114 protein-coding genes (1 of these 114 only partly in view) are annotated in these 111861 nt (G+C 69.9%); 56 read left to right on the forward strand and 58 right to left on the reverse strand.

Annotated features, from left to right (window positions below; all coding sequences use genetic code 11):
• Positions 1 to 741 carry the 3' portion of a DEAD/DEAH box helicase gene (locus ACQHIV_RS00960; protein WP_427890702.1) on the forward strand. The gene continues 1761 nt to the left of window position 1, outside the view, so 741 of the gene's 2502 nt are visible here — the last part of the coding sequence; its start codon lies beyond the left edge, outside the window; its stop codon occupies positions 739 to 741.
• On the opposite strand, the gene fabV is transcribed toward ACQHIV_RS00960, so the two are convergent.
• Both fabV and murA read right to left on the reverse strand, forming a co-directional pair.
• Entirely contained in the window at positions 728 to 1915 is a 1188-nt protein-coding gene (fabV, locus tag ACQHIV_RS00965; protein WP_427890703.1) for an enoyl-[acyl-carrier-protein] reductase FabV, read from the reverse strand. The two genes, ACQHIV_RS00960 and fabV, sit on opposite strands and share 14 nt — an antisense overlap.
• 70 nt (positions 1916 to 1985) lie before the next feature.
• The gene (gene murA, locus ACQHIV_RS00970; protein ID WP_427890705.1) at positions 1986 to 3272 is read right to left on the reverse strand and encodes a UDP-N-acetylglucosamine 1-carboxyvinyltransferase; all 1287 of its coding nucleotides are present in this window, start codon (positions 3270 to 3272) and stop codon (positions 1986 to 1988) included.
• A gap of 49 nt (positions 3273 to 3321) precedes the next feature.
• On the opposite strand from murA, the gene ACQHIV_RS00975 reads away from it, so the two are divergent.
• Complete coding sequence (locus ACQHIV_RS00975) at positions 3322 to 3903, forward strand: cob(I)yrinic acid a,c-diamide adenosyltransferase (protein WP_427890707.1); 582 nt, start codon at positions 3322 to 3324, stop codon at positions 3901 to 3903.
• On the opposite strand, the gene sppA is transcribed toward ACQHIV_RS00975, so the two are convergent.
• The 3 genes from sppA to ACQHIV_RS00990 form a co-directional block, all read right to left on the reverse strand.
• Complete coding sequence (sppA, locus tag ACQHIV_RS00980) at positions 3900 to 5552, reverse strand: signal peptide peptidase SppA (RefSeq protein ID WP_427890709.1); 1653 nt, start codon at positions 5550 to 5552, stop codon at positions 3900 to 3902. The genes ACQHIV_RS00975 and sppA overlap by 4 nt on opposite strands.
• 78 nt (positions 5553 to 5630) lie before the next feature.
• Positions 5631 to 6581: a hypothetical protein gene (locus tag ACQHIV_RS00985; protein ID WP_427890711.1), complete on the reverse strand. Its 951-nt coding sequence runs from the start codon at positions 6579 to 6581 to the stop codon at positions 5631 to 5633.
• Between the two features lie 75 nt (positions 6582 to 6656).
• On the reverse strand, positions 6657 to 6989 hold the full coding sequence (locus ACQHIV_RS00990; RefSeq protein WP_427890713.1) for a hypothetical protein: 333 nt from the start codon (positions 6987 to 6989) through the stop codon (positions 6657 to 6659).
• Between the two features lie 122 nt (positions 6990 to 7111).
• On the opposite strand from ACQHIV_RS00990, the gene ACQHIV_RS00995 reads away from it, so the two are divergent.
• The 6 genes from ACQHIV_RS00995 to ACQHIV_RS01020 are packed head-to-tail and all read left to right on the forward strand — an operon-like array spanning position 7112 to position 13395.
• Positions 7112 to 7435 carry an STAS domain-containing protein gene (locus ACQHIV_RS00995; protein WP_427890715.1) on the forward strand — a complete coding sequence of 108 codons (324 nt, stop codon included), beginning with the start codon at positions 7112 to 7114 and terminating at the stop codon, positions 7433 to 7435.
• 18 nt (positions 7436 to 7453) lie between these two features.
• The gene (locus ACQHIV_RS01000; protein WP_427890717.1) at positions 7454 to 9478 is read left to right on the forward strand and encodes a methylmalonyl-CoA mutase family protein; all 2025 of its coding nucleotides are present in this window, start codon (positions 7454 to 7456) and stop codon (positions 9476 to 9478) included.
• Between the two features lie 11 nt (positions 9479 to 9489).
• Positions 9490 to 10797: a GH32 C-terminal domain-containing protein gene (locus ACQHIV_RS01005; protein WP_427890719.1), complete on the forward strand. Its 1308-nt coding sequence runs from the start codon at positions 9490 to 9492 to the stop codon at positions 10795 to 10797.
• Positions 10798 to 10806: 9 nt separating this feature from the next.
• On the forward strand, positions 10807 to 11628 hold the full coding sequence (locus ACQHIV_RS01010) for an aldo/keto reductase (protein ID WP_427890721.1): 822 nt from the start codon (positions 10807 to 10809) through the stop codon (positions 11626 to 11628).
• A 4-nt stretch (positions 11629 to 11632) separates the two neighbouring features.
• A complete protein-coding gene (locus ACQHIV_RS01015; RefSeq protein WP_427890723.1) occupies positions 11633 to 12592 on the forward strand; it encodes a Dyp-type peroxidase in 960 nt (319 codons plus the stop codon).
• Positions 12592 to 13395 (forward strand): family 1 encapsulin nanocompartment shell protein, encoded by an 804-nt coding sequence (locus ACQHIV_RS01020; protein ID WP_427890725.1) that lies wholly within the window; start codon positions 12592 to 12594, stop codon positions 13393 to 13395. The genes ACQHIV_RS01015 and ACQHIV_RS01020 overlap by 1 nt, the downstream gene beginning before the upstream one ends.
• On the opposite strand, the gene ACQHIV_RS01025 is transcribed toward ACQHIV_RS01020, so the two are convergent.
• The 9 genes from ACQHIV_RS01025 to ACQHIV_RS01065 all read right to left on the reverse strand — a co-directional run bounded on the left by ACQHIV_RS01025 (position 13392) and on the right by ACQHIV_RS01065 (position 22243).
• Complete coding sequence (locus tag ACQHIV_RS01025) at positions 13392 to 14960, reverse strand: Na+/H+ antiporter (RefSeq protein WP_427890727.1); 1569 nt, start codon at positions 14958 to 14960, stop codon at positions 13392 to 13394. The genes ACQHIV_RS01020 and ACQHIV_RS01025 overlap by 4 nt on opposite strands.
• 89 nt (positions 14961 to 15049) lie before the next feature.
• Entirely contained in the window at positions 15050 to 15901 is an 852-nt protein-coding gene (locus ACQHIV_RS01030) for a hypothetical protein (RefSeq protein WP_427890729.1), read from the reverse strand.
• Positions 15898 to 16509 carry an RNA polymerase sigma factor gene (locus tag ACQHIV_RS01035; protein WP_427890731.1) on the reverse strand — a complete coding sequence of 204 codons (612 nt, stop codon included), beginning with the start codon at positions 16507 to 16509 and terminating at the stop codon, positions 15898 to 15900. Before ACQHIV_RS01035 ends, ACQHIV_RS01030 begins: the two co-directional genes overlap by 4 nt.
• Before the next feature lie 90 nt (positions 16510 to 16599).
• Positions 16600 to 16950 (reverse strand): DUF488 domain-containing protein, encoded by a 351-nt coding sequence (locus ACQHIV_RS01040; RefSeq protein WP_427890733.1) that lies wholly within the window; start codon positions 16948 to 16950, stop codon positions 16600 to 16602.
• The gene (locus ACQHIV_RS01045) at positions 16913 to 18190 is read right to left on the reverse strand and encodes an MFS transporter (RefSeq protein WP_427890735.1); all 1278 of its coding nucleotides are present in this window, start codon (positions 18188 to 18190) and stop codon (positions 16913 to 16915) included. The genes ACQHIV_RS01040 and ACQHIV_RS01045 overlap by 38 nt, the downstream gene beginning before the upstream one ends.
• Positions 18187 to 19374, reverse strand: coding sequence for an amidohydrolase (locus tag ACQHIV_RS01050; protein WP_427890737.1), 1188 nt, complete (start codon positions 19372 to 19374; stop codon positions 18187 to 18189). Before ACQHIV_RS01050 ends, ACQHIV_RS01045 begins: the two co-directional genes overlap by 4 nt.
• 556 nt (positions 19375 to 19930) lie before the next feature.
• A complete protein-coding gene (locus ACQHIV_RS01055; RefSeq protein WP_427890739.1) occupies positions 19931 to 20566 on the reverse strand; it encodes a GntR family transcriptional regulator in 636 nt (211 codons plus the stop codon).
• 49 nt (positions 20567 to 20615) lie between these two features.
• Complete coding sequence (locus ACQHIV_RS01060) at positions 20616 to 21263, reverse strand: response regulator (protein ID WP_427890741.1); 648 nt, start codon at positions 21261 to 21263, stop codon at positions 20616 to 20618.
• Positions 21260 to 22243: a HAMP domain-containing sensor histidine kinase gene (locus tag ACQHIV_RS01065; protein ID WP_427890743.1), complete on the reverse strand. Its 984-nt coding sequence runs from the start codon at positions 22241 to 22243 to the stop codon at positions 21260 to 21262. Before ACQHIV_RS01065 ends, ACQHIV_RS01060 begins: the two co-directional genes overlap by 4 nt.
• 115 nt (positions 22244 to 22358) lie before the next feature.
• Here ACQHIV_RS01065 and ACQHIV_RS01070 point away from each other — a divergent pair, with 115 nt between their 5' ends.
• From ACQHIV_RS01070 to ACQHIV_RS01080, 3 genes are all read left to right on the forward strand, one after another.
• Positions 22359 to 22670, forward strand: a complete 312-nt coding sequence (locus tag ACQHIV_RS01070; RefSeq protein ID WP_427890745.1) for a TraR/DksA family transcriptional regulator — start codon at positions 22359 to 22361, stop codon at positions 22668 to 22670.
• A gap of 8 nt (positions 22671 to 22678) precedes the next feature.
• Positions 22679 to 23014: a TraR/DksA family transcriptional regulator gene (locus tag ACQHIV_RS01075; RefSeq protein WP_427890747.1), complete on the forward strand. Its 336-nt coding sequence runs from the start codon at positions 22679 to 22681 to the stop codon at positions 23012 to 23014.
• 143 nt (positions 23015 to 23157) lie between these two features.
• Positions 23158 to 23718, forward strand: coding sequence for a rod shape-determining protein (locus ACQHIV_RS01080; protein ID WP_427890749.1), 561 nt, complete (start codon positions 23158 to 23160; stop codon positions 23716 to 23718).
• Positions 23719 to 23741: 23 nt separating this feature from the next.
• On the opposite strand, the gene ACQHIV_RS01085 is transcribed toward ACQHIV_RS01080, so the two are convergent.
• Positions 23742 to 24230, reverse strand: a complete 489-nt coding sequence (locus ACQHIV_RS01085; protein WP_427890751.1) for a pyridoxamine 5'-phosphate oxidase family protein — start codon at positions 24228 to 24230, stop codon at positions 23742 to 23744.
• Between the two features lie 84 nt (positions 24231 to 24314).
• On the opposite strand from ACQHIV_RS01085, the gene ACQHIV_RS01090 reads away from it, so the two are divergent.
• Complete coding sequence (locus tag ACQHIV_RS01090) at positions 24315 to 26180, forward strand: hypothetical protein (RefSeq protein WP_427890753.1); 1866 nt, start codon at positions 24315 to 24317, stop codon at positions 26178 to 26180.
• Here the strand turns inward: ACQHIV_RS01090 and ACQHIV_RS01095 are convergent.
• On the reverse strand, positions 26153 to 26851 hold the full coding sequence (locus tag ACQHIV_RS01095; RefSeq protein WP_427890755.1) for an SDR family NAD(P)-dependent oxidoreductase: 699 nt from the start codon (positions 26849 to 26851) through the stop codon (positions 26153 to 26155). The two genes, ACQHIV_RS01090 and ACQHIV_RS01095, sit on opposite strands and share 28 nt — an antisense overlap.
• Before the next feature lie 143 nt (positions 26852 to 26994).
• Between ACQHIV_RS01095 and ACQHIV_RS01100 the strand changes: the two genes are divergently transcribed.
• Positions 26995 to 27990: a sigma-70 family RNA polymerase sigma factor gene (locus ACQHIV_RS01100; protein ID WP_427890757.1), complete on the forward strand. Its 996-nt coding sequence runs from the start codon at positions 26995 to 26997 to the stop codon at positions 27988 to 27990.
• Here ACQHIV_RS01100 and ACQHIV_RS01105 read toward each other — a convergent pair.
• Both ACQHIV_RS01105 and ACQHIV_RS01110 read right to left on the reverse strand, forming a co-directional pair.
• The gene (locus ACQHIV_RS01105) at positions 27973 to 28677 is read right to left on the reverse strand and encodes an isocitrate lyase/PEP mutase family protein (protein ID WP_427890759.1); all 705 of its coding nucleotides are present in this window, start codon (positions 28675 to 28677) and stop codon (positions 27973 to 27975) included. The two genes, ACQHIV_RS01100 and ACQHIV_RS01105, sit on opposite strands and share 18 nt — an antisense overlap.
• A complete protein-coding gene (locus ACQHIV_RS01110; protein WP_427890761.1) occupies positions 28674 to 29135 on the reverse strand; it encodes a carboxymuconolactone decarboxylase family protein in 462 nt (153 codons plus the stop codon). The genes ACQHIV_RS01105 and ACQHIV_RS01110 overlap by 4 nt, the downstream gene beginning before the upstream one ends.
• Before the next feature lie 240 nt (positions 29136 to 29375).
• On the opposite strand from ACQHIV_RS01110, the gene ACQHIV_RS01115 reads away from it, so the two are divergent.
• Entirely contained in the window at positions 29376 to 29555 is a 180-nt protein-coding gene (locus ACQHIV_RS01115; protein ID WP_427890762.1) for a hypothetical protein, read from the forward strand.
• Positions 29556 to 29576: 21 nt separating this feature from the next.
• Entirely contained in the window at positions 29577 to 30944 is a 1368-nt protein-coding gene (locus ACQHIV_RS01120; protein ID WP_427890764.1) for a PLP-dependent aminotransferase family protein, read from the forward strand.
• Here the strand turns inward: ACQHIV_RS01120 and mmuM are convergent, their stop codons facing one another.
• The 9 genes from mmuM to ACQHIV_RS01165 all read right to left on the reverse strand — a co-directional run bounded on the left by mmuM (position 30945) and on the right by ACQHIV_RS01165 (position 39603).
• Positions 30945 to 31799 carry a homocysteine S-methyltransferase gene (mmuM, locus tag ACQHIV_RS01125; RefSeq protein ID WP_427890766.1) on the reverse strand — a complete coding sequence of 285 codons (855 nt, stop codon included), beginning with the start codon at positions 31797 to 31799 and terminating at the stop codon, positions 30945 to 30947.
• A 4-nt stretch (positions 31800 to 31803) separates the two neighbouring features.
• Positions 31804 to 32730, reverse strand: a complete 927-nt coding sequence (locus tag ACQHIV_RS01130) for an FAD-dependent oxidoreductase (protein ID WP_427890768.1) — start codon at positions 32728 to 32730, stop codon at positions 31804 to 31806.
• Between the two features lie 433 nt (positions 32731 to 33163).
• On the reverse strand, positions 33164 to 33814 hold the full coding sequence (locus ACQHIV_RS01135) for an esterase-like activity of phytase family protein (RefSeq protein WP_427890770.1): 651 nt from the start codon (positions 33812 to 33814) through the stop codon (positions 33164 to 33166).
• A 29-nt stretch (positions 33815 to 33843) separates the two neighbouring features.
• Positions 33844 to 34668, reverse strand: a complete 825-nt coding sequence (locus tag ACQHIV_RS01140) for a M55 family metallopeptidase (protein WP_427890772.1) — start codon at positions 34666 to 34668, stop codon at positions 33844 to 33846.
• Complete coding sequence (locus ACQHIV_RS01145; RefSeq protein ID WP_427890774.1) at positions 34668 to 35981, reverse strand: enolase C-terminal domain-like protein; 1314 nt, start codon at positions 35979 to 35981, stop codon at positions 34668 to 34670. The genes ACQHIV_RS01140 and ACQHIV_RS01145 overlap by 1 nt, the downstream gene beginning before the upstream one ends.
• Positions 35978 to 36892, reverse strand: coding sequence for a 5-dehydro-4-deoxyglucarate dehydratase (gene kdgD, locus ACQHIV_RS01150; RefSeq protein WP_427890776.1), 915 nt, complete (start codon positions 36890 to 36892; stop codon positions 35978 to 35980). The genes ACQHIV_RS01145 and kdgD overlap by 4 nt, the downstream gene beginning before the upstream one ends.
• A gap of 52 nt (positions 36893 to 36944) precedes the next feature.
• Positions 36945 to 37823, reverse strand: a complete 879-nt coding sequence (locus ACQHIV_RS01155; RefSeq protein ID WP_427890778.1) for a LysR substrate-binding domain-containing protein — start codon at positions 37821 to 37823, stop codon at positions 36945 to 36947.
• Positions 37823 to 38491 carry a FadR/GntR family transcriptional regulator gene (locus tag ACQHIV_RS01160; protein WP_427890780.1) on the reverse strand — a complete coding sequence of 223 codons (669 nt, stop codon included), beginning with the start codon at positions 38489 to 38491 and terminating at the stop codon, positions 37823 to 37825. The genes ACQHIV_RS01155 and ACQHIV_RS01160 overlap by 1 nt, the downstream gene beginning before the upstream one ends.
• On the reverse strand, positions 38488 to 39603 hold the full coding sequence (locus tag ACQHIV_RS01165; protein WP_427890782.1) for an L-talarate/galactarate dehydratase: 1116 nt from the start codon (positions 39601 to 39603) through the stop codon (positions 38488 to 38490). The genes ACQHIV_RS01160 and ACQHIV_RS01165 overlap by 4 nt, the downstream gene beginning before the upstream one ends.
• A gap of 106 nt (positions 39604 to 39709) precedes the next feature.
• Between ACQHIV_RS01165 and glsA the strand changes: the two genes are divergently transcribed.
• Positions 39710 to 41101 carry a glutaminase A gene (gene glsA / locus ACQHIV_RS01170; protein ID WP_427890784.1) on the forward strand — a complete coding sequence of 464 codons (1392 nt, stop codon included), beginning with the start codon at positions 39710 to 39712 and terminating at the stop codon, positions 41099 to 41101.
• 97 nt (positions 41102 to 41198) lie between these two features.
• On the opposite strand, the gene glmS is transcribed toward glsA, so the two are convergent.
• The 3 genes from glmS to nucS form a co-directional block, all read right to left on the reverse strand.
• On the reverse strand, positions 41199 to 43019 hold the full coding sequence (gene glmS, locus ACQHIV_RS01175; protein ID WP_427890786.1) for a glutamine--fructose-6-phosphate transaminase (isomerizing): 1821 nt from the start codon (positions 43017 to 43019) through the stop codon (positions 41199 to 41201).
• A 33-nt stretch (positions 43020 to 43052) separates the two neighbouring features.
• Entirely contained in the window at positions 43053 to 43337 is a 285-nt protein-coding gene (locus ACQHIV_RS01180) for a hypothetical protein (RefSeq protein ID WP_427890788.1), read from the reverse strand.
• Between the two features lie 78 nt (positions 43338 to 43415).
• Complete coding sequence (gene nucS, locus ACQHIV_RS01185) at positions 43416 to 44075, reverse strand: endonuclease NucS (RefSeq protein WP_427890790.1); 660 nt, start codon at positions 44073 to 44075, stop codon at positions 43416 to 43418.
• Between the two features lie 47 nt (positions 44076 to 44122).
• On the opposite strand from nucS, the gene ACQHIV_RS01190 reads away from it, so the two are divergent.
• From ACQHIV_RS01190 to ACQHIV_RS01205, 4 genes are all read left to right on the forward strand, one after another.
• Entirely contained in the window at positions 44123 to 44446 is a 324-nt protein-coding gene (locus ACQHIV_RS01190; protein ID WP_427890792.1) for a hypothetical protein, read from the forward strand.
• Positions 44443 to 45324 (forward strand): class I SAM-dependent methyltransferase, encoded by an 882-nt coding sequence (locus ACQHIV_RS01195; protein ID WP_427890794.1) that lies wholly within the window; start codon positions 44443 to 44445, stop codon positions 45322 to 45324. Before ACQHIV_RS01190 ends, ACQHIV_RS01195 begins: the two co-directional genes overlap by 4 nt.
• A complete protein-coding gene (locus tag ACQHIV_RS01200) occupies positions 45324 to 45764 on the forward strand; it encodes an NUDIX hydrolase (RefSeq protein ID WP_427896386.1) in 441 nt (146 codons plus the stop codon). Before ACQHIV_RS01195 ends, ACQHIV_RS01200 begins: the two co-directional genes overlap by 1 nt.
• 64 nt (positions 45765 to 45828) lie before the next feature.
• Positions 45829 to 47610, forward strand: coding sequence for a 3-hydroxyacyl-CoA dehydrogenase family protein (locus ACQHIV_RS01205; protein ID WP_427890795.1), 1782 nt, complete (start codon positions 45829 to 45831; stop codon positions 47608 to 47610).
• Here the strand turns inward: ACQHIV_RS01205 and ACQHIV_RS01210 are convergent.
• On the reverse strand, positions 47607 to 48389 hold the full coding sequence (locus ACQHIV_RS01210) for a phytanoyl-CoA dioxygenase family protein (protein ID WP_427890797.1): 783 nt from the start codon (positions 48387 to 48389) through the stop codon (positions 47607 to 47609). The two genes, ACQHIV_RS01205 and ACQHIV_RS01210, sit on opposite strands and share 4 nt — an antisense overlap.
• Positions 48390 to 48440: 51 nt before the next feature.
• Here ACQHIV_RS01210 and ACQHIV_RS01215 point away from each other — a divergent pair, with 51 nt between their 5' ends.
• From ACQHIV_RS01215 to ACQHIV_RS01230, 4 genes are read left to right on the forward strand one after another with little or no spacing between them, the layout of a single operon-like run.
• Positions 48441 to 49238, forward strand: coding sequence for a helix-turn-helix domain-containing protein (locus tag ACQHIV_RS01215; protein WP_427890799.1), 798 nt, complete (start codon positions 48441 to 48443; stop codon positions 49236 to 49238).
• A 10-nt stretch (positions 49239 to 49248) separates the two neighbouring features.
• Positions 49249 to 50100: an ABC transporter substrate-binding protein gene (locus ACQHIV_RS01220; protein WP_427890801.1), complete on the forward strand. Its 852-nt coding sequence runs from the start codon at positions 49249 to 49251 to the stop codon at positions 50098 to 50100.
• On the forward strand, positions 50097 to 50948 hold the full coding sequence (locus ACQHIV_RS01225; protein WP_427890803.1) for an amino acid ABC transporter permease: 852 nt from the start codon (positions 50097 to 50099) through the stop codon (positions 50946 to 50948). The genes ACQHIV_RS01220 and ACQHIV_RS01225 overlap by 4 nt, the downstream gene beginning before the upstream one ends.
• The gene (locus ACQHIV_RS01230) at positions 50945 to 51676 is read left to right on the forward strand and encodes an amino acid ABC transporter ATP-binding protein (protein WP_427890805.1); all 732 of its coding nucleotides are present in this window, start codon (positions 50945 to 50947) and stop codon (positions 51674 to 51676) included. Before ACQHIV_RS01225 ends, ACQHIV_RS01230 begins: the two co-directional genes overlap by 4 nt.
• 6 nt (positions 51677 to 51682) lie before the next feature.
• Here the strand turns inward: ACQHIV_RS01230 and ACQHIV_RS01235 are convergent, their stop codons facing one another.
• Positions 51683 to 52294: a TetR/AcrR family transcriptional regulator gene (locus tag ACQHIV_RS01235; protein WP_427890807.1), complete on the reverse strand. Its 612-nt coding sequence runs from the start codon at positions 52292 to 52294 to the stop codon at positions 51683 to 51685.
• A gap of 70 nt (positions 52295 to 52364) precedes the next feature.
• Between ACQHIV_RS01235 and ACQHIV_RS01240 the strand changes: the two genes are divergently transcribed.
• Positions 52365 to 52781 carry a nuclear transport factor 2 family protein gene (locus ACQHIV_RS01240; RefSeq protein WP_427890809.1) on the forward strand — a complete coding sequence of 139 codons (417 nt, stop codon included), beginning with the start codon at positions 52365 to 52367 and terminating at the stop codon, positions 52779 to 52781.
• On the opposite strand, the gene ACQHIV_RS01245 is transcribed toward ACQHIV_RS01240, so the two are convergent.
• Positions 52759 to 53406, reverse strand: coding sequence for a LuxR C-terminal-related transcriptional regulator (locus ACQHIV_RS01245; RefSeq protein WP_427890811.1), 648 nt, complete (start codon positions 53404 to 53406; stop codon positions 52759 to 52761). The two genes, ACQHIV_RS01240 and ACQHIV_RS01245, sit on opposite strands and share 23 nt — an antisense overlap.
• Positions 53358 to 54656: a sensor histidine kinase gene (locus ACQHIV_RS01250; protein ID WP_427890813.1), complete on the reverse strand. Its 1299-nt coding sequence runs from the start codon at positions 54654 to 54656 to the stop codon at positions 53358 to 53360. Before ACQHIV_RS01250 ends, ACQHIV_RS01245 begins: the two co-directional genes overlap by 49 nt.
• Before the next feature lie 190 nt (positions 54657 to 54846).
• Between ACQHIV_RS01250 and ACQHIV_RS01255 the strand changes: the two genes are divergently transcribed.
• The 11 genes from ACQHIV_RS01255 (at position 54847) to ACQHIV_RS01305 (ending at position 65169) form a co-directional block, all read left to right on the forward strand.
• The gene (locus tag ACQHIV_RS01255) at positions 54847 to 55875 is read left to right on the forward strand and encodes a fatty acid desaturase family protein (RefSeq protein WP_427890815.1); all 1029 of its coding nucleotides are present in this window, start codon (positions 54847 to 54849) and stop codon (positions 55873 to 55875) included.
• Between the two features lie 76 nt (positions 55876 to 55951).
• The gene (locus tag ACQHIV_RS01260) at positions 55952 to 57328 is read left to right on the forward strand and encodes a M28 family peptidase (protein WP_427890817.1); all 1377 of its coding nucleotides are present in this window, start codon (positions 55952 to 55954) and stop codon (positions 57326 to 57328) included.
• A 30-nt stretch (positions 57329 to 57358) separates the two neighbouring features.
• Complete coding sequence (locus ACQHIV_RS01265; RefSeq protein WP_427890818.1) at positions 57359 to 57652, forward strand: hypothetical protein; 294 nt, start codon at positions 57359 to 57361, stop codon at positions 57650 to 57652.
• A gap of 11 nt (positions 57653 to 57663) precedes the next feature.
• Positions 57664 to 58428, forward strand: coding sequence for an alpha/beta fold hydrolase (locus ACQHIV_RS01270; protein ID WP_427890820.1), 765 nt, complete (start codon positions 57664 to 57666; stop codon positions 58426 to 58428).
• A 94-nt stretch (positions 58429 to 58522) separates the two neighbouring features.
• Positions 58523 to 59614 carry an exo-beta-N-acetylmuramidase NamZ family protein gene (locus ACQHIV_RS01275; RefSeq protein WP_427890822.1) on the forward strand — a complete coding sequence of 364 codons (1092 nt, stop codon included), beginning with the start codon at positions 58523 to 58525 and terminating at the stop codon, positions 59612 to 59614.
• Positions 59611 to 60576 (forward strand): GNAT family N-acetyltransferase, encoded by a 966-nt coding sequence (locus ACQHIV_RS01280; RefSeq protein ID WP_427890824.1) that lies wholly within the window; start codon positions 59611 to 59613, stop codon positions 60574 to 60576. The genes ACQHIV_RS01275 and ACQHIV_RS01280 overlap by 4 nt, the downstream gene beginning before the upstream one ends.
• Before the next feature lie 2 nt (positions 60577 to 60578).
• Positions 60579 to 61865 carry an extracellular solute-binding protein gene (locus tag ACQHIV_RS01285; RefSeq protein WP_427890826.1) on the forward strand — a complete coding sequence of 429 codons (1287 nt, stop codon included), beginning with the start codon at positions 60579 to 60581 and terminating at the stop codon, positions 61863 to 61865.
• 26 nt (positions 61866 to 61891) lie between these two features.
• Positions 61892 to 62800 carry a carbohydrate ABC transporter permease gene (locus tag ACQHIV_RS01290; RefSeq protein WP_427890827.1) on the forward strand — a complete coding sequence of 303 codons (909 nt, stop codon included), beginning with the start codon at positions 61892 to 61894 and terminating at the stop codon, positions 62798 to 62800.
• Complete coding sequence (locus ACQHIV_RS01295; RefSeq protein WP_427890829.1) at positions 62797 to 63666, forward strand: carbohydrate ABC transporter permease; 870 nt, start codon at positions 62797 to 62799, stop codon at positions 63664 to 63666. Before ACQHIV_RS01290 ends, ACQHIV_RS01295 begins: the two co-directional genes overlap by 4 nt.
• Positions 63667 to 63676: 10 nt before the next feature.
• Positions 63677 to 64423, forward strand: a complete 747-nt coding sequence (locus tag ACQHIV_RS01300) for a PIG-L deacetylase family protein (RefSeq protein WP_427890831.1) — start codon at positions 63677 to 63679, stop codon at positions 64421 to 64423.
• Positions 64420 to 65169 carry a ChbG/HpnK family deacetylase gene (locus tag ACQHIV_RS01305; protein WP_427890833.1) on the forward strand — a complete coding sequence of 250 codons (750 nt, stop codon included), beginning with the start codon at positions 64420 to 64422 and terminating at the stop codon, positions 65167 to 65169. Before ACQHIV_RS01300 ends, ACQHIV_RS01305 begins: the two co-directional genes overlap by 4 nt.
• A 17-nt stretch (positions 65170 to 65186) precedes the next feature.
• On the opposite strand, the gene ACQHIV_RS01310 is transcribed toward ACQHIV_RS01305, so the two are convergent.
• On the reverse strand, positions 65187 to 65954 hold the full coding sequence (locus ACQHIV_RS01310) for a thioesterase family protein (protein WP_427890835.1): 768 nt from the start codon (positions 65952 to 65954) through the stop codon (positions 65187 to 65189).
• Between the two features lie 33 nt (positions 65955 to 65987).
• Between ACQHIV_RS01310 and ACQHIV_RS01315 the strand changes: the two genes are divergently transcribed.
• Complete coding sequence (locus tag ACQHIV_RS01315; RefSeq protein WP_427890837.1) at positions 65988 to 66518, forward strand: GNAT family N-acetyltransferase; 531 nt, start codon at positions 65988 to 65990, stop codon at positions 66516 to 66518.
• Here ACQHIV_RS01315 and ACQHIV_RS01320 read toward each other — a convergent pair.
• Positions 66499 to 67233, reverse strand: coding sequence for an AraC family transcriptional regulator (locus ACQHIV_RS01320; protein WP_427890839.1), 735 nt, complete (start codon positions 67231 to 67233; stop codon positions 66499 to 66501). The genes ACQHIV_RS01315 and ACQHIV_RS01320 overlap by 20 nt on opposite strands.
• A gap of 85 nt (positions 67234 to 67318) precedes the next feature.
• Between ACQHIV_RS01320 and ACQHIV_RS01325 the strand changes: the two genes are divergently transcribed.
• Positions 67319 to 68080 (forward strand): phytanoyl-CoA dioxygenase family protein, encoded by a 762-nt coding sequence (locus ACQHIV_RS01325; RefSeq protein ID WP_427890840.1) that lies wholly within the window; start codon positions 67319 to 67321, stop codon positions 68078 to 68080.
• Between the two features lie 176 nt (positions 68081 to 68256).
• The gene (locus ACQHIV_RS01330; protein ID WP_427890842.1) at positions 68257 to 68886 is read left to right on the forward strand and encodes a hypothetical protein; all 630 of its coding nucleotides are present in this window, start codon (positions 68257 to 68259) and stop codon (positions 68884 to 68886) included.
• On the opposite strand, the gene ACQHIV_RS01335 is transcribed toward ACQHIV_RS01330, so the two are convergent.
• The 5 genes from ACQHIV_RS01335 to mce all read right to left on the reverse strand — a co-directional run bounded on the left by ACQHIV_RS01335 (position 68883) and on the right by mce (position 75280).
• Positions 68883 to 70253, reverse strand: a complete 1371-nt coding sequence (locus ACQHIV_RS01335; protein ID WP_427890844.1) for an AI-2E family transporter — start codon at positions 70251 to 70253, stop codon at positions 68883 to 68885. The two genes, ACQHIV_RS01330 and ACQHIV_RS01335, sit on opposite strands and share 4 nt — an antisense overlap.
• Entirely contained in the window at positions 70250 to 72334 is a 2085-nt protein-coding gene (locus ACQHIV_RS01340) for a DivIVA domain-containing protein (protein ID WP_427890846.1), read from the reverse strand. Before ACQHIV_RS01340 ends, ACQHIV_RS01335 begins: the two co-directional genes overlap by 4 nt.
• A 93-nt stretch (positions 72335 to 72427) precedes the next feature.
• A complete protein-coding gene (gene ccrA, locus ACQHIV_RS01345; RefSeq protein ID WP_427890848.1) occupies positions 72428 to 73759 on the reverse strand; it encodes a crotonyl-CoA carboxylase/reductase in 1332 nt (443 codons plus the stop codon).
• Between the two features lie 137 nt (positions 73760 to 73896).
• Complete coding sequence (locus ACQHIV_RS01350) at positions 73897 to 74796, reverse strand: anti-sigma factor RsbA family regulatory protein (protein WP_427890850.1); 900 nt, start codon at positions 74794 to 74796, stop codon at positions 73897 to 73899.
• A 52-nt stretch (positions 74797 to 74848) separates the two neighbouring features.
• Positions 74849 to 75280, reverse strand: a complete 432-nt coding sequence (gene mce, locus ACQHIV_RS01355) for a methylmalonyl-CoA epimerase (protein ID WP_427890852.1) — start codon at positions 75278 to 75280, stop codon at positions 74849 to 74851.
• 125 nt (positions 75281 to 75405) lie between these two features.
• Between mce and ACQHIV_RS01360 the strand changes: the two genes are divergently transcribed.
• The 4 genes from ACQHIV_RS01360 to ACQHIV_RS01375 all read left to right on the forward strand — a co-directional run bounded on the left by ACQHIV_RS01360 (position 75406) and on the right by ACQHIV_RS01375 (position 78879).
• Positions 75406 to 76608: an acetyl-CoA C-acetyltransferase gene (locus ACQHIV_RS01360; RefSeq protein WP_427890854.1), complete on the forward strand. Its 1203-nt coding sequence runs from the start codon at positions 75406 to 75408 to the stop codon at positions 76606 to 76608.
• A 37-nt stretch (positions 76609 to 76645) separates the two neighbouring features.
• Complete coding sequence (gene meaB, locus ACQHIV_RS01365; protein ID WP_427890856.1) at positions 76646 to 77602, forward strand: methylmalonyl Co-A mutase-associated GTPase MeaB; 957 nt, start codon at positions 76646 to 76648, stop codon at positions 77600 to 77602.
• A gap of 298 nt (positions 77603 to 77900) precedes the next feature.
• Positions 77901 to 78059 carry a hypothetical protein gene (locus ACQHIV_RS01370; protein WP_380196731.1) on the forward strand — a complete coding sequence of 53 codons (159 nt, stop codon included), beginning with the start codon at positions 77901 to 77903 and terminating at the stop codon, positions 78057 to 78059.
• Between the two features lie 88 nt (positions 78060 to 78147).
• Positions 78148 to 78879 (forward strand): PH domain-containing protein, encoded by a 732-nt coding sequence (locus tag ACQHIV_RS01375; protein WP_427890858.1) that lies wholly within the window; start codon positions 78148 to 78150, stop codon positions 78877 to 78879.
• Here the strand turns inward: ACQHIV_RS01375 and ACQHIV_RS01380 are convergent.
• The 3 genes from ACQHIV_RS01380 to ACQHIV_RS01390 form a co-directional block, all read right to left on the reverse strand.
• Entirely contained in the window at positions 78876 to 80096 is a 1221-nt protein-coding gene (locus ACQHIV_RS01380; RefSeq protein ID WP_427890860.1) for an RNA polymerase sigma factor, read from the reverse strand. The genes ACQHIV_RS01375 and ACQHIV_RS01380 overlap by 4 nt on opposite strands.
• Positions 80097 to 80109: 13 nt before the next feature.
• Positions 80110 to 80457, reverse strand: a complete 348-nt coding sequence (locus ACQHIV_RS01385; RefSeq protein WP_427890862.1) for a YciI family protein — start codon at positions 80455 to 80457, stop codon at positions 80110 to 80112.
• Positions 80458 to 80518: 61 nt separating this feature from the next.
• Positions 80519 to 81241, reverse strand: coding sequence for a maleylpyruvate isomerase family mycothiol-dependent enzyme (locus ACQHIV_RS01390; protein WP_427890864.1), 723 nt, complete (start codon positions 81239 to 81241; stop codon positions 80519 to 80521).
• Positions 81242 to 81296: 55 nt separating this feature from the next.
• Between ACQHIV_RS01390 and ACQHIV_RS01395 the strand changes: the two genes are divergently transcribed.
• The 4 genes from ACQHIV_RS01395 (at position 81297) to ACQHIV_RS01410 (ending at position 86281) form a co-directional block, all read left to right on the forward strand.
• Positions 81297 to 81800, forward strand: a complete 504-nt coding sequence (locus tag ACQHIV_RS01395; protein ID WP_427890865.1) for a MarR family winged helix-turn-helix transcriptional regulator — start codon at positions 81297 to 81299, stop codon at positions 81798 to 81800.
• Positions 81801 to 81866: 66 nt separating this feature from the next.
• The gene (locus ACQHIV_RS01400) at positions 81867 to 83540 is read left to right on the forward strand and encodes an acyl-CoA mutase large subunit family protein (protein ID WP_427890867.1); all 1674 of its coding nucleotides are present in this window, start codon (positions 81867 to 81869) and stop codon (positions 83538 to 83540) included.
• A complete protein-coding gene (locus ACQHIV_RS01405; RefSeq protein WP_427890868.1) occupies positions 83461 to 85314 on the forward strand; it encodes an NAD-binding protein in 1854 nt (617 codons plus the stop codon). The genes ACQHIV_RS01400 and ACQHIV_RS01405 overlap by 80 nt, the downstream gene beginning before the upstream one ends.
• A 49-nt stretch (positions 85315 to 85363) precedes the next feature.
• Positions 85364 to 86281: a tetratricopeptide repeat protein gene (locus ACQHIV_RS01410; RefSeq protein ID WP_427890870.1), complete on the forward strand. Its 918-nt coding sequence runs from the start codon at positions 85364 to 85366 to the stop codon at positions 86279 to 86281.
• On the opposite strand, the gene ACQHIV_RS01415 is transcribed toward ACQHIV_RS01410, so the two are convergent.
• Positions 86278 to 86727: a MarR family winged helix-turn-helix transcriptional regulator gene (locus ACQHIV_RS01415; protein ID WP_380196711.1), complete on the reverse strand. Its 450-nt coding sequence runs from the start codon at positions 86725 to 86727 to the stop codon at positions 86278 to 86280. The two genes, ACQHIV_RS01410 and ACQHIV_RS01415, sit on opposite strands and share 4 nt — an antisense overlap.
• A gap of 100 nt (positions 86728 to 86827) precedes the next feature.
• On the opposite strand from ACQHIV_RS01415, the gene ACQHIV_RS01420 reads away from it, so the two are divergent.
• From ACQHIV_RS01420 to ACQHIV_RS01430, 3 genes are all read left to right on the forward strand, one after another.
• Positions 86828 to 87814 carry a hypothetical protein gene (locus tag ACQHIV_RS01420; RefSeq protein WP_427890872.1) on the forward strand — a complete coding sequence of 329 codons (987 nt, stop codon included), beginning with the start codon at positions 86828 to 86830 and terminating at the stop codon, positions 87812 to 87814.
• Positions 87815 to 87889: 75 nt separating this feature from the next.
• Positions 87890 to 88771, forward strand: a complete 882-nt coding sequence (locus tag ACQHIV_RS01425; RefSeq protein WP_427890874.1) for a MurR/RpiR family transcriptional regulator — start codon at positions 87890 to 87892, stop codon at positions 88769 to 88771.
• 45 nt (positions 88772 to 88816) lie between these two features.
• A complete protein-coding gene (locus tag ACQHIV_RS01430) occupies positions 88817 to 90238 on the forward strand; it encodes a hypothetical protein (RefSeq protein ID WP_427890876.1) in 1422 nt (473 codons plus the stop codon).
• A gap of 299 nt (positions 90239 to 90537) precedes the next feature.
• On the opposite strand, the gene ACQHIV_RS01435 is transcribed toward ACQHIV_RS01430, so the two are convergent.
• A complete protein-coding gene (locus ACQHIV_RS01435) occupies positions 90538 to 91935 on the reverse strand; it encodes a citrate synthase (protein ID WP_427890878.1) in 1398 nt (465 codons plus the stop codon).
• A gap of 73 nt (positions 91936 to 92008) precedes the next feature.
• On the opposite strand from ACQHIV_RS01435, the gene ACQHIV_RS01440 reads away from it, so the two are divergent.
• On the forward strand, positions 92009 to 93151 hold the full coding sequence (locus ACQHIV_RS01440) for a citrate/2-methylcitrate synthase (protein WP_427890879.1): 1143 nt from the start codon (positions 92009 to 92011) through the stop codon (positions 93149 to 93151).
• 354 nt (positions 93152 to 93505) lie between these two features.
• Here ACQHIV_RS01440 and ACQHIV_RS01445 read toward each other — a convergent pair whose 3' ends face one another.
• Complete coding sequence (locus tag ACQHIV_RS01445) at positions 93506 to 95014, reverse strand: flavin-containing monooxygenase (RefSeq protein WP_427890881.1); 1509 nt, start codon at positions 95012 to 95014, stop codon at positions 93506 to 93508.
• A 28-nt stretch (positions 95015 to 95042) separates the two neighbouring features.
• On the opposite strand from ACQHIV_RS01445, the gene ACQHIV_RS01450 reads away from it, so the two are divergent.
• Complete coding sequence (locus ACQHIV_RS01450) at positions 95043 to 95414, forward strand: YciI family protein (RefSeq protein ID WP_427890883.1); 372 nt, start codon at positions 95043 to 95045, stop codon at positions 95412 to 95414.
• Between the two features lie 492 nt (positions 95415 to 95906).
• Positions 95907 to 97130: an RNA polymerase sigma factor gene (locus tag ACQHIV_RS01455; protein ID WP_427890885.1), complete on the forward strand. Its 1224-nt coding sequence runs from the start codon at positions 95907 to 95909 to the stop codon at positions 97128 to 97130.
• 409 nt (positions 97131 to 97539) lie between these two features.
• On the opposite strand, the gene ACQHIV_RS01460 is transcribed toward ACQHIV_RS01455, so the two are convergent.
• The gene (locus tag ACQHIV_RS01460) at positions 97540 to 97956 is read right to left on the reverse strand and encodes a MerR family transcriptional regulator (protein ID WP_427890887.1); all 417 of its coding nucleotides are present in this window, start codon (positions 97954 to 97956) and stop codon (positions 97540 to 97542) included.
• Positions 97957 to 97980: 24 nt separating this feature from the next.
• Here ACQHIV_RS01460 and ACQHIV_RS01465 point away from each other — a divergent pair, with 24 nt between their 5' ends.
• The gene (locus ACQHIV_RS01465; protein ID WP_427890889.1) at positions 97981 to 99384 is read left to right on the forward strand and encodes an MFS transporter; all 1404 of its coding nucleotides are present in this window, start codon (positions 97981 to 97983) and stop codon (positions 99382 to 99384) included.
• On the opposite strand, the gene ACQHIV_RS01470 is transcribed toward ACQHIV_RS01465, so the two are convergent.
• Both ACQHIV_RS01470 and ACQHIV_RS01475 read right to left on the reverse strand, forming a co-directional pair.
• Positions 99365 to 100300 carry an RNA polymerase subunit sigma-70 gene (locus ACQHIV_RS01470; protein ID WP_427890891.1) on the reverse strand — a complete coding sequence of 312 codons (936 nt, stop codon included), beginning with the start codon at positions 100298 to 100300 and terminating at the stop codon, positions 99365 to 99367. The two genes, ACQHIV_RS01465 and ACQHIV_RS01470, sit on opposite strands and share 20 nt — an antisense overlap.
• Positions 100301 to 100332: 32 nt before the next feature.
• Positions 100333 to 101217 (reverse strand): alpha/beta hydrolase, encoded by an 885-nt coding sequence (locus tag ACQHIV_RS01475; protein WP_427890893.1) that lies wholly within the window; start codon positions 101215 to 101217, stop codon positions 100333 to 100335.
• A gap of 57 nt (positions 101218 to 101274) precedes the next feature.
• Here ACQHIV_RS01475 and ACQHIV_RS01480 point away from each other — a divergent pair, with 57 nt between their 5' ends.
• Both ACQHIV_RS01480 and ACQHIV_RS01485 read left to right on the forward strand, forming a co-directional pair.
• Complete coding sequence (locus ACQHIV_RS01480) at positions 101275 to 101658, forward strand: DUF4870 domain-containing protein (RefSeq protein ID WP_427890894.1); 384 nt, start codon at positions 101275 to 101277, stop codon at positions 101656 to 101658.
• 66 nt (positions 101659 to 101724) lie between these two features.
• Positions 101725 to 102606 carry a phosphotransferase gene (locus ACQHIV_RS01485; protein ID WP_427890896.1) on the forward strand — a complete coding sequence of 294 codons (882 nt, stop codon included), beginning with the start codon at positions 101725 to 101727 and terminating at the stop codon, positions 102604 to 102606.
• Here the strand turns inward: ACQHIV_RS01485 and ACQHIV_RS01490 are convergent.
• The 8 genes from ACQHIV_RS01490 to ACQHIV_RS01525 form a co-directional block, all read right to left on the reverse strand.
• The gene (locus ACQHIV_RS01490) at positions 102596 to 103486 is read right to left on the reverse strand and encodes an NUDIX hydrolase (RefSeq protein WP_427890898.1); all 891 of its coding nucleotides are present in this window, start codon (positions 103484 to 103486) and stop codon (positions 102596 to 102598) included. The genes ACQHIV_RS01485 and ACQHIV_RS01490 overlap by 11 nt on opposite strands.
• A 9-nt stretch (positions 103487 to 103495) precedes the next feature.
• Positions 103496 to 105691 (reverse strand): 1,4-alpha-glucan branching protein GlgB, encoded by a 2196-nt coding sequence (gene glgB, locus ACQHIV_RS01495; RefSeq protein ID WP_427890899.1) that lies wholly within the window; start codon positions 105689 to 105691, stop codon positions 103496 to 103498.
• A 49-nt stretch (positions 105692 to 105740) separates the two neighbouring features.
• Positions 105741 to 107153 (reverse strand): maltokinase N-terminal cap-like domain-containing protein, encoded by a 1413-nt coding sequence (locus tag ACQHIV_RS01500; RefSeq protein WP_427890902.1) that lies wholly within the window; start codon positions 107151 to 107153, stop codon positions 105741 to 105743.
• Positions 107153 to 108868 (reverse strand): maltose alpha-D-glucosyltransferase, encoded by a 1716-nt coding sequence (gene treS / locus ACQHIV_RS01505; protein ID WP_427890904.1) that lies wholly within the window; start codon positions 108866 to 108868, stop codon positions 107153 to 107155. Before treS ends, ACQHIV_RS01500 begins: the two co-directional genes overlap by 1 nt.
• A gap of 219 nt (positions 108869 to 109087) precedes the next feature.
• Positions 109088 to 109330: a hypothetical protein gene (locus tag ACQHIV_RS01510; protein WP_427890906.1), complete on the reverse strand. Its 243-nt coding sequence runs from the start codon at positions 109328 to 109330 to the stop codon at positions 109088 to 109090.
• A complete protein-coding gene (locus ACQHIV_RS01515; protein ID WP_427890908.1) occupies positions 109327 to 109539 on the reverse strand; it encodes a hypothetical protein in 213 nt (70 codons plus the stop codon). The genes ACQHIV_RS01510 and ACQHIV_RS01515 overlap by 4 nt, the downstream gene beginning before the upstream one ends.
• 63 nt (positions 109540 to 109602) lie before the next feature.
• A complete protein-coding gene (locus ACQHIV_RS01520) occupies positions 109603 to 109884 on the reverse strand; it encodes a hypothetical protein (protein ID WP_427890910.1) in 282 nt (93 codons plus the stop codon).
• A gap of 692 nt (positions 109885 to 110576) precedes the next feature.
• Positions 110577 to 111662 carry an OmpA family protein gene (locus ACQHIV_RS01525; protein WP_427890912.1) on the reverse strand — a complete coding sequence of 362 codons (1086 nt, stop codon included), beginning with the start codon at positions 111660 to 111662 and terminating at the stop codon, positions 110577 to 110579.
• Positions 111663 to 111861 lie beyond the last annotated feature (199 nt).

The following is a 111861-nucleotide window of genomic DNA, read 5'->3' on the forward strand; positions in this document are numbered from 1 at the left end:
CCGCTCCAGGAGTTGCTCGAGGCAACGTTCGAGATGTACCGGCAGACGCATCCGTGGATCGCGGACACCGGGCTGTCCCCGAAGTCCGTGGTCCGGGACATGTTCGAGCGGGCGATGACGTTCGGCGAGTTCATCGGGTTCTACGGGCTGGCGCGCTCGGAGGGCGTCGTACTGCGGTATCTGAGCGACGCGTACAAGGCGCTCCGGCAGACCGTGCCGCCGGACAAGGTCGACGAGGACCTGGCCGACCTGATCGAGTGGCTCGGCGAAGTGGTCCGCCAGACCGACTCCAGCCTGCTCGACGAGTGGGAGGAGCTGACGAACCCGACCGACGAGTCGCAGGTCGAGGTCGTTCCGGCCGGGCCGCGCCGGATCACTTTGAACACCAGGGCGTTCCGGGTCCTCGTCCGCAACGCGATGTTCCGCCGCGTCGAGCTACTCGCCCTGCACCGCTGGGCGGAGCTGGGCCAACTCGACGGCGAGGCGGGCTGGGACGCGGGCCGCTGGGCCGAGGCCGGTACGGCGTACTACGCCGAGCACGAGGACGTCGGTACCGGCCCGGAGGCCCGCGGTCCCGCGCTGTTCCTGGTCGAGGAACACCCGGGCTACTGGGAGGTCCAGCAGATCATCGACGACCCGGAAGGCAACCACGACTGGCGGATCACCGCGTCCGTCGACCTGGCCGCCTCCGACGAGGCGGCCGAACTCGTCCTCGAGCTGGCGTCGTTCAAGCCCCTGTAGCTGTTGCGGCAGGCCACTCCACGTCCACCTCGGTCTCGGCGTCGTAGTCCACCCCCGGTACGTCGAACCCGTACAGCCGGCGGACCTCGGCCAGGAACCACGCGGCGTCCGCGACCTCGGCGATGTTGTCCTGGGTCGCCGACTGCCACCGCGCCCGGACGGCGTCCTGCACCTCGTCGGACAGCTCCCACCGGTCGAGGCGGATCCGGCCCTCGTCGTCGAGGTCGAGCGGCGTCGCACCGGTGAGCTGGTCCCAGAGCGCGACGGACTGCTCGACAGGTGACTGCAAGGGGGTGACGTTGTGCAGGAGGCTGACATACAGCCCGATGCCGGGGATCGCGGAGGACGACTGCGTGACGGCCGCGCCGTTCACCGAGGTCATCGCGGTCACGCCGTCGGCGGCCAGCTTCAGCGCGGTCTGCTCGAGGTCCGCCTTCGCGGCGCCGATCGAACCCTGCCGGTACAGCGGGCCGGTCAGCTCGGAGCCGATGTACGTCAGCGCGACCGTGTTGAAGCCGGGCTTGAGCAGGTCGCGCTCCTGCAGCGCCGCGACCCAGCGGGTCCAGTCCTCGCCGCCCATCACCTTCACGGTCTGGGCGATCTCGTCGTCGTTCGCGACCTCGATCGGAACGGCCTCCTGCAGCACGGGCTCGCCGTCCTCGAAGGCCAGGCTCTTCGTACTGTGCGGGGCGCCGATCGCCTTCAGTACCGACTGGTACGTCTCGCCGGTGCGCGGGTCGGTCCGGCGGGGCGCGGCGACGCTGTAGATCAGGTGGTCGACCTTGCCGAGCTTGTCCGCGACAAGCTGGAGCACCTCGTCCTTGGTGGTGTCCGCGAAGGCGTCGGCGTTCACGAAGGTCCACGAGCGGCCGAGCTCGGCGGCCAGCGCTGCCGTCTCGGCGGTCCGGTACCACCCGGCGGTCGCCGTACGACGGGCCGTGGCCGCCTTCTCGAAGCAGACGCCGATCCCGTCGATCCCGTACCGCGCGAGCCCCGCGATCGTGGTCGCCAGCCCGTAGCCGGAGCTCGACCCGATCACCAGCGCCGTACGCCGCTCCGCCGGCCGCCCCTCGACCTCCGCCGCCATGTCCCGCACCACCCGGGCACACCCCGCCGGATGCGAGTCCAGGAAGAGGAATCCCCGACCGACCGGCTTCACCACGCGCTCACTCATGCAGAGACCCTAACCCGGCGGATCGGCCGATCAGGCGGAAGTTCCGGAAGAGTGCCGGAGGAATGCCGGTTCAGTTCCAGTACAGTTCCGCGTCGTCCGGCTCGACCGTGACGTTCCCGCCGAGGCGGCGGAGGTTGCCGGCGAAGTCGGTGTAGCCGCGGTGCACGTGATGAGCGGCCGAGACCAGGGTCTCGCCCTCGGCGGCCAGCCCGGCGAGGACCAGCGCGGCGCCGGCCCGGATGTCGGAGGCGACCACCGGCGCACCGGACAGCCGCGGTACGCCGCGGACGACCGCGTGGTGCCCGTCGGTCTGGATCTGCGCGCCCAGCCGGGTCAGCTCCTGCGCGAACGTGAACCGGCCCTCGAACAGGTTCTCGGTCACCATCGCGGCACCGTCGCTCAACGCGTTCAGCGCGATCACGAACGCCTGCAGATCGGTCGCGAACCCCGGGTACGGCAGCGTCACCACGTCCACCGGCTTCGGCCGGTCGTGCATCCGGACCCGGAAGCCCGGGTTCAGCACGGTGATCTCGGCGCCGGCCTTGTGCAGCTTGTCGAGCGGCAGCTCGAGGTGCTCCGCGTGACCGTTGGAGACGGTCACGTCGCCCTTGGTGATCGCGGCCGCGAACGCCCAGCTCCCGGACACGATCCGGTCCGGGACCACCACGTGGTCGACCGGGTTCAGCAGCCCGTTCACGCCGGTGATCTCGATCCGCGGCGAGCCGGCGCCGTCGATCTGCGCGCCCATCTCGACCAGCATCGCGGCGATGTCCTGGATCTCCGGCTCGCGGGCGGCGTTCTCGATGATCGTGGTGCCCTTCGCGAGCACCGCCGCCATCATGATCGTCTCGGTCGCGCCGACGCTCGGGAAGTCCAGCCAGACCTCGGCGCCGTGCAGCCCCTGCGGCGCCTCGGCGATCACGAACCCGTGCTCGATGTGCACCTTCGCGCCCATCGACTCCAGCCCGGCGACGTGCATGTTCAGCCCGCGGGAGCCGATGTTGTCGCCGCCCGGCAGCGCCACCTCCGCCTGGCCGCAGCGGCCCAGCAGCGGGCCGAGCACCGAGATCGAGGCCCGCAGCTTGCGGACCAGTTCGTAGTCGCACTGGTGCCGGACGGTGCCCGGTACGGCGATCGTCGCGAGCCCCGCGTCCGCGTCCACCTTCACCGAGCAGCCGAGCGTGTCCAGCAGTTGGGCCATGAACGTGACGTCCAGGATGCCCGGCACCTGCCGCAGCGTCGTCGTACCTTCGGCGAGCAACGCCGCCGCCATCAGCTTGAGCACGCTGTTCTTCGCTCCGGCCACCTCGACAGCGCCGTCGAGCCGTGCCTCACCCGCGATTCGAAACCGTTCCACCGGTCGACTGTAGCGTTTGACGGTCCCGGGGTTTGCGTAGAGTCCTGGCATGGCTGTGAACTTGACGCGGATCTACACCCGCACCGGTGACGCCGGCGAGACCCGCCTCGGCGACAACTCCACGACCTCGAAGACCGACCCGCGACTGGCGGCGTACGGCGAGGTCGACGAGGCGAACTCGGCGATCGGGGTGGCGATCGCCGCTGGGCACCTGAACAGTGCGATCGCGGTGCTGCTGACCCGGATCCAGAACGACCTGTTCGACGTCGGCGCGGACCTGTGCAATCCGGTCGCGCCGGATCCGGAGTACCCGCCGCTGCGCGTCACCCAGGACTACATCGACCGGCTCGAGGGCTGGTGCGACGAGTACAACAATCGTTTGACCAAGCTGCGGTCGTTCATCCTGCCCGGCGGTACGGAAGGCGCGGCGTACCTGAACGTGGCCCGTACGGTCGTACGGCGCGCCGAGCGGGCCGGCTGGACCGCCGTCGAGGCGCACGGCCCGTCGATCAACCTGCTCGCGATCACCTACCTGAACCGCCTGTCCGACCTGCTCTTCATCCTCGGCCGGGTCGCCAACCTCTCCTCCGGCGGCGACGTCCTCTGGGTCCCGGGCGGCGAACGGGACTAGCCGATCTCCCAGTTGAACGGCATCCGCAGTACGCCCGCGGGCGGCAGGCCCAGCGCGCTGTAGAGACCGGTGGTCAGGCCGTCGAGTGTCAGCGGCGCTGCCGTGACGGCCAGGTCGTCGGTCGTCGTGGGCGCCTTGAGCTGGCTCAACAGGTTGCGGTGCGGTACGGCGGTGACCGCGATCTCGTCGCGGTCCAGACCAGCTCGGTTACACGCCAGTGTCAGCGCGTGCTGGAAACCGCCCAGCTCGTCGACCAGCTTGTGGCTGTGGGCGTCCGCACCGGTCCAGACCCGGCCCCGGGCGAGCGCCTCCAGCCGTTCTTCTGGAAGGCCCCGGTCCTGGGCTGCCTTGGCGACGAAGTCCTTGTAGATGCGGTCGAGCGTTTCCTCCAGCCGCGCCCACTGCTCGTCGGTGAACTCTTCCTGCGCCGAGTACATCTGCGCGTTCGCACCTTCGGACACTGCCTGCTGTGAGATGCCGATACGACCAAGCGCGTCCCGTACGACGCCCTTGCCGGTCAGCACGCCGATAGAGCCGGTGATGGTGCCCGGTTGCGCCACGATGACGTCAGCCGGCATCGCTACGAAGTACCCGCCGGATGCGGCGACACTGCCCATCGACGCGATGACAGGGCGCCCGGTGGACCGCAGCCGCAGTACCTCGTTGCGGATCGCGTCAGAGGCGACGTACGAGCCGCCTGGGCTGTCTACGCGCAGCACGACCGCCTTGACGTGGTCGTTGGCGGCCACGGCGCGCAGGGCGGCACCCACGGTGTCAGAGCCGGAGCCAGGGCCGCCCATGGGGCTGTTGGAGTTGCGGCCGACGGAGATGCCGCCTGTGACGCGTACTACCGCCACCAGTGGCTTCTGCGGCCAGGGGAGCGTCTTGCGTACTTCGTCCAGCGTCCGCGGCCCCCGGCGAATGTAGCGCTCAGCCAGGAGCCTGTCGTCGTACTGCAGCTGCTTCTCGAGCTCGTCGTACACGTCCGACCGGTAGCCGAGCCGATCGACCAGCCCGGCGTCCAGGCCGGCCTGTGCGTGCAGCGGCGCGCTGTCGACGAGCTCCCGCACTCGGGTGGTGTCCAGCCGGCGCCGTACAGCGATGCCTTCGACGATCTGCTCGTACGCCGACTCCGCCAGCCGCGAGGCCATCTCCCGGGCCGGGCCGGTCATCTCACGCTCGGTGAACGTGTCGGCCGCGGTCTTGTACTCGCGCCGCTTGCCGAACTGGGGGATCACGCCCGCCTTGTCCAGCGCGCTCCGGATGAAGACGGCCTGCACCGAGACACCTGTGATCGCCAGGTCGCCGGACGGCTGCAGCCAGATCTCGTCGAACGCCGTGGCCAGGTAGTACGGGACGGTGCCCTGGCCGGCCTCCCCGAACGACTCGGTCCACGCCACGGCCGGCTTCCCCGACGTACGGAAGTCGGCCACCGCCTCACGCAGCTCCTGCACCTGCGCGAGCGACAGCCGATGAGCGCCGAGATGCGCGATCAACCCGACGACCCCGTCGTCCCGGGCCCCCTTCCGCAACGCGGCAACCAGCTCACGAAGCGTCGGCAGATGCCGCATCCGAAACGCGGCCACGGGTGAGGCGGGCGGCGTCTCGAGTACGCCACGGGTCAGATCCAGCTCAAGCAGTGTCCCCATACCCCGACCCTAGACGCTCGGAAAAAGACCTGTCCCCGTCCGGTTCGGCCGGACGGGGACAGGTCTGTTACAGCTGGGTCACTCGCCCAGTCGCTGGAGCCCACCCGAGCTGGTCAGCAGGAAGTGCACCTTCGCGCCGAACGTGGCGTTGAAGTTGCCGTAGCTCTTGATCGCCGTGCTGGTGCCGGTGGCCTTGCTGACGGCGTACACGGTGGCGGTGTTGGTGTCGTGGTCGAACGCGGTCAGCAGCGTGCTGGTCGCGCCGCACCGCTGCGCGACCAACGAGTCGAATGCCGCGAACCCGGACGCACGGACCTGCTTCACGACCGGCTTCATCGGCAGCTTGACCGGCACGTGCACGGTGTAGAGCGCACCGCCCTTGGTCAGCACCAGCAGGGTGTCGTACGTCGCCGTCTCGGCGATCAGCGTCATCGCCTTGACCGACCCGAAGCCGGGCGCCGAGCCGTACGATCGGGCCTTGTCCTCCACCGTGTAGCGGTAGAGCGATCCGTTGGCGTGCAGACCGTACAGGAGCGAGTGCTCGTTCACGCCGTACACGTAGTTGGAGTCGGTGATCTGGCTGAATCCACGCCAGCCGGTGCCCAGCTTGATCGTCCGCACTGTCGGCGTGGTGGCCGAGCCCGTGTACGTCGTGATCGCGCCGTACAGGTTGTCGCCCTGCAGGACGAGCCCGTGGAAGAAGTCCGTCGTACCGTAGCTCTCCTGGTACCAGCTGGCGCTCGAGCGGACCCCGAACAGCTTGTACGGGTCCAGCGGCTTCGCGGTGACCGGCCGGGTCGCCGTCACGTCGTACCCGCCGGCCGTCCCGGCCGCGTTCACGGCCCCGACGCTGAGCCCACAGGCGGTGGCCGCAGCCTGGGCGTTGGTGGTGGGGAGCTTTCGGGCGGCTTTCCCGGCGTTCCGGAAGGAGTCGGGTCCGGGCTTGGCCGCGGTCGCGGCTGCCGGTACCGCCGCCGCGGTGACCAGGCCCAGCCCGGCCAGCGCGAGCGCAACACGTCGCAGTCTCATGGACGCTACATCGGTGGATGAGCACTCAGTGTTACCGACGCTACGGAGTGTTGCTGATCAGGTACAGTCCGGTGGTCAGGAAGCGTCGAGGAGGCCGCGGGCGGCGGGTTCGTCGTGGGGCCAGACGTAGACGGTCCAGCCGGTGGTGGTGCGGGCGGCGGTCGCCTTGATGCCGAAGGTCTTCAGGCGGGCGACCAGGACGCGGGCCTCGTTGTACGACTGGACGGTGCGGATGTCGGTCAGCAGGCCGAAGGAGTCCGGTTCGGCGGGGGTCTGGTCGACCCGGCGGACCAGCGACCCGCCTTTGGCCTTCGAGAACGCCCAACGGCACAGCAGCACCATCACGCCGGCCAGGGCGATGGCCACCACCGGGAACAGGAAGTACTCCTCGGCGAACACGCTCACCATTGTCTCGCGGATCAAAAGATCGTGAGGTGTTGGCAACCTTCCGTGTCTTCAGGGAGTCTTTACGAACACAAGCTGTCACGCGGCCGTGACTCGGGGGCCGCCGGAGGACGGAGGGCACGGACATGCTCGCACCGACGTACAGCCAGCCCGACAACGTGATCCACCTGACCGGAATCCTGGACGTCCGCTCGGTCGGCGACGTCCGGCAGACCCTCAACCAGCTGATCGACACCTCCGTCGGCGACGTGATCGTCGACCTGGAGGAGGTCGACGCGGTCGACGCGACCGGCCTCGGCCTGCTGGTCGCCACCCACCGCCGCACCCAGCTCCTGGGCCGCCAACTGGTCCTCTGGCACCCCATGCCCGCGGTGGTCCGCATCCTCGCGGTCACCCGCCTCCACCGCGTCCTGCACGTGGAACGCACCCCCCTACCGATCAGCGCCTGACTGTGATGTAGGCCCCTGGTGACGCCAGTCACGAGGGGCAGACTCACAAGGGCACACAGTCCTACTCTCGGGTACATGGATCGACCCTGGGTGATGCGGACGTACGCGGGCCACTCCTCCGCGGCCGAGTCCAACGCGCTGTTCCGGCGGAACCTGGCGAAGGGGCAGACCGGGCTGTCGGTCGCCTTCGACCTACCGACGCAGACCGGGTACGACGCCGACCACGCGCTGGCGAAGGGTGAGGTCGGAAAGGTCGGCGTACCGGTCGCGCATCTGGGTGACGTACGGGCGTTGTTCGACCAGATCCCGCTGGCGCGGATGAACACGTCGATGACGATCAACGCGACCGCGATGTGGCTGCTCGCGCTCTACCAGGTCGCCGCGCAGGAGCAGGGTGCGCTGCCGGGCGAGCTGACGGGTACGACGCAGAACGACATCGTCAAGGAGTACCTGTCCCGAGGCACGTACGCGTTCCCGCCGGACGCGTCGCTGCGGCTGACCACCGACGTGATCGCGTACACGGTCGCGACCATGCCGAAGTGGAACCCGATCAACATCTGCAGCTACCACCTGCAGGAGGCCGGCGCCACGCCCGTACAGGAGCTGGCGTTCGCGCTGTCGACCGCGATCGCCGTGCTGGACCGGGTCCGCGACGGTGGACAGGTGCCGCCGGAGCGGTTCGGGGACGTCGTGCAGCGGATCTCGTTCTTCGTGAACGCGGGCGTTCGCTTCATCGAGGAGACGTGCAAGATGCGCGCGTTCGTCCGCCTCTGGGACACGCTGACGCTGGAGCGGTACGGCGTGACCGACCCGAAGGCGCGCCGCCTGCGGTACGGCGTACAGGTGAACTCGCTCGGGCTGACCGAGGCGCAGCCGGAGAACAACGTGCAGCGGATCGTCCTCGAGATGCTCGGCGTGACGCTGTCGAAGAACGCCCGCGCCCGGGCCGTCCAGCTGCCGGCATGGAACGAGGCGCTCGGGCTGCCGCGGCCGTGGGACCAGCAGTGGTCGTTGCGGATGCAACAGGTGCTGGCGTACGAGTCCGACCTGCTCGAGTACGACGACATCTTCGACGGTTCGCACGTGATCGAGGCGAAGGTCGACGAGCTGGTCGCCGGTGCGCAGCAGGAGATCGACCGCGTCCAGGCGATGGGCGGTGCGGTCGCCGCGGTCGAGACCGGGTACCTGAAGCAGGCGCTGGTCGCGTCACACGCGGAACGCCGGCAGCGGATCGAGTCCGGTGAGCAGATCGTGGTCGGCGTGAACAAGTTCGAGAACACCGAGCCGTCGCCGCTGACCGCCGACCTCGACTCCGCGATCCAGACCGTCGACCCGGCCGCCGAGTCCGCCGCGCTGGAGTCGCTGCGCCGCTGGCGCGCCGAGCGTGACGCCGACGCGGTGGAGACCGCGCTGGCCAAGCTCCGGGCGGCCGCCAAGTCGACCGGCAACCTGATGCCGGTCACGCTCGAATGCGCCCGCGCCGGCGTGACGACGGGGGAGTGGGCCGGCGTCCTGCGGGAGATGTACGGCGAGTACCGCGCGCCGACCGGGGTGTCCGGGTCGGTCGGGGTGTCCGCGGGCGGCGCGCAGATCGCCGCGGTCCGGGACAAGGTCGCCGCGACGTCGGCCGACCTCGGTGGACGGCTGCGCTTCCTGGTCGGCAAGCCCGGCCTGGACGGGCACTCGAACGGCGCCGAGCAGGTCGCGGTCCGGGCCCGGGACGTCGGCTTCGAGGTGATCTACCAGGGCATCCGCCTGACGCCGGAGCAGATCGTCGCCGCCGCGGTCGCCGAGGACGTGCACTGCGTCGGCCTGTCGATCCTGTCCGGCTCGCACATGGAACTCGTACCGCAGGTCGTCGAGGGTCTCCGCGAGGCCGGACTCGAGGACGTCCCGGTCGTCGTCGGCGGCATCGTCCCCGAGGCGGACGCCGCCGCGCTGCGGGCGGCCGGGGTGGCCGCGATCTACACGCCCAAGGACTACGACCTGACCGGCATGATGGCCGACGTCGTCGACGTGATCAGGCAGGCCAACAAGCTCTAGCATTGACGCCTGTGACCGAGCAGCCGTTGTACGGCGAGACGTGGCGACCGCAGCAGCACTTCACCGCTCGGCAGTTCGGTCCTGAACTGCTGGAGCCCGGGAAGCGCCAGGAGGGCTGGCTCAACGACCTGAACGGGCTCGTGTACTACGAGGGCGAGTACCACCTGTTCGCCCAACGCTGGAACAAGTGCTGGATCCACGCCGTCAGCGACGATCTTGTGCACTGGACCGAGCTACAGCCCGCGTTCTGGGAAGAAGCGCCAGACAGCGGCGTACAGTCCGGCTCGGTCGTGATCGACTACGGCAACACCTCTGGGCTCTCGGCTGATCCGGACAGACCGGCAATGGTTGCGTTCTGGTCGCGTAACGACAACCTGAGCCAGTGCCTGTCGTTCAGCCTTGACAAGGGCCGCACCTGGCAGCACTACGACGGCAACCCGATCATGGAGATGCCTGAGCGCGACCCGAAGGTGTTCCGGTACGACGACCACTGGGTGATGCTGCTGTACGGCGACCAGCAGTACCACCTGCTGACGTCGACCGATCTCCTGCACTGGACCGACACCGGCAACGTCGTACCGGACAGCTTCGAGTGCCCGGACTTCTTCGAGCTCCCGCTCGACGGCGGCGACCCGAAGTGGGTGCTGGTCCGCGGCGACGGCAAGTACTCGGTCGGCACGTTCGACGGTACGACGTACACCGAGGAGACCGGGCAGCTCCGGTCGGACGCCGGGCCGAACTTCTACGCCACCCAGACCTGGAACAACACCGAGACCGGCGACGGCCGCCGGATCCAGGCCGCGTGGATGCGGGACGGCCGCTATCCGGGGATGCCGTTCAACCAGCAGGTCACGATCCCCTGCGAGCTGACCCTGCGCACGGTCGACGGCACGCCGCGCCTGTTCCGGAACCCGGTCCGCGAACTGACCACGCTGTACGACGGCAGCACGCACTGGTCCGGCACCGTGAAGCCGGGCGCCGTCAAGGTCCTCGCCGAAGGCCCGGTCGAGGCGGACCTGCACCTCGACGTCGAGATTCCGCCCGGCGCGACTCTGACCGTGGACGTCTCCGGTACGACGGTGGACCTGGCCGAAACGACCGTGGCAGCGGAGCCGGTCTCCGGCGGGCTGCGGACCGTCCGGGTGCTGATCGACCGGACCTCGGTGGAGGTGTTCGCGAACGACGGCGAGGTGTCGGTCTCGCGCTGCTACCTGCCGGCCGGCGGCGGGCTGGTGCTGACCGCGACCGCGCCGGTCCAGGTCGCCGCGACGCTTTACAGTCTCGCGTCGATGTGGCCGGATCGCCGATCCGGCTGGTAGAAGGAATACATGACCTTGAGCAGCACGCGAAAGCTGTCCAACGGAACCGAGTTGCCGGTGTTCGGGCTCGGAGTCTGGCAGGTGAACGACGGGCTCGAGTGCGAGCGCGCCGTGCGGTGGGCGCTGGAGGCCGGGTACCGGCTGATCGACACCGCGCAGGCGTACCGCAACGAGGCCAGCGTCGGGAAGGCGATCCGGGAGAGCGGCGTGCCGCGCGAGGAGATCTTCCTGACCACCAAGTTCTACCCGGGTGGCAAGGACGCGCGGGTCGAGGCGGAGAAGAGCCTGGAGCGGCTCGGCACCGACTACCTCGACCTGTACCTGATCCACTGGCCGCAGGGTGGCCCGACCTGGGCGTGGCCGGCGATGGAGGCCGCGGTCGACGCCGGGCTCACCAAGGGCATCGGCATCTCGAACTTCAGCACCGCCGAGCTGGCCGAGCTGGAGAAGGTCGCCCGGATCAAGCCGGTCGCGAACCAGGTCCAGTTCAGCCCGTTCGAATACCGTGCGGCGCTCGTCGACGCCTGTGAGGCGGCCGGCGTCGTCGTCCAGGCGTACAGCCCGCTCGGCACCGGCCGGCACCTGGACGACCCGGTGGTCACCCGGATCGCGCAGGCCACGGGGCACACCCCGGCGCAGGTGTTGATCCGCTGGGCGATCCAGAAGGGCCTGTCGGTGATCCCGAAGCCCACCCATCAGGACCGGATCGTGGAGAACGCGGGCGTCTTCGACTTCGAGCTCGACGAGGCCGCGATGTCCGCCCTGGACGGTCTCGACACCACCGGCCGGACCGCCGACGCACTCTCCCAGAGCGGCAAGTGGTGGTCCTGACCCGATGATCCAGGACGTACTGCGGGAGCCCGCGAAGGCGGCGATCTTCCTGGTCGCCGACGTACGTCCCGGATCCGAGGCGGCCGTGCGGGACGTGCTGGCGGACCTCGCCGGCCTGACCCGCGCGGTCGGCTTCCGCGCCCCCGGCGACCAGCTCAGCTGTGTCGTCGGCATCGGCGCGTCGCTGTGGCCAAGGATCTACCGGGCCCGGGCGCCGCGGGACCTGCACCCGTTCCGCGGGCTGGCTGGTGCGCGGCACACCGCCCCGGCGACGCACGGGGACCTGCTTTTCCACCTCCGCGCCCGGCGCCTGGACCTGTGCTTCGAGCTGGAGCGTCAGCTGATGCGGCGGCTCGCCGGGCATGTGCGGGTGCTCGACGAGGTCCAGGGGTTCAAGTACTTCGACGAGCGGGACCTGCTCGGATTCGTCGACGGTACGGAGAACCCGGCGGGCGCGGCGGCCGCCGCCGCGCTGGCGATCGGCGACGCGGATCCGGCGTACGCCGGGGGCAGCTACGTGATCGTGCAGAAGTACCTGCACGACCTGGACGCCTGGCAGGCGCTGCCGGTCGCCGAGCAGGAGCGGGTGATCGGCCGGTCCAAGCTCAGCGACGTCGAGCTGACCGAGCAGCCGGTGAACTCGCACGTCGCGGTGAACACGATCGTCGACCCGGACGGCACCGAACACCAGATCGTCCGCGAGAACATGGCCTTCGGCTCGCCGGGAGCCGCCGAGTTCGGCACGTACTTCATCGGGTACGCCGGGACGCCGGCGGTGATCGAGCGGATGCTGCGGCGGATGTTCGTCGGCGAGCCGCCCGGGAACCACGACCGGATCCTGGACTTCTCGACCGCGGTCACCGGCAGCCTGTTCTTCGTCCCGACCGCTGACTTTCTCGAGAATCCCACCCTCACCAGCACTGACGGTTCGCTGGGGATCGGCAGCCTGAAAAGGAGTTCCTGATGACGAACAACCTGCACCGCGAGCTGGCCCCGGTCTCGGACGCCGCCTGGGGCGAGATCGAGGAGGAGGCCCGCCGCACGTTCACCCGGGACATCGCCGGGCGCCGCGTGGTCGACCTGGTCGGCCCCGCCGGACCCGGGCTGTCCTCGGTCGGCACCGGCCACACCGAGCCGGTCGAGGCGCCCGGCTCCGGGGTCCAGGCGCTCCGCAGGCTCTCGCAGCCGATCATCGAGCTGCGCGTCCCGTTCACCGTGACCCGCCAGGCTGTCGACGACGTGGAGCGCGGCGCGAAGGACTCCGATTGGCAGCCGGTGAAGGACGCCGCGAAGCAGATCGCCTACGCCGAGGATCACCTGGTCTTCCACGGCTCCGACGCGGCCGGGATCGTCGGCCTCGCCCCGAGCACGTCCAACGACGTACTGGCGCTGCCTGGTGAGGCGAAGGACCTGCCGGACACCGTGTCGCAAGCGCTGCGTGCACTGCGCCTGGCCGGTGTGGCTGGTCCGTACAGTCTGTTGCTGTCCGCTGACGCGTACACGGCCGTGGCCGAGACGACCGACCACGGTTATCCGATCCGGGAGCACCTGGCCCGGCTGATCGGGGACGGCGAGATCATCTGGGCTCCCGCGCTCGAGGGCGCGCTGCTGGTGTCTACGCGAGGAGGGGACTACGAGCTGCACCTTGGGCAGGACCTGTCCATCGGTTACCTGTCCCATGACGCCGACAGCGTGCAGTTGTACCTGCAGGAGTCGCTGACGTTCCTGGCGCTCACGGCGGAGTCCAGCGTCGTACTGCGACCCTAAAGCTCCAGCAGGGCCCGTTCTTCATGGTCCAGTTCGCGGCGGAGCTTGCGCAGGCTCGCGTCCGGTAGTCGGCCGGCGTCGCGCCAGCGGACCAGCTCCGCGCGCTGGGCGTTGATGATCGCCCGGCGCGCTTCGACCGCGGCACGGTAGTCCTGCGGCCAGGTGATGTCGCCGTCGCCCGACTGGAGCAGTGCGGCGCTGCGGGCCTTGTACCGGTCGGCCCGGGCAGCCAGGTTGGCTCGCAGTACGGAAGCCAGTTCGGTGCCGATGCGTTCCGCCTCCAGGAGCCGGTCCACGGTGGCTAGGCCTGCTTCCACACCGGCCAGGCGTGCGTCGTTGTTCAGCTGCTCCACCTCGGTAGCGTTGACGCCTAGCCTGAGCCGGCGTAGCAGTGGCGCAAACGTGAGGCCCTGGCCCACCAGCGTCACCAGGACAACGACGTACCCACAAACGATCAGTAGGTCTCGCTGTGGGAAGGCATGCAGCGGTACGGCGACCAGTGCGGCCAGGGTGATGACGCCACGGGTGCCCGCCCAGCTCATGGCCACGACCTCGCGCGGGTGGAGGCGCTCGGACGGCGTGATGCCGAGTCGTGCATGCAGGCCGACCGGTACGAGCTGTGTGAGCACCAGCCACAACGGCCGGACCAGTAATACCGCTCCGACTGTTACCGCTGCGGCTGCGATGACCTGGCCGTTGAGCATGCCGGGGAGCTGCTGGCCGATCATCAGGAAGATGAACCCCTCCAGCAGGAACTCGACCAGCTCCCACACCGCACCCGTCTGCAGCCGGGAGGCGCCCGTCTCCTCGCGGCCGGCGTCGTACCCGATCATCAGGCCGGCGATCACGACCGCGAGGACGCCGGACGAGTGGATCTCCTCGGCGAGCAGGTACGCGACGAACGGCGCCGCGAGCGAGACCGCATTGCCGATCAGCGGGTCGCGCAACCACGGCCGCGCCTTCCGGATCGTCCACGCGACCAGCCCGCCGACCGCGAGCCCGCCGGCGATCGCCAGCACGAACCGCCCGGACGCGGCCGCCCACGAGAACCCGGTGCCGACCGCGGCCGCCAGCGCCAGTTGGTACGTCGTGAGCGCGGTCGCGTCGTTGAGCAGGCCCTCGCCCTCGATCAGCACGATCAACCGGGGCGGCAGCCCGGCGCGGCGGCCGATCGACAGCGCCGCGACCGGGTCCGGCGGCGCGACCGCGGCCCCGAGAACGAGCCCGACCGCCAACGGCATCCCTGGTACGACGAGGCTCACCAGCGCGCCGACCACGAACGCCGTCAGCAGCACGAGCAGCACCGACAGGCTGACGATCGGCCGCAGGTTCGCCCGTATTGCGGGCAGGCTCGACCGCCGCGCGGTGCTGTAGAGCAGCGGCGGCAGCACGAGCAGCAGGACGACCTCTGGGTCCAGCGTGAGCTTCGGCCCGGGCAGTACGGCGTACACCAGGCCGGCCAGCGTGAGCAGGATCGAGGACGGTACGCCGAACCGGGAGCCGGCGCCGCGGGCGAGCACCACGACCGCGGCCATCGCGAGTACGAACCACACCTGTCCGGCCACGGGACCTCCCGGGGACGCGCCGACGTTACCGGCAACCTATCCCTGCCGGTACGCCGGAACGCCCCGGTTTGTCCGCGCGCACAGCGAAGTTAGTTCGGCTGGTACCTCCAGATGTAGCTCCGCAGGCAGGTCTTCGGGTCCGGGTGCGCGCCGGCCGTCCCGAACCCCACGATCTTGCCGTCCGGGCCGACGTAGCACCGGTCGAACCCGGCGCGGACCTCCCCGTCGGTCCTTGGGCTCGTGTACACCAGCTTGCCGTTGGCGTCGTACCCACGGACCGTGTACGGCCGTACGGCGCTGTCGGTGCGCGGCCCGCGGACCCGGACGTACGGCAGCGCGGTGTAGAAGTACCCGTTCCGCAGCACGGCCTGGACCGGAGCCTGGCCGGGGAGGGCGACCGTGATCCGCTTGATGTGCGCGGCGTACAGGCCGGTGCCGGCGCCCTTCAGCTCGACCGCGTGCAGCAGCGGCTGGCGGGGGGAGGCCGGCAGCATCGCGTTCAGGTTGCCCTTGGCATCGAATCCGCAGGACGCCCAGAACCCTTCGATCCTGATTACCACCCAGGTGGTGGAGAAGGCTCCGGAGGGTGGATCGGTGTACCGGAATCCGTCGAGCACCTGGTGCGACTTCGTCCTGGCCACGGTGGCAACGCGTTCGGCGCACAACGCACCCAGGGGGTTCCGGTCGGCCGCGTTCAGCGGCGCGATCGCCTGGCTGCCCGGGTGCGCCGGTACGGCCGCGGGCGCCGGGGCGCCGTCCTGCCGGAGCGCCGGGATGCCGATCGCGAGACCGGCGACGACCGCGACAACGGCCGCGGCGGCGAGTACCGGTACGGCGTGGTTGCGAGGCTTCCGGGTCGCTTCCCGGGCGACGATCGCGGTCAGCTCGGCGCGCTGCCGGGCGCGGGTCTCCGGACGCAGCTCCGGTGGGGTGGTGATCATGCCGGCGGCTCCAGGGGAGTGGGAAGGTTCAGCTCACGCAGGTGTTTCCGGGCCCGGGAGAGCCGGGACTTGACGGTGCCGAGCGGTACGTCGAGCGCGACCGCGGCGGCCTGCTGGTCGAGGCCGGCCCAGATGCACAGCTCGACGATCTCGCGCTCGTGCTTCGGGAGCCGTTTCAGCAACGCCCGCGCCTCCTGGATCCGCAGGTCGTCGTCCAGTCGCGCGGCGACGTCGTCGGCGTGGTCACGGACATCGGCGACCAGGACGTGCGCGGCCGCGACCGCCCGGCGGTACCTGAGCTTGGCGCGCCACTCGTTCCGGACGGTGTAGTCGGCGGTCCGCAAGAGCCACGGCAGCGCGGAGTCGCGGTCGAGTACGACGTCCTCGCGCCGCCGCCAGGCGTGCAGGAACACCGTGGACGTGAGGTCCTCGGCATCGCTCCACGACCCGGTCCGCCGGTACAGGAACGTGTAGACCGCCTGGGCGTGCCGGTCGTACAGCTGACCGAACGCCTCGCTGTCACCTTCCGCGGCGCGTTGCCACAGGAGGCCGTCGGGCAGGCTCGTGCCGAGCGGCGGGCCGTCCTGGACGACCTGTACGCCGCTCAAGGGCCTGCTCCCGGGCTGCTGCGCATGCACACTCCGATCTCGAGCTGTCTGACACCCCTCTTGTGTCGGACTGCCGGGAAAGGTTCCCGCTCAGCTCCTGCCGAGCAAACCGGCCAGCACGGCTGCCTGGCTGATCTCCACTTCCTTGGTGGCCGTCAGCAACGTCAACGTGCCCTGGGAGAGGCCTTCCAGTTGCGCGTACGCCGCGGCGCGTTCCGGGGCCTGCAGCTCGGTCTCGTAGCGGCGGGCAAACTCGTCGTACCGCTGGGGATCGTGCCCGTACCACTCGCGCAGTTCGTTGGACGGGGCCACGTCCTTGCACCACTCGTCGAGGTGGGCGCGGTCCTTGCTGACGCCCCGGGGCCACAGGCGGTCCACCAGCACCCGTACCCCGTCGCTTGCATCAGCTTCGTCGTAGATCCGCCGTACCTGCACCGTCATACCGCTCACGGTAACCGCTGTAGCGCAGCAGGGACGGCGTCCAGAGCGCCAGGGCGCCCAGGGTGGTCACCAGGAGCACAGCACTCACAAAGGTGGTGATGTTGACGCCGTAGTGCTCGGCGAACGCCCCCAGCGCCAGCGAGGCCACGGGCATGATGCCGATCGCCAGCTCCTGGACGCCGAGAGCGCGGCCGTGCAGCGGCTCCGGCGTCGTCATCAGCAGCAGCGTGGTCTGCAGTACGCCGAACGCCGCGCTCATCACGCCGATCCCGGTCATCAGCACGAACGACAGGACCACGTTGTGGGACAGGGCGAACAGCGCCCACAGCGCACCCCAGATCGACGTACCGACCACGAACAGGCCGCCCTTGAACCGGAAGTCGCCCAGCCACGCGATCACCAGCGACCCGGTCAGGCCGCCGACGCCGGCGCAGGTCAGCAGCCAGCCGAGGCCGGCCGCGTTCAGCCCGAGGGACTCCTGCGCGAACACCGGCATGAACGACTGCGCCACCGGCCAGAGCATCGTGTTCGCGGCCAGCGTGACCAGCAGGACCGTGGACGCCAGCCGGTTCCGGGCGATCTCGCGGAGCCCGCTGGTGACCATCCGGACCGCCGACTCCGTGTGCCCGCCGACCACCTGGCCGAACGCGCGCAACGGCAGCAACGCGACCAGCGACACGCCGTACCAGAACGTCGACACCCACAGCGCGGCCGGTGCGCCCAGCCCGGTGATCATCAGCCCGCCGATCGCGGGACCGATCACCTGGGTCATGTTCAGCGCCATCGAGTTCAGCGCGTTCGCGTTGCTGATGTTGTTCCGGCCGACGAGGTCCATCACCAGCGACGCACGGGCCGGCTGCGACGGCGACTGCGCCAGCCCGATCGCCAGCCCGCCGACGACCAGCACCCAGTACGTCGCCTTGCCGAGCGACGCGAGCGTGGCCACCGCACTGACGGCGACCAGCGCCCACGACGCCGCGATGATCAGCAGCCGGACCCGGTTGTGCCGGTCCGCGAACGCCCCCGAGAACGGCCCGAGCAGCAGCGGCGCGAGCCGTACGGCGGTGAACACCGCGACCAGGAAGTCCGAGTGCGTGCTCTCGTACGCGAGCCACCCGAGCACGAGCGTCTGCGTCCATACCCCGCCGAAGAAGAACAGGTTCGACAGCCACAGCAACCGGAACGCCCGGTTGTCCCGCAACGAGCCGAGCGTCCGCCCGACGACAGTCGCGGTACTCACACCTGGAGAAGGCCGTCGCGTACGACGACCTGTCCGCCGGCGATCACCGTCTCGCGCCGCGGCGCGCGCACCAGCACGTCCGGCGCGTTCTCCGCGTCCAGCAGCACGATGTCCGCGCGGGCGCCGACGGTCAGCCCGTGGTTGTCCCGGTGCACGAACGCGGCACCGTCCGTGGTCGCGAGCTCCACGGCGTACGTCAGGTCCTCGTCCGTCCGCAGCCCGTGCAGCCGGGCGAACCCGCGGGCGATCTGCAACAGGTCGCCGTCGCCGTACGGCGACCACAGGTCGCGGATACCGTCCGTCCCGAGGCCGATCGGCACGCCCGCGGCGCGCATCTCGCGGAACGGCAGCGGCGCCGAGGTTGCCGGGGCGACCGTGGTCCAGGAGATGCCCGCCGTACCGAGCAGCTCCACCATCTCGGACCGCCGGGCCGGGGCGAGCTCGCCGAGGGCGAACCCGTGCGACACGTTCACCTTGCCCTGCAGGCCGGTCTGGATCGTGCGGTCGGCGAGCAGCTCGTACTGGAACGCGCCGAGGTCACCGTGGTCGTGCAGATGCAGGTCGAGCCCGACGCCACGCCGGACCGCGATCTCGAACAGCCCGTCCAGCTGGCCGACCGGGTCGCGGTCGATCGTCGCCGGGTCCAGGCCGCCGATGCTGGTCGCACCCTCGGCCGCGGCCTGGTCGAGCAGCTCGAGTACGCCGGGGCGCCGCAGTACGCCGTCCTGGGGGAAGGCGACGAGCTCGACCTCGACCGCGCCGTTCAGCTCGGCGGCTGCTTCGAGGACGTTCGCGATTCCGCGCAGCCCGACGCCGAGGTCGACGTCGACGTGCGTCCGGGTGGCCGTCGTACCGTGGCGGAGGAACTCACGCAGTACGGCGGTTGCTCCCTTGACGCTGGGGATGCCGTATTTGTCGCGTTCGGCGCGCTCGTGCGCGATCCGGCCCTGGGTGGTTGGTTGGCCGCCGTACGAGACCCATGGCTGGCCCCACCAGCTCTTGTCGACGTGGGCGTGGGCGTTGACGAACCCGGGGAGGGCGAGGAGTCCGCGGCCTTCGACGCGCTCGTCCGTGGTGGTGCCGCTCCCGGTCGGGGAGAGGTCCGAGATGACACCGTCGACGATCGTGACGTCAACCGCGTCGCCGCCCCAAGGGCGCACGTCGGCAAGAAGTAGAGAGGTCATGGATAGAATGGTATACCAAAATGCGGAGTGGGGGCGCGGGGCTCTGCTGGGGGTAGGAAACCCACACTCGTTCTCGCGACCACCTGCCTCTTCGCAGCCTTGTCGGGGTGAGTGGGCGGGGGATCCCACCTCCGGTTCGCGCGACCACCTGCCACTTCAGCACCTGCTCGGGGTGGGCGGGCGCCAACCACCCTCCTCTCCACGAGCACGTCCGCTCCCCATACCTCCTGGTGGGTGGGCGGGGAAACCACCTCCAGTTCGCGCGACCACCTGCCTCGTCACCACCTCCTCGGGGCAGGTGGGCCGGCCAACCACCTCCGGTTCGCGCGACCACCTGCCCCGTCACCACCCTCGGGGTGGGTGGGCGGGGAAACCACGTCCCGTCCGCGCGACCACCTGCCACTTCACCACTTGCTCGGGGTGGGTGGGCGGGCCAACCACCTTCCCGTCCCACGACCACGTCCGCTCCCCACACCCCACTAGGTGGGTGGGCGGGAAATCCACCTCCCGTCCGCGCGACCACCTTCCTCCTCACTACCTAAGAGGGAGTACAGAATCAGGCGGGGTTGCGGAGGTCGCGGAGGAGTTGTTGTGCCTGCGCAAGGTGTTCGCCGGCCAACCGATCCGCCAGGTCCACGTCCCGGTTTGCGATCGCGGTGAAGAGTTCGCGGTGTTGCCGCGCGACCCCCAGAAGATCGTCGTGCTGGGCGAGCAGCCAGCGGATCCGGCTGCGCAGCGGGCGTTCGATCTCGACGAGCAGTTCGTTGGATGCGAGTTCGGTGACCAACTCGTGGAAGTCGGCCGCCTTCCGCCGGGCGAGTACGGCGTTCCCGGCCGTCGCGGCCTCGAAGTGCTCGTCGAGCGTTGCCTGCAGCCGATCCAGCCCTTCGCGGGTACGCCGTTCCGCCGCGAGCCGGAACGTCAACGGCTCGAACGCGGTCCGTACCTCGAGCAGGTCCGCGATGTCGGAGTCGGTGAACGTCCGCACCACCGCCCACGACCGCGGCCGCAGTGTCACCAGCCCCTCGCCGACCAGCGCCTTGAGCGCCTCCCGCACGGGCACCCGGCTGACGTCCAGAGCGGTCGCCAGTTCGCGCTCGACGAGCCGCTCGCCGGGTGCGCGTACCCCGTCGAGGATCTCGTCGCGCAGCCGCCGCGTCACCCGCTCGGTCTCGGACTCCCGAGTCTCCACCGCAGAACCTCCCGCCGGATTTGGCATACCATTATCCATGCGCCGGGTGTCAGGGTTCGAGCAGCCCGGCCCGGATCGCGTACCTGGTGAGGTCCAGCCGGTCCCGGAGCCCGAGCTTCTGCAGGATGTTCGACCGGTGCCGCTCGACGGTCTTCACGCTGATCGTGAGCAGCTCGGCGATCTCCTTCGAGGAGTTGCCCTCAGCAACGAGCTTGAGGATCTCCTCCTCCCGCGCGGTGAGGATCTGTTGCGGCAGGTCGGCACCCTGCCGGACTCGTTCCAGGTAGCTGCGCACCAGCCGCGTCATCGCGCCCGGGTACAGGAACGGCTCGCCACGCATCGTCGCCCGGCAGGCTTCGACGAGGTCCCGGTCGAGTACGGACTTCAGCACGTACCCGGACGCGCCTGCCTTGAGTGCCTGGAAGAAGTACTGCTCGTTGTCGTACATGGTGAGCATCAGCACCCGCACGTCCGGCGCCACCGCGGACAGTTCGCGGGCCGCCTGCAGCCCGGTCATCCGCGGCATCGCGATGTCGAGGATCGCCAGGTCCACGGGCTGCCGGCGGCAGATCGCGACCGCTTCGCTGCCGTCGGACGCCTCCGCGACGACCTGCAGGTCCGGTTCACCGTCGAGGATCAGCCGTACGCCGCGCCGTACCAGCGCATGATCGTCGGCCAGCAGAATCTTCGTCGTCACGAGGCGCTCCCGGCAGAGTCGGCCGTGGACCCGCCGGCCGGCGCCGTCAAACTGACCCGCGTACCACCGGAGGATCCGTCTCCGACCTCCAGTGTCGCGCCGATCAGCAGCGCACGTTCCCGCATCCCGCGGATCCCGGCGCCCTCGTGCGCCAGCCCGGCGCCGCGCCCGTCGTCCTCGATCCGCAGTACGACGGCCGGCCCTTCCCGTACCAACGACAGCTCGATCCGCGTCGCACCCGCGTGCCGCGCGACATTCGTCAAGCTTTCCTGAGCCACCCGGTACAGCACCAACTCGGTCTGCTCGTCCAGCTCCAGCCCGCTGTCGAACCGCCGCTGGATCTCCAGCCCGGTGTGGTCCGACACCTCGGTGGCGAGCGCGGTCAACGCGCTGGTCAGCCCGAGGTCCTCCAGTACGCCGGGCCGCAGCCGGTGCGCCAACCGCCGTACCTCGTCCAGACTCGCGCGGGTCGTCTCCTGCGCTTGCACCAGCTCGTTCCGCAGCCCGGGATCCGGCGAGCGATCGGCCGCCCGTTTCAGATCCATCAGTACGGCGGTCAGCGTCTGCCCGACCTCGTCGTGCAGCTCCCGCGCGATCCGCCGGCGCTCGGACTCCTGCGCCGACAACGCCCGCGCCGCACTGGTCGCCCGCTCCTGCTCCAGCCGGTCGAGCATCGCGTTGAACGCCCGCAGTACGTCCGGTACGCCGCCGTGCCCCTGCACGGGCAGCCGCTGCCCGGGCCGCAGTACGTCGACCGTGGACATCCGCCGGTTCAGCCGTGCCAGCGGAGCCAGGCCGACGCGGAGGAGTACGGCGTTCGCGACCAGCATCACGGCGAGGCCGCCGATCAGTACGGACGCCTCGGTGAACAGCACCGGTACCGAGACGGTCACCGGCGCCCACAGCAGCAGGGCGGTCGCAGCGCCGAGTACGACCGCGTTGAGACCGAAGATCCGCCAGAACAGCGCCACCGCGGGCACGCTCCTTCCATGAACGAGATTCCCGCCACTATGGCAGCCCTGGCGCGATCGCACCGGCGCAAGATGGGTGTTGGTCCCGATAGGCAACCCGCGCGGCAGCGGCCATGGTGTGGGCATGAAGAGCCCGAAGACCGCACCCGACCACAGGGTGCACGAGACCCTGCAACGGTTGCAGCACGAGCGGAACACCCGGCTCGCGCAGCTGAACGCGATGGAGGCCGACAAGCCGAACTCCAACGAGGACCTGGTGACGGCCCAGACGACCGCGATCCGGCTGGTCCTGAAGGAGATCGACGCCGCGGTCGAGCGCGTGTCGGACGGGACGTACGGCGTCTGCGGCGGCTGCGACGCCCGGATCCCGGTCGGCCGGCTGGAGATCCTGCCGTACGTCCGGTACTGCGTCCGCTGCCAGCAGTTGGCGCTCTGAGGAGACCCGTGAACAGCCAGGCTCGGACGAATCGACGCAACGGGGGCCTGCCGCGGGAGGAGCTCGCAGTACTGCGGGCGAAACTGCTGGATCAACGCGCCTTCCGGAGCGAACAGCTGGCCGGGTACGGCGGGAACGCGGTGCTGGACGAGGTACGCAGCCAGTTGGTGGTCGCGGCCCGGCTGGTGCTGGCAGACGTGGAGGCCGCACTGGACCGCATGTCCACCGGCCACTACGGCCACTGCCGCGCCTGCCGAGGCCCAATTGAACTCCCGCGTCTCCGCATCTGCCCGGAGTCGCTCTACTGCACCCTGTGCCACCAAGAACGGGAAACAGACCGGTGAACCGCCCTCGTGGGGTGGCTTTGGATGTTGGGAGTGCTCGGGCTCGGGTTTGGAGTTCGGGGCGGGGGCTGGTGCTGGATGCGCCGACGGCCGGGCGGGGGCGGCGGTTGGTGGAGCGGGGGTGTTTTGAGGATCTGGCGGGGGTGGCTGCGCTGGTTGGTGCGGTGGTGACGGATGGGCGGCGGGAGCGGTTGAACGCGGTGGTGACGACGCCTGTGCTGTGTGACGACGTGCACCGAGAGAACGTTCGTACCGTGCTGGCTGAGCTGGGTGTCGTATCTGTTGTGCTGATCGACAGTGTGAAGGCGGCGGCGTTCGGGGCGGGAGCGGATGTGACCGAGCCGCTGCTTGTCGCCGACCTCGGTGCTCAGCTGACGGAGGTCGCGCTGGTCGTGGGCGGTGCGATCGTCGGGGCACGGCGTACCGCGCTCGGTCTGGACGACGTACGGACGGTGTTCCCGATCGTCGAGGTGGCGGGTGAGTCGCTGCTCGAACTGCTCCATGGCGAGCACGGCGCCCTGGTGGTCGACGCGCTCGACCGGGGCGTGCTGCTGACCGGCGGCGGCGCGCTCCGCCCGGAGATCACCTACAAGCTCGGCCAACGCCTCGGCGCCCGCGTCACCCCGGCACCGGCCCCGCACACGGTCGCCGTCCGCGGCGCGGCCGCCGCCCTCCAAGCGACCCACCGCCACCCCACCGCCTGAGCCGACCACACCCGCCGGCCGGGTCAGCCGGCTGTCTTCTCGCGAATGATGTCCTCGACCGCTTTCGGGATCGTGGTCTCGAAGTCGAGGAGCTTGGCCCAGGTCAGCGTGACGCGGATGACCGCCATCTCGTCGTACAGCGCCTGCACACCCTCTGCCCAGGCCGGGTACTGCTCGTCGGTCATCACCTTGTGCCCGGCGACCAGGTACCCCTCGGGTACGCCGGCCACCAGCTCGACCTCGGCGGTGCCGCGGAGAAGCAGGACCTTGGGCGGGAAGGCGCCCGTGTCGATCGTCAGCGCGACCTTCGGGTTCTTCTTCAGCGCCGCGACCTTGGCGGACTTCGGTACGGTCGCGATCACGATCTGGTCGCCCTCGACCCAGAACCCGATCGGGATCACCCGCGGGTCCCCGTCCAGGCCGTCGTACGCGAACCGGGCCGGTTCGGAGCCGTTCAGGAGGTCCTGCGAGTACGGCTTGGCGAGGATCTCGGCGATCTGCTGCTTGTTCATGGCTGGTTCCCATCGCTAGTAGGTGCTTCTCATCAGGGGGACGGAGCCGCCGACAGCTTCTCGACATCGATAGGTTGGCGAATCGTGGAAAGTTTTGACTTCGGTCCGGGACAGGTCCAGCTGTACGACGACGGTGCAGTAGCTCAGGTCCTGCACCCCGACGGCCGCCGCCTGCTGCTGGACGAGGGCGTGGTGCACGACAGCCTGCATGCCTGGGGCAAGGGCTTCGTGATCACCGACCACGGTTCGTACCGCTTCGACAACCCGGCGCACACCCGCTGGCGGAGCACCGGGATCGACCTGCTGTACCAGTTCGGCGACCTCGAACTCCGCGTCGGCCGCCGCTTCGGCGACCGCTGGACCGAGACGTACGAACTCCGCAACGCCGGCGACACCCCGATCCAGCTCGGCTCGGTAGCGATCAGTACGCCGTACCGCGACATCTACACCTCCAGCCGGGAGAGCCTGACCGGCGCGGTGCACGCGCACGTATGGACAGGCGGCGCCGACGCCTGGGTCTGGGCGACGCCGATGGACGGCAGCGGTCCGGGTCTCGGGCTGCAGCTCACGGAGGGCGAGCTGTGGGCGTACTCCGTGGAGTCCCGCGAGCCCGGGACCAGCAGCAACAGTCGCGGGCACATCTACCTACACGTCACCGACCACGCCCGCGCACCGCACGCGATGGGCGGTCAGCCGGCGATCACACTCGCACCCGGTGCGACGTACCGCTGGACCTGGCAGCTCGGCTGGTACGACGACCTGCCCGCCTTCCACGCCGACCGCTCACCGCAGCTCACCGCCGAGCGCCTCGCGGCAGAGGTGGGGGAGACTCTCGAATTCACCGGTGCCGATCCGTTGACCAGCGACGTCCCGGGCGTCCACCACGTCTCGTCGTACGACGGCCGCTCCCGGGTCGCGGTGCTCTTCCACGAGCCGCTGCGGGTGATCGCCGAGCGCCGGGTGCGGTTCGTCCTCGACCACCAGCGGCGACCCGAGCTGGCCGGGAACCGCAGGTACGCGTTCGTGCCGTACGACAACGACAGCGGCCTGACCGTGCCGGCGAGCGCGTGGCGCGACTGGTCCGACGCCCGCGAGCGTGTCGGCATGGCCCTGCTGCTGCAGGAGGTCCGCGAGCGCGGCTGGGGTGATCGCGCCGAGCTGGACGAGGCGCTCAACGGATACGAGCAGTTCGTCCGCGAGTACCTGCTGGACGCCGAGGGGACGATCCAGGACGACAGCATCCACCAGAACGCCGTACGGCTCTACAACTTCCCGTGGTTCGCGCGCTTCCTGCTCGGGCAGGGCGACCGCGACGGCGCGACCCGGATCCTGAACCGGTACTACGAGCTCGGTGGCGACCACTTCCTCGCCTTCGACCTCGGCCCCCTGCTGACCGAGCTCGGCCTGGAGGAGCACCTGGTCCGGCACGCGCTGACCTTCATCGGGTACGGCGACGAGCTGCCGCCGCACGAGGTCAACTACGAGCAGTCGATGGTCGCCCCGCTCCTCGAACTGCTCGCGGCCGCCTACCGGACGGGCAAGATCGACGGTGCTGAGCTCACCCGCCGCCTGCCGTGGCTGACCGCGTTCGCCGCCGACCAGCCCGACGTACGCCTGCGGCATGTCGCGATTCGGCACTGGGACGGGTACTGGTTCGGCCGGTTGCGGCTGTGGGGCGACGTCTTCCCGCACTACTGGTCCGCGCTCAGCGCCGTCGTGTACGCCGCCTGGCCGCGCGACCTGGTGTCGCCCGCACAGGCAGCCTGGCTCGACGACGCCGAGGAGGCGATCCTGCGGGCGAACCTGGTCAGCTTCGCGCCGGACGGGTCGGCCACGTGTGCGTTCGTGTACCCGAGCTGCGTGAACGGCCAGCCCGCCCACGTCGCCGACCCACTCGCGAACGACCAGGACTGGGCGCTCGTCTACGCGCTCAGGAGCGCCGCGTTCTGACGTTCGAGCTGCTTGACGGCGCCGCTCGCCCACCCGGGGGCCAGCATCGCGGACAACGGGTCCGGGAAGATCTCCTCGTCCCCGGCCGCGACGCCGTCGAAGATCGCCCGCGCCACCGACTCCGGCGCCGCCTTCGGTACGTCGAGATCCCGCGACATGTCGGTGTCCGTCGGCCCCGTGAGTACGGCGTGGACGCGGACGCCCTGCGGTGCGAGCAGCGCCCGCTGCGCCTGGGTGAGCGAGAGCGCGGCCGCCTTCGAGATCGAGTACGACGGGATCATCGGCAGCGACGCCAGCGCCGCCACGGACAGGACGTTGACGATCGCCCCGCGGGCCTCGATCAGCCGCGGCAGGAACGCGGTCGTGAGGGCGAGCGGCCCGAACAGGTTCACGGCCAGGTGCTGTCCGAGCAGCGCCGGGTCGCTGAGGTTGTCGTACGCCGCGAGGCCGGCGTTGTTGACCAGGACGTCCAGCGACTCGACGGTCTTCGCCGCCGCCTCGATCTGGGCCTGGTCCGTGACGTCCAGCTCGAGGTACGTCACCCGCGGGTCCTGGTGCGTGCGCGGGACCCGCGTACCGGCGTACACGTGCTCGGCGCCCTGGCGCAGGGCCTCCTCGACGAGTGCTTGCCCGATGCCGCGGTTGGTCCCGGTGATCAGCACGTTCTGCATGGTGGTTCTCCGTTCGGCTGGCGCAGTGCTTGCACAGAGGACAGACCGTGAGTACGGCGGGAACTGGTCGCGCGGGGACCGATCAGTTCGGGCGCGTGCCGGTGTCAGCAACGGTGTGAGAAGAATGGTGACGGAGGTGTCTCATGCCGGACGAACTGCTGCAGCGGGCCCGCGAAGGTGACCGGGACGCGTTCGCGGCGCTGGTCGAGCCGTATCGCGCGGAGCTGCAACTGCACTGCTACCGGATGCTCGGGTCGCTGCAGGACGCGGAGGACGCGCTGCAGGAGACGTTGCTGTCGGCATGGATCGGGCTGGGCGGGTTCGAGGGCCGGTCGTCGGTGCGGACCTGGCTGTACCGGATCACCACCAACCGGTGCCTGAACATCCTCCGGTCGACGTCCCGCCGGCCGCTGCCCGCCGTACCGCTGCCGGTTCCGGCGCCGGAGCCGTCCCGGTCGGGGGAGGTGCTGTGGCTGCAGCCGTACCCGGACGACCTGCTCGCAGGACTGCCGGACCGGTTGCCGGGGCCGGAGGCGCGGTACGAGTCGCGCGAGGCGATCTCGCTGGCGTTCGTGACCGCGGTGCAGCTGCTCCCGCCGAACCAGCGCGCGGTGCTGTTGCTGCGCGACGTACTGGGGTATCGGGCCAGTGAGACGGCGGAGTTGCTCGGGTTGACGGAGGCCGCGGTCAACAGCGCGCTCGCCCGGGCTCGGGCGACTGTGAACGAGAAGGCGGTCCCCAGCCCGGTGGCGACCTCGGACGAGCAGGAGCTGACCGAGCGGTTCGTGGCGGCGTTCACGGCGCAGGACGTCGATGCGTTGATCGCGTTGATGACCAGCGACGCCTGGGTGCGGATGCCGCCGCTGCCGTTCGAGTACCAGGGCACCGAGGCGGCGCACCGGTTCTTCACCGCGCTCGCCGCGCACCGGCGGCAGATCGCCGCGATGGTCCCGGTGCGGGCGAACGGGCAGCCGGCCTGGGGCGAGTACGTCCGGGACCCGGTCACCGGCGGCCTGCACCTGATCGGGGTGCTGGTGATCGGCCTGTCCGGCGACCGGGTCCACGAGATCGTGCACTTCGAGACCACGGTCGCGCCGTACTTCGGGCTCCCGCGGACCCTTTCAGAGCCGGGGCAGTAGTTCGCGCAACTGGTCCATCACGTAGTTGTGCAGGCTGGTGCCGTACGAGATCCGGGTGGCGCCCGCTCCGGCCAGCTCGGCCTGGGTGGGTCCGCCCGGGGCCGCGTGCCCGTTGATCGGTCCGCCGACGCCCTCGGCCACCTGCTCGAGCTGGTCGAGCGGCGCGAGGATCGGGTACACGCAGTCGGCACCGGCGCGGCGGTACTCGCGGCCCCGCCGTACCGCCTCGGTCACCGGGTCGTCGTGGCGCCGCACGAACGTGTCGACGCGGGCGTTGATCACCAGCTCGGCGCCCGCGGCTGCCCGTACTTCGGCCAGGTAGTCGGCCTGCTGGGCGACGTCGACCAGCGCACCGCCGGCCGAGTCCTCCAGGTTGCAGCCGACCGCCCCGGTCTCCAGCAGCCGCTCCGCGAACTCCTTCGGCGGCAGCCCGTACCCGGCCTCCATGTCGGCCGTCACCGGTACGTCGACCGCGCGGACGATCTGCGCCACCGCGGCGAACATCGCCGCCGGCGGGGTCAGCTGCCCGTCGTCGTACCCGAGCACCCGGGCGACCGCCCCGCTGCTGGTGGCAACAGCGGGGAAGCCGGCGTCGGCGACGATCCGGGCGCTGACCGGATCCCACGCGTTCGGCAGGACGAGCGGCGTACCGCCGTGGTGCAGCGCGCGGAAGTGTTCGGCCGTCATGGCTTGTAGTGGCCGGGCTCCATCTTCCCGGTGACGCCGACGCGGGTCCACATGTTGATCGTGATGATCAGCGCGATCAGCTGGGCCAGGTCCTGCTCGCCGAACGCCTGCGCCGCGACCTCGTACACGTCGTCCGGGACGTGGTCGACGCTGATCAGCGTGATCGCCTCGGTCAGCTGCAGCGCCGCCTTCTCCTGCTCGGTGTAGAACTTGTGCGCCTCGCGCCACACCGGCAGCAGCGCGATCCGCTGCTGCTGCTCCGGGCCGAACTCCATCAGGTCGAGCGAGTGCATGTCGGTGCAGTACGCGCACCCGTTGAGCTGCGAGGCCCGGATCCGCACCAGGTGCGCCAGCTTCGGGTCGAGCCCGTTGTCGGACACCTTGTCCAGCTCGATCAGCGCCTTGTAGAAGTCCGGTACCAGATTGGCGAGCTTGACCCGCCGCGTCGTCGTTGTCATGCCTTCAATCTAGGCGAGTACCGGCCCGGACACCCGGTCCACTTCAGGGGTTGATCGGTGGGCCACTTTCCCGCAGATTGGCCTCCAGGACCCGCAGTACGTCGATCGCCTCGGACTGCTGCGCCGGCGTCAGGTCACCGACCGCGCTCGTCTCCAGCCGGAACCAGATCCGCTCTACCTCCCACCGTACGCCGCGACCGGCCGGGGTCCCCTCGAGCCTCGCGGCCGGGATCGCCGACGGTGCTGGTCACGGCGCGGATCATGCAGGGGGTCGGCGCGGCGATGCTCGCGCCGGCGACTCTCGCCGTACTCAACACGACCGTCACCGAACCTGGTGAGCGGGCCCGGGTGTTCCTGGTCGCGGCCGCTCTGGGACCGGCGATCGCGCTGGTCAGTGCGCTGCTGCCGCGCCGCGACTGAGGCGTTGTATGGTCCCGTGCCATGGAGGATTCGGGGGCCGACCTGCATCTGGAGCTGACCGCGGCGCGCGGGCGCGGAGACCTGGTGCGGGCGTTGCACGACTCGATCCGGAGCGGCCGGCTGGCGGCCGGGACGCGGTTGCCGTCGTCGCGGTCGCTGGCGAAGGACCTCGGGATCGCCCGGAACACGGTGGCGGACGCGTACGGGCAGCTGGTCGCGGAAGGCTGGCTGACCGCACGCCAGGGATCCGGGACGGTGGTCGCGAACCGGGCCGCGGTCCCGGCGACACCTGCCGTGTCGTTGCCCGAGGCCCGTAGTTTCCGGTACGACCTGACGCCCGGCGCCCCGGACGTGGCGACGTTCCCGCGGGCCGAATGGCTGGCCGCGACGCGAAAGGCGCTGACCGCGGCGCCGAACGAGGCGTTCGGGCTGGGCGACTCGCGCGGCCGGATCGAACTGCGCCGGGTGCTCGCCGACTACCTCGCCCGGGCGCGCGGTGTCCGGGCCGACCCGGAGCGGATCCTGATCTGCTCCGGGTACGTGCAGGCGCTCAGTCTGCTGAGCGAGGTGATCAAGAACCTCGGCGGTACCACGATCGCGGTCGAGGAGTTCGGGTACGCCCTGCACCGGGAGGTGATCCGGGCGCGCGGGCTGTCGGTGGCCGGCGTACCGGTGGACGAGTTCGGGGCGCAGACGTCCGCGCTGACCGGGCAGGGGGTGCTGCTGACGCCGGCGCACCAGATGCCGACGGGCGTGCCGCTCGCGCCGGAACGTCGGACGGCGGCGGTCGAGTGGGCGCGGGAGAGCGGGGCGGTGCTGATCGAGGACGATTACGACGGCGAGTTCCGGTACGACCGGCAGGCGGTCGGCGCACTGCAGGCGCTCGACCCGGAGCGGGTCGTCTACACGGGTACGGCGAGCAAGAGCCTCGCGCCCGGGCTACGGCTGGCGTGGATGGTGCTGCCGCAGCGCCTGATCGAGCCGGTGGTCGCCGCCAAACGCACCGCCGACTACCAGACCGCGACCCTCGAACAACTGGTCCTCGCCGAATTCATTGCCTCCGGCCACTACGACCGCCACGTCCGCCGCTCCCGCCTGCACTACCGCCGCCGCCGCGACCGCCTGGTCGAACTGCTCTCCGTCCGCGCCCCCGACGTCAAGGTCGCCGGCATCTCCGCCGGCCTGCACGTCCTCCTCGACGTCCCCGCCGACGCCGAGGACATCGTCACCCGAGCCGCCCGCCAAAGCCTCGGCCTGGCCACCCTCACCACGTACCACGTCAACCCCACCCCCACCACCCGGCAGGCGGTCATCGTCGGCTACGGCACCCCACCCGACCACGCCTACCCCGGCGCCCTCGACCTCCTCTGCCAGGTGCTGGGGGTGTAGCTAGCGGACGGCGGCTACCAGGGCGCGAATGTCTGGCGGGCCCACGCGACAACAACCGCCGATGTAGGTTGCGCCGGCTTTGATCCAGTCGGGTGCGTACTGCGCCGGGCCTGCACCTTCGCCCACCCACGCGCGGGCGCCCGCGTCCCAGCTCTCACCACGGTTGGGGTAGGCGATGGCGGACTTGCCGGTGACGGCGACCGCGGTTCGCACGGCGGGCAGGACGTCCTCGGGTGCGCAGCAGTTGACCCCGACGGCAATCACCTGGTTGACGGCGCCGGGGATGGCGAACGCATCGGCCAGTGGCTGGCCGGCGCGGGTGTTCAGACCTTCGATCGAGTAGGAGAACCACGCGGGTAGATCGAGCTCGGCCAGGAGCTCGACGAGGACTTCGGCTTCGTCGGCGTCGGGGATGGTCTCGACAGCCAGGAGGTCGGGACCGGCGGACGCGAGGAGTTCGAGGCGCGGGGCGTGGAAGTCGTGCAGTACCCGGCGGCTGACGCCGTACCTCCCGCGGTACTCCGAGCCGTCCGCGAGCATCGCGCCGTACGGGCCGACGGAGGCGGCGACCAGGCGGCCGGGGAACGTGTCGCGGACTTCGCGGGCGAGGTGGACGCTGTTGGTGATGAGGCGTTCGGCCTCGGCGCGGTCGACGCCGGCCCGCTCGAAGCCGACGACGCTGGCCTGGTAGCTCGCCGTGGTGGCGACCATTGCGCCGGCCTCGTAGTAGGCGCGGTGGACCGCGGCGATTTCCGACGGGGCGTCGCGCAGTAGGCGGGCGGACCACAGGGCGTCGGACAGGTCGTGGCCGCGGTCCTCCAAGGCGTTCGAGAGGCCGCCGTCGAGGATGACCACGGGGTCAGATGCTGCGGACAAGTTCCAGGACCTCGTCGGCGCAGCCCCACGAGAGGGTCACGCCGGAGCCGCCGTGGCCGTAGCAGTGGATGACGGGCTCGCCGGAGTGGGTACGGACGAGTTCGCAGCGGATCGCCGGACGCGCGGGACGGAGGCCGACGCGTTGCCGGATGATCTTGGCGTTGCGGAGCTGCGGGACCAGCTCGGCCGCCCGTTCGAGGATGTCGTTGGTGGTCTGCGGATCGACGGCCAGGTTCCAGTCGCCGGGTTGGCTGGTGCCGCCGACTACCACGTCGTTCCGGCGCGGTACGACGTACGTCAGCTCATCCTGTGAACGGTCCGCCAGCAACCACTCGGTCAGCCCGCACGGCTCGACCGTCAGCACCTGCCCGCGGACCGGCGTCACGGTCGGGTCGCTCGCGGTCAGCCGCCCGCCGAGGCCGGTGCAGTTCACCACCAGATCGGCGCCGGTCGGCAACGCGGACAGCGCGGCCCGGGTCAGCGTCCCGCCCGCCGCCTCGAGCCGTTTCACCAGCGCCGGCAGGTACGTCGGAATGTCGATCACCGGCACCGTGAACGCCCACCCGTCCGCGAACCCGGCCGGCGGCGACGCGACCCGGGTGAGGTCCGGCAGTACGTCGGCCCACGGCGGATCCGGCGTCGGCCGGACAAGGAACTCCCGCCCGTGCCTCAGTTCCACCGCCGGCTCACTCTCCGCAAGCTTGGCGAACTCCTCGTACGTCGCCCGCGACCACCCGGCCACCCGGTCCGCGGGCGCCGACAGGTACGGGTACCAGATCGCCGCCGCCACCGACGAGGTCGTCTCCAACGGCAGGTCCCGGGCGAACACCGCCACGTCGTACCCACCCTCGGCGAGCCGAATGGCACAACTCAACCCGATTACGCCCGCACCCACCACGATCACGCGCATCAACAGATTGTCACCCGTCCCCGAAGATCCCGCCACCCACACTGAACCGCTCGATCGCCGCCTCCCGCCGCCGCGGCCGACGCCCACGGCGCTCGCCACGGAACTGCGCCACTCATCAACCCAGGCGATCGGCCTGCTGGCCGTCGCGGCTGAGCGTGCCACCGCTTCGGCCGCGGCGGTTGCTGAGTGGCTGAGGTCCGCCCACGGCGGACGCCCAGGCCATCACAATCGCCGGATCCGGGACAGCCCGCGGCGGCGCGGCCGGCGATGCGCCGCATTGTGATGGCGTGGCGATCCGGGACAAGGTCCGGGAAGACCGGTCAGTGGAGGTTGACGGCCAGGGAGTAGAAGCGGGTGATTTGGGTGGGGCCGTTCTTGTCGTCTGAGAGGAGGTAGAGGTGGCGGCGGCCGTCTGGCAGGTAGGTGCCGAGAGCTAGGGCTTCGACGTTGTCCAGGAGGGGGTTGGGCTGTGGTTGCTTGGCGGTGGCGCCGGATGGTGGGCAGTCGGCCAGGTCGAACAGGACCTTCTTCTGCAGGAAGACCGACGCGGGTGCGTCCGCCGGGGGTGAACGTGCGTTCCATCGTGATCAGCTCGGTCGGGCTGACCCAGCCCATGTCGTCCAGCGCGAGCCCCGGGTCCGGCTTGTACGCGTACTGCGCGACCGGGCGGTACGCGCGCCCCGGAAGCCCGCCATACCGGATGATGCGGTTCCGGGTGCTGCCGTTTGCGTCGGTGCGTCGCGTTGGTCGTTGCCTCGCCGGCCGGGGCGACCTGGAATCGCGCAGGTACCGGCAGCGATGCGAGCTGCTTGCCGTCGGACAGCCGGAAGCGCCGGATCGACGGCTCCCGCTCCGAGGTCGCGAGGATCGTCCGGTTGCCGCGTTCGACGACCAGTCCTTCACCGTCGAAGTCGCCGCCGTTGTACGGCGTACCGTCGGGCCGCCGGAGGATCGTCATCCCGTCGACGCTCACCGAGGTCGGCCTGCTGTTCACACGCAGGTCGAACACCCGGGCCGGCGTGGTCCCGACGTTGTCGACCAGCGCGACCGCACGGTGCGGCGAGATCAGGTTGAGCGCCGACACCGCCGCGACCGGCTGCCCGCGACCAGAACCTACTCGCTCACCCCGCGGCTGAGAAACACCGTTGCGATGAACGTCCGGTAGAGCTCCAGCGGATCGTCGTTGCGGATAGCAACGACCTTGTCCTCGCGGCGTTCCACCCCGCGCAGTGCACACGCCAGCTCCGCGAAGGCGCGGCTGTGGAAACGTACGGTCAGCTCGGCGGGTAGGGTGATGCTTGGTGGGCGGATGTCGCTGAGGCGGGCGAGTGCGCGGCGCGCCCCGTCGTGGATCAGTTCGCGTGCTCGCTCCGGATGCACGGACAGGGCCGCGTTGTGCGAGATCGAGTCCTTCACTACGACCGACTCGATGTCCGGGCAGAACGGCTGTGCCTCGTCGATCGTGGTCCGGTCGCCCGAGATCAGTACGACGGGCACCTGGTAGGCGAGCGCCACCAGCGCGTTGATCCCCGCCTCACCCGTGATCGCCCCGTTCAGCCGGACCTCGGCGATCGCCCGCGGGTTGTACGTGTGGTGCAGCACGGACCCGGTCGACCCGGCGGAACCGTGGTACGAAACGAAGAAGATCGCGTCGAACGACGAGTCCAGCCCCTGCATCATGTACAGCGGCTTGTGCTTCCCGGACAGGTAGCTCGCCCGCCCGTGCAGCTCGTCCGGCCGGAGGTTCTGCATCGTCGAGTGCGAGTCGTTGACCAGGAACTCGGTCGCACCGGCCATCACGGCGCCGTCGATCGCGGCGTTCACCTCGGCCTGCAGTTGGCCGCGGTAGTACTCGTACTCCGTGGCGGGCCCGCGCGCCTGGCTCCAGTCGACGACGCCCGCCGTACCTTCCATGTCCGATGACAAGAAGACCTTCATCACCGCACCATACAAGGCCGCTTCGGGTCGAACTGCCAGTCCTCGATCAGGTACTGCATCGCGATCGCGTCGTTCCGCGCCCCGAGACCGTGCTCCAGATACAGCTCGTGCGCCGCGGCGAGCGCGTCCCGGTCGAGCTCGATGCCGAGCCCGGGTGCCGTCGGTACGGCGATCTCGCCGCCGGCGATCCGCAGCGGCTGCTTGGTCAGCGCCTGCCCGTCCTGCCAGATCCAGTGCGTGTCCAGCGCGGTGATCTCACCGGGCGCGGCCGCGCCGACGTGGGTGAACATCGCCAGCGAGATGTCGAAGTGGTTGTTGGAGTGCGAGCCCCAGGTCAGCCCGAAGTCGTTGCACAGCTGGGCGACGCGCACCGACCCGGCCATCGTCCAGAAGTGCGGGTCGGCGAGCGGGATGTCGACGGCGTCGGTACGGATCGCGTGCGCGAGCTCCCGCCAGTCGGTGGCGATCATGTTGGTCGCGGTCCGCAGCCCGGTACGTCGCCTGAACTCCGCCATCGTCTCGCGCCCGGAGAACCTGTCCTCGGCCCCGCACGGATCCTCGACGTACGCGAGCACGTCGTCGAGCCCCGAACACACCGCGACCGCCTCCCGCAGCAACCACGCCCCGTTCGGATCCACGGTGATCCGCGCGTCCGGGAACCGCGCGTGCAACGCCCGTACGGCGTCGATCTCCACGTGCGGGTCGAACACCCCGCCCTTCAACTTGAAGTCGGCGAATCCGTACCGCTCCTGCGCCGCCACCGCCAGCTCGACCACCGCGTCCGCGGTCAGCACCGGCCGCCGCCGCAGTCCCTCCCACCCATCCCCACCGGTGATGTAGGGCAGATCCGTCCGCGCTGCATCCCCCACGTAGAACAGATAACCCAGTACTGGGACCGCGGTGCGTTGCTGTCCTTCGCCGAGCAATTCGGCGACCGGCACAGACAGATGTTGGCCCAGTAGGTCGAGCAGCGCCGACTCCAACCCGGTGACGGCATGCACCGTGGTCCGGAGGTCGAATGTCTGCAACCCGCGTCCACCGCTGTCGAGGCCTTCGAATGTTGTGGAGATGGTGCGCAGCAAGCCCCGTTGCAGGGCGAGAGGCCGGCCCACAAGGCGACCGGCTGCCGCGCGGATCGTGGCGGCGATCTGCTCGCCGCCGGGGACCTCGCCCAGGCCGACGTTGCCCGAGCTGTCGGTCACGATCACGACGTTGCGGGTGAAGAACGGGCCGTGTGCGCCGCTCAGGTTCAGCAGCATGCTGTCGTGCCCGGCAACCGGCACGACCTCCACGGACACGACAGTCGGCGTCATTTCACCTTCTCGATCAACGCAGTCAGCAACGCGACCTCGTCCGCGGTGAGATCCTGCAGCGGCGGTCGCACCGGCCCCGCGGTGCGGCCGATCGCGTTCACCCCGGCCTTCACGATCGACACGGCGTACCCCTTGGTCCGGTCGCGGATGTCGAGGTACGGCAGCACGAACTCCCGCAGTTTCCGGTACACCGCGTCCCGGTCCTGCGCCAGTACGTCGGCGTAGAACCCGAGCGCGAACTCGGGCACGAAGTTGAAGATCGCCGACGAGTACGTGCTGTACCCGAGCTGCAGCAGCGGCAGCGCGAACGTCTCCGCGGTCGGCAGCCCGCCGACGTACGTCAGCCGCTCGCCGACCAGCGCGTACGTCCGGGTCATCTGCTCGACGTTCCCGACGCCGTCCTTCAGGCCGACCAGGTTCGGGTTCCGGTCCGCGAGCTCGGCGACCGTCACGTCGGTGAGGATCGCGTTCGCCCGGCTGTAGACCGTCACCCCGAGCCCGGTACCGCGGCACACCGCTGACACGTGCTCGATCAAACCACGCTGCCCGGCCTCCGTCAGGTACGGCGGGAACAACAGGATCCCGTCCGCGCCCGCCGCCTCGGCCGCCCGCGCGCCCTCGATCGCAGCCGCGGTCCCGCCGGTCGCGGGCGCGATCACCGGCACCCGCCCGCCGACCTCCGAGACGGCCGTCCGTACGACGGTGTCGATCTCGGCCGGCGTCAGCGAGAACCCCTCGCCGGTACCGCCCGCCGCGAACAGTCCCGCGACGTCGTACTGGCTCAACCAGGCCAGATGCTCGCGGTACGCCGCCTCGTGGAAGCTGAGGTCGTCGTGGAAGGCGGTGACGGGGAACGAGAGCAGCCCGGTCTTCAGCTGGGCCGCCAGCTCGGCGGGGGAGTAGTGGGTCACGCTGGTCAGCGTAGGAACGTCGGTGGATACCTGTCCAAGATCGTTTGTGGATCTAGTGATGCTCTGAGAGCATCGTGAGGACGCGCCGCAGCACCGGGCCAGTCGCGTCCCGCCGCCAGATCGCGTGCAGCTCGACGAGGTCGCCCGGGCCGTCGAGGTCGCAGTACGTCACCCCGTCGACGCCGAGGTGCCGCGCGGACGCCGGGACCAGCGCGACGCCGCGCCCGGCCGCGACCAGCAGGATCACGGTGAGGATCTGCTGCACCCGCTGCTCGATCCGAGGCTGCGAGTCGGCGAGGAACCGCACGGTCAGCTCGTGGAAGTACCGGGCCTGGGTCGGCGAGTAGCTGATCACCTGCTCGCCGGCGAAGTCCGCGGCGGTCAGCGGCCGGCCCAGCGACCCGAGCCGATGGTTGCCGGGGACAACGGCACACAGCGGCTCCCGGAACACGATCCGGCTGTCCAGTACGTCGAGGTCGAACGGCGGCCGGCCGAGCCCGAGGTCCAGCTCGCCGCGCAGCAGCCCGTCGACCTGGGCCGGGGTGACCCGCTCGTGCAGGATCACGTCGACGTCAGGCAGCTCCTCGGACAGCCTGCGCAACAAGGGACCGAGCGTACGGATCGCCGACGTCGCGGTGAACCCGAGCCGCAGCGTCCCGGCCGCACCCCGATCCACGCGCCGGGCGAGGTCGCCCGAGGTCTCCACCAGCGCGAGGAGTCGCCGCGCCTCGACCAGGAAGGCCCGCCCCGCCTCGGTCAGCTCGACCTTCCGGTTGTCGCGTTCGAGCAGCCGCGCGCCGACCGCCCGCTCGAGCTTCTGCACCTGCCTGCTCAACGGCGGCTGCGTCATGCTCAGCCGCTCGGCCGCCCGCCCGAAGTGCAACTCCTCGGCGACCGCGACGAACGCGCTCAACTGCTCCAGCGTGAACATCAGCGCAGCCGCGCCCGGGTGTTCGTCAGGTGCACCCGCGCCGCCGCGCGGGCCGCTTCGGGATCGGACCGCGCGATCGCGGCGTGGATGTTCTCGTGCTCGTGGATCACCCGGGTCAGGTGCTCGGGGTCGGACATCTCGTACGCCGGGTCGAGCCGGGTCCGCGGCAGCATGATCATCATCGGGCCGAGGTCCGCGACCAGCTCGCCGTAGAAACGGTTGCCGGACGCAACGGCAACCTTCAGGTGGAACGCGAAGTCGGCCGCAACGGACCGCCCCGGATCGTCGCCCACCCGGCGGAAGTCGTCGAGCGCTCGCTCGATCCCCTTCAGCTGATGGGCGGTACGCCGTACCGCGGCCAGTCCGGCCGCCTCGCTCTCGACGCCGATCCGGAAGTCCATCAGCTCGAGGACGTCGCGGTGCGAGCGGACCGCGCGCAGTCCCGGCGTACGCTCCGGAACCTCGAGGACGAACGACCCGCGGCCCTGGAACGTCTCCACCAGCCCGGCCGCCTGCAGCCGCGACACCGCCTCGCGGACGACGGTCCGGCTGACCCCGAACTCCTCGACGAGGCTGTTCTCACCCGGCAGCTTCTCGCCCGGCGCGATCTCGCCGTTGAGGATCCGCTGCTTCAGGTCCTCGACGATCTGGTACGCCAGGCCGCTCACGTGAACTCGCAGCTGTCGACCGTCCAGCGCGCGCACTGCTCACTGGTGGTGAAGCCGAGGCCGGGGCGGTCCGGGACGAGCATCCGGCCGTCGACCGTCTCCAGACGCTCGTTGAACAAGGGGTTCAGCCACTCGAAGTGCTCCACCCAGGGCTCCCGCGGGTACGCCGCCGCGAGGTGCAGATGGATCTCCATCGCGAAGTGCGGCGCGAGCTCCAGACCGTTGTGGTCGGCAAGCGTCGCCAGTTTCAGGAACGGCGTGATGCCGCCGATCCGCGGCGCGTCCGGCTGGATGACGTCGGCCGCGCGCGCCTCGATCAGCCGGACGTGCTCGCCGACGCTCGACAGCATCTCGCCGGTCGCGATCGGCGTGTCCAGCTGGGCCGCCAGCTCCGCGTGGCCGACCGCGTCGTACGCGTCGAGAGGCTCCTCGATCCAGACCAGGCCGAACTGCTCCAGCGTCCGGCCGACCCGGAGCGCCGTCGGCCGGTCCCACTGCTGGTTGGCGTCGACCATCAGCGGTACGCCGTCACCGAGGTGCTCGCGTACCTTGCGGACGCGGTCGAGGTCGATCCGGGTGTCGGGCTGGCCGACCTTGATCTTTATGCCGCCGATGCCGTCGGCGAGCGACTTCGAGGCGTTCTCGAGCACCTCGTCGATCGGCGCGTGCAGGAACCCGCCGGAGGTGTTGTACGCGCGGACCGAGTCGCGGTACGCGCCGAGCAGCTTGGCCAGCGGGAGACAGGCGCGCTTCGCCTTCAGATCCCAGAGCGCGATGTCGATCGCGGCGATCGCCTGTGTCGCCACCCCGGACCGGCCGACGGACGCGCCGGCCCAGAGCAGCTTGTCGTACACCTTGCCGATGTCCGACGGGTCCTCGCCGATCAGGGTGCCCGCGATCTCCTTCGCGTGTGCGTACTGCGCCGGACCGCCGGCCCGCTTGGAGTAGCTGAAGCCGATCCCGTGCCGGTCCTCGTCGGTGGCGATCTCGGCGAACAGGAACACCACCTCGGTCATCGGCCGCTGCCGGCCGGTGAGCACCTTCGCGTCGCTGATCGCCTGCTGCAGCGGCAACACGACCGACGACAACCGCACCTGCCGAATCCGCTCCATGGCAGGTGATCGTACAAGTGGTCGACTTGTCCAACAAGATGGTCGGTTGACGTGGCCGTAACGTCAGGTGACCGAAGCGGAAACCTGCGGCAGACAGGCTGCGGCCATGGACGTATCTCCGCCGCAGCTGTTCAGAGCGTTCGAGGCGATCGACAAGGACGACGACGGGCGGATCTGGGCGTGGGAGTTGCTCAGCGCGCTCGGCCGCGCCGGGATCCAGCCCGGTGATCCGCGGGTGCGCGCGGCGCTGGCCGGCGTACCGGATCCGATCGGGGTGGACAGCCAGCCGGTGCAGCTGGATCTGCGGGAGTTCGCCGCGGTCGCGCAGTACGGCGACGGGCTCGTGTACCGGGCGCTGAACGACGAGCTGGCGGTGCCGGTGGAGGAGTTCCGGGAGCTGGCGCGGGGCGTCGACGAGATCTACGCCGACGTACTGCCGAACCGGGACGGGGCGAACGCGGACTACATTCCGACGTTGCGGGACGCGGACCCGGAGCGGTTCGGGATCGCGATCTGCACCGCGGACGGGCAGACGTACTCGGTCGGGGAAGCGGGGGTCGGGTTCAGTGTGCAGTCGACGTCCAAGCCATTCAGTTATGCGATGGCACTGGAGCAGCTGGGGTCGGCGGAGGTGCATCGGTGGGTCGGGCAGGAGCAGAGCGGCGGGACGTTCAACGACTACCGGCTGTCGCTGGGGGACGGGCGGCGGCCGCACAACCCGATGATCAACGCGGGGGCGATGGCGACGCTCGCGTTGGTTGATCACGGCAAGGAGACGAGCGACCGGTTCCGGACCGTGCACGGGACGTGGGCGCGGATGATGGGGGAGGCGCCGGGGTTCGACCAGGAGACGTACCTGGCGGAGAAGGCGACCGGGGACGGGAACCGCGGGCTGGCGAGCCTGATGAAGGCCGCGGACATGCTGAAGGCGTCGGGTGAGGACGGGGCGGCGCGGACGGCGGACTTCTACTTCCAGGTGTGTTCGCTGGAGGTGGACGCGCAGCGGCTCGCGGCCGCGGGGGCGACGCTGGCGAACGGCGGGGTGGCGCCGTACTCGGGGGAGCGGGTGTTCTCGCAGGAGACCGCCGGACGGGTGTTGTCGGTGATGGGGCACAGCGGGATGTACAACGACTCCGGCAAGTTCTCCGACCAGGTCGGGCTGCCCGCGAAGAGCGGCGTCTCCGGGAACGTGCTGATGGTCGTCCCGTCGAAGCGGCTCGCCGTGGTCACGTTCTCACCCCGCCTCGACGCGGCCGGGAACTCCGTCCGGGGCGTCGAGGTCTGCAAACGCCTGGTCGCCAACTTCAACCTCCACCCCTACCAGACCCTCGGCCCGGACCGCACCCTCAACCGAGCCGACCGCCGAGCCGAAGCCGCCAGCGCCGCCGACCACGCCCTCAGCGGCATGACCCGCCCCGGCACCACGATCACCTCCACCACCCCAACCCACCCCACGACCACCATCCGCCGCGCCCCCACCCCAGGCCAGCAGTTGTAAAGGTGGATCCCCAGGCCATCACAATCCAAGGGCCCCCGCCGCGCCGAGCGTGACGGGGGCCCTGGTGGTGCGATTGTGATGGCCTGGCGGTCCGGACCTACTCGACTGTGACGGACTTTGCCAGGTTGCGGGGCTTGTCTACGTCGTGGCCCAGGGCTACGGCGGCGTAGTACGCGATGATCTGCAGCGGGATCGTCAGCAGGATCGGGTCGAGTTCGGGCTCGTTCTTCGGGACGACGATCTTCGCCTCGACGCCGTCGGGGATGTCGACGCCGGGATGCGTGACGACGTACAGCGGGCCCGATCGGGCGCCGATCTCGTGCAGGGCGCCGATGTTGCGGTCGACCAGTTCGTCGTCCGGGACGATCGCGACACTCGGCACGTCCGGCGAGATCAGTGCCAGCGGGCCGTGCTTCAGCTCCGACGTCTGGTACGCCTCGGCGTGCCGGTACGAGATCTCCTTCAGCTTCTGCGCACCCTCCCGCGCCACCGGGTAACCGCGCGTACGGCCGACGAAGAACAGCGACTCGTGCTGCGCCAGCCGCCCGGCGATCTTCGCGAGCTCCTCCTCCTGCGCGACGATCGCGGCGATGTCCTCGGGCAGCTTCTTCAGGCCCTCGATCAGCCGCCGCCCGTCGGCGGGCGACACGTCCCGGATCCGGCCCAGGTGGATTCCGAGCATCGCGAACCCGACCGCCATGTTGGTCAGCGCCTTCGTCGACGCCACCGACACCTCCGGCCCGGCGTGCAGGTACACACCGCCGTCGACCTCCCGCGCGATGCTCGACCCGACCGCGTTCACCAGCCCGATGACGCGTCCGCCCTTGCGCTTCAGCTCCTGGACGGCGACCAGCGTGTCGAGCGTCTCGCCGGACTGCGACACCGCGACGTACAGCGTGTCCCGCTCGACGACCGGGTTCCGGTACCGGAACTCCGAGGCCGGCTCCGCGTCGGCGGGGATCCGCGCGACCTCCTCGATGAACTGGGCGCCCATCTGGCCCGCGTAGTACGCCGACCCGCAGCCGAGGATCTTGACCCGCTTGATCTCGCGCGCCTCGCGGGCGTCCATGTTCAGGCCGCCGAGGTGCACGGTGTGGAACCGCTCGTCCAGCCGGCCCCGGGTGACCCGGCCGACCGCGTCCGGCTGCTCGTGGATCTCCTTCATCATGAAGTGCTCGTGCAGGCCGCGCTCGAACTCCTCGGCCTCCCACTCCACGGTCTTCGCGGTCTTCGTGGTCGGCGACGCGTCCTGGGTGAAGGTCCGGTACCCGTCGGCGCGGACGGTGGCCAGTTCGCCGTCGTCCAAGTACACGACCTGGCGGGTGTAGCGGATCAGCGCGGCCGCGTCGGACGCGATGTGCATCTCGCCGTCGCCGATGCCGAGGATCAGCGGGCTGCCGTTGCGGGCGACCACGATCCGGTCCGGGAAGTCCAGGTCGACGACCGCGATGCCGTACGTGCCCTCGATCCGGTGCAGCGCAGCCAGCACCTTCTCCTCGAGGGTGGCGCCGTCGGACTGCTCGATCAGGTGCGCGAGCACCTCGGTGTCGGTCTCCGAGCGGAGCTTGACGCCGGCGTCCTCGAGCTGGGTGCGGATCGCCGCGGCGTTGTCGAAGATGCCGTTGTGCACGACCGCGATCCGCTCGTTGCCGCTGGCGTGCGGGTGTGCGTTGTCCTTGCTCGGGCCGCCGTGCGTCGCCCAGCGGGTGTGGCCGATGCCGAGCTTGCCGCCGAACCGCTTCGGCAGCGAGGCCTCCAGCTCACGGACCCGGCCGGCGTCCTTGTGCACCTTCAGCTCGCTGGACCCGAGCACGGCGATGCCGGCCGAGTCGTATCCGCGGTACTCCAGGCGGGCCAGTCCGTCCACCAGGATGGGCGCGGCCGGCTTCGTGCCGACGTACCCGACGATTCCGCACATGTAGTGGGTGCCTTTCGAAAGGGTTTGGTCCGGTCAGCCGTAGACGATCCGTCGCAGCTGCCGGGCGGAGAGATCGGGCGAGCGGACCGGCCAGTGCCGGAGCTCGGTGCCGAGCCGGGCGAAGATCTCGTCGTTGCGGGCACCGTAGGTCTGCAGCTCACGGTGCCGGCGGCGGACGTACTCCTCGGTCGTCTCGGTGAAATAGGCAAGTACGTCGGCGACCACGCGTCGCGCGACCTCGGCCGGCAACCCGGTCGTCCGGCTGACCTGATCGGCCAGCTCGTCGACCGGCTCCACGGCCGCCGCCTCACTGATCACCCGTCAACCATGCAGTGTTTCGGGGTCCATGGCAAAGACCCTGCCCGAAATCGGGCAAATTTCCTGCTTTGTCAGTAGTTAGAAGAGCCGAAGTACGTCGGACTCCATGCCGCGGAGCGCGTCGTAGTCGACCGTGAGGCACTCCAGCCCGCGGTCCGTCGCCAGGAACTGCGCCTGCGGCTTGATCAGCTGGGCGGCGAAGATGCCGCGCACCGGGGCGAGCAGCGGGTCGCGGTTGAGGAGCTCGACGTACCGGGTGAGCTGCTCGACGCCGTCGATCTCGCCGCGGCGCTTGATCTCGACCGCGACGTGCTTGCCGTCGGCGTCGCGGAGCAGCAGGTCGACCGGGCCGATCGCGGTCGGGTACTCCCGGCGTACCAGCGTCCAGCCGTCGCCGAAGGTGTGCACGTGCTCGGCGAGCAGCTCCTGCAGGTGCGCCTCGACGCCGTCCTTGATCAGGCCCGGGTCCTGCCCGAGCTCGTACGCGGTGTCGCTGTGCACCTCCTCGAGCGTGATCCGGAGCTCCTCACCAGCCTTGTTGGTGACGCTCCAGACGTTCTCCTCCTCGACCAGCTTGCACGGCGGCGACATCCAGTTCAGCGGTTTGTACGACCCGCCGTCGGCGTGGATCAGCACCGACCCGTCCGCCTTCACCATCAGCAACCGCGGCGCCATCGGCAGATGAGCCGTCAGCCGCCCCGAGTAGTCCACAGAACACGTAGCAATCACCAAGCGCACGAAAGGACCGTAGTGCACGGAGGGCCCGGAGTGGGAAGGTGGTGAGCATGATGCCGAAGGTGAGCGACGAGGCGGTGGCGGCGTACGACGCGGTCGCGGCCGGACTCGAGGCGGCCGGGGTGGTGCGGGGGAGCATGTTCGGGATGCCGTGCCTGAAGATCGGGAAGAAGGTGGTCGCGGGGATGTTCGGCGACGCGATGACCTTCAAGCTGCCGCCGGAGCCGCGGGAGCGGGCGCTGGCGCTCGAAGGCGTGGAACAGTTCGATCCGGGTATGGGGAGGCCGATGAAAGAGTGGGTGAAGATCCCGCTCGACCGGTCCGCCGTCTGGGCGGAGTACGCCGCCGAGGCCCTGGAGTACGTCGCCCGATGAACCTGATGTGTCCCGCGCGGATCCTGCTGCTGCCCGCCGACGGCCAGGACCCGGAGGTCTCCGAACGTGTCGCCCAGGTGTACGCCGGCCCGTTCGAGGCGGCGGCCGGCTCCCGGCTGGCGGAGCACCTCGGCGTCCGGCTGACCGTCGTACCCGAGCTGACCCAGCGCCCGGACGCCGAACTGCAGGCGATCGCGGACCTGCACCGCGGCGAGGCCGTCGTCGTCCTCGGGCTGGACCTCGGATTGAAGCTCCCCGCCGTCGTCGAGCACACCGGCGACGGCTGGACCCGGGTCGCCTCGGACAACGAGCGCACGCTGGCCGCGTACGAGCAGGCCCCGGACAAGTTCCGCGACACGATCCCGAAGGACCCGAACAACGCGCTGATCGACCTCCTCGCGACCCGGATCGCCCCGGGCCGGCGGGTGCTCGAACTCGGCAGCGGCACCGGCCGGGACGCGATCGAGCTGGAACGTCGCGGCTTCGCGGTACGCCGTACCGACGCGACCCGGGCGTTCGTCGAGATGATGCGCGCCGACGGGTACGCCGCCGACGAGCTGAACGCGCTCACCGACGAGTACGGCGGCCCGTACGACGCGGTCTACGCGAGCGCGGTGTTCCTGCACTTCGACCGGGCCGGGCTGACCGCCGTACTGCGGAAGTCGGCCCGCTGCGCGCCCGTCCTGGCCTTCGCGACCCGGGAGGGCAAGGGGGAGGAGTGGTCGAGCCGGCACCTGGACCTGCCGCGGCACTTCGTGCTCTGGCAGGAAGGCCCGCTGCGGGACCTGCTGACGGCGTCCGGGTGGACGGTCGAGCAGTTGGGCCGGACGGAGTCCAAGATCGGCACCTGGTTCCAGATCCTGGCGAGGCGCGCGTGATGCGGGCGGGCGTCGTACTGCTGACGGCCGACGGGCTCGCGGCGATCGAGCGGGTCCGCGGCGGGGCGACGTACCACGTGCTTCCAGGTGGTCAGCTGGAGGACGGGGAGAGCGCGGCGGAGGCGGCGCGGCGGGAGGTGTACGAGGAGCTCGGGCTGCTCGTGAAGATCCGCGACGCCGTTGCCGTGGTGCATTTCGGGGACAGCACGCAGCACTACTTCACAGCCGAGGTGATCGGCGGCGAGTTTGGCACCGGCGACGGTCCGGAGTTCCAGTCCGGTGTGGGCGGCTACCGTCCTGTGTGGCTGCCGTTGACCGAGCTCACCGCGCGGGACCTGCGACCCCGGCCGATCGCGGCGGCGCTGCAGGGCGCGCCCGACCCGTGGTGGCTGCTCGACGGCTGGTCCGTCACCCCCGTGGTGATCGACGAGCCCGTGTGAGGTTGACCTCCCCGGTGACGCAACTCATGGGCGGACCAGTATCCGGACTGGCATAGTGCACAGCATGGCTCGGGAATTGACGACAGTGGGTGTGGTGGGTCTCGGCACGATGGGCGCCGGGATCGCCGAGGTGTTCGCGCGCCACGGGTTGACCGTGGTCGGCGTCGAGCGGGACGAGGAGGCCGCCGAGCGCGGCCGCGGGCACATCCAGCACTCCACCGACCGGGCCGTGAAGCGCGGCAAGCTGTCGGTCGAGGACCAGCAGGCGCTGTTCGACCGGGTCACGTTCGCGACCACGATGGAAGCGCTCGCGGACTGCGACCTGGTGATCGAGGCGGTCGTCGAGCGGCTCGAGCTGAAGCGCGAGATCTTCGCCGCGCTGGACAAGATCGTCCGCGAGGACGCGATCCTCGCCACCAACACGTCGTCGTTGTCGGTCACCGAGATCTCGGTCGCCACCCAGCGGCCGCGGCGCGTGGTCGGCATGCACTTCTTCAACCCGGCGCCGGTGCAGGAGTTCGTCGAGGTGATCAAGACCGTCGTCACCGAGCCGGACGTGGTGGACGACGTACAGGCGCTGGCCCGGCGGCTGGACAAGGTCCCGGTGGTGGCGGCCGACCGGGCCGGGTTCATCGCGAACGCGCTGCTGTTCGGGTACCTGAACCACGCGGTGTCGATGGTGGAGTCCCGGTACGCGACCCGTGAGGACGTGGACGCGGCGATGCGGCTCGGCTGCGGGTACCCGATGGGCCCGCTGGCGCTGCTCGACCTGATCGGGCTGGACACGGCCTACGAGATCCTCGACACGATGTACAAGCAGGGCCGGAACCGGCTGCACGCGCCGGCGCCGATCCTGAAGCAGATGGTCACCGCCGGGCTGCTCGGCCGGAAGACCGGGCGCGGCTTCTACACCTACGAGGCGGCCGACTCGCCGGTCGTGGTCGACGACGAGAACACGCCGACGCCCGCCGGTGACGACATCGCCGTACGGACCGTCAAGCAGGTCGGCGTGGTCGGCTCCGGGACGATGGCGGTCGGCATCGTCGAGGTGCTCGCGAAGGCCGGGTACGACGTGCTGTACGTCGCCCGCGGCACCGAGAAGGTGGACCGCGTCCGCGGCGTGCTGGAACGCTCGCTGGAGAAGGGCGTCCAGCGCGGCAAGCTGTCCTCGGAGGAGCGGGACGCCGCGCTGCGCCGGGTGACCGGTACGGCGAAGCTCGACGACCTCGCGTCCGTGGACCTCGTGATCGAGGCCGTGGTCGAGGAGCTGAGCGTCAAGCAGGCGCTGTTCGAGTCGTTCGACGAGATCTGCAAGCCGGGCGCGATCCTGGCCACCACGACCTCGTCGCTGCCGGTCATCGACCTGGCGATGGCGACCAAGCGCCCGTCCGACGTGGTCGGCCTGCACTTCTTCAACCCGGCCCCGGTGATGCAACTGGTCGAGGTGGTCAGCACCGTCAGCACCGCGCAGGACGTCGCCGACACCGTCGCCGGAGTAGCCGTTGCCGCCGGCAAACACCCGGTCCGCTGCGGCGACCGCGCCGGCTTCATCGTCAACGCCCTGCTGTTCCCGTACCTGAACGACGCCGTCCGCATGCTCGAGGCGCACTACGCCGGCGTGGACGACATCGACGCCGCCATGAAACTCGGCTGCCGCCTCCCGATGGGCCCGTTCGCCCTCCTGGACGTGGTCGGCCTCGACGTCTCCCTCGCCATCCAGCGCACCCTCTACCTGGAGTTCCGCGAGCCCGGCTTCGCCCCGGCGCCTCTGCTGGAGCACTTGGTGACGGCCGGCTACCTAGGCCGCAAGACCGGCCGAGGCTTCCGCGACTACAGCAGCAACTAGGGCTCCATTTCCGCGTAGTCGCCGCACGGGCCGCCGCCGAGGGCTTCGGGGAGGACCGTTTCGCGGTGGTCGGGGCGGATCAGGGGGTTGTAGAAGGCCGCGATCTCGACGCTGTCCTCGGGGATGTAGTGGAAGATCAGGGCGCGGCGGAAGCGGTCCGCGGTGGTGTTGGGGCGTGAGCCGTGGACGACACTGCCGTGGAAGAAGAGCACGTCGCCGGCGGTCATCTTGGTCTGGACCTTGGCGAGGCCTTCGGGTACGGCGACCTGGGCGTTGCTGAACGACTCGGACAGGTCGGCCGGCTCCGGGCAGAGCAGGTCCGTGCGGTGGGAGCCGGGGACGACCTGCAGGCCGCCGTTCGCGGAGTCGACGTCGTCGATGGCGATCCAGGCCGCGAGGCAGGTCTCGGGGTCGGCGCGGAGGAAGGTGTTGTCCTGGTGCAGGGCCTGGCCACGGGCGCCCGGCGGCTTGAAGTAGAACATCGACTGGGCGCCCAGCGGCGGGCCGATCAGGGCCTGGACGACATCGAGGATCCGGCTGTCGAGCATCAGGTCGAGCGCGATCGCGCCGGCCTCGGTGTCGGTCCGCCGGTGCGGGTGCACGAACCGCGGGTACTTCTTCAGCGGGTCGTCGTCGGGGACCCCGTCGTCGTGGGCGAGGGAGAGGTCGGCCTCGACCTGCTCCATGTAGACCTTCCGGATCCGCTCGACCTCGGCCGGTTCGAGCAGTTGCGGGACCTGGACGATGCCGTCCCGCTGGTAAACCTCGGCGACTGTCATACCACCAAGGATCCGGCGGCCGAGCCGGGTCGAGCGATAGCCTATCGAGCTGTGAACCTTCGATATCCTGCTGAGTCGCCACATCCGACGGTCCGTCGGCTGGTGGTCGGCGAGTTCGACGAAGGGCCTGAGTACGCGACCTACCGGCGGCGTGGGACGACCGACTGGCTGCTGGTGCAGACGCTCGACGGCCAGGGACGATTCGGTCAGGTCGCCGCCACGCCGGGCACCGTGACACTGGTCAGACCAGGCACCGAGCACGACTACGCGACGGTCGGCGACCGCTGGCGCTTCCTGTACTCGCACATGCACCCGAAACCCGACTGGCTGCCGCTCCTGGACTGGCCGGAGGTTGCCCGCGGCATCGTCCAGCTGCACCCGGCCCGGCCCACCTTCGACCGGATCGCCGACCACCTCAGGGACGCCGTACGGCATCAGCACAGCGTCCTCCCGCAGGCCGAGCAGCTCAGCGCGAACTCGCTCGAGGCCGCCCTGCTCTGGTGCGACACCCAGAACCCGAAGGCCGTCCAGATCGACGACCGCCTGCTCCGCGCGATCGAGCTGATCGACCAGGACCTGACCGCGAACCTCGACGTACCGCGGCTGGCCCGCGCGGTGAATCTGTCGACCTCCCGCTTCGCGCACCTGTTCCGCGCGCAGCTCGGCGTCACCCCGCAACAGTTCGTCGAGCACCGCCGACTCGACGCCGCCGCCCGCCTGCTCGAACTCACCAGCCGCTCCGTCGCCTCGGTCGCGGCCCAGGTCGGGTACGCCGACCCGCTCTACTTCGCGACGCGCTTCCGACTGCATACCGGATCAAGTCCCACCGGGTACCGCAAGAGGTCTTAGAGTTCTGCGCATGAGAATTGTGGTGGGGTTGGCCGTGCTGGCGGTCGTGGGGCTGGCAGCGTGTGCGCCGGCGGACAACAGCTCGTCCGGTACGTCGACGCCGTCGGGCGCGGACGCCTGCGCGAAGGACAAGCTGGCGGTCAAGACGGCCGGTACGTTGACGGTCGGCACCGACAAGCCGGCGTACGAGCCGTGGTTCAGCAAGAACGACCCGAGCAACGGCAAGGGGTACGAGTCGGCGGTCACCTACGCGGTGGCGAAGCGGCTCGGGTTCGAGCAGGCCGAGGTGAAGTGGCAGACGGTGCAGTTCAACACCGCGTTCGCGCCCGGCCCGAAGGCGTTCGACCTGGACGTGAACCAGGTGTCGATCTCCGACGAGCGCCGCAAGGCCGTCGACTTCTCGTCCGGGTACTACGACGTCCGGCAGACCGTGATCACCACCGCGGGCAGCAAGATCGCGAACGCCAAGTCGCTCGCCGACCTGGCCGACGCGAAGCTCGGGGCCCAGGTCGGTACGACGAGTTACACCGAGCTGCGCGACGTCGTGAAGCCCAAGCAGACGCCGGCTGTGTTCGACACCAACGACCTGGCCGTGCAGGCGCTGAAGAACAAGCAGATCGACGGCATCGTGGTGGACCTGCCGACCGCGTTCTACATGACCTCGGCGCAGCTCGACAACGGCAAGATCGTCGGTCAACTGCCGGCGGGCGGTAAGGCGGAGCAGTTCGGGTTCGTGCTCGCGAAGGGCTCGAAGCTGACCGGCTGCGTCACCCAGGCCGTCGACGCGCTGAAGGCTGACGGCACGCTGGCCAACCTGCAGAAGCAGTACCTGACCGAGTCCGGCGCCCCCGAACTCTCGTGACTACCTGGCAACCGTCCAAGCTTCAGCAAGAGCGGCTCGCCTATCGGCAGCGGCAGGCGCGGCGGTCGACGCTGATCGCCCTGGTCAGCTCGCTGGTCCTGCTCGCGCTGGTTGTCGTGGGCATCGGTTCGACGCCGGGCTGGCCGCGGGTCCGGGCGACGTTCTTCGACGTGCACCGCGGCTGGCAGGCGTTGCCGATCGTTGCCCAGGGCCTCTGGCTGAACGTCCGCGTGATGCTCGTCTGCGCGGTCCTGATCGTCGTACTCGGGATGACGCTGGCGATCATGCGCACGTTGCGCGGGCCGATCTTCTTCCCGCTGCGCGTGTTCGCGGCGGCGTACACGGACGTGTTCCGGGGGCTGCCGTTGCTGCTGGTGATCTTCCTGCTCGGCTTCGGCGTACCGGCGTTGCAGTTGCGCGGGTTGCCGAACCAGGCGGTGATCTGGGGCGGCGCCGCGCTGGTGCTGACCTATTCGTCGTACGTCGCCGAGGTGTTCCGCGCCGGGATCGAGTCGGTGCACCCGTCGCAGCGGGCGGCGGCGCGGTCGCTCGGGCTGACGTACCGCCAGACGCTGCGGTTCGTCGTACTCCCGCAGGCGGTACGCCGGGTGCTGCCGCCGCTGCTCAACGACTTCGTCAGCCTGCAGAAGGACTCCGGGCTGATCGCCGTACTCGGCGTGATCGACGCGATCCGGGCCGCCCAGCTGGAGACGGCCGAAGACTTCAACTTCACGCCGTACGTCGTGGCCGGGCTGCTGTTCGTCGCGCTGACGATCCCGCTGACCCGGCTGACCGACTGCGTCGCCCGCAGACAGGGCTGGTACGGCGGGGGAGGCGGACCGGTATGAGCCTGCTGACGATGCGCGGAGTACGGAAGGCGTACGGCGAGAACGTCGTACTGGACGGGTTCGACCTGGACGTCGCGGCGGGGGAGTGCGTGGTACTGATCGGGGCGTCCGGCTCCGGGAAGTCGACGCTGCTGCGCTGCGTGAACCTGCTGGAGACCGTCGACGACGGCGTGATCGAGCTGGCCGGCGAGGACATCACCGATCCGCGGGTGGACGCGGACAGGGTGCGGTCCGGGATCGGGATCGTGTTCCAGTCGTACAACCTGTTCCCGCACCTGACCGTGCTGGACAACATCACGCTCGCACCGATTCGCGTCCACCGCCAACCGCGCGAGACCGCCCGCGCCCGGGCCCTGCAGATGCTGGACCGGGTCGGCCTGGCGGACAAGGCGACGGCCAAACCGGACGAGCTCTCCGGCGGCCAGCAGCAGCGGGCCGCGATCGCCCGCGCGATGGTCAACTCACCGCAGCTGATGCTGCTCGACGAGGTCACCTCCGCCCTCGACCCGGAACTCGTCGGCGAGGTCCTCGACCTGCTCCGCGAACTCAAGTCCGAGGGCATGACGATGATCGTCTCCACCCACGAGATGACCTTCGCCCGCGAGGTCGCCGACCAGATCTGCTTCCTGCACCAGGGCCGTCCCCTCGAAGTCGGTCCACCGACCCAGGTGATCGAAGCACCGCGCGAACCCCGCACGCAGGAGTTCCTGGGCCGGATCCGCAGCTAGCCCGGCCTACCGGCCGTTCGCTCGTGCTGCGATGACCAAGGTGCGGGCCGCCGCCACCATCGTCTCCTCGGCCTCCTCGGGGTCGAGGCCGGCGGCGTCGCGGCTCGCGATCATCGCCTCGACGCCGCACACCAGCATCACCTGGTTCACCAACCGCCGGAACTCGTCGGCCGGCAACTCCGCCTGCAACGGCCGCAGCGCCAGCGTCACCACCTCGGCGCGCGCGTTCGACCGCACCGGAATCGGCACGGCCGCCCCCTCATCATGTTGGGCAAACCAACGTTCGAGCGTCGCCCGCAGGACGCCGCGCCAGACCGGCTCGTCGCTCAACTGCCAGGTCGCGATCGCCCGTACCAGCACCTCGATCCGCTGCACCGGATCGTCTCCCGCCGCCCCCAGCACCGCGGCGAAGTCCGGCTGCGTCCGCGCCGCCGCCACCGCCGCGTCCGCCCGCAGCGACTCCGGGTTCGGGAAGTACCGGTACGCCGTCGCCACCGACACCCGCGCCGCCTCCGCCACCTGCGCCACGGTCGGCGACTGCCCCTGCCGGACCAGCTCGTGGTACGCCTCGACCAGCGCCGTCCGGGTGCGCTGCTTCTGCCGTTCCCGACCAGTCATGCGAAAGATCCTACTTGACGTGAGAAGAATTTCTCATAACGATAGAAACATCTTACGAAGGGGGATCACCATGACACCGGCTGAGATGGACGCCGTACTCGACCGCCACTTCGCGGCCGAGGCGGCGCACGACCTGGAGACGCTGCTCGGCACGCTGACCGAGGACGCCGAGCACGATGTGGTGGGGATGGGTGTGCTGGTCGGCCGCGAGGCGATCGCCGAGCGGTACCGGATGCTGTTCGCGCAGGCCGACGAGGAGAAGTACGAACCGGTACGCCGCTACCACGGCGACGGCTTCGTGGTCGACGAGGTGCTCGCGACGCAGCGGATCGTGAACGACGACTTCGGCCCGCAGGCGCGCGGCAAGGTCGTGCGGTACCGGATCCTGCACGTCTGCGAGTTCCGCGACGGCCTGATGAGCCGGGAGAATGTCTGGCTCGACACCGCCAGCCTGATGGCTCAGGTCAGCGCGACGACAGGTACGTAAGCACCGCCATCACCCGGCGGTTGTCGTCCTCGGACGGTGGGAGGTCGAGCTTGGCGAAGATGTTGTTGGTGTGCTTGCTGACTGCCTTCTCGGTGACGAACAGGGCGCTCGCGATGGCGGCGTTCGAGCGGCCTTCGGCCATCAGGCCGAGGACCTCGGACTCGCGGGGCGTGAGGCGGCTGATCGGGGAGTCCTTGGTGCTGCGGGCCAGCAGTTGGCCGATCACGTCCGGGTCCATCGCGGTGCCGCCGCCCGCGACCCGGCGGACGGCGTCCAGGAACTCGGCGACGTTCGACACCCGGTCCTTGAGCAGGTACCCGACGCCGCCTCCGCCGCCGGTGAGCAGTTCGCGGGCGTAGAGCTGCTCGACGTACTGCGAGAGCACCAGGATCGGCAGGCCGGGGACCTGGGTCCGGGCGTCGATCGCGGCCTTCAGGCCCTCGTCGGTGAACGTCGGCGGGAGCCGTACGTCGACCACCGCGACGTCCGGCCGGTGCTCGACGAGCGCGGGCACCAGCCGGGGTCCGTTGTCGACCGCCTCCACGACCTCGAAGTCGTGCGCCTCCAGCAGGCGGATCAGGCCGTCCCGGAGGAGGGCGTGGTCTTCAGCGATGAGGACTCGCAAGGCAGCTCCATGATCACGGTGGTCGGCCCGGCGCTCGGGCTCACCACGGTCAACGTACCGTCGAAGGCGGCCAGCCGCCGCTCGATACCGTACAGACCGCCGCCGGGCTTGACGGTAGCGCCTCCCACGCCGTCGTCGCCGACGATCATGTGCAGCTTCTCGTCCTCGTGGGTGATCTGGATCCAGGCGTTCGTGGCGGCCGAGTACTTGACCGCGTTCGCCAGGCATTCGGCGACCGCGAAGTACGCCGCGGACTCGACCGGTGCGGCCGGCCGGCCGGGGACGTCGAACGTGACGTCGACCTTGAACGGGCAGGTCAGCGCGAGCGCCTTCACGGCACCCTCGAGGCCGCGGTCGGCCAGCACCGGCGGGTGGATGCCGCGGACCAGGTCGCGCAGCTCGGACAGCGCCGTACTCGCGGACTCCCGGGCCTCGGTCAGCAGCGCGGCCGCCTGGGCCGGGTCGCGGGCCACCATCTCCTCGGCCATCCCGAGGTTCATGCTGAGCGCGGCCAGCCGGGCCTGGGCGCCGTCGTGCAGGTCCCGCTCGATCCGGCGCAGCTCGGCCGCCTGGGTGTCGACGGTCTCGGCGCGGGACTCGGACAGCTCGCGGACCCGCATCGCCAGCTTGGCGCTCTCGGTCGGGCCGAGCAGCGAGCGGGCCATGAACGCGTTCGCCTTCAGCAGCCGCTCGCCGGCCGCCTGCCAGATCAGGAACGCGATCAGCGCGACCGGCATCATCAGGAAGCTGGACCAGAAGTTGACGTGGAACAGCCCGCCGAACGGCTCGGTGAAGACACCTTCCGGCGTGACTCCGACGAGCAGCGGGTAGACCAGGTAGAAGAGCGTGGCCAGGAACAGTACGGCGCTGAGCAGGCAGAGCGTGAAGCCGAAGACCGCGTTCACCAGCAGCCAGGCGATGTCCCGCCAGGTCTGCGGGTCGGTGAGGATGGTCCGCAGCCGCATCAGCATGCCGGGCAGCGGCGGCTGCTTGTACGGCCGCGGGATCCGCTCGCCGAGGAAGCCGGCCAGCATCGTGCGGTGACAGTTCGCGAACCAGCGCGCGGTCGGCACGACCACGAGCAGTAGCGGGATGCCCACCCAGACCGCGATCAGCGGCACGGACACCACGCTGAGCACGAACAGGGCGATCCCCAGCTCGGCCAGGATCGCCAGGAACAGCGCGATCCACGGCTGGGCGAACTTCGGGTACCGCATCGGCGGTGCTTCGGTGGTGGCGACGGTGCTCATGTCCTCCATCATGACTCAGCGTGTGCTCAGGCGCGGTGGGGTTAACTCCACTCCCGCCGGAGGCCTGTCACCCCCCGGTATTCGGGTAGTAGCTCTCATGTTTTCAGTGGTTGGGGCGCAGAGGGTTGATGCCGTACGCTGGCCGCGGCTGTACGCCTAGGCCTCCCCCCGACATCGAGACGAGGACCTGATGGCTCAGCCAATCGCGTCACCTGTTGCTGCCCGCGGCTCCGATTTCTCCCCGCTGTTGCGGGAGATCAAGGCGGCCGGACTCCTGGAACGCCGGACGGCGGCGTACGCGATGGCGATCGGGATCAACGTCGCACTGATGGCACTGACCTGGGCCGGCATCGCCGCGGTCGGGGCGTCGTGGTGGGTGATCCTGCTCGCGCTGCCGCTCGGGATCCTGACCACCCGGGCCGCGTTCTTCGGCCATGACGCGGGACATCAGCAGATCGGCAGCTCGCGCAAGCTGCACGACTGGATCGGAATGCTGCACGGCAACCTCGTGCTCGGCATGAGCTACGCCTGGTGGAACGACAAGCACAACCGCCACCACGCGAACCCGAACCACACCGACAAGGACCCGGACGTCGGCGAGGGCGTCTTCGTCTGGACCCTCCAGCAGGCCGAGGGCCGCAAGGGTCTCGAGGGCTGGCTGACCCGCAACCAGGCGCGCATCTTCTTCCCGCTGCTCACGCTGGAGGGCTTCAACCTCAAGGTTTCGAGCATCCGCTTCCTGCTCGCGCGTCGTCGTACCGAGAAGCTCGAGCTGGGTCTGATGGCCGTGCACCTGGTGCTGTACTTCAGCGCGCTGTTCCTGATCCTGTCGCCGGCCCAGGCGCTGGTGTTCGCGCTGGTTCACCACATGGTCTTCGGGCTGCACCTCGGCAGCGTGTTCGCGCCGAACCACAAGGGCATGGAGATGCCGGACGACGACAGCAACTGGGGCCACCTGGAGAAGCAGGTGCTGACCTCCCGCAACGTGGACGGCGGTCTGGTCGTCGACTGGATGATGGGCGGGCTCAACTACCAGATCGAGCACCACCTGTTCCCGAGCATGCCGCGCGCCAACCTCCGGTTCGCCCAGCCGATCGTCCGGGAGTACTGCGAGAGCATCGGAATGCCCTACGTTTCAACGGGTCTGATCGATTCGTACCGAATGGGGTTGCGCCATATGCACGAGGTCGGCGAGGAACTTCGGAGCAATGCTCACTAGCCTCTAGGTTTCTCAGTTGGGTCTCAGTTACGGTCTGGGCTCTCGGGGCCGCCCAACCTCTGTGAGGGAGACCTTCATGACCGACAGATCCGGTCTGAGTCGCCGCGGTTTGCTCGGCGCCGTAGCCGGCGTGACCGCAGCCTCCGCACTGACCGCCGCGCCCGCCTGGGGCGCCGACGACCTTCGGCCGGGAGCGGTGAACCGGCCGAAGCTGGACAGGTACGACCGGGAGATCGTCTCCGGCCTGTCCTCCGACCGCGCGTTGCAGCATCTACAGGTGCTCTCCGAGCGGATCGGGCCACGCATCGGCGGTACGGCGAGCGAGAAGCGCGCCGCCGACTACATCGCGAGCCAGCTGGACAAGTTCGGGTACCGGACCCGGCTGGAGCCGTTCCCGGTCGCGGACAAGTTCCTCGCCCAGATCACCGACGTACGACGGATGCTGCCTGACGACCTGTGCTGGCAGGCCGGGGCCGCCCCGGGCGGGAAGCTCGACGTGACCGTCGAAGGACCGGTGCGCGACGTCGGCCCGGCGACCGCGCCGGTCTGGCCGGCCGACGTGGCTGGTTCGATCGTGATCGCGGACGACACCGCCGCGGCACGTCCTGCGCTGGTCGCGGAGGCCGCGGCGCAGGGTGCGGTCGGGGTGATCCTGCTGCCGGCCGACCAGGCGTACCCGCGGCGCGCGTCCGCGTTCTCGCCGAGCGGTCTGACCGACGCGCCGATCCCCGTGATCGGTGTCGCCCAGGTGCAGAAACGCCTGATCCGCGAGGCGCTCGCGGTCGTCACGTCACTGCCGTTGAAGATCAGTACGGCGGCGCACCGCGGGCTGATCTCCAACAACGTGATCGGGGAACGCCGCGGCAAGGGCCCCATCGTGATGGTGAGCGGCCACTACGACACCGTCACGGGCGCGCCAGGTGCGAACGACGACGGCTCGGGCACGGTGCTCACGATGGAGCTGGCGCGGGTGTTCAGCCGGATCCCCACCGACGCGACGCTGCGGTTCGCGCTCTGGGGTTCGGAGGAGCAGGGGCTGATCGGGTCGCGGTACCACGTTGCCCAGCTCGCCCAGGACCAGCGCGACCGGTACCGCGCGGTGTTCCAGAACGACATGGTCGCGACCAGCTGGGACCCGGCGGTCACGTACTGGCTGCTGTCGTTCACCGGCCTCGCCAACACCGCGACGGACGCGGTGCGTGAGGCCGGCAAGCGGCTCGGGTACGACGCGCAACTGGTCGGACCAGTACAACGCGGCGCCTCGGACCACCAGTCGTTCCAGGAGGTCGGGATCGACTCGGCGAACTTCTCCTGGCGCGGCGAGCTGGCCCCGTCGTTCCTCGAGCCGCCGTACCACTCGCCCGAGGACACGATCGCGAAGAACGTCAGCCTGGAGCGGCTGCAGGTGTCGATGGAGCTGATCGGCTGCGCGGCGTACGCGGTCGCCAGGTGAGCTAGGTCATACGACTAGCCTTGAGGGGCTATGTCGCGCAGAAAGCCTTCCAAGTGGCAGCGGCCGGTCAGTGACCGGCCGCTGCTCGGTGGTACCCAGTCCCGGGAGACGAAGGCGGACGGCGAGTGGAACGTCCGGCGGGTCTCCGGGTCCGCGTCGGCGAAGTCGTACCGGTGCCCGGGCTGCGACCAGCAGATCCCGCCGGCCACGCCGCACGTCGTCGTCTGGCCGGACAACCCCAGCCTGCTCGGCGCGCTCGGCGGTGCGCAGTCGCTGGACGAGCGGCGCCACTGGCACACCGCGTGCTGGCAACGGAGCCGTTGAAAGGTGAGCGCATGAAGCTTCCGGTCACGTCGTACGGCGAGACGGGTACGCCGGTCGTGGTGATGCACGGGCTGTTCGGCTCGGGGCGGAACTGGATGACCGCGGCCCGCCGGCTCGCGGACCGGCACCGGGTGTTCGCGTTCGACCTGCGCAACCACGGCACGTCGCCGCACGTCGCGACGATGAGCTACCCGGAGATGGCCGACGACGTCCGGGAGACGATCGAGGCGCTCGGGGTCGGCCCGGTCGCGCTGGTCGGGCACTCGATGGGCGGGAAGACCGCGATGCTGACCGCGCTGCGGCACCCCGCCGTGGTCGAGCGGCTGGTGGTCGTGGACGCCGCGCCGGTCGCGTACCCGCCGGCCTTCGTCGAGTACGCCCGCGCGATGCGCAACGCCGACCTGTCGTCGGTCACCCGCCGCGCCGAGGTCGACACGCAGCTCGTGGACGCCGTACCAACCCCTGGTACGCGCGCGTTCCTGCTCCAGAACCTGATCCTCGACGCGGACGGCGCCCGCTGGCGCCCCAACCTCCCGGTCATCGAGGCCGCCCTCCCTGAGATCTCCGGCTGGCCGTCGGTCGAAGGCTTGCGTTACGACGGTCCGACGCTCTTCATCTACGGCGGCAAGTCCGACTACGTCCAGCAGGACCACCGCGCGACCATCGCGTCGTACTTCCCCCAGGTCACCTACGCCGAAGTCTCCGAGGCCGGTCATTGGGTGCACGCGGAGCGCCTTGACGACTTCCTGACGGTACTGACGCCGTTTCTCAGGTAAACGGTTGTCCGTAATCCATTGACCTTCGACTGAAGTCGTCGGTAAGTTTTCAACCCAGTTCCTGCAGGATCCACGATCTGGGTTGGTGGTAGCGATGGTGGTCCGGACCGGCGCACAGCGTCTGGCCGAGGACCCGGGGTTGGTGCCCGACGGGCGCCTTGGACTGATCACGAACTTCACCGGCGTACTGCCGGACCTCACGCCGACCTCGGTCGCGTTGCGTGCGGCCGGGTTGCCGTTGACGGCGTTGTTCGGTCCCGAACACGGACTCCGGGGTACGGCGCAAGCGGGCGCCAGTGAAGGGGCAGGCGTCGACCCGGACACCGGGCTGCCGGTCTTCGACACGTACGAACGGCAGGGCGCGGCGCTCGACGAGCTGTTCGCGGACGTCGACGTACTGCTGTTCGACATCCAGGACATCGGGACGCGGTTCTACACCTACGTCTGGACGATGTACGACTGTCAGCAGGCGGCCGCGCGGCTCGCGAAGCCGTTCGTCGTCCTGGACCGGCCGAACCCGCTCGGTGGCGTCCGGGTCGAGGGGCCGATGCTGCAGCCGGGGTTCGAGAGCTTCGTCGGGCGGGCGCCGATCCCGCTCCGGCACGGGCTGACCGTCGGCGAGTTGGCCCGCCAGCTAGGTCCGGCGACCGTGGTCGAGCTGGAAGGCTGGAACAGGGCCGACCGTGGCGTCGAGCCATGGGTCCCGCCGTCGCCGAACATGCCGACGCCGGACACCGCGCTGGTGTACCCGGGCACCGGCCTGTTCGAGGGGACGAACCTCAGCGAGGGCCGCGGTACGACGCGCCCGTTCGAGACGATCGGGGCGCCGTACGTCGACGACCGGTTCGTGCCGGCGCTCCGCTCGCTGGGACTGCCGGGAGTGGCCTTCCGGCGGATGTGGTTCGAGCCGGTGTTCAGCAAGCACGCCGGCGTTGCCGTGTCCGGCGTACAGCTGCATCTCGTCGACCGGGACGCGTTCGAGCCGGTGCGGACCGCGCTGGAGATGCTGCGGGTGCTGAACGAGCTGTACCCGGACGACTTCGCGATGCTGCCGTCACTGGACCGGCTCTGGGGCTCGGACTCGTTGCGGAAGGCGCTGGAAGCGGGCGACAACCCGGTGGATCTTTTGCCTGCGGCAACCACGCCGCCCGCTGATGCACTTCTCTACGAAGGGAATGCTCGATGATCCGTTCCTTCCAGGTCGGCGACGGACCGGCGATCGCGGCCGCGTGGACCGCCGCGGCGCCGGCCGACCCGATCTCGTACCAGCGGCTCCGCGACCTGTTCCTGCTCGACCGGAACTTCGACGCGGCCGGTCTCCAGGTGGCCGTGATCAATGATCAGATCGTCGGCGCCGCGTACGCCGTCCGCCGGCTGATCGCGGTCGACGCCGACGATGTGGAGCCGGCGTCCGGCTGGATCCCGTTCTTCTTCGTCCACCCGGACCACCGCGGCCAGGGTCTCGGGCGGGAGCTGTTGACCGCGGCAACCGACTGGCTGCGGTCGCACGGGCGGACCGAGGTGTTCTTCTCGTCGTACACGCCCAACTACTTCCTCCCCGGTCTGGACGCGGCGCGCTACCCGGCGGCGGCGCACCTGCTGGACTCGCTGGGTTTCCGGCGCGGGTACGACGCGGTCGCGATGGACCGAGGCCTCGTCGGGTACGCCGTACCGGACGAGGTCCGGAAGCGGATCGACGTACTGACGGGCGAGGGCTACAGCTTCGGAACACCTTCCGACGACGAGCTGACCGCTGTGATCGCGATCGCCGGCGCGGAGTTCAACCCGGACTGGGCGCGCGCGATCCGCGAGGGCGTCGTGTCCGGGCTGCCACTCGATCGGATCGTGGTCGCGCGGGAACCCGGTGGGGCGATCCTCGGCTGGGCGATGCACGGGACCTACGAAGGCGTGATCGACCGCTTCGGGCCGTTCGGCGTCCTGCCGGCGTCCCGCGGCACCGGGCTCGGCAAGGTGCTGCTGCACCTGACGCTGGAGCGGATGGTCGCCGCCGGCGCGCACAGCGCCTGGTTCCTGTGGACCGGCGAGAAGTCCGCCGCCGGACAGCTCTACCTGAAGACGGGGTTCGACATCACGCGCACGTTCACCATCCTCCGGGCGCCGTTGCTCCCGGCCGGCGAGAAGGAATGATCATGAGGATTGCCAAGAGTTTGCGGCTGGCCGTCGCGCTGGGCTTGCTGGCCACCGGCGCCGCCGCGTGCGGCGGGGGCAGCGGCTCGGGCGGCAGTGGCGGCAAGGTCGAGCTGACGCTGCTGAGCCACTACAGCGACGGCCCGTCCAAGGAAGGCCTGGACAAGATGATCCAGGAGTGGAACAAGGAGAACCCGAAGATCCAGGTGAAGTCGCAGGTGGTCAAGTTCGACGACCTGCTGACCACGATGACCGTCCGGCAGACCGGCGGCCGCGGCGCGGACATCGTCAGCGCGTACGGTCTGTGGGGCGGCCAGTTGATGAAGGCGAACGTCGTCGCGAAGGTGCCGGACGACATCGCGACCAAGATCAAGGCGGAGTACAGCCCGGCGGCGCTCGGCGCGGTCACCACCGGCGACACGCTGCTCGGGTACCCGACCGAGCTGAACACCTACGTGCTGTTCTACAACAAGAAGATCCTCGCGGCGGCCGGCATCACCAAGCCGCCGTCGACCTGGGCCGAGCTCGCGGACGCCGCCAAGAAGACCGTGAAGCGTGATGCCAAGGGCAACATCCAGGTCGAGGGCCTGAGCCTGATCCAGGACGGTGACAACAAGTCGGTGCACCCGTTCCTGTCGCTGCTCGACTCGGCCGGCGGCAAGTTCCTCGCGCCGGACGGTACGGCGCAGTTCGACGACGCGGCGGGCAAGGCGGCGCTGAAGTTCGAGGCGGACCTGGCGGCCGCGAAGGCGACCAACCCGTCGATCATGCCGACCAAGCAGTTCCGCAGCGGCGGCGTCGCGATGGCGATCCAGGCCGGCTGGTGGATCGGCAGCCTGAAGAACCAGATGAAGGACAAGTACGGCACCGACGTCGGCGTCGCGGCGATCCCCGGCCCGACCGCGGGCAGCAAGGGCTCGCTGGCGTACGGGTTCTTCATGGGCGTGAACCAGCGCAGCAAGCACGCGGCCGAGGCGTGGAAGTTCCTCACCTGGATGAACGAGCACAAGACAGCCGACGGCAAGGTCACCGAGACCGGCAAATGGCTCGCCGACCAGGGCCTGATCCCGCCGCGGACGGCCGACCAGGAGGAGTACAAGAAGTCGCTGTCCGACCCGAACCTGGCGCCGATCTACGACGCGGCGACGTACGCGATGGCCGAGCCGAACCAGCCCGGCGCCTACGAGGCGAAGACGGCGCTGCACAACGCGATCATGGGGGTGCTTGCCGACGGCAAGAACCCTGACGACGCGCTGGCGCAGGCGGCGAAGGCGGTCAAGCCGCAATGACGACCGCCGTCTCCAGGGTGGGTGCTGTGGCGGCGCCCACCCGGCGGCTCGGCACGCTGCACCGCGAAGGGCGGGCGGCGTACCTGTTCCTGTCGCCCGCACTGCTGTTCTTCTGCGTGTTCCTGATCCTGCCGTTCATCTTCGCGATCGTCCTGGCGTTCTCGGACTGGGGCGGCTTCGACCTCGGCACCCTGAAGTTCGCGGGGTTCAAGAACTTCGGCGACGTGCTGAACTTCGACGGCACGTTCGTGAAGCCGATCCTGGTGAACACGCTGCTGTTCGCGTTCGGCTCGGTGTTCCTGGCCACCTTCGGATCGGTACTGGTTGCCTACTGCATCGACCGGCTGTCGTTCCAGGGCTTCTGGCGGGTGCTGTACTTCCTCCCGGTGGTCGCCACGGTCGTGGCCATCGGCAACGTGTGGAAGATGATGTACCAGCCGGCCGGGCTGATCAACGGCGCACTGAACAAGCTCGGCGTGAACAGCATCGGGTTCCTGTCCGACGCGTCGTACGCGCTGCCGTCCGTGACCGTCGTCCAGGCCTGGGCCTCGATCGGCGGCGCCGTACTGATCCTCACCGCCGGGCTGAAGGCGATCCCGGAGATGTACTACGAGGCCGCCGAGGTGGACGGCGCGAACTCGTGGCACATGTTCTGGTCGATCACGCTGCCGCTGCTGCGGCCGGCGTTGCTGTTCGTGCTGATCACGCAGTTCATCGGCGGGCTGCAGTCGTTCGCGCTGATCATCGTGATGACCGGCGACGGCGGACCGGTGAACGCGACGAACGTGGCCGCGTTCGAGATGTACCAGCGTGCCTTCAAGTACGGCGCCTGGGGGACGGCGAGCGCGATGGCGATGGTGCTGTTCGTGATCATCCTGGCGATCACGCTGCTGCAGCTGTGGATCGCCCGGCGGCGTGGAGAGGAAACCTCGTGAAACGGCGCTTTCCGTGGTTCGCGTACCTGGTCGTGATTCTGGGCGCGGTGGCGATGGTGATGCCGTTCCTGGACATGGTGATGAGCTCGTTCAAGGGCGCGGGGGAGTACGGCGTGATCCCGTACAAGCTGCTGCCCCAGTCGTTCAACCTGGACAACTACCGCGAGGCGTTCTCGCAGCTGCAGCTGCTGCATCTGTTCAAGAACAGCGTGATCGTGACGGTCAGTGTGACGGTGTCGGTGCTGGTGACCTCGTCGATGGCGGGGTACGCGCTGGCCAAGCTGCGGTTCCGCGGCCGGGCGGTGATCTTCCGATTCATCCTCGCGACGATGATGCTGCCGCCGTTCCTGCTGCTGATCCCGACGTTCCTGATCATGCTGAACTGGCCGCTGGCCGGCGGCAACGACCTCCTCGGCCGCGGCGGCGACGGTGGGCTGACCACCAGCCTGGTGGCGCTGATCCTGCCGTTCACGGTCAGCGGTTTCGGGATCTTCCTGATGCGCCAGTTCATGGTGTCGCTGCCGGACGAGATGCTCGAGGCGGCCAAGATCGACGGCGCGAACCAGTGGCAGACCTGGCGGCTGATCGTGCTGCCGCAGACCAAGCCGGTGGCGATCACGCTCGGCCTGATCACGTTCATCGGCACCTGGAACGAGTACATCTGGACGCTGCTGATCTCGTCCTCGGACCCCGATCTGCAGACGCTCCCGGTCGGCATCCAGCTGCTGCAGAGCTTCCTCGACCCGGACCGCACGATGCCGATCGTGATGGCCGGGCTGGTGATCAGCACGCTGCCTGTGCTGGTCGTGTTCCTGCTGTTCCAGAAGTACTACGTGCGTGGCGTCGTACTCAGTGGCCTGAAATGAGGAGCCTTCTATGACCAACAGCGTGCTCGCCATCGGCGGACACATCGGCGACATGGACCTGACCGCCGGGCCGACGCTCGCCAAGCTCGTCCTGGAAGGCGCGTCGGCGACCATCGTCGCGCTCACCTCCGGCGAACGCGGGCACCCGCGGATGACGCCGGCCGACTACCGCAAGCAGAAGATCGCCGAGGGTACGGCGTTCGCGGAGGCGATCGGCGCGGACTTCCAGGTCCTCGAGTACAGCGACGGCTTCCTGCCGGCCACCGACGACGTGGCGCTGCAGCTGGCCCGGATCATCCGGGAGAAGCAGCCGGACACGATCATCACGCACTGGAAGCACTCGATCCACAGCGACCACGAGCACACCGCCCAGGTCGCCGAACGGGCCCGCTTCCTGGCCGGCCTCCCGATCGAGTCCGACGAGGACTTCAAGGCGCTCACGCCGTACGCCGAACTCGCCGCGCGGGTGGCCGAGCTGCCGCGGCACGGCGTCCGTACGTTCATGCACGCCGAGAACTGGGAGGACATGGAGGGCTTCGGCCCGACCCGGTACGTGCCGATCTCCGACGAGGCCTTCTACCGTTGGGTTTCCGCCATTCGGCACCAGGCGTTCGCCCGCGGCGAGACGTACGGCTTCCGGTACATCGACTACTACACTGCCCTGATGACGACCCGCGGCTGCCTGGCCGGCTATCCCCGCGCCTGCGCCTTCCACACCAGCCCGACTCCCGAGGTCAGCAAGCTGGCCGGTCCGTGACCGGCGTTCAGCTCGTCGTCCGCGGCGACGACTTCGGGATGTGCCATGCGGTGAACGCCGGGACGGTCGAGGCCTTCCGGACCGGGATCGTCACGCAGGTGTCGGTGATGGCGGCGTGTCCCTGGTTCGAGGAGGCGGCCGCGCTGGCGCGGGAGTTCGCGATTCCGGTCGGGGTGCATCAGACGCTGACGTGCGAGTGGGACTTCCTGCGCTGGCGGCCGTTGACGGACGGTCCTTCGCTGGTGGGGGAGGACGGGACGTTCCGGCGGACCGTGGCGGAGGCTGCCGCGTCGGTGGCGCACGACGAGGTCGTACGGGAACTGTCGGCGCAGGTGGGGAAGCTGGTGGCGGCGGGGCTCGACGTGGAGTATCTCGACGTACACATGGGGCTTGCGGCGCCGGCGGCGTACGGCGAGATCGCGGCCGCGGTGGGGGCGCCGTTCATCGGTGGCGAGGAGATGTTCGCGTCGGCGCACACGTTGAGCGATCGGGACGCGGCGGGCAAGAAGGCGTGGCTGCTCGAGCACCTGCAGGCGTTGACGCCCGGCGTACATCTGCTGATCACGCACTGCGCGGCGGCCCATCCCGAGCTCGGCGCGATCCACCGGCCCGGATCGGACACCTACCGGTGGGCCGAGGAGTACCGGCTGTCGGACCAGGCCGTGGTGACCGATCCCGAGATCCGCCAGGCGATCGACGACCTGTCGATCGAGCTGACCACGGTCCGCGAGGCGTTCAGGGCCTGAGGGTCAGGATCTGAGCGTCAGGATCTGAGCGTCAGGATTTGGGCGAGGGTGCCGATCGGGCCGTCGGCGTCGTGCAGGACGCTGTTGGTCAGGCCGATGCCGGTGGCCCCGAACGTGACCGTGGTGTCGAAGCCGATCCACTCGCCGCGGGGCGCCGCGAACAGGTGCGCCGTCAGGTCGACGTTCGGGAACGCGACCTCCCGCGGGTCCGCCCGGACCGTCATCCCGTTCGCGATGTCGAACAACCCGGCGGCACGGGCCAGCGGGCTGACGTCCTCGTCGTCGATCAGGCGCACCGCCGTACGGACCCAGAACGCGGCCCGGCCTGGCTCGACCTGCTCCCGGCGTACCTCGGCCGACTCGATGAACCCACCTGGCCAGATCGATGACGGATCCCACGGCGCCAGCTCGTCCACCGGCTTGATCCGCGGGTACGCCGTACCTCGCAAGGCCGCCGTGTCACCGGGCCGCATCAGCCACGCCCGCAGCAGCACCGCATCCCGCCCGCCGTGACTGAGCGCCGCCTCCACCAACTCGACGGTCCGCCCCGGCCGGACGACCCGCACGCGCACGTCCACCACGTCGATCGGGATCGTCCCGAGAATGTCGTACGACAACCGCCCGACCACGAGCCCGTCCGTACGACGCGCGTCCCGGTCCCGCTCCACCACATGCGCGAGCAACCCGAGCGCGGGCGCGATGTGCTGCGTCGCGGTGTCCCACGCCCCACCGACCTCCTTGGTCGCCCGGTACGCCGCATCGCCGACCCGCTCGAAGTAGGACACCCGCGCAACGGTAGCGCCTGACATCATCGGCCGATGGACAAGATCCCGGCGGGGTGGTTGGTGCTGCGGCCGTTCACGGTCGCGGACGTGGAGTGGGTGTACGACGTGTCGCAGGACCGGGCGTTGCGGCAGTTCGTGCAGCTCCCGTCGCCGTACCTGATGGAGCATGCGCGGCACTTCGTCGAGTACCTGGCGATCGAGTTGGGGGAGCGTGGGGAGCGGGCCGAGTTCGTGGTGGAGGACGCGGGGACGGGGGAGCGGCTCGGGCGGGTTGCGCTGGGGATGCGGGGGGACCGTACGGCGGAGGTCGGGTACTGGACCGCGCCGGCGGCGCGCGGGCGGGGTGTCGCGCCGCTCGGGGTGCGGGCGATCTGTGGGTGGGCGTTCGCGGAGCGTGGACTGGAGTTGATCGAGTGGCGGGCGGAGGTCGGCAACGTCGCGTCGCGGCGGGTGGCGGAGAAGGCCGGGTTCGTACTCGAGGGGCAGTTGCGGAAGCGGCTCGTGCATCGCGGGGAGCGGGTGGACGCGTGGATCGGCTCGTTGCTCAGGGACGAGCTTCGGTGATCCGCAGGGCTCCTGGGGCGGAGCCGGTCGCGGCCTTGACGTGGCGGGAGAGGTGGCTGACGGAGTTGTAGCCGGTCAGCTCGGCGACGGCCTGCAGCGGGAGCGTCGAATTGCGGATGTGGGCGAGCGCATGGCGGAGACGTACGGCCTGCAGCGCCGCCTGTGGACTGGTATTGCGCACGCGGGCGAACGCGGCGCGCAGACCTGAGGTGGAGATGCCGAGATCGTCGGCGACATCGGAGATGCGCAGTCCGGCGGCGAAGCGTTCCTCGAAGAGCTGTTCTGCTTGGGCGATCAGCTGTTCTGCCGGGGTCGGTGGTGGGGCGGCGGCGCGGCGCAGTCTGAGGTCGAGTTCGGCGAGCAGGATCGCGCGGAGTTCGTCGTCGGTCTCGCGGACCAGAGCGTCGAAGACTCGGCGGAGCATGTGGTCGCTGTCGTCGTAGCACCTTCGCGGCCACGGGTGGGTGGACGCGGCATCGACCTGGACGAAGCGGTTCGCGTACCCGGTGCGGCTCTGCTCGGCGTGCCAGGTGTTCGGCGGGGTGAGCAGGACGGTGCCGGGCGTGGCGGCGTACGTCTCGTCGCCGACGGGGCAGGTGATGCGGCCGCGGACGTAGTACACGAGCTCCCAAGACGTGTGGGCGTGCGACGGGTAGTCCCTGCCCGGGGCGGCGGTGTGGACGCCGGCGCCGAGGAGTCGTGGCGATCTGTGCATAAGCCCTGTCGTCCTCTGCATTGTTTCCCGGGTACGCCGGATTGATGCTTGCATCGATTCGTGCATCTTGGGAAGGGATTCTGCGATGGACATGACGACGGCGCTGCGCGAGCTCGGCGTGACCGACGACGTACTGACGACGGCCGAGAAGGAACAGCTGGACCGCGACGGGTTCCTTCCGCTGGCGGGGATCCTGTCCGCGGACGAGGTGTCGGCGATCAACCGCCGGCTGGCCGAGCTGACGGCGGCAGAGGGGGACCGGGCCGGTCTCGAAGTACATCAGGAGAAGGGCACCGACCGGCTGGCGGACCTGGTGAACAAGGATCCGCTGTTCGAGGTCTGCTTCAGCCATCCGCGGGTGCTGGCAGGGATGCAGCATGTGCTCGGCGAGTTCCGTCTGTCGTCGCTGAACAGCCGAGCCGCCCTACCCGGCCAGGGCCACCAGTCGTTGCACGCCGACTTCGGCCACCCCGTCGAACCCGGCGCCTACCAGGTCTGCAACTCCATCTGGCTCCTCGACGACTTCACCCCCGACAACGGCGCCACCCGAGTAGTCCCCGGCTCCCACCGCCGCGGCACCATGCCCACCGACGAAATGCCCGACCCCGCCGCCCCCCACCCCGACGAAATCCAGCTCACGGCCCCCGCCGGTACCGTAGTCATCTTCAACAGCCACCTCTGGCACGGCGGCACCCAGAACCACACCACAGCCCCCCGCCGAGCCCTGCACTCCTACTTCACCCACCGCCACCTACCCCAGCAACTCGACCAACAGACCTACCTCCGCGTCAACACCTACAACCGCCTCACCCCCGCCCAACACTTCATCCTCGACGTGACGGGCTGAGATCGTCTAGCTGATTTGCCTTGAAAGTGTCTATCTTCCTAGACTAAACTGCATGGTCAGTGAGCAGCCGACACGCACCAGCCACACCTTCGCCTTGCCGGACGGTCATCGGATGATCTCGCCAGGCGTGGTGCGAAAGGCAGAGAAGGCCCGCGGTGACTGTGAGGGGACAGGCAATGAAGACGTATGAGGTGAGTGTCAGGCGGGAGGGGCGTTGGTGGATGGTGGCGGTGCCGGCGCTCGACGGGTTGACCCAGGCGCGGAGGTTGGACGAGGTCGAGCGGATGGCCCGGGAGTACGTCGCGGTGTCGACCGACGTACCGCTCTCGAAGGTTGCCGTCGAGGTGACCGGTATCGAGGCAGGCGGGCAGGATCTGCTCGAGGCGAAGACCCTCGTCGAGGGGCTTCGCCGGCGGGCGAAGGATCTCGAGGCGCTGGTCGCCGAGCTGACCCGTGAGGTCGCATCGGTGCTGACCGACGTCGACGTTCCGGTCCGCGACGTGAGCAGCGTGCTCGGTGTCTCCCACCAACGTGTCTCGCAGTTGGTGCAGTCAGCGCTCGGCGACGTCGAGGCTCCTACCGCACAGGCTGTGCGGCAAGCGCGCCACGAGTTCGTGCACGACCTCGTGATCGACCTCGGAGACGGCCGAGCGCTGAAGGTCGTCGAGGTCGTGACGCCGAACAGTAGGCGCTCCGAGAAGGCCGTCGCCGGACAGCCCGCACGACGGGACGCCGACCGAACGGTTCGACGTACCGCCGCGACTCGCAAGCGGCCGGACCACACCGCTCGCAAGCAGAGCGTCTAAGAGGCGTCGGCCTTGCGGACCCAGACTTCTCGGATGATGAGGAGGAGGGCGGCGGCGGAGGGGATGGCGAGGAGGGCTCCTACCACGCCGAGGAGGGCTCCGCCGAGGAGGGCGGCGATGACGGTGACGGCGCCGGGGATGTCGACGGCGCGGCGCATGATGCGTGGGGCGACCACGTAGTTCTCGATCTGCTGGTAGACGATGCCGTAGATCAGGCAGGCGATCCCGGTCCAGAGTCCGCCGGTGAAGCCGATCAGCGAGACCACGGCGACGCCGATGAAACCGCCGACCATCGGGATGAAGTCGCAGAACATCACCACGATCGCCAGCGCCACGGCGTACTGCCGGAGGCCAACGATCTCCAGGAAGACGAACATCGTCACGCCCGCGCACAGCGCCACCATGAACTGGCCGCTGACGTACCCGCCGACCCGGCCGAGCACCTCGTCGCCGAGGATCGAGACGCGCTTGCGCCGGGTATTCGGGACCAGGCTGTACGCCGCCCGCTTGACCGACGGGAGCGACGCCAGGAAGTACAGCGTCAGCACCAGGATCGTGAACGTGTTGAACAGCGCGTTCGCGACCACCTTGCCGACGCCGAGGATGCCGCCGAACGCGCGCTGCGCCAGCGCCGGGTCCTGGATGTACTCCTGGGCCTTGTCCAGGAACTTGTACTTCTCGTTCAGGTTCGTGAGGGTCTTCGACTTCTGCAGCAGGTCGATGTACCCCGGCGCGTTCTTGATCAGGCTGTCGATCTGGTCGGTGACGACCGGGACGATCGCGAACCCGACGCCGACGACCGCGAGGATCATCAGCAGGAACACCACGCCGACCGACAGGCCGCGCTTGAGGCCGCGGCGCATGAACCACTCGACCAGCGGGTTCAGGCCGACCGCGATGAAGATCGAGACCAGCAGCAGGATCAGTACGGAACGCGCTTGGCCGAGGGCGTTCCAGAGCCCCCAGGCGACGAGTACGCCGAGCGCCGCGAAGAACCCGAACGTGAACGGGTTCCCCCGCCGGATCGGCGGACCCGGCTGCCCCATCCCCTCGGACGGGTGCCGCTCCTCGATCAGCAGCTCGTCCGCGATGTCGACATCCTCGTCGGCCCGCTCTGCCGCGGCCCCCGCCTGCACCGCGGCCGCTTCCGCGTCGTACGCCGCACTACCGGCCCGCCCGGCGGAAGTCTCCGCCTTGTCCGCGGCGTCCTCGGCTTCGTCGGCGGAGGTGTCGGCGTTGGTTGCTGCTTGTTCACTTCTGCCGGCGGCGGCTTCGGCCTTGGCGGCCGCGGACTCTGCTTCGCGGGTTGCTTCCGCGAGATCCGCGTCGGTGGTCGCTGTCGAGGTGTCGTCGCCGGGTGGCGTCACATCTTGTCCTTCGGGGATCGTGCGCTCGAGCTGGCCGCATCGGTCGTGGCGTCGGCGGACCCCTTGCCCCCGGACTTCGCGGAGGCGGACGGCCGCGTCTGCACCTGAGTGTCCTCGGCCGCGAGGTCACCCAACCGGAACTCGTCCACCATCGTGGAGTCCTTCGGCGCCTCTTCGTCCGCCGCGGAGCCGCCGCCGGCCCCGCCCCTGGCGGAGCCACCCTTCGCGTCGCCGCCCTTAGAGTCGCCCGCGGCCGCCGTGCTGCCGGTGGCTCCCGTGGTGCCCGTGCTGCTAGTCGCTCCCGTGCTGCCCGCGGCTGCGGTGCTGCCCGCCGCTCCCGTGGTGCTCGCGGCGCCCGTGCTGCCCGTCGACCCCGTGCTGCCTGCGGCTGCGGTGCTGCCCGTCGCTCCTGTGGTGCTCGTCCCTGCCGCGGTGCCCGTGGTTGTCGTGGTGCTCGTGTTTGCCGGGCCGCCGGCGGTCTTGCTGGTCTTGCCGGCGAGGTCGCCGGCGTCCTTCGCGTCCACCCGCAGGCCGGTGTCGATCCGGGTCTCGTCGACCCGCGCGTCCCCGGCACCCGACCCGACGAACGGGCTCGCCCCGGTGAACGGACCTTCGTCGTCGTACGCCGACGTACCAGCAGGCGTGGCCCCCGGGAACGGGTTGTCCGCCTCAGTAGCCGCCGGGTACGCCGACTCCGCAGCAGACCCACTCGCACCCGAACCGCCGATCCCGCCGGCCGAGCCGCCCACCGTGGACCCACCGAGGGTGGACCCGCCCACCGTCGAACCACTCGCGGAGCCGCCCACCGTCGAACCACTCACGCTCGACCCGCTCGCGCTGGGCGCGGCGTCGGGTGTCGTGGAGCCGTACGGGGACGCGACGTCCTCGGCGCCGAACGGGGCGGAGGGGGCGTCGCTCGGCTTCTCCGGGGCGAAGGGGCTGCCGACGCCCGTTCCCGGTGCGCCGGCCGGGGCCGGTCGGGGGGACTCGGAGGGCCGGGCGAACGGGTTCGAGTACGCCGCCGCCGACGTCTCGGAGTCGAGCTCCGCCGCCTGGCGCGCGATGTTGCTGGCGATCTCGTTCAGGCCGGCGATCTGGGTGAGGATCCCGTCCCGGCGCTTCGCCAGCCGCTCAGTCTCCCGAGCGACGACCGTCCGCGACCGCTCCGCCTCGTCGGCCGCGTTCGCCAGCTCGGCGTCGGACCGCGTCCGCGCCGTCGTCAGCAACTGCTCGGCCTCCCGGCGCGCCCGGGAGAGCGTCCGCTCGGCGGACTCCTCCGCCTCGGAACGGATCTTGCGGGCCTGCTCGGTCGCTTCGGCCACCCGGCGCTCGGACGCCTCGGCGGCCTCCTTCATCTGGGTGGTCAGGCTGTCGGTGTCGGCCGCGATCTGCTGGTGCTTGTCGGCGAGCTCCTTGGCCTGCTGCTCGCGCTCGTCCGCCAGCCGCGCGCGCAGCGCCGCCGACTCGCGCTGGATCGCGGTCCGGATCTTCTCCGCCTCGTGCAGCGCGCCGTTCTTCAGCGTGCTCGCCTGCGACTCGGCCGTCAGGGTCAGCTGCTCGGCCTTCCGCCGCGCGGCCTGCAGCACCTCGGCCGACTCGGTCTCGGCGGTACGGCGGATCTCGGCCGCGTCGCCCTCCGCCGTACGCCGCATGCTGTCGGCCTCGTTCAGCGCGACGGTACGGATGTCCTCGGCCTCGCGGTCGCCGGTGGCGCGGGCCGCGGCGGCCTCCTTGCGGGCGTTGGTCAGCAGGTCGTCGGCCTCGCGCTTGGCCTCCTCGAGCGCCTCGGCCGCCTGGTCCTGGGCGAGCCGGAGGATCTGCGCGGCCCGGTCGCCGAGTCCGGCGTACGACGGGTTCGCGCTGGCCTCGAGCTGCCGGCGCGTCTCCTCGAGCTGGTGCTGCATCGGCGCGACGCTCTGCTGCAACTGGTCGGCCCGATGCCGCGCCTCGCCGAGTTGCATCTCCAGCGCGCGGACGTAATCGTCCACGGCCTGCTTGTCGTACCCGCGACGGCTGACCGGGAAGCCCCCGGCCGCGGTCGCCGTACGGTCGAAGAACGGCAGGCTCGACTCGTCAGGCATTTCCCGAGATTCCCTTCAGGCGGCTCAGCGTGAATCCCCCACGATAAGCCTGTCAGAAACCCGTTCAAACGCCTAAACGCAGCTGGACGGGTACTACCTGTCGCGGAAGCGGTTGATCTGGTCGAGGTGTTTCGCCCGGAGTGCGGGGTCGCGGACGCCGAGGCCTTCGGCCGGGGCGAGGGTGAGGACGCCGACCTTGCCCTGGTGCAGGTTGCGGTGCACGTCGTACGCCGCCTGGGCGGTCTCCTCGAGCGGGTAGACCTTGCTGACGGTCGGGTGCACCATGCCGCGGGCGATCAGCCGGTTCGCCTCCCACGCCTCCCGGTAGTTGGCGAAGTGAGACCCGATGATCCGTTTCAGGTTCATCCACAGGTACCGGTTGTCGTACTCGTGCATGAACCCGGACGTCGACGCGCAGGTCACGATCGTCCCGCCGCGCCGGGCGACGTACACCGACGCCCCGAACGTCTCCCGGCCCGGGTGCTCGAACACGATGTCCGGGTCGTCCCCGCCGGTCAGCTCGCGGATCCGGGCGCCGAACCGCTTCCATTCCTTCGGGTCCTGGGTCGACTCGTCCTTCCAGAACCGGTAGCCCTCCGCGGACCGGTCGATGATCAGCGAGGCGCCCATCGCCCGGCAGATCTCCGCCTTCTCCGGCGACGACACCACACACACCGGGATCGCCCCGCCGTTCAGCGCGAACTGGGTCGCGTACGAGCCGAGGCCGCCGGACGCGCCCCAGATCAGTACGACGTCGCCCTGCTTCATGTTCGCGCCGTTCGCCGACACGAGCTGCCGGTACGCCGTGCTGTTCACCAGCCCGGGCGACGCCGCCTCTTCCCAGGTGAGGTGTGCGGGCTTCGGCATCAGCTGGTTCGACTTCACCAGCGCGAGCTCCGCGAGACCGCCGAAGTTCGTCTCGAAACCCCAGATCCGCTGCTCGGAGTCGAGCATCGTGTCGTTGTGCCCGTCCGGCGACTCCAGTTCGACCGACAGGCAGTGCGCGACCACCTCGTCGCCGGGCTTCCAGGCGTTCACGCCCGGCCCGGTCCGCAGTACGACGCCCGCGAGGTCGGAGCCGACCACGTGGTACGGCAGGTCGTGCCGGGCGGTCAGCGGTGACAGCTTCCCGTACCGCTTCAGGAACGAGAACGTCGACACCGGCTCGAAGATCGACGTCCACACGGTGTTGTAGTTGATCGCGCTCGCCATCACCGCGACCAGCGCCTCGCCCGGCCCGAGCTCAGGCGTCGGTACGTCGTCCAGGTGCAGGCTCTTGCGCGGATCCTTCTCCTTGGCGTCCAGCCCCTCGAACATGGTCGCCTCGTCGGCGTGCACGGTGATCCCGCGGTAATGGTCCGGTACGTCGAGTTCGCCGACGGCCGCGCTGTCGCCGGAGAGGATCGCCTCGAGGATCTGCTTCACGTCGTACCTCCTGCACAGGGGGTCTGGTGAGCGGTGAACTTACCGCTGAGTATGCGCCCCTGGCTGTGCCGTGTAACACAGCGAACCCCGGTTGAGACGACCGTCACTCGATCAGTCCACCGTTGTCAGTGGTCCTATCACCGCAACCGGGTGTGCAGCCGTACCTGGGTGAAGTCGTCACCCGACCGCAGCTGGGCCAGATCGCACAGCTGGTTGGCCAGCCAGACGCCGCGTCCGCCGAGCCCGTCGAGCGGCGGCAGCACCCGGCCGACCAGCAGGTCCTCGATCCGCCCGCGGTCCGTCACATCGCAGATCAGCGCGCCGTCGGCGATCCACACCGCGAGCGTCCCGCGCCCGCCGCCGAACCGGATGCTGTTCGTGCAGATCTCGTGCAGCGCCAGCGACAGGTCGTCGAGCCGGTCCCGCGACACCCCGTGCGAGGCCGCCTGGCCGCTCAGCCACTGCCGCACCTCGCCGAGCTCGCCCGGCCCGAACTCCCACCGCTCGGCGCGATCCGGTACGTCGTCCAGCCGGGTCCGGAACGCCTTCTCCGCAAGGGCGTCCGCGCCCGCGTGCGACGCCGTCGGGTCGATGCCGACGGACGTCTCGTAGGCGCAGCACAGGCGGAACGAGCGATCGGTGGCGAAAGCGATATCGGACAGCGCCTCGTGCAGCAGCACCTCGTCGTACGCCGCCGGACCGCGCCCCGGGTACGCCGGTTCGCCGAGGCCGCGCACCGGTCCGGGATGCTGCTCGAGAATGCCGCGCCAGAACGGGATCAGCCGCGCCGGGTTGCCCCCGGCAACGGTCATGTCGGCGAACTGGACCGCGTCACCGGCGGGCCCGAGGGCGTCGCGCAGTACCGCGATCCGCTCCGGTGGAAGTACGGCCACGATGGTTTCCCCCGCCGCCTGACCCTCCCGAACGAACGCAGCCGCACGCGGCACGAAGTCCTCGTCCCCGGCATGGACGAAGGCATCGTGCTCGAAACCGGCCGGCGCACCGTGCAAGGAGTCGGTGGCGCTGTCCTTCAGCACCCGAACAGAGTAATCCGCCGCACCGACAAGCAGTCGGTTGTTCAGCGAGCCGTTACCCGGCGTGCGAGGTTGATGGCTCCACGAGTTCGACCAGGACGCCGCCGGCGGACTTCGGGTGGATGAAGTTCACCCGGGACCCGGCGGTGCCGCGCTTCGGCTCGTCGTACAGCAGCCGCGCGCCACGTTCCCGCAGTACGGCGGAGACCGCGTCGAGGTCGTGCACCCGGTACGCGAGCTGCTGGATGCCCGCGCCGCGCTGGTCCAGGAACTTCGCGATCGGCGACGCGTCCGACAGCGGGGCCAGCAACTGGATCGAGGACCCCGAGTCGCCGACCGCGAGCATCGCCTCCCGGACGCCCTGCTCCTCGTTGATCTCCTCGTGCGCCACGGTCAGGCCGAACACGTCGGCGTAGTACCGGACGGCCTCGTCGAAGTCGGCCACCGCGATGCCGACGTGGTCGATCGCATCGAACAGCTGATCCATCTCGCCAGCGTGGCGCACGACGGCCCGCGGGACCATCGAAAGTGGCCGACCCGACACGATCCGTGTGACCCGTCTGACGTGCTCGACCAGCGGCGTACCAGTGCCGTCGCAGGTATCGTGACAGCATGTCTGACACGCGGAACTCAAGCGTCATCGTCGCCGGTGCACGGACCCCGATCGGGCGGTTGCTGGGCGGCCTCAAGGGCTTCACCGGCGCCGAGCTCGGTGGCTTCGCGATCAAGGGTGCGCTGGCCAAGGCCGGCGTCGCGCCGGACCAGGTCGAGTACGTGATCATGGGCCAGGTCCTGCAGGCCGGCGGCGGTCAGATCACCGCCCGCCAGGCCGCGGTCAAGGGCGGCGTCCCGATGGACGTGCCGGCCGTCACGATCAACAAGGTCTGCCTGTCCGGGCTGAACGCGATCGCGCTCGCCGACCAGCTGATCCGGGCCGGCGAGTACGAGATCGTCGTGGCCGGCGGCATGGAGTCGATGACGAACGCGCCGCACCTGCTGCCGAAGTCCCGCGAGGGCTTCAAGTACGGCGACACCACGCTCGTGGACTCGATGGCGTACGACGGGTTGTGGGACGCGTTCACCGACCAGGCCATGGGTGCGCTGACGGACCAGCAGAACAACGCGGTCGAGAAGCTGACCCGCGCGGAGCAGGACGAGTTCAGCGCCCGTTCGCACCAGCGCGCCGCGGAGGCGTGGAAGAACGGGGTGTTCGCGGACGAGGTGGTTCCGGTCGAGGTGCCGCAGCGCAAGGGCGACCCGATCGTGGTGGACAGCGACGAAGGCGTTCGCGGCGACACGTCGGCCGAGGTGCTGGCGAAGCTGCGGCCGGCGTTCGGCAAGGACGGCACGATCACCGCCGGGTCGGCGTCGCAGATCTCCGACGGCGGGTGCGCGGTGGTCGTGATGAGCAAGGCGAAGGCCGAGGAGCTCGGTCTGAGCTGGATCGCCGAGATCGGCGCGCACGGTTCGGTCGCCGGGCCGGACTCGACGCTGCAGAGCCAGCCGGCGAACGCGATCGCGAAGGCGTGCTCGAAGGAGGGCATCGCACCGGGCGACCTGGACCTGATCGAGATCAACGAGGCGTTCGCGGCGGTCGGGATCGCGTCCGCACGCGAGCTGCGGGTCAGCGAGGACAAGGTCAACGTGAACGGCGGCGCGATCGCCCTCGGCCACCCGATCGGCATGTCCGGCGCCCGCCTCGTGCTGCACCTCGCCCTCGAGCTCGGCCGCCGCGGCGGCGGTACCGGCGCGGCCGCCCTCTGTGGCGGCGGCGGCCAGGGCGACGCCCTCATCGTCCGGGTCCCGAAGCACTGATGCAGGTCCGGTACGCCGGCGTGGGACGAGTGGGCTGATGGCTCGTCGTACCGCGCCGGTAGGTGAGCTGGTCGAGCGGGCCCGGGCGGGGGACGCGCGGGCGGTGGCTCGGCTGATTTCGCTGGTCGAGGACGAGTCGCCGTTGCTGCGCGAGGTGATGGCGACGCTGGCGCCGTACGCCGGGAACGCGCACATCGTCGGCGTCACCGGATCGCCCGGGGTCGGCAAGTCCACGTCGACCTCCGCGCTCGTGACGGCGTACCGCGAGGCCGGCCGCCGGGTCGGCGTACTCGCGGTCGACCCGTCGTCGCCGTTCTCCGGCGGCGCGCTGCTCGGCGACCGGGTCCGCATGCAGGACCACGCCACCGACCGCGGCGTCTTCATCCGGTCGATGGCGTCCCGCGGGCACCTCGGCGGTCTGTCCTGGTCCACCCCGCAGGCGCTCCGTGTGCTGGACGCGGCCGGGTTCGACGTCGTCCTGGTGGAGACCGTCGGCGTCGGCCAGTCCGAGGTGGAGATCGCCGGGATGGCCGACACCACCCTGGTCCTGCTCGCCCCGGGCATGGGCGACGGGATCCAGGCCGCAAAGGCCGGCATCCTCGAGGTCGGCGACATCTACGTGGTGAACAAGGCCGATCGCGACGGCGCCCAGTCCGTCATCCGCGACCTGCGCTCGATGCTGGCCCTGGCCGAGCGTGCCGACGGCGCCTGGAAACCGCCGATCCTGAAGACGGTCGCGTCCCGCAACGAGGGCGTCGCCGAGGTCGTGCAGGCGATCGACGACCGGCTCCGGTGGATGACTGGGAACGGCGTACTCACAGAACGTCGTCGCAGCCGCGCGCGGGACGAGATCGAGGCGATCGCGACCACCGCGCTGCGGGCCAGGTTCGCGCACCTGCACGGCGACGCGCGGCTCGACGTACTCGCGGCGAAGGTCGCGGACGGCGCCGTCGACCCGTATTCGGCGGCCGACGAATTGATTGCCGCTTTGTGACACTTGTCTCGCTGTGCAACAACCGGCCACGCAGTGTCACATCGTGTCTTTGCTTTCCGTTCACCGTGCGTTGTGCCGATTTCGGGCAAATACCGCAGAATTTGCGGCGTCGCGGGCGGTGAGCGTCTCAGGGCGGCGCGCCGGTGGGTGCCATGCCCCCGGATCCGTTACAGAATGGACCTTGTACCTGGTGAGCATTGTGCGGTGGGCTGTGTTCAGTCAGTGACAATTGGTGACCGTCCGTGATACAAACTCAAACACAGTCGACCGAGTGGGTTAGGAACAAGGGAGTGGCGACATGCCGAAGAAGTTGTTGATCTGGGCGCTCATCGCCTTTGCCGGCTTCTATCTGTTCACTCAGCCGGCGAACGCTGCCGGCGCAGTCGGTGGTGCGTTCTCGGCCGTGGGCTCTGCCTTCGGGAGTGTCATCACCTTCCTGACCGCGCTGTTCAAGTGAGCACCCGCTGAGTGTCCCGCGGCGAGCGATCGTGCGGGACACTTGTCCTACGGGGTCACACACAGTTGCGTGACAGGGGAGTGAGTGGATGGCCGGAATAGGCCTGTTCCGGATCTTCGACCCGAAGGTCCGGCGGCACCTGATCTCGGACGAGGGCGAAGTCGTCATCGACGAGGTTCGGCATCACTGGGTGGTGTTCGTGGTGCCGATGCTGGAGATCGTGCTCGCCGGCGCGCTGCTGGCCACGATGGTGCTGACGAAGGTCGGAGCCAGCGTGAACCTGGTGCTGCTGGTGCTGGTGTTCGTGCTCCTCGCGCACTCTTTCTGGACGTTCCTCACCGAGCACCGGGACCGGTTCGTGGTCACGAACATGCGGGTGATGCGGATCCGCGGCGTGTTCTCGCAGACCGTCGCGACGACGCCGATCGCCCGGGTCCTGGACATCACGCTGCAGAAGCCGATCATCGGGCGGATGCTGGGCTACGGCCACTTCGTCTTCGAGTCGGCCGCCCAGGACCAGGGCTTCCGGGAGATCAAGTGGGTCAGCCGTCCCGACGACCGGGACCTGACCATCCAGCGGGTCATCCAGCGCACCGGTCTGCGCGCGTCCGCGAGTGTCGACGTACTGCAGGGGGACGAGGACTCCGACGACGACGGCACCGGCCCGATCGGGATGGACTCCGCCCAGGAGGTCACCACCACGAGTACGCCGGCCCCCGCCGCCGCGCAGAGCTCGTCGCGCCCGTCGCCGCCTCCGTCGGGGTCCGCGACCAAGTCGATCTTCAACAGCGAACGCGGCAACTGGATCGACAACGACTAGGGCATGAGCCCGCGGAAGTAGTCGCGGCGGCGTTCTCGGTGCGCTCGTTCCGGGTGCGCCGGCGCGGCGGTGTCGAGGGCGGCCTGTAGTTCGTCGGCCGCCTCGGCGTACTGCGCTCGGCGCGCGAGGAGTTCGCCGCGTACGGCGTGCCGGCGCGAGCTGGGCGGGATCGCGTCGAGGAGCTTGAACGCGGTGTCGAGGTCGCCGGTTTCGGCGATCGCCACGACGCGGGCCAGCTCGGCCGCCGGGCTGGGGGAGACGGCCACGAGCAGGTCGTACAGCCGGACGATCTCGTGCCAGTCGGTGGCGTTGTAGCTGGGCACGCGGGCGTGCTCGGCGGCGATCGCGGCCTGGAGCTGGTACGCGTCGGCCTGCCGGTCGGAGCGCTCCAAGGACTCGTTGAGCAAGGCGATGCCGCGGGTGATCAGCTCCTGGTCCCAGCGGGTGCGGTCCTGGAGGTCGAGCGTCACCACCTGGCCGTCGTCGTCGACCCGGGCAGGGCGGCGCGCTTCGGTGAGCAGGAGCAGGGCGAGTACGGCGGTGGGCGTCGGCTGGTCGGGTAGGAGCGAGTGCAGCAGCTCCGCCAGGCGGATCGCCTCCGTGCAGAGGTTCACGTCGTACGCCGCGTCGCCCTCGGCCGGAGCGTGGCCCGCGGTGTAGAGGCTGTGGACGACGGCGCAGACGGCCGGTAGGCGGTCGGGCAGCTCGGCGTCGGGCGGCACGCGGTACGGGATCCGGGCGGCCGCGATCTTCTGCCGGGCGCGCACCAGCCGTTTGGTCGCTGCCACCTCGGTGGTCAGCAGCACGCCGGCGATCTGCGCGGGAGTCAGTCCGCAGAGCGTACGGAGCGCCAGCGCGACGCGGGTCGTGGGCGACAGCGCCGGATGACAGCAGGTGAAGATCAACCGCAGCAGGTCGTCCTCCACCACGTCATCGTCCTGGAAGGCGAGCAGGGCCTGGCTGTCGCGTTCCTTCGGGCCGCGGGCGCGTTCGCGGCGGATGATGTCGATCGCCTTGCGGCGGGCGGTCACGGTCAGCCAGGCGCGCGGCTCCGGCGGTACACCGGTCACCGGCCAGGCCCCGAGCGCCGCCAGCGCCGCCTCCTGGACGGCGTCCTCGGCCAACTGCACGTCACCGAGCGTCCGGATCAGGGTCGCGAGAATCCGCGTCCCCTGGATCCGGACCGTCTCGGCAACGACCTCGTACAGCTCGTCCACGACCGTCCGGCTCCTACTTGGCGAGGATCACCGGCCGGACCTCGACCGCACCACCCCAGGCGGCCGGAATCTCGGCGGCGATCTGCACCGCCTCCTCGAGGTTGCCGGCCTCGATCAGGTAATACCCGGTCAGGGCTTCCTTGGTCTCGGCGTACGGGCCGTCGGTGGTGACGACCGGCCCGCCGCGCGCCCCCTCCACCCGGACCACGGTCGCCGTCGCGGTCGGGTGCAGGACCGCGCTCGCCTTCACCTGGCCGGCGTACTCCACGCCGAACCGCCGGTACTCGGCCAGCTCCTCGGCCTGCTCGGGGGCCCACCAGTCGACGTCCGCGGTGTAGGTCAGTGCAAGGTACTGCGCCATCGGAGTTCTCCTTCTCGTCTGTTGTGAAGGGAACGAACGGCGCCGCCCGCGGAGGACATCCTCATTGCGACGCCTCGGAAATTCTCCCGCGGAACGCCCGCACGACCACCGGATCCCCGGCGACCTCGATCGCGTCCTCACCGGCCCGGCCCCACAGCCACAGGTAGACCGCCGCCGGATCCCCGCTCACCTCAGCCGCCGCAGCACCCTCGGCCCCTTGCCGTACGTCGACACTCGTCGCGTCCACGACCACCGTCCAGGACCGCCCGCCCGCGGTCAGCCGGATCGTGGCGTCGACCGGGAATTTGGTGTCGCCCTCCTCCCACCACGGCCCGCCGACGGTGGGGTAGAGCACCTCGTCGATCCCGTCCAGCGCGATCTCGGGATCGATCGGCGAGACCGCGTCGTGCGCCTGCTCCACATCGATCCGGTGGATCACGGTCTCGTGGACCATCCGCCGGTGCCAGAACGCCGACGTACTGTCCCGCGGGTTGAAGGTCCAGGTCGGCCGGTCGAAACCAGCCTCCTCCAACGCGTCGACGATCGCGTGCCGCGCCTCGTCGTACCACTTGAGCGAGTCCAGCCCGGAGAAGTCCGGCGGCCACGGATCGGGCAGCGCGCCGTCCCGCAGCACCTCGACCTTGTGCACATACACCTGCGCGACGTGCCGCACCACGTCGTCGACCGTCCACCCCGGACAACTCGGCACAGCGGCACCCAGTCCGCCCCGCGCCACCGCACCCAGCCGCTCACTCTCGGTCCGCAGCCGATCCAGATATCTCATGACCGCACCCTGGCAGACCCCACCGACAGTTTTGCAGAGGGTTAAGGTTCCGCACATGGCGAGGAAGCGGGCGTTGCCGTTCGATCCGATCGACGAGGCGTCACGGCAGTGGGGGCGGCGCTGGGGTGCCGTCGAGCAGATGCGCGCGGTCACGTCGTTGATGCGGGCGCAGCAGATCGTGATCAACGAGCTGGACGAGATCCTGCGCAAGCACGGGCTGACGTTCGCGCGGTTCGAGGCGCTGGTGCTGCTGACGTTCTCGCGCCGCGGGTCGCTGCCGCTCGGCAAGATGGGGGAGCGGCTGCAGGTGCACCCGACATCCGTGACGTCGATCGTGCGCCGGCTGGAGGCGGCCGGGCTGGTGACCCGGACGCCGCACCCGGACGACGGCCGCGCGATCCTGTGCGAGATCACGCCCGAGGGCCGGGAGCTGGTCGAACGCGCCACCGCCGACCTGGTCAAGGCCGACTTCGCCCTCTCCGGCCTGGACGACGACCAGTTGAAGATGCTCTGGTCCGTCCTGGAGCCCCTCCGCCGCAACGCCGGCGACTTCTCCTGAGACAGCTGTCAGCGATGTGACGCACTCGCGATTGGAAATAGTTGGATGTCCTAGTATTTTGGCTGCATGGATGCCGAGCAGATCGCGGCCGGGCGTGACCGGTGGCAGCAGCGGTACGACGCCGCGCGCAAGCGGGAGGCGGACTTCACCACGCTCTCCGGCACCGAGGTCGCCCCCGTCTACGGTCCGCCCGAGGGCGTCGACGACCCGCGGATGGAGCGGATCGGCTGGCCGGGGGAGTTCCCGTTCACCCGCGGGCTGTACGCGACCGGGTATCGCGGCCGGACCTGGACGATCCGCCAGTTCGCCGGCTTCGGCAACGCCGAGCAGACCAACGAGCGGTACCGGATGATCCTGAACGGCGGTGGCGGCGGCCTCTCGGTGGCCTTCGACATGCCGACGCTGATGGGCCGCGACTCCGACGACCCGAAGTCGCTCGGCGAGGTCGGGCACTGCGGTGTCGCGATCGACTCGGCCACCGACATGGACCGGCTGTTCAAGGACATCCCGCTGCAGGACGTCACCACCTCGATGACGATCTCCGGCCCGGCCGTCCCGGCGTTCTGCATGTACCTGGTCGCCGCCGAGCGCCAGGGCGCGGACATCTCCAAGCTCAACGGGACGCTGCAGACCGACATCTTCAAGGAGTACATCGCCCAGAAGGAGTGGCTGTTCCCGCCGGAACCGCACCTGCGGCTGATCGGCGACCTGATGGAGTACTGCGCGACCACGATCCCGGCGTACAAGCCGCTGAGCGTGTCCGGGTACCACATCCGCGAGGCCGGATCGACGGCCGCGCAGGAGCTCGCGTACACGCTCGCCGACGGCTTCGGGTACGTCGAACTGGGCCTGAGCAGAGGCCTGGACGTCGACGTGTTCGCGCCCGGCCTGTCGTTCTTCTTCGACAGCCACCTGGACTTCTTCGAGGAGATCGCGAAGTTCCGCGCCGCCCGCCGGATCTGGGCGCGCTGGCTGCGGGACGTGTACGGCGCGAAGACCGACAAGGCGCAGTGGCTCCGGTTCCACACCCAGACCGCGGGCGTCTCGCTGACCGCGCAGCAGCCGACGAACAACGTCGTACGGACGGCCGTCGAGGCGCTGGCCGCCGTACTGGGCGGGACGAACTCGCTGCACACCAACGCCCTCGACGAGACCCTCGCGCTGCCGACCGAGGAGTCCGCCGAGATCGCGCTGCGCACGCAGTCGGTGCTGATGGAGGAGGTCGGCGTCACGAACGTCGCCGACCCGCTCGGCGGTTCCTGGTACGTCGAGGCCCTCACCGACGCGATCGAGGCCGAGGCCGAGCAGATCTTCGCGCGGATCAGGGAAATGAGCCCGGACGAGACGATGACCGGCGGCATCCTGCGCGGCATCGAGGACGGCTGGTTCATGGCCGAGATCGCCGACGCCGCCTTCGAGTACCAGCAGAAGCTGGAGAAGGGCGAGAAGAAGATCGTCGGCGTGAACACGCTCACCGACACGGTCTCGGGCGAGTTGGAGATCCTCCGGGTCTCGCACGAGGTCGAGGTCGAGCAGTGCCGGGTGCTCGCGGAGCGCAAGTCCCACCGCGACGAGGACCGGGTACGTCGTACGCTATCGGCTCTGGTGGAGGCGGCCAGCGGCACTGGCAACCTGATCGAGCCCATGCTGGAGGCGGTGCGTGCGGAGGCCACGATGGGGGAAATCTGTCACGTTCTTCGGGAACAGTGGGGAGAGTACCGAGAGCCCGCCCGCTTCTGAGCAGCCGCCGGCCGACCCGAGCCCGCTCGGCGAACGACCGGTGGTGGTCTGCGGGTCGAGCCGGACGATGGTCCGGGTGGTCACCGAACTGGTGAGTTCCGGCGAGCGCGTGATCGCGCTCGTCAACCCCGCCTCGCGGCACCGCGACCGGATCGGCGAGCTGGGCGCGAAGGTGATCAACGCGCCGGTGATCAGCGAGTCGCTGCTCCGCCTGGCCGGTATCGACGCGGCCGACGACGGTACGCCGTCCACCGCCCGCGCGCTGGTGCTGCTCGACAACGACGACGTCCACAACGTGCACACCGCGCTGACCGCCCGCGACATGGATCGGGACCTGCGGATCATCATGCAGATGGTGAACCCGCGGCTCGGTAGTCAGCTGAACAGCCTGCTCGGCGACTGCGTGGTGATCAACGGGCCGTCGCTGGCCGCGCCCGCGTTCGTGTCGGACGCGCTCGACGACGACGAGCTGACCTGGATGGAGCTCGGCGGCCGGATGGTGGTCGTCGGCGAGGCGGACCTGATCCGCGAGCCGCACCTGACCGTACTCGCGGACGCGACGTCGTCGGCCACGCCCGTACTGCTGCCCATGCCCGGCTCGGACCGGCCACGGCCGCTCTCGGCGGTGTCCGGCGACGCTCACGACTCCGGCAACTCTGACGACTCGGACGACGCCGACGAGCCGAAGGTGGACATCGTGCTGGGGACCGGCATCCGGCCGGTCTGGTACGGCCGCCGGGTCCGCCCGGCCGGCTGGGCGAAGGCGGTCCGCGACATCCTCGACAGCCGGGTCCGCAAGATCGCGGCGCTGATGGCGTTGCTGATCGCGACCGGTACGGCGATCGTGCACTTCTTCGGCGGGATCGAATGGTGGCGGGCGTTGTACCTCGCGGCCGGTGTGGTCACCACGGCCGGGATCGACGACGACCGGTTCAACGAGGCGCAGCCGTGGGTGAAGGTCAGCGCGGTCGTCGTGCAGCTGACCGGGATCGTCCTGATGGCGCTGCTGACCGCGGTCGTGGTCGACTCGCTGATCGGCGCCCGGCTGTCGCGGATCATCGGCGGCGTCCGCGGCCGGCCGCGGAACCACGTCGTGGTCTGCGGCCTCGGTACGGTCGGCGCCCGTGTGCTGGAGATCCTGGTGGACCGGGGTGTCGCGGTCGTCGGCGTCGACCAGGACGACGACGCGCCCGGCGTACAGGTCGCGCACCGGTTGAAGATCCCGGTGGTGGTGGGGGACAGCAGCAACGAGGAGACGCTGCGGCTGGCCGGCGTACAGCACTGTCAGGCGATGCTCGCGATCACCGACGGCGACATCACGAACCTGGAGTCGGCGATGGTTGCCCAGGGCCTCAACCCGGAGGCCCGGATCACGATGCGGATGTTCGACCACGACCTCGCGGACCGGGTCGAGCGGCAGTTGGGGCTGGGCAACAGCCGGTCGGTGTCGATGCTGGTGGCGCCGGCCGTCGCGGCCGCGGTCGGTGACAAGCGGCGTCAGGTGCTCGTACCGGCCGGGCGCCGGGTGCTGCTGCTGACCGAGGTGGTGGTCGAGGGCGGCTCCGTCGCCGAAGGCCGGACCCTCGGCCAGCTGAACGAGGCCGGTGGGCTGCGGATTCTCGCCCGGCAGGCGTCGCAAGGCCCGTGGGACTGGCAGCCGACCGAGACGAGTTCGGTGGAGACGGGCGACCGGCTGGCGATCGTCGGTACCCGCGCCGGCCTGGCCCGGCTGCTGATGGCGACCCGGGCGCAACGCCGGACCACCGCGTCGTAGAGGATAGGTTTGTGAACATGCGGAGTCTGCACGGAATGCGAGGACAGCGGTGAGCCAGTCCAACTTCTCCCGTCCCGGGGCGGTCGACCTGTCGTCCCTCCGCAAGCCGGCCGGCGGTGCGCCGGCCCCTGGTGGCGCTCCGGCCGCGGCCGGAGGCGGCGCCTACGCGCTCGAGGTCACCGAGGCGAACTTCCAGTCCGACGTGATCGAGCGTTCGCTGCAGGCCCCGGTCGTGGTCGAGCTGTGGTCGCCGCGGGCGCAGGGCGGCCTGGGCGACGTCATGATCAAGCTCTCGACCGAGTACGCCGGGAAGTTCCTGCTGGCCCGGATCGACGTCGACGCGAACCCCCAGGTCGCGCAGGCGTTCGGCGTTCAGGCCGTGCCGGTGGTGATCGCGATCCTGCGGGGGCAGCCGGTGCCGCTGTTCCAGGGGGTGCTGGGCGAGGCGGAGGTCCGGCAGTACCTCGACCAACTGCTGACCGTGGCGGTCGCGAACGGGATCACCGGGCGCGCGGAGCCGGTCGGGCCGGTGGCCGAGGCTGTTGAGGAGGGCGCGCCGAACCCGCGGTACGAGCAGGCCGAGAACGCGGTCGGCGCGGGCGACCTCGACGGCGCGATCGCGGCGTACGAGGAACTGCTCAAGGAGACGCCGAACGACGCCGAGGCGAAGTCCGGGCTGGCGCGGGTGCAGCTGGTCAAGCGCACGCAGGACGTGCCGGCCGACGTACGGACGCGGGCCGCGGACAACCCGGCCGACGTCGAGGCGCAGCTGCTGGTCGCGGACGTGGATCTGATGGGCGGGCATGTCGACGACGCGTTCGCGCGGCTGATCTCCACGGTCCAGGCGACGGCCGGGGACGAGCGGAACGCCGTACGGCTGCACCTGCTGGAGCTGTTCGACGTGGTCGGTGCGGACGACGACCGCGTGGTGAAGGCCCGGCGCCGGCTGATGGCGGCGCTGTTCTAGAGATCCTTCAGGATCGGATCTGTGGTCAGGGATTCTGACACCCTGGCGAGGAGGGAGCGGAGGGTTTCCGCTTCCTCCGCTGTGAAGGCGGCGGCCAGCCGGCGTTCGACGCCCGCGGCCCGCTTGTCCGCCTGATCGAGCGCCTTGCGCCCGGCCGCGGTCGGGCGCGTCTCGATGACGTGCTTGTGCAGCGGGTGTGGCGTGCGCTCGATGAGGCCGGCCGCTTCCAGGTTGCGCAGGATCGTGGTCATGGTCTGGGGCGTGACCAGGCAGCGGCGGGCGAGCTCCGCGGCCGAGATTCCGGGCTGTTCGTCCATGACGAAGAGGGCGGCGTACTGCGGGACCGTGAGGCCGGCCGGCTTCACCGCGGCCGACTTGGCTGCTTGGAGCTCCTGTTCAACTCGCTTGAGGTGACTACCGAGCCGCTCGTCGAAGGACATCCGCATGGTCACATCGTACGAACCGCGGCGGATGTATATGCATTGACGAATATCAGAGGTCTGATTAATCTCTGTGCTCGTATTCAGTCTCTCGAGAGAGGTTCTCATGAGGTTTCGTGTGCTGGGGGCAGCGCTACTGGCGCTGGCCACCTCATTTCCCACTGCCCACGCGGTTGCCGGGCCGGCGGTCCGTTGCCTGCCGGTGCAGATCGACGGGCGGACGGCCGACCGGTACCCGGAGGGGATCGCCTGGGACCCAACGCGGCAGATGTTCCTGGTCGGGTCGATGGCGACCGGGCGGATCTCGCTGGTCGGACGGGACGGCGTACCGCATCCGTTCGGGGTCGCGCCGGGCGTGTCGACCTTCGGGCTGCACGTCGATGCCGTCCGCAACCGGTTGCTCGTCACGTACGCCGACATCGGCAACGGCGAGCGGTCCTCGGAATCCTTCACCTACAAGCAGTCCGGGATCGCGATCTACAACCTGCGCACGGGTCGGCTCGAGCGTCGGGTCGACCTGAACACGCCGCGGCTGAACCCGGCCGGCGGTCACCACGGCGCCAACGATCTCGCGATCGATGCCGTCGGCAACGCGTACGTCACGGACCCGGCGTCGGACGCGATCTACAAGGTCACGCCGTCCGGCGTCGCATCGGTGCTGGTGCGCGACGAACGGCTGCGGAGCGACACGATCGGGGCCAACGGGATCGTCTGGCTGCGGTCGGGCTACCTGCTGACTGTCCGGTACGACACCGGCACGCTGTACCGGATCTCGCCGCGAGGTGAACTCAGTGTCACTGGTCTGACCAGTGCACTGGTCGGCGGAGATGGCTTGGCCGTCACGAAGGACGGGCGGCTGATCGCGATCACCAACAAGCTCGGGGCGGCCGGCGTCGAGCGGGCGACGGTGCTGAGCAGTGCGGACAACTTCCGTACGGCGCGGGTCCGGTCGGTCGAGCCGTGGCCGGTCGGCGGGCCGACGACGGCGGCGGTCACGCCGGAGGGCACGTACGTGCTGAGCGGGCGGATCGACGTACTCCTCGCGGGTGGCTGGTCGGACCAGTTCACTGTTCGGCGGATGACGGGCAGTTGATTCGTCACCTGTTGGCCGGAATCGGTCAGCGTGAATTCTTGTAAATACTGTTGAGATGCTCTGAGAATTCTTTACATGAGTGCTGCCGAGTCACCGCCGCCGAGTCTGGAGGCGCGGATCCACGGCCTGCTGCCGGCGCTCAGCCCGGCGCAGGCGCGGATCGCGGCCGAGGTACTGCGCGATCCGGCGGCGGTGGCGTCGTCGACCATCGGGCAGCTGGCCGAGCGGTGCGGTACGTCGCTGCCGAGCGTCACGCGGTTCTGCCTGGCGCTCGGCCTGTCCGGGTACGCCGAGCTGCGGCTGACGCTCGCGGCCGAGAGCGGTCGGACCAGTCCCAGCTGGGAGCGCGGTACCGGGTCCGAGGTAGGACCGGACGATTCGCTGGACGACGTACTGCGGACGCTGTTGCGGACGGATACGCGTGCGCTGGAGGACACCGTGGCGGCGCTCGACGTCGGCGCACTCGGGCAGGCCGCGGCGGCGATCTCGGATGCGCGGCGGATCGACCTGTATGCGGTCGCCGGGTCCGCGGCGGTGGCCGAGGATCTGCGGCTGCGGCTGCACCGGATCGGGCGGGCCGCCAGTACGTGGAGTGACGTGCACACGGCGCTGGCCAGTTCCGCGCTGCTCGGCGCCGGTGACGTCGCGGTCGGGATCTCGCACAGCGGGGAGACGCTGGAGGTCCTGGAGCCGCTCACCAGATCCGGCCGGCAGGGCGCCACGACCGTTGCCATCACCAACTATCCGCGCTCGCCGCTCGCCCAGGCCGCCGACATCGTCCTGGTCACCGCTGCCCGCGACGTGACCCTGCGCACCGGAGGCCTGTCCGGCCGCCACGCCCAGATGCTCGTCCTCGACGCCCTGTACCTCGGCGTCGCCCAACGCGACTACGCGCTGGCCGAACACGCCTTCGACGCGACCGCCGACGCGGTCGCCGCGCACCGCCAGCACCCCTGATCCGCTCGACCGTTCTTTCGTTCGACCGCCTTCCGGAGGAGAGCCATGGACAGCCCGCACCAGATCCTCGGTCCCAGCCGCCGCAGCCTGCTGTTCGGCGCCGGCGCGACCGCCCTCACCGCAGCAGCCGCCACCGCAGCCACCAGCACCGCGTCCGCCGCCGGCGTCCCGGCCACCGGCTCGTCCGCCGCGGATGCGTTCGCAGGTGGTGCGGGGGTGGCCGCCGATGTCGCCGTACCGGCGCCCGACACCCTGCCGCTCACCGGCGGGCCGGAGTTCCCGATCGGGCTGTTCTGGCCGCCGCATCCGTACGCCAGTACGGCGCCGCGGTTCGCCGAGATCAAGAACGCCGGGTTCGACTTCCTGATCTCCGGCAACTACGCCGGCGACGGCAACATCTTCCAGTACCAGCTCGGCCTCGCCCGCGACGCCGGCCTGAAGATGCTGATCTCGGACGACATCCAGATCCGGAACATGTCCCGCTGGTTCTCGATCTCCGACAACCCCGCGGACTTCCTCAGTGTGACTCCGGCCGAGGCGCAGGCGCTCTACCTCCGCGCCCGGAACGCGTACGGCCCGTACTCCTCCCTCGCCGGTTTCAACTTCTACGACGAGCCGGGCGCCGGGTGGTTCGCGACCCTGGCGAAGGCGCTGGCGATCTCCCGGCAGCTCGCGCCGCAGCTGCTCCCGTACGTCAACCTGCTCCCGTCCGACGACCCGGCGTACTACCGGAACTTCGTCGACGTGGTGCAGCCGTCGCTGATCTCGTTCGACCGGTACCCGCTGCTGTCCGAGGGCCGCGAGGACGCGAACTACTTCCACAACTGGGCGATCGTCCGGGACGCGGCGCTGCACGGCGACATCCCCGCCTGGGTGTTCATCCAGACGCTTGCCTACAACAACCATCGCGAACCGACCGCGGCGGAGCTGCTGTGGCAGGTGAACATCAGCCTCGCGTACGGCGCGAAGGGCATCCAGTACTTCACCTACTGGACGCCCGAGGCCGCCCGCGGCGAAGGCTTCGGCCCGGCGCTGATCACGGTCGACGGCCAGCGGACGTCGCGGTACTACGCGGCACAACAGATCAACACCGGCTGGCTGCACCCGGTCGGCCGCGAACTGAAGCCACTCGTCTCCGAAACCGTCGAACACGCCAACGAAACCCCACTACCGAACGGCGCCACCGCCTTCACCCCGACAAACCTGATCTCGAACATCACCGGCGACGCGGTAGTAGTCGGCACCTTCCGCTCCCGCGACACCTCCACAACCGACCGCTGGCTCCTGCTCACCAACCGCTCCCACGACACCCGCGCCAAGGCAGTCATCACCCTCAACCAGCAAACAGTCGCCTCCGCCGCCCTCTTCCAACCACCCAGCCAGAAGTACGTCGGCCAACGCCCGGGCCCCCTCCCACTCTCCCTAGCCCCCGGCGCCGCAACCCTCCTCAAGCTAACCACCAAGTAGCAGCCACCCCCGCCCTCCACCCACGGCACCCCCGGCATCCCCCAACATCACCAAACTGGTGGGCTGCCACCCCAGCAGCCCACCCCAGCCCGGTTCCGCCGCCTAGGGCCCACCACCGCCTGGGCTGACCGCCCGAGCTTGCCGCGCAAGCCCACCACCGCCCGGGCCGACTGCCCGGGTCCACTGCGCGAGCCCACCGCCCGGGCCCACCACCGCCTGCCGCGGCGGCCCGCCGTCGCTCGGTTCGGGGGTGCTTGGGGTGTGGAACCGCGGGCGGTGGTGGGGTCGGTGCTCGTGTGTCAGGTGGTTTGGCCGGTGTAGATGCCCATGGTGCGGAAGCGGAGGGCGGGAGCGGCGTACTCCTCGAGGGCGTGGGCGGTCCAGCCGATCATCCGGGCGATCGCGAACAGCGCGTCGCCGGCGTCGGGGTGGAAGTGGTACGCGTGCATGATCGCGGCGATCGCGAGGTCGCTGTTCGGGAACGCCGGCGTGTGGTCGGCGATCGCGCGAACGGTGCCGACGATCGGGTGGTCGCCGAGGAGGTCCAGCAGTACTTCGGCGCGTGGGTCGTGGTTCTTGTAGATCTTGTGCCCGAAGCCGGGGATCGGCTTGCCGGAACGCAACTGGTCCGACAACGCCTTGAGCGGGTCGGCTTTCGCGCGTTCCAGGAACTCGTACGCGAGTGTCGGCGCGGCTCCGTGGTACTGCCCGTCGAGCGCACCGAGTCCGGCGGAGATCACGGCGTACAGATTCGCGCGTGCGCTGGCGGCGACGCGGGCCGCGACGGTGGAGACCGCGAGACCGTGGTCGGCGAGCAGGATCAGCGCGGCGTCGAGGAGCTCCGGCCGCGGTTCGTCGTCCGACAGCTTCGGCCAGAGCCGCGCGCCCAGCGTCTTCGCGCCGTACGCCGTCTTCCCCGGAAGCGCCGTCACCACCGTCCCGATCAACCGCCCCGCCGCAGCAATCACCGCCCCCGGCGCCAGGTCGAACCGCAACGGATCCGCAGCCCCCAGTACCGCCACCCCCACCCGCACCCGATCCGTCAACCGAGCCCCCTCCGGCACCACCCCCATCCCACGCCGCGCCAACTCCACCCCATCCCTCTCAGCCCTGAACACCCCACCAACCCCCGCGCTGTCCTCTCCCAGCCCATCCGGGGTCGACACCACCGCCTGCCGCTCAGCTCCGAGCACCCCACCGGCCCCGGCGCCGTCCTCTCCCAGCCCACCCCGAGCCGACGCCACCCCCTGGCGCTCAGCCCTGAACACCCCACCGGCCCCCGCGCCATCCCCTTCCAGCCCGTCTCGGGTCGACGCCACCCCGTTCCTCTCACCCCTGGAAACTCCCTCGGCAGGTGTTTCGATGGGGGACTGGTTGGTCCAGAGGAGGGTGGCCACCTGGTCGACGGTGGCGGTGTTGGCGAGGGTTCGGGCGGAGTGGCCTCGGTAGTAGAGCTCGTCGTTCTCGAGCAGGGTCAGTTGCGACTCGATCCGCTCCACGACGCCGGAGTGCTCGATCGAGCGGCCGGCGAGGCGTTCCACCTCCTCGGCGGCGAACAGGCTGCCGCGGCGGCCGCGGGCTCGGGTGCTGGTGAGGAGGCCTCGGCTGACGTAGGCGTAGATCGTCGCGGGTTTCACCTGGAGGCGGCGTGCGACCTCGGCGGTGGTCAGGTAATTCTCGTCACCTTCGGCCGGCATTCGCGCTCCTCACTGCATCCATGTTGACTGGATCAATATTGACAATAGTTGACTGCCTGTCAACTCTGAAGATATGTCAACAACAATCACTGTTCCGCCCGGTCTGCGCAACGTCGTCGTCACCGAGACGACCCTCGGCGACGTCCGTGGTGACGAGGGGTTCTACCACTACCGGCAGTACTCGGCGATCGATCTCGCCAAGTCCAAGACACTCGAAGACGTCTGGTACCTGATGTTCGAGGGCCGCCTCCCGACCGACGCCGAACGCGACCGGTTCGTTGCCGAACTCGCCCCGCTGCGCGTCCTCCCCGACGAGGTCAGCGCCGTACTCCCCGCGATCGCCGCCGCCGGTCCCGCGTTCAATCCGCTCGCCGGTCTTCGTACGGCGTTGTCGCTGCTCGCCGCGGTCCGTGCGCTGCCGCCGCTCTGGGACGTCGACCCGGCCCGCCGCAAGGCCGACGCGATGCTCGTCTGCGCGGTGACGCCGACGATCCTCGCCGCGCTCTACCGCCTCCGCGAAGGACAGCAGCCGCTGGAGCCGCGCGCCGACCTGACCGCCGCGGAGAACTGGCTGTACCTGGTCACCGGCGAGGAGCCGGCCGCCGTACACGCGACGGCGATCGAGCACTATCTGGTCTCGACCGTCGACCATGGTTTCAACGCGTCCACCTTCACCGCCCGCGTCATCGCGTCTACCGGCGCGGATGTCGTCTCGGCGGTCGCCGGCGCGATCGGCGCGTTCTCGGGACCGCTGCACGGTGGCGCGCCGGACCGCGCGCTGGCGAGCCTCGACGAGATCGGTACGCCGGACCGCATCGACGCGTGGGTGCGCGCGAAGGTGTCGGCCGGTGACCGGATCATGGGGTTCGGGCATGCGGTGTACCGGACCGAGGACCCGCGGTCGCTGATGCTGCGCGACATCGCCCGCGGGATCGGCGGCGACCTGGTCGACTTCGCGACCACCGTCGAACAGCGGATCGTCGACGTACTCGCCGAGCTCAAGCCGGGTCGCAATCTCTACGCGAACGTCGAGTTCTACGCGGGAGTCGTGATGGAGCTGTGCGGGATCCCGCGCGCGATGTTCACGCCGACGTTCGCCGTCAGCCGCATCATCGGCTGGTCCGCGAACATCCTCGAGCAGTCCACCGACGCCAAGATCATCCGTCCAGCCGCCGCCTACGTTGGCGCCCAGCCCCCAGCTCCGATCCCTGGCTGAAGTCGCTCCCAGCCCAGCTCCGGTCCGTAGCTGACGTTGCAGCCGCGCCCCCTGCCCTTTCCGCTTCAAGTCTGTCGGGTCTCGCCGACCCCCGGCTCGAGTCATCCGGCTCTTCACAGTTCGGAGCCGTCGGGAGGCTGTTCGCCGACTCGGCGTCGGCGACAGGTCGGTGGCCCGGGGAGGGGCGAGGCGGGGCCAGGGTCGGCGGGTGGCGGGTGGCGGGGTGTTTGTTCGCTGGCGTGCTGTAGTGGGTCAGTCGTCGTACGACCCGCCAGTGGGCGGCGACCGCAGTGCGCCGGTCGGGTTGGGCCCGGGCTACACCCGCACCTGTGAAGAGCCAGTTGTCCACAGGTCCTAGCTGAAGCGCATGACGCCGTCTTCCAGTGGGCCGAGGCGGAGGCGGAGGAGGTCTCGGGGGTAGTTCTGGTGGAGGATCCAGGGGCCCCAGGTGCCTTGGCGGGGGAGGATGTTGGCGGCTCGGCGGATGTAGCCGGAGGAGAGGTCTACGACGGGGCGGGACGGTTCGTCGAACCAGGTTGGGGGAACGTCGGCGCGGCAGCGGGTGGTGTTGGTGGTGGTGAGGTGGTTGAGGAGGCGGCAGACGTACTGCGAGGTGAGGTCGGAGCGCAGGGTCCAGGAGTTGTTGGTGTAGCCGATGCACCACGCGAGGTTCGGGACGCCGCTGAGCATCATGCCCTTGTAGACGAACGTGTCGTGCGGCGCCACCCGCCAGCCGTCGACGGTGAGGTTGATGTTGCCTAGCGCAACCATGCGGAGGCCGGTCGCGGTGACCACCAGGTCGGCCTCCAGTTCGGCGCCGGAGCGCAGCCGCAGGCCGGTCGGTGTGAAGCGGTCGATCTCGTCGGTCACCACCGACGCCGACCCGTCCCGCAGCGCCTTGAACAGATCCGCGTCCGGGACCAGGCAGAGTCGCTGGTCCCACGGTTTGTACTGCGGCGTGAAGTGCGGATCCACCGGGATCGACGGCGGCAGCTGCCGCGCGACGCCGCTGTTCAGCAGCCACGCCGCATGCGCCGGAAACCGCCGGAAAGCGCTGTAGAACAAGGTGCTCAGCGCAACGTTCTTGCCGCGGATCACCCGGTGCGCGAGGTTCTCCGGCAGTACGGCGCGGATCCGGTCGGACAGCCCGTCGACCGCGGGACGGGACGCCACGTAGCTCGGCGACCGCTGCAGCATGGTCACGTGTTTCGCCGTACCGGCCATCGCCGGCACCAGCGTGACCGCCGTCGCACCGCTGCCGATCACGACCACCCGCTTGCCGGTGTGGTCCAGATCCGCCGGCCAGTGCTGCGGATGCACGACCTGCCCGCGGAACGAGTCCTGCCCTTCGAAGTCGACCACGTGTCCCTCGTCGTAGTCGTAGTACCCACTGCACACGTAGAGGAACGAACAGGTGTACGTCGTGTCAGCGGTATGCACGGTCCACCGGGCGTTCGCCGACGACCACGTCGCGCTGACGACGCGGGCGCCGTACCGGATGTGCTTGTCGATCCCGTACGCCGCCGCCGTCTCCTGCAGGTACGACAGGATCGACGGCCCGTCGGCGATCGCCTTCGCGGCCTTCCACGGGCGGAACGGGAACCCGAGCGTGAACATGTCCGAGTCCGACCGCACCCCCGGGTACCGGAACAGGTCCCAGGTGCCGCCGAGTGCCTCGCGTGCCTCGAGGACGGCGTACGTGCGGTCCGGGCAGCGGGTCTGGATCCGGTACGCCGCTCCGATCCCGGACAGTCCCGCGCCGACGACCAGAACGTCGAAGTGCTCCATGTACGCCACGGTAGTAAATATTCTCCGACGGCGTTGTCGATTCCGTGTCGGGCCGATCGTCAGCAAGATGTCCAAGAGGAAGCTTTAGACGAGGGAGCCTGAGATGGCGCAGTACATGTTCCTGCTGTTCGACAGCGAGGACTGGTACGACAACCTGACCCGCGCGGAGTGGGATCAGGCGATGAAGTTGCACGGGGAGTTCGCGGCGGCGGTCGAGAAGGCCGGGGCGCGGGTGCTCGGCGGGGAGGCGCTGGAGCGGTCCAGCACGGCCAGCACGGTGAAGCAGCGTGAGGGGGCGGAGCCGCTGGTCACCGACGGGCCGTTCATCGAGACGAAGGAGGCGCTCGGTGGGTTCTACGTGATCGAGGCGCGCGACCTCGACCAGGCGCTCGAGCTGGCGAAGCTCTGCCCGTCGGCCAACGTCGAGGTGCGTCCGGTGATGAGCACCTCCGCCGAGGACGCCCCCTCCGCCTGACCGTGCGGGCAGCAGCAGGTACAGCGGAACCGGCCGGGCCGGCGGCGCGTACGCCGAGCCCGGCCGGACCGGCGGTGGGTGGGCCGGGTCCGGCCGGTCCGGCGGTGGGTACGCGGGGATGGTCCGGTGCGGCGGCGAGTAGGCCGGGACGGGTGGGGCTGGCGGTGGGTGAGCGGGGACCGGCTGGGCCGGCGGTGTGTATGCCGGGACCGGCCGGTCTGGCGGTGGGTGGGCCGAGACGGGCGGGGCTGGCGGTGGATAGGCCGGGTCCGGCTGAGCGGGCGGTGGGTTCGCGGGGAAGGGCCGGGTCGGCGGTGCGCAGGCCGGGACGGGCGGGGCCGGCGGTGGATAGGCCGGGACCGGCCGGGCCGGCGGTGGGTGCGCGGGACGGTTCGGGCCGGTGGTGGGTACGTCTGGACGGGCGGGGCTGGCGCTGGGTGGGCCGGGTCCGGCCGGTGTTGGCGTGGCTGGGGGCGGCGGGGGAGGTGTGGGATGACTGAGGCTGTCGAGGTTGCTCGGGTGCTCGATCGGGTGCATCGGGAGTGTTGGTCGACCGTGTTGGCGTCTGTGGTGCGGTTGACGCGTGATCTCGACCTGGCTGAGGACTGTACGCAGGACGCGTTCGTACAGGCGTTGCGGACCTGGCCGGACGGGATCCCGGGGAACCCGGGTGGCTGGTTGAGTACGGTCGCGCGCCGGCTCGCGCTGGATCGGCTGCGCCGGGAGACGAACCTGCGGCGGAAGCTCCCGCTGCTGGTGGAGGAGCCGGGCGACGACGAGCGGCCGACGGATCCGTTGCGGCTGGTGTTCACCTGCTGCCACCCGGCGCTGGCGCGGGACTCGCAGGTGGCGTTGACGTTGCGGCTGATCTGCGGGCTGACCACGCGCGAGGTCGCGGCGGTGCTGCTGATCGGCGAGGCGACGGCGGCCGCGCGGATCACGCGGGCGAAGAAGAAGATCGCCGCGGCGGGCATCCCGTACCGGATCCCGGCGGACCGGGAGTTGCCGGCGCGGCTGGACGTCGTACTGACCGTCGTACATCTGGTGTACACGGCCGGGCATGTGGCGGCGGGGCCGGTGCTGACGCGGACCGAGCTGACCGGGCGGGCGGTCGAGTTGGCGCGGATGCTGGTGCGGTTGATGCCGGACGAGCCCGAGCCGCAGGCGTTGCTCGGGTTGCTGTTGATGACCGAGGCGCGCGGCGACGCGCGGGTGAGTGCGGACGGCGAGCTGGTGCTGCTGGCGGACCAGGATCGGTCGCGCTGGGACGGGCGGTTGGTGGGCGAGGGCGTGTCGCGGGCGACGGCGGCGTTGCAGCGGGGGACCGGCCGGTTCGCGTTGCAGGCGGCGGTGGCCGGGCTGCACATGACTGCGCCGAGCTGGGAGGAGACGGACTGGCGGCAGGTGGTGCGGATGTACGACGCGATGCTGGTGAGCTGGCCGACGCCGATCGTCGCGCTCAACCGGGCGGCGGCGCACAGCCTGGTCCCCGGGGCGGACCTCGCCGCGGTGCTGACCGAGCTGGACACGCTCGCCGACGAGCCGGCGCTGGCGACGTACGCCTATCTCCCCGCGACCCGGGCGGACGTCCTCACCCGGCTGGGTCGGACCGCGGAGGCCGCCGAGGCGTACCAGCAAGCCATCCAGCTGACAGCCAACGAAACCGAACGTAGATTCCTCACCAAGAGACTGAACGCCCTCACCGGGCCGACCTGAGCCAGGGGAGTGAAGGCGAGCCTGCGCGGGCTGTGGCTGTCAGGTGGGTGGGGCGATGGCGCGCGACTTCAGTTCGTAGCTCTTCAGCAGGCCGGACGCTGGTTGACAGTTCACAGGGGCCTTGGGCCCTGGTTGGTAGTCCTTGGCGGGCCTGGAATGGCAGGTCTCAAGCAGGCGAGGCCTCGGTTGGCAGCTTCTTGGGCAAGCCGGGGGCTCGCTTGGTAGTTCTGGAGCGGGCGGGGGGGGTGGGTTGGTAGTTCTGGAGCGGGTGGGGCGTGGGTTGGTAGTTCTGGAGCGGGTGGGGCGTGGGTTGGTAGTTCTGGAGCGGGCGGGGCGTGGGTTGGCAGCTCTTCAGCGGCGGGCGGTGGGCTGGTAGTTGTTCGGCGGGCGGGGCCTCGGTTGGTAGTTCTTAGGCGCGCGGAGCCCAGAGTTGGTCGGCGTCGCCGGCTTCGAGGCGGCCTCGGTAGACGTCGATCTTGTGGTCGATGAGTTCGAGGCTTTCCTGGAGTTGCGCGAGTTGGGTGAGGATCTCGGCGCGGTGGGTTTCCAGGAGCTCCAGCCGGTCCTTCTCGTTGCCGCGGCCCGCGGAGACCAGTTCGGCGTACTTGCGGATCGTCCGGATCGGCATCCCGGTGGCGCGGAACTTGGTGCAGATCTTGATCCAGTCCAGGTCGATCTGCCGGTAGCGGCGGCGCCCGCCGGCGGTACGGTCGACCGTGGTCACGACCAGGCCGGCCCGCTCGTAGTACCGGAGCGTGTGGGCGCTGACGCCGGTTCGTTCGGCGGCTTCGGCGATGCTGATCCCGCGTTCATTGACTTCGAGCACGCTCTAAATCCTAGCCTCGGCGGTATGACTGTTCCAACGCTCGAGACCGTCACCCGCCGGTACGTCGTACTCGCGATCTGTTGCGCCAGCCTGCTGATCTCGGTGATGGACATCTCGATCGTCAACATGGCGCTGCCCGCGATCCGGGACGACCTGCACGCGTCGACGGCCGGGCTGCAGTGGACCGTCGACGCCTACACGCTGGTACTGGCGAGCTTCCTGATGCTGGCCGGCTCGACGGCGGACCGGTACGGCCGGAAGCGGATGTTCCGGCTCGGGCTGACCGTGTTCGGGCTCGGCTCGCTGCTGTGCAGTCTCGCGCCGGGCATCGGCACGCTGATCGCGGCCCGCGCCGTCCAGGCCGTCGGCGGGACGATGCTGAACCCGGTCGCGATGGCGATCGTGGTCACGGTGTTCCCGGACCGCGCCGAACGGGCCCGCGCGATCGGCATCTTCGGCGCCACCGCGGGCCTCTCGCTGGTCCTCGGCCCGATCCTCGGCGGCGCGCTCGTCGACGGCCTCGGCTGGCGGTCGATCTTCTGGGTGAACCTGCCGATCGTCGTCGTCGCCGTACTCCTCGCGGGCCGCTACGTGCCGGAGTCGCGCGCCGCGCACGGCCGGCGCTTCGACCCGGTCGGCCAGTTCCTCGTCGTCCTGGTGCTCGGCGGCGTCGTGACCGCGATCATCGAGTCCGAGAAGCGCGGCTGGACCGCGCCGCCGATCCTCGCGCTGCTGCTGGCCGCGGCGATCGCCGCCGGCGCGCTGATCCGGTACGAGCGCCGTCGCGAGGAGCCGATGCTCGAACTCCGGCTGTTCCGCAGCATCCCGTTCAGTTCGGCGGTGGTGATCGCGCTGGTCGCGTACAGCGGGTTCGGCGTGTTCCTCTTCGTCACCACGCTCTACCTGCAGAGCGTCCGGCAGCTCTCCGCGCTGGAAGCCGGCCTCAGCCTGCTCCCGGTCGGCCTGCTGATCTGCGTACTGTCACCGCTCACGGGCCGCGTGGTCGGTGCCCGCGGCCCGCGCCTGCCGCTCGTCGTCGCCGGTACGGCGCTCGCGCTCGGAGCGGCCGCGTCGCTCACGATCGGGCTGACCACGCCGATGCCGCTCGTACTCGCGATCTTCCTGCTGTTCGGCGTGTTCCTCGGCACGATCAACCCGCCGATCGCGAACTCGGCGGTGTCCGGTATGCCGGTGTCGATGGCCGGCCTGGCGGGGTCGCTCGCGTCCGTCGGCCGCCAGACCGGTGTGTCGCTCGGCGTCGCGGTGGCCGGCTCGATCGTCGGCGCGACCGCGACCACCGACCCGCACCGGTTCGTCCGGGCGGCCCACCTCGTCTGGTGGCCGATGATCGCGGTCGGCCTCGTCGTCGTGGCGCTGGCCCTGATCAGCACCAGCCGCCGCGCTCGCCTTACCGTGCAGGAGCTGTAGCCGGGAGCCCGAAGTACGTCACCAGTGACGGTGTGCTGAACACGTGGATGTGGGTGAGGCCGCCCGGCGCCGGCGTGAGTACGGCGACGCCGTACGGCTCGTCCTTGTAGTACGAACCGACCGCGGGCTGGCCGTTCGCGATCACCGGGATCATCCGCCAGTCGCCCGGGTCACCGGCCGCGTCGGACATCACCTTGAGGCAGGTGACCAGACCGTTGAACCAGGTCGGCGTACCGACCATCTCGAGTGCGGCGTCCGCGCGGAGGGCGCGTTCGAGTGCGGCGGTGTCGGCGTTCTCGAAGCCGGCGACGTAGTCGTCGAGCAGGGCCTTCGCCGCCGGGTCGGTGGGTTCGTACACCTCGCCCTGGGTCGGCGAAGTCTCGTCGATCCGGGCCCGCGCGCGTTGCAGCGTGCTCTTCACCGCGGCGACCGAGGTGTCGAGCATCGTCGCGACCTCGGCGGCCGGGAACGCGAGCACCTCGCGGAGGATCAGCACAGCCCGCTGCTTCGGCGGCAGGTACTGCAGCGCGGCGATCAGTGCCAGCCGCAGGCTCTCCCGGAGCGTGACGATCGCGGCCGGATCGCCGGCCACCAGCGACTCCGGGATCGGTTCGATCCAGCCGATCCCGTCCGGCACCGGCGGCGGGGTCCCGTCGAAGTCGGTGCTCGGGGCAACGATCCCGGACGGCAGCGCCCGGCGGCCGCGCTGCTCGAGCGCGGTCAGGCAGACGTTGGTCGCGATCCGGTACAGCCAGACCCGCACCGACGAGCGGCCCTCGAAGTCCGCCCGCGACCGCCAGGCCCGCAGGTACGTCTCCTGGACGGCGTCCTCGGCCTCGTGCGCCGACGCGAGCATCCGGTAGCAGTGCGCCAGCAGCTCCTTGCGGAACGGCTCGAGGTCGGCGAACTCTTCCATCTCCACTCCCTGCAGCACGGTCCCTGAACCAATCACAGCCCCAGCACCTTCCGTCCCCACTGTCCCATCCGCGCGATCGCGTCGTCCGCCTCCGGCGCGCGACCCGCCGCCATCTGGAACGTGTGCTGCATCTGCGCGAACACATCCAGCCGTACGTCGACCCCGGCCCGCTCCGCCGCCTCCGCCAGCACCCGTGCGTCGTCCAGCAGTACCTCGTCCCCGCCGACCTGGATGTAGATCGGCCCGAGGCCGGTCAGGTCGCCGTACGTCGGGTTCACGAACGGGTCGCGCGGTGAGCCGTCCGCGCCGAGGAAGACCCAGGCGAGCCCGCGGACCAGGTCCCGGTGGAAGAACGCGTCCCGCTCCCGGTTGCTGTCGTACGTCGCTCCGCTCGCCTCGAAGTCGATCCACGGCGAGAACGGGAGCGCCCCGGCCGGGAGGGGGAGGCCGGCGGCACGGGCCCGGAGCTGGGTGGTGATCGCCATACCGCCGCCGGCCGAGTCGCCGGTGAAGACGATGTGCTCGGGGGCGATGCCCTGGTCCAGCAGCCAGCGGTAGGTCTCGACCGCTTCGTCGAGCTGGACCGGGTGGGTGTGTTCGGGGGCCAGCGAGTAGTCGAAGACCAGCGCGCGGGCGCCGACCGCCTGCGCGAGGTGGGCGAAGAGTTTGCGGTGCGAGTACCGGGAGCCGCCGACGTACCCGCCGCCGTGGAAGCAGAGCAGCACCCGGTCAGTGGCGGCGTCGTGCGGGACGATCCACAGCGCCGGGCGGTCGCGCACCGCCAGGTAGTCGACGTGGTCCGGTTCGGTGGTCAGTTCGGCCCAGCGGTGGTCGGCGAGTTCACGGTCGGCCTGCTCGCCCGCCGCGGCGGCGCGCTCCCAGTGCCGGCGTACTGCCTCTGATTCCTTGCTTGCCATTGGTCGGCTCCTTTCCGTTGCCCGTATTGACCGGCGACTGCCCGGAAAGGAATCGGTGTGGTTCAGTTGAGTATGAGTACGCCGCTGTCGGCCTCGGAGGAGCGTACGTGGGCGATGATCGCGCACGTGGGGGTGTTCGTCGCGGCCTGGTTCGCGATGGGGTTCCTGTGCCCGCTGATCGTCTGGCTGGCGTTCCGGCACCGGTCGGAGTTCGTCCGGCGGCAGGCGGTGGAGTCGCTGAACTTCCAGATCTCGCTGCTGATCTACTCGGCGGTCGCGGCCGCGTTGATCGCGATCACGTTCGGGCTCGGCGTGCTGGTCGTCGTCCCGCTGGTGGTGATCGGCGCGGTGGCGGCGGTGGTGGTGATCATTCTGGCGACGGTCGCGGCGTCCAATGGGAAGGAGTACGTGTACCCGTTGACGATCCGGCTCGTCCACTAGGGTCTGGCGGGTGGAGTTGATCGGGCAGGGGATGGGGGGGCCGTCTACGACCTGGGGGACGGGACGGTGCGGAAGGTGTGGTTCGGGCGGCGGCCGGAGGACGTGCTGCCGTTGAAGGCGTTCCTGGACGAGTTGCCGGAGTTGCCGTTCCGGACGCCGCGGATCCGCGAGGTGGGGGTGGGGGAGAACGGGTTCGCGGTCAGCGTGGAGGACAAGCTGACCGGGGTGCCGCTGTCGGAGGCTGGGTTGGCCGAGTCGGTTGCGTTGGATGCGTTCGTGTCGGTGGTGGAGGCGCTGCGGGGGGTGCGGCCGGGGGTGGCTGCTGAGGCGTTGCCGGTGGTGGGGGAGGTGTTTTGGGCGGGGTCGTTCGGTGCGAGTTTGGCGGGGTTGGTACGGCGGCGTGCTGAGGTTGCGAATGTGCATCTGGAGCGGGACGTCCGTGATTTCCCTGGACTGCTGGAAGAGGTCGTGGACGGGCTTGCCCGACTTGAGGTGGGGCAGGACGCTGCGGTGGGGGACGGTGTGGGGCGGGCCGGTGCGGTGGGGGACGGTGTGGGGCGGGCCGGTGTGGGGCGGGACGGTGTGGTGGGGGACGGCGCGGCGGGGGCCGGTGTGGTGGGGGAGTTGTGTGTGGTGCATGGGGATGTTTGTCCGCCGAATGTGTTGATGGAGGGGGAGCGGGTGGCGGCGGTGTTGGATTGGGGGTACTTGTCTACGGCCGGGGACAGTACGTTCGAGGCGTCGCTGGCGGCGGGGTTCTTCGACATGTACTCGCCGGACGCGCGCCGGCTGGACGACCTGTTGACGGAGCGGTTCGCCGAGCTCGGGCACGACCGGGAACGGATGCGGCTGTACCGGCGGGCGTACGCGATCGTCACCGCGACGGTCTACGACGAGACCGCGAGCGACGGGCACTACAAATGGTGCGTGGATCAGCTCACGAGGTAATAGGGGCGCCGTTGCTGAGGTTGTGCAGCTGGTCCGGAGCGGCCAGCAGCATCGGGAGGCGGCGGGCGTTCAACGGCGACACCAGCCCGGCCAGCTCCTCCGGCGCGCGCCACGAGATGCCCTTGATCTCGAACCCGTCCGGCCGCAACCGGTCGATCAGCGACGGCTCGTGCACGCCGCCGTCGTACAGGATCTCGACCGCGTCGCCCCAGCCCTCCCAGCGCGGCAGCCAGTCGATCGCGAGTACGCCGAGCAGCGGCAACGCCGTACCGAGCTCCTCCTCCATCTCCCGCGACGCGCCGGTCGCCGGGTCCTCGTCGGGCTCGACCACCCCGCCGGGCAGCTCCAGGTCCTTCTTGTAGCTGACCTGACAGAGCAGCACCCGACCGCCCGTGTCCCGTACGACGACGTGCGCGATCACGCGCTTCTTCGGCAGCGTCGAGTCCATCAACGCCGTCCACCCGGTGACGGTGTCCGGCCGCGGGTCGTCCACCCGCCGGCCGTAGATCGCGACGTCCCGGCGTTCGCCGTCCACCAGCGCGGCACCCCGCAGGACACCCTCCCGCCGGAAACCGGACCGGATCGCGACCCGCGCGGACGCACGCAGTTGCACGTCCACCTCGACCTGGAGCCGTTCGAACCCGAGCTCGTCGAACGCGTACTCCGCCACCAACGGCAGCGCCTGCTCAGCCACCCCCGGCCCGCCGTCGAGCGCCCAGACGACCAGCGCGACCCCCGGCGTGGTCGGCCGCAGCTCGACCGTCCCGAGCCCCTCGGGCGCACCGCTCGGCGCGCGGCGGGAAACGGCGAAACTGGTCAGCTGCCCGTTCGGCGGCGAAGGGTGCAGCGTCAGGTCACCATCGGTCAGCGGAGCGGTCACATGGGAACGCTACCCGGTGAAGCGCAGGTACACCGTGGCCAGGGGTGGTACGGACAGCTCCGCACTGGTGGACATTCCGTGCCACTCGGGCCCGTCGGCCTCGACCGTGCCGTAGTTGCCGACACCGGAGCCGCCGTACGAGCTCGCGTCGGTGTTCACGATCTCGTCCCAGGTCCCGGCGTACGGCAGGCCGAGACGGTAGCCGTGGTGCGGGATCGCGGAGAAGTTCGTGATGCAGGCGATCGTCGGCTCGCCGTCACGCCCGTACCGCACGAAGGAGAACACGTTGTTGCCGGCGTCGTTCGCGTCGATCCAGCTGAACTTCTCCGCGTCGTGGTCCGTCGCCCAGAACGCAGGATTGTCCTTGTACGCGCGATTCAGGTCGCGGACGAGGTCCTGCAGGCCCTTGTGGTCGCTGTGGTCCAGCAGCCACCAGTCCAGCTCGCCCTTCTCCGACCACTCCGACTCCTGGCCGAACTCGCAGCCCATGAACAGCAGCTGCTTGCCCGGGTGCGCCCACATCATCGCCAGGTACGCGCGCAGGTTCGCCAGCTGCTGCCAGCGGTCGCCCGGCATCTTGCGCAGCAGCGAGCCCTTGCCGTGCACGACCTCGTCGTGCGAGAGCGGGAGCACGAAGTTCTCCGAGTACGCATACATCATCGAGAACGTCAGCTCGTGGTGGTGGTACTGGCGATGCACCGGCGCGTGCTCCAGGTAGCGGAGCGAGTCGTTCATCCAGCCCATGTTCCACTTGAACCCGAACCCGAGTCCGCCCAGATGCGTCGCGCGGGTGACGCCCGGCCAGGACGTCGACTCCTCCGCGACGGTGATCACGCCCGGCACCCGCTTGTACAGCGTCGCGTTCATCTCCTGGAGGAACGAGACGGCCTCCAGGTTCTCGCGGCCGCCGTACTGGTTCGGGACCCACTGGCCTTCCTGGCGCGAGTAGTCCAGGTACAGCATCGAGGCCACCGCGTCGACGCGCAGGCCGTCGATGTGGAACTCCTCGGCCCAGTAGATCGCGTTCGCGACCAGGAAGTTCCGCACCTGCGGACGGCCGAAGTCGAACACCAGCGTGCCCCAGTCGGGCTGCTCGCCGCGGCGCGGGTCCGGGTGCTCGTACAGCGGCGTACCGTCGAACCGGGCCAGCGCCCAGGCGTCCTTCGGGAAGTGCGCCGGCACCCAGTCCACCAGTACGCCGATCCCGGCCCGGTGCAGCCGGTCGACCAGGAACCGGAAGTCGTCCGGGTCGCCGAACCGCGAGGTCGGGGCGAAGTACGACGTCACCTGGTAGCCCCAGGACCCGCCGAACGGGTGCTCCATCACCGGCATGAACTCGACATGGGTGAAGCCCATCTCGTTGACGTAGGCAACGAGCTCGTCGGCCAGCTCGCGGTAGGTCTTCCCCTTCCGCCAGGAGCCGAGATGGACCTCGTACACGCTCATCGGCTCGGCATACGCCTGCGCCTCGGCCCGCCGCCGGATCCAGTCGGCGTCGTCCCACTCGTACGTCGACTCGTGCACGACCGACGCGTTCGCCGGGGGAGTCTCGGCCAGGTTCGCCATCGGGTCGGCCTTCTGCCGCCAGACGCCGTCGCGGCCGCAGATGTCGAACTTGTACCGGGTGCCTGGGCCGACGCCCGGAACGAACAGCTCCCACACGCCGGAGCCGCCGAGCGAGCGCAGCGGGTGCGCGCGGCCGTCCCAGAAGTTGAAGTCGGCGGTCAGCCGGATGCCCTGCGCGTTCGGCGCCCAGACCGCGAACGACGTACCGGTGACCTGGCCCGCCGGGCCGTCGTACCGGCGGACGTGCGCGCCGAGCACCGTCCACAGCTGCTCGTGCCGGCCCTCGCCGATCAGGTGCAGGTCCATCTCGCCGAGCGACGGCAGGTACCGGTACGGGTCGTCGATCTCGGTCGCGGGCCCGTCGGTGTAGGTGACCTCGAGCCGGTAGTCCGGCACCTTGTCGATGTCCAGTACGCCGACCCAGACGCCGTCGTACTCGTGCCGCAGGTCCAGCCGCTGCCCGTCGTACAGCACCGTCACGCTCTTCGCGTACGGCCGCAGCACCCGCACCGTCACCCCGTGCTCGCCCAGATGCGGCCCGAGCACCTGATGCGGATCATGGAACGTCCCGGCCACCAGCCGCTCGAGCGCCGTCCGATCGACCGGCACCGCGGTCACCACAGGGGGATCGACAGCCACCACGGGCTGCTCGAAAGGTTCACGCTCGCCCATCGAAAACCTCCTGCTGCTACTGCTCGGCCAGCTGTGCTGCTGCGGACAGTGGGATCTGGAGCCAGGTCGGCCGGTTGCGGGCCTCGTACAGGACCTCGTAGATGACCTTGTCGGCCAGGAAGGCGTTCAGCAGTACGTCCTCGTGGCGCGCGTCGGTGCCGGCGACCTCGGCGTACCCGTCGCAGAAGGCGCGCTGGTTCCGGCCGGCCCACTCGGCGGCCCGGTACGCGATCTGCTGGTCGCCCTGGTGGTCGGCCAGCAGCGAGCGGGCCGCGTAGTCGAACGAGCGCAGCATCCCGGCGACGTCCTTCACCGGAGTGTCCAGGGCACGCCGCTCGATCAGCGACTTGGCCGGCTCGCCCTCGAAGTCGATCAGCTTCCAGCCGTCGATCGTCCGCAGCACCTGTCCCAGGTGGAAGTCGCCGTGGATCCGCTGCACGGTCACCGGCTGACCGTACGCCGCCAGGGCGTCGAACCAGCGGCCGAGACCGTCGCGGTACGGCTCCAGCTCCGGGATCGCGGACACCGCGTGATCGAGCCGCCGCTGCATCGCCGACGCGTGCTCGACCAGCTTGTCGGCCTCCCACACGTCGGTGCCGAGCGCCTTCGCCAGCTCCGAGTGCACCTGCGCCGTACTCGCGCCGAGCCGGTGCGACTCGGCCGCGAAGTCGCCGCCGACCTCCTCGGCGTGCAGGTCCGCCTCGGCGTACAGGTCCCGCACCGACGACGTCGCGAACGACCAGCCGTCGGTCGCGTTCCGCTGGAACGCCGTCAGCATCGCGAGCTCACCGGAATCGGTGCCGCCGCCCGCGCGCGGCCACCGACCGCGTGCGGACCCGAACACCGCCGGGACCAGGTCGGACCCGGCCTCGGTGAGCGCCGACTCGATCTCGACGCCCGGGTTGCTGCCCGGCTCGAGCCGGCGGAACACCTTCAGCAGCGCGACGTCGCCGTACACCAGCGACGTGTTGCTCTGCTCGACCGTCAGCACCAGGGACTGCGCGTCCTCCGGCACCTCGACGGCCGCGTCCGGCGCCTGGACGGAGTGGAACTCCAGCCCGTCCAGCCGCCGGTCGTGCATGATCCCGTCCAGCCAGTACGGCGTCGCTTCCTTGTCGTGCAGCGCGTCGTACACCCAGACCTCGGTGTCGTCGAGGTCCTGCTCGGTCCACTCGCCGACCAGCGCGTGGCCGAGGTTCTCGGCCGGTGCGCGGTGGTAGCTGAGCGGCAGCTGATACACCCGGATCGGGGACTCCGCCCCGGGCGGGCCCGAACAGTAGACGAACCCGATCCGGACCGCCGGCCAGGCGCCCGCGTCCGACAGCCAGGCCGACGTGGCCAGCGCTTCGACGTGAACGTCGTGTCCCTTCTCCCCGAACCACCGCTGGCTCGCGCAGAAGGACTGGACCTGGTCCAGATGGGAAGTCACTACATGCTCTCCTCGTGGTCAGCCGGCTTCGCCAGCCGGAACCAGTAGAAACCGTGGGCACCGAGGGTCAGAAGGTAGGGCAATTCACCGATCGTCGGGAAGTGCACGCCGCCGAGCAGTTCGATCGGCTCCACGCCCTCCCACTGCCGCAGGTCCAGCTCGATCGGCTGCGGGAACCGGGACAGGTTGTTGACGCACAGCACCACGTCGTCGCCGAACTCGCGGATGTACGACAGGACGCTCGGGTTCGAGCCGCCCAGGTCGGTGAAGGTGCCCATCCCGAAGCAGGGGTGCTGCTTGCGGGTCTGGATCATCCGCCGGGTCCAGTGCAGCAGCGACGAGGCGTTCTCCATCTCGGCCTCGACGTTCACCGCCTGGAAGCCGTACACCGGGTCCATGATCACCGGCAGGGTGAGCTTGCCCGGCGTCGCGGTCGAGAACGACGCGTTCCGGTCCGGGGACCACTGCATCGGGGTCCGGACGCCGTCGCGGTCACCCAGCCAGATGTTGTCGCCCATGCCGATCTCGTCGCCGTAGTACAGGATCGGGGAGCCGGGCAGGCTGAGCAGCAGCGCGGTGAACAACTCCATCTTGTTGGTGTCGTTGTCCAGCAGCGGCGCGAGCCGGCGGCGGATGCCGATGTTCGCCTTCATCCGCGGGTCCTGCGCGTACTCCGACCACATGTAGTCGCGGTCCTCGTCGGTGACCATCTCGAGCGTCAGCTCGTCGTGGTTGCGCAGGAAGATGCCCCACTGGCAGGTGTCCGGGATCTCCGGCGTCTGCGCCAGGATCTCGGAGATCGGGAACCGCGACTCGCGCCGTACGCCCATGAAGATCCGCGGCATCACCGGGAAGTGGAACGCCATCTGGCACTCGTCGCCGCCGGAGTCCCGGTCGCCGAAGTACTCGACCACGTCGGCCGGCCACTGGTTCGCCTCGCAGAGCAGGACGCGGTCCTCGTAGTTCGCGTCCACCTCCTTGCGGACCCGCTTCAGGAACTCGTGGGTGCGCGGCAGGTTCTCGCAGTTCGTCCCGTCGGTCTCGAACAGGTACGGCACCGCGTCCAGCCGGAAGCCGTCCACGCCCAGGTCCAGCCAGAACTTCAGCGCCTCGATCATCGCGTCGCCGACGGCCGGGTTCTCGAAGTTCAGGTCCGGCTGGTTGGAGTAGAACCGGTGCCAGAAGTACTGGCCGCGAACCGGGTCCCAGGTCCAGTTCGAGGTCTCGGTGTCGACGAAGATGATCCGCGCGTCGGCGTACTTGTCGTCGGTGTCCGACCACACGTAGAAGTCGCCGTACGGGCCCTCCGGGTCCTCCCGCGACGCCTGGAACCAGGGGTGCTGGTCGGAGGTGTGGTTCATGACGAAGTCGACGATCACCCGGATACCGCGGGCGTGCGCCTGGTTCAGGAACGCGGCGAAGTCGGCGACCGTCCCGATCTCCGGCATCACCTCGGTGTAGTGCGAGATGTCGTAGCCGCCGTCGCGCAGTGGCGACGGGTAGAACGGGGGTAACCAGAGACAGTCGACGCCGAGCCACTCGAGATAGTCGAGTTTCTCGGTCAGGCCCTGCAGGTCGCCGATGCCGTCGGCGTTCGAGTCCTTGAAGGACCGCACGAGGACCTCGTAGAAGACGGCCCGCTTGAACCACAGCGGGTCACTCTTCGTCAGTCCGTGGTGCTGCTCCGGCAGCATGTCGGTCACGCTCACCTCCATCGGGTGTCTCCAAACCTAGTTCCCGTACCCCGATCGGGCGCACCTAAAAGGGGAAGGGCATTGCACTGAACCCGGACCGCTCCGGGGATACCGCGGTGAGTGGTGACGCCGGCGGTCGGACGGTCCCGCAAGGCGTTCCGCACAGTCTGGCGGCCCGTTGGCAGTACAAGCAAATAGGGCTCGCGATCGGTCCACACTGCGATTCGATGACGGACCGCTTCAGCGATCGCGGTCGCGCTCTCCACGCTGCTTCTCGTTCTTGTACGCCGCCCCACCGCGGCCTCCGGCGGCACCGCGCCGGCGCATGCCGCCGCGGAGCTTCACCGACTCCAGCCCCGGGTACGCCTCGTCGGCATTCACCCCGCGCCCCTCCCGCCCTTCCCCGGCCAGGAACACGGCGTCCGGCGTCAGTACGTCGTCCGCCCCCTGCGGGCCGAGCGCCTTCGGCTCCTGCTCGCTCATCGGCCGACCTCCACGGTGACGGTCAGCTGCTCGGGTACGCCGACGGTCTCGGTGAGCAAGGTGATCGCGGCCCGGAGGTCCTCGATCGCGGCTTCGCGGGTGTCGCCCTCGCCGTTCGCGAACGCGTCCGGGGTCAGGGCCGCGGCGGCGCACCAGGCGCCGTTCTCGTCCTGGCTGACGGTGAAGGGCAGGGTGATGTCACGCTGCACGTCGGCCTCCTCGCGGTGCTTGGCTGCTGCTCTGCTGCGATCGTAGGTCCGCGCCGGGGTCGTTCAGCCGCGCGGGTTCGTGGACTTGCGGGGGCGGCGGGCGTACTTGGTGAAACCGGCGCGTTCGGCGTCGGCCTCGGTGCGGAACCAGACCTCGGGTTTGGTGCGGCCGTAGTACGGCGAGTCCGGGGTGTGGAACAGCATGGACTGCGCGTTCCCCTTGATCGTGAACCCGTCCGGCGGGCCCTGATGCGGCACGGCGTCCGCCGACCCCTCGCCGTACTTCCCGGCCGTCTTCTCGGGCACCGCCCGCAGCTCGTCGAACAAGGTCGGCTCGCCACCCATCAACTCCGAAAACCCCACCCCGTCAACGGCCTCCACCGGGCTGGTGCGTGCATCGCGTGCAGGGTGCGCTGCCGGCTCAGGTGCTGTCGCCGACCGAGCCGACCCGTCGGCGGCGGGCGCGTCCTCCGACGCGGAAGCTGCAGGCGGCGACCCGGGCTTGTTGGGTGCCGGCCCCGCCGGGTTGTCGACTGCGGGTGGAGGTGCTGTCGGCGTGTTGGCGCGCTTGTCTGCGCGAGGTGCTGCTGGCGGCGGCTGCTCGTTGGCGCCCGGCTTCGCCGGGGTCGTGAGAGGCGTAGGCGTGGAGTGCTGGGTGGTGGTGCGGCGGAGGGCGTTGGTGGGGGCCGAGCTGGGGGGTGTGTGGTCCAGGGGTGTGGAGGGCTCGGGGGGTGTGGAGGGCTCGGGGGGTGTGGAGTGGGCGGGGGTGCGGCGGTCTAGGAGGAGCCAGGTGATGGTGGCGCCTAGGAGGAAGGCGAGGAGGGAGCCCAGCCAGTTGTCGCGGAGGAGCCACATCAGCGGGTGCCTTTCGTCGGGCGGAGGCGGTGCAGCAGCCAGGCGGCCGCGCTGCCGAGGACGAAGGCGACGAGGAGCAAGACCCAAACCTGTGCGAGCAGCCAACTCATGGAATCCCCTACGAAGGCTATGGACCACGATGACCTTACTCCGTCAGGCATCGCGGGCGGACTTGAGGTTTGTCAGCGCGTCCGGATCACCACCCGCCGGTTGGCGATCCGCCCGGCGCCGGTGCTGTTGGACGCGATCGGGAACGCCTCGCCGTACCCGTTGGCGCTGATCCGGCCCGGCGCCACGCCGAGTCGTACCAGTTCGGCCTTGACCGCGGCGGCGCGGCGTTCGGACAGCGGCAGGCTGGTGGCGGGGGAGCCCTGGTTGTCGGTGTGGCCGGCGATTTCGACCGGCGCGGTGGGACAGGACTTCAGGAGTGCGGCCACCAGGAGTACGGACGGTTTGGTGGCGTCGTTCACGATCGACGTACCGGACAGGAAGTTGATCGGGTGCTCACGGGTGAACGCGGCCAGCCGGGAGGGAAGCGTTCGGCACGGTTCGCTCTGCGTGCTGGGCTTCGGCAGCACCAGCTGGTCGGCGACCACCGCACCCGGTACGGCCTTCGCCGCGGCCCGTCCGACGGTCGCCTTGGTCGCCTGGTCCGGGACCTGTCCGGACAACGTCAGCGTCTGCCCGTCGTACCGCACCGAGGCGTCGCCGGTGCCGATCGCGAGCGCCCGCAGCAGCGCGGTCAGCGTGGTCGCGTCGTCGATCCCGTTCGCCGGGTCGATCGTGGTCCGGTCGTCGTACTCGCGGTCCGGCCCGAGCACCTGCCCTACCTCGGCGCCGAGCGCGTCCCGCACCGCTTGACTCCGTACGGGCGCCTGCACCCGGATCGACCGGTCCGTCCGCCCGACCTCGAACGCCGGCACGTCGGCCTGCACCGGCGTACTGCTGGTAGTGGGGGAGGGCGTGCTGCCCAGAACTTGTCCGGCGTGGTCGATCCGCACCGCGCGCACCCCGTCGACGGCGGCGACGATCTCCCGCACCCGCGCCTCGTCGACACCCTGCGGCACCGTGACGCGCGCGTCCCGGCCGTCGAAGTCGACCCGGCCGGCCTCGATCCCGCGCGCCTTCAAGGCCGCCTCGGTGCGTTCCCGGAGGTCGTCCTCGGTGGTGCCGGCGCGGGCCGGAACCAGGATCGCGGTCAGCAGCACGGGGACCGCGAGGGCCGCGAGCAGCCAGATGACGAGCGGCCGTCGTACGGGACCGGGCACTGTTCCTCCGTGGATGCGGTCAGAGTGGCCGTGCGCCAGGAGAGTACTCCGCCGCACCCGCCGACCGCACACCGCAAGGCCCCGCGTCGCCGGGTTTCTTGTCCTTTCCCGGACAGGACGCATATGCGCCAGCCCCCCGCGCACCCGATCGCTTGACTTAGTTCGCGTCCTGAACCGTACTTAGGTCGGGCCGGTTTCG

The sequence above is a fragment of the Kribbella polygonati genome, from assembly GCF_050320105.1.
Classification (GTDB): Bacteria; Actinomycetota; Actinomycetes; order Propionibacteriales; family Kribbellaceae; genus Kribbella.

Bases quoted from the DNA above. Each gene is read 5' to 3' on its own strand.
- ACQHIV_RS01395 (WP_427890865.1), top strand. From the start codon at position 81,297: ATGGCGAGGAAGCGGGCGTTGCCGTTCGATCCGATCGACGAGGCGTCA.
- ACQHIV_RS01260 (WP_427890817.1), top strand. From the start codon at position 55,952: ATGACCGACAGATCCGGTCTGAGTCGCCGCGGTTTGCTCGGCGCCGTA.
- ACQHIV_RS01385 (WP_427890862.1), bottom strand. From the start codon at position 80,457: ATGGCGCAGTACCTTGCACTGACCTACACCGCGGACGTCGACTGGTGG.
- ACQHIV_RS01015 (WP_427890723.1), top strand. From the start codon at position 11,633: ATGATCCAGGACGTACTGCGGGAGCCCGCGAAGGCGGCGATCTTCCTG.
- ACQHIV_RS01205 (WP_427890795.1), top strand. From the start codon at position 45,829: ATGGCTCGGGAATTGACGACAGTGGGTGTGGTGGGTCTCGGCACGATG.
- ACQHIV_RS01120 (WP_427890764.1), top strand. From the start codon at position 29,577: ATGGAGGATTCGGGGGCCGACCTGCATCTGGAGCTGACCGCGGCGCGC.
- ACQHIV_RS01130 (WP_427890768.1), bottom strand. From the start codon at position 32,730: ATGCGCGTGATCGTGGTGGGTGCGGGCGTAATCGGGTTGAGTTGTGCC.
- ACQHIV_RS01375 (WP_427890858.1), top strand. From the start codon at position 78,148: ATGGCCGGAATAGGCCTGTTCCGGATCTTCGACCCGAAGGTCCGGCGG.
- ACQHIV_RS01275 (WP_427890822.1), top strand. From the start codon at position 58,523: ATGGTGGTCCGGACCGGCGCACAGCGTCTGGCCGAGGACCCGGGGTTG.
- ACQHIV_RS01095 (WP_427890755.1), bottom strand. From the start codon at position 26,851: ATGCAGAACGTGCTGATCACCGGGACCAACCGCGGCATCGGGCAAGCA.
- treS (WP_427890904.1), bottom strand. From the start codon at position 108,868: ATGGAGGTGAGCGTGACCGACATGCTGCCGGAGCAGCACCACGGACTG.
- ACQHIV_RS01440 (WP_427890879.1), top strand. From the start codon at position 92,009: ATGTCAACAACAATCACTGTTCCGCCCGGTCTGCGCAACGTCGTCGTC.
- ACQHIV_RS01220 (WP_427890801.1), top strand. From the start codon at position 49,249: ATGAGAATTGTGGTGGGGTTGGCCGTGCTGGCGGTCGTGGGGCTGGCA.
- ACQHIV_RS01200 (WP_427896386.1), top strand. From the start codon at position 45,324: ATGCGGGCGGGCGTCGTACTGCTGACGGCCGACGGGCTCGCGGCGATC.
- ACQHIV_RS01030 (WP_427890729.1), bottom strand. From the start codon at position 15,901: ATGATCACCACCCCACCGGAGCTGCGTCCGGAGACCCGCGCCCGGCAG.
- ACQHIV_RS01250 (WP_427890813.1), bottom strand. From the start codon at position 54,656: ATGAGCACCGTCGCCACCACCGAAGCACCGCCGATGCGGTACCCGAAG.
- ACQHIV_RS01470 (WP_427890891.1), bottom strand. From the start codon at position 100,300: ATGGAAGAGTTCGCCGACCTCGAGCCGTTCCGCAAGGAGCTGCTGGCG.
- ACQHIV_RS01195 (WP_427890794.1), top strand. From the start codon at position 44,443: ATGAACCTGATGTGTCCCGCGCGGATCCTGCTGCTGCCCGCCGACGGC.
- ACQHIV_RS01270 (WP_427890820.1), top strand. From the start codon at position 57,664: ATGAAGCTTCCGGTCACGTCGTACGGCGAGACGGGTACGCCGGTCGTG.
- ACQHIV_RS01110 (WP_427890761.1), bottom strand. From the start codon at position 29,135: ATGACAACGACGACGCGGCGGGTCAAGCTCGCCAATCTGGTACCGGAC.
- ACQHIV_RS01040 (WP_427890733.1), bottom strand. From the start codon at position 16,950: ATGACGGTGCAGGTACGGCGGATCTACGACGAAGCTGATGCAAGCGAC.
- ACQHIV_RS01320 (WP_427890839.1), bottom strand. From the start codon at position 67,233: ATGCACAGATCGCCACGACTCCTCGGCGCCGGCGTCCACACCGCCGCC.
- fabV (WP_427890703.1), bottom strand. From the start codon at position 1,915: ATGAGTGAGCGCGTGGTGAAGCCGGTCGGTCGGGGATTCCTCTTCCTG.
- glmS (WP_427890786.1), bottom strand. From the start codon at position 43,019: ATGTGCGGAATCGTCGGGTACGTCGGCACGAAGCCGGCCGCGCCCATC.
- meaB (WP_427890856.1), top strand. From the start codon at position 76,646: ATGGCTCGTCGTACCGCGCCGGTAGGTGAGCTGGTCGAGCGGGCCCGG.
- mce (WP_427890852.1), bottom strand. From the start codon at position 75,280: ATGGATCAGCTGTTCGATGCGATCGACCACGTCGGCATCGCGGTGGCC.
- ACQHIV_RS01190 (WP_427890792.1), top strand. From the start codon at position 44,123: ATGATGCCGAAGGTGAGCGACGAGGCGGTGGCGGCGTACGACGCGGTC.
- ACQHIV_RS01105 (WP_427890759.1), bottom strand. From the start codon at position 28,677: ATGACGGCCGAACACTTCCGCGCGCTGCACCACGGCGGTACGCCGCTC.
- ACQHIV_RS01420 (WP_427890872.1), top strand. From the start codon at position 86,828: ATGAGGTTTCGTGTGCTGGGGGCAGCGCTACTGGCGCTGGCCACCTCA.
- ACQHIV_RS01315 (WP_427890837.1), top strand. From the start codon at position 65,988: ATGGACAAGATCCCGGCGGGGTGGTTGGTGCTGCGGCCGTTCACGGTC.
- ACQHIV_RS00985 (WP_427890711.1), bottom strand. From the start codon at position 6,581: ATGAGACTGCGACGTGTTGCGCTCGCGCTGGCCGGGCTGGGCCTGGTC.
- ACQHIV_RS01475 (WP_427890893.1), bottom strand. From the start codon at position 101,217: ATGGCAAGCAAGGAATCAGAGGCAGTACGCCGGCACTGGGAGCGCGCC.
- ACQHIV_RS01085 (WP_427890751.1), bottom strand. From the start codon at position 24,230: ATGAACAAGCAGCAGATCGCCGAGATCCTCGCCAAGCCGTACTCGCAG.
- ACQHIV_RS01340 (WP_427890846.1), bottom strand. From the start codon at position 72,334: ATGCCTGACGAGTCGAGCCTGCCGTTCTTCGACCGTACGGCGACCGCG.
- ACQHIV_RS01155 (WP_427890778.1), bottom strand. From the start codon at position 37,823: ATGTTCACGCTGGAGCAGTTGAGCGCGTTCGTCGCGGTCGCCGAGGAG.
- ACQHIV_RS01360 (WP_427890854.1), top strand. From the start codon at position 75,406: ATGTCTGACACGCGGAACTCAAGCGTCATCGTCGCCGGTGCACGGACC.
- ACQHIV_RS01230 (WP_427890805.1), top strand. From the start codon at position 50,945: ATGAGCCTGCTGACGATGCGCGGAGTACGGAAGGCGTACGGCGAGAAC.
- ACQHIV_RS01280 (WP_427890824.1), top strand. From the start codon at position 59,611: ATGATCCGTTCCTTCCAGGTCGGCGACGGACCGGCGATCGCGGCCGCG.
- ACQHIV_RS01465 (WP_427890889.1), top strand. From the start codon at position 97,981: ATGACTGTTCCAACGCTCGAGACCGTCACCCGCCGGTACGTCGTACTC.
- ACQHIV_RS01415 (WP_380196711.1), bottom strand. From the start codon at position 86,727: ATGCGGATGTCCTTCGACGAGCGGCTCGGTAGTCACCTCAAGCGAGTT.
- ACQHIV_RS01100 (WP_427890757.1), top strand. From the start codon at position 26,995: ATGCCGGACGAACTGCTGCAGCGGGCCCGCGAAGGTGACCGGGACGCG.
- ACQHIV_RS01020 (WP_427890725.1), top strand. From the start codon at position 12,592: ATGACGAACAACCTGCACCGCGAGCTGGCCCCGGTCTCGGACGCCGCC.
- ACQHIV_RS01425 (WP_427890874.1), top strand. From the start codon at position 87,890: ATGAGTGCTGCCGAGTCACCGCCGCCGAGTCTGGAGGCGCGGATCCAC.
- sppA (WP_427890709.1), bottom strand. From the start codon at position 5,552: ATGGGGACACTGCTTGAGCTGGATCTGACCCGTGGCGTACTCGAGACG.
- ACQHIV_RS01255 (WP_427890815.1), top strand. From the start codon at position 54,847: ATGGCTCAGCCAATCGCGTCACCTGTTGCTGCCCGCGGCTCCGATTTC.
- ACQHIV_RS01455 (WP_427890885.1), top strand. From the start codon at position 95,907: ATGACTGAGGCTGTCGAGGTTGCTCGGGTGCTCGATCGGGTGCATCGG.
- ACQHIV_RS01140 (WP_427890772.1), bottom strand. From the start codon at position 34,668: ATGAAGGTCTTCTTGTCATCGGACATGGAAGGTACGGCGGGCGTCGTC.
- ACQHIV_RS01240 (WP_427890809.1), top strand. From the start codon at position 52,365: ATGACACCGGCTGAGATGGACGCCGTACTCGACCGCCACTTCGCGGCC.
- ACQHIV_RS01050 (WP_427890737.1), bottom strand. From the start codon at position 19,374: ATGACCTCTCTACTTCTTGCCGACGTGCGCCCTTGGGGCGGCGACGCG.
- ACQHIV_RS01390 (WP_427890864.1), bottom strand. From the start codon at position 81,241: ATGAGATATCTGGATCGGCTGCGGACCGAGAGTGAGCGGCTGGGTGCG.
- ACQHIV_RS01400 (WP_427890867.1), top strand. From the start codon at position 81,867: ATGGATGCCGAGCAGATCGCGGCCGGGCGTGACCGGTGGCAGCAGCGG.
- ACQHIV_RS01235 (WP_427890807.1), bottom strand. From the start codon at position 52,294: ATGACTGGTCGGGAACGGCAGAAGCAGCGCACCCGGACGGCGCTGGTC.
- ACQHIV_RS01430 (WP_427890876.1), top strand. From the start codon at position 88,817: ATGGACAGCCCGCACCAGATCCTCGGTCCCAGCCGCCGCAGCCTGCTG.
- ACQHIV_RS01010 (WP_427890721.1), top strand. From the start codon at position 10,807: ATGACCTTGAGCAGCACGCGAAAGCTGTCCAACGGAACCGAGTTGCCG.
- ACQHIV_RS01265 (WP_427890818.1), top strand. From the start codon at position 57,359: ATGTCGCGCAGAAAGCCTTCCAAGTGGCAGCGGCCGGTCAGTGACCGG.
- ACQHIV_RS00990 (WP_427890713.1), bottom strand. From the start codon at position 6,989: ATGGTGAGCGTGTTCGCCGAGGAGTACTTCCTGTTCCCGGTGGTGGCC.
- ACQHIV_RS01520 (WP_427890910.1), bottom strand. From the start codon at position 109,884: ATGGGTGGCGAGCCGACCTTGTTCGACGAGCTGCGGGCGGTGCCCGAG.
- ACQHIV_RS01370 (WP_380196731.1), top strand. From the start codon at position 77,901: ATGCCGAAGAAGTTGTTGATCTGGGCGCTCATCGCCTTTGCCGGCTTC.
- ACQHIV_RS00975 (WP_427890707.1), top strand. From the start codon at position 3,322: ATGGCTGTGAACTTGACGCGGATCTACACCCGCACCGGTGACGCCGGC.
- ACQHIV_RS01450 (WP_427890883.1), top strand. From the start codon at position 95,043: ATGGCGCAGTACATGTTCCTGCTGTTCGACAGCGAGGACTGGTACGAC.
- ACQHIV_RS01325 (WP_427890840.1), top strand. From the start codon at position 67,319: ATGGACATGACGACGGCGCTGCGCGAGCTCGGCGTGACCGACGACGTA.
- ACQHIV_RS01510 (WP_427890906.1), bottom strand. From the start codon at position 109,330: ATGAGCGAGCAGGAGCCGAAGGCGCTCGGCCCGCAGGGGGCGGACGAC.
- ACQHIV_RS01300 (WP_427890831.1), top strand. From the start codon at position 63,677: ATGACCAACAGCGTGCTCGCCATCGGCGGACACATCGGCGACATGGAC.
- ACQHIV_RS01285 (WP_427890826.1), top strand. From the start codon at position 60,579: ATGAGGATTGCCAAGAGTTTGCGGCTGGCCGTCGCGCTGGGCTTGCTG.
- ACQHIV_RS01145 (WP_427890774.1), bottom strand. From the start codon at position 35,981: ATGACGCCGACTGTCGTGTCCGTGGAGGTCGTGCCGGTTGCCGGGCAC.
- glsA (WP_427890784.1), top strand. From the start codon at position 39,710: ATGGACGTATCTCCGCCGCAGCTGTTCAGAGCGTTCGAGGCGATCGAC.
- ACQHIV_RS00995 (WP_427890715.1), top strand. From the start codon at position 7,112: ATGCTCGCACCGACGTACAGCCAGCCCGACAACGTGATCCACCTGACC.
- ACQHIV_RS01210 (WP_427890797.1), bottom strand. From the start codon at position 48,389: ATGACAGTCGCCGAGGTTTACCAGCGGGACGGCATCGTCCAGGTCCCG.
- ACQHIV_RS01070 (WP_427890745.1), top strand. From the start codon at position 22,359: ATGAAGAGCCCGAAGACCGCACCCGACCACAGGGTGCACGAGACCCTG.
- ACQHIV_RS01165 (WP_427890782.1), bottom strand. From the start codon at position 39,603: ATGGAGCGGATTCGGCAGGTGCGGTTGTCGTCGGTCGTGTTGCCGCTG.
- ACQHIV_RS01435 (WP_427890878.1), bottom strand. From the start codon at position 91,935: ATGCCGGCCGAAGGTGACGAGAATTACCTGACCACCGCCGAGGTCGCA.
- ACQHIV_RS01330 (WP_427890842.1), top strand. From the start codon at position 68,257: ATGAAGACGTATGAGGTGAGTGTCAGGCGGGAGGGGCGTTGGTGGATG.